Here is a 114308-nt window from a genome sequence, read left to right as displayed (position 1 = left end):
TTCCTGAGCGAAAAGGATCTGACCCCATTCAATCGTTACGGTACTGCCGCCGTCACCACGATCTCGACCTTCCAGTCAGCGTGGGCCAGCTTGGCCTCGACCGTGGCACGTGCCGGGGTCGCGCCTTCAACCACCCACTCGTCCCACGCCTTGTTCATGCCGTCGAAGTCGGCCATGTCGGCCAGGAACACTTCGGCGCGCAGCACGTGCTGGCGGTCACTGGCGACCAGCGCCAGCAGCTTGTCGATCTCCGCCAGCACCTGCCGGGTCTGGCCGGTGATGTCCTGGCTGGTGTCTTCCGGAATCTGGCCGGAGAGGTAGGCGACCTTGTTGTATACGGTCATTTCGGACATGCGCGGTCCGACGTCGTAACGCTCCATCATGGGCGTGGCTCCTGCGGTTGATCAGGCCTGCATTGTCCTCCAAACCGGTCGACGGTGGGTGCACGGGTACCCTCCGCGACAGTCACTACCGGGCTCCGACGGTCCCACTGGTCAAATGACGATGACAGGCGCACGATGCGCCACGCCCGCGTTGACACCGCCCTCGCCCCTCCTGCCGCACCCTTGCGCCGATGACCGCCCCCGTCGATTCCACCACTGCCCCTTCCACGCCAACCTGGAAGCGGGTTGCCACCATCGTCATCCCGCTGCTGATCCTCGCCCTGGCCCTGCACGGCCTGGCCAATGAGTTCGACGAGCACGGCTATCGTGCGATCCGCCAGGCGTTCCGGCAGCTCAGCGGCACGCAGATCGCGCTCACCGTGGTACTCGGCCTGGCCAGTTACGCCTGCCTGATCGGCTTCGATGCCATCGGCCTGCGTCGCAGCGGCATCCGCGTGCACCCGGCGCGCGTCGGCATCACCGCGTTCCTTGCGCACACGCTGGGCCAGACCGTGGGCTTTGCCGCGTTGACCGGTGGCGCGGTGCGCCTGCGCGGCTACCGCAGCGCCGGCCTGGACCTGGCGCAGATCGGCCAGGTGGTGCTGATGAGCACGCTCGGTTTCGTATTCGGTGCATGGCTGTTGATCAGCGTGGCCCTGTGCATGGAACCCGCCGCGGCAGCGTTGGCATTGCCATTGAATCCCGATGCCGTGCGCATCGTCGGCATCGTTGCCCTGCTCGCCTATCTCGGCACCGTGCTGCTGGTCGGCCGCGACGGACGGCAGTTCAGTGTGCTCGGTCACGCCTTGTGGCTGCCCGATCGCCGCACCATGATCGGTGTCACCGTACTCAGCGTCATCGAGCTGGTGCTGGCCAGTGCCGCGTTCTATGTGCTGCTGCCAGACTCCACGCCGACCGGCCTGCCGGGCTTCGTCGGCCTCTACCTGGTGGCAGTGCTGGCCGGCCTGGTCTCCACCGTGCCCGCAGGCCTGGGTGTGTTCGAGTGGAGCCTGCTGAAGCTGTTGCCGCAGGTGGCACCGGCAGCGGTGCTGGCGGCAGCGCTGATCTACCGTGTCACCTACTACGTGCTGCCGCTGCTGCTGGCCACCCTGCTTGCCCTTGCGCCCGCCCTGCGTCAGCCGCTGCAGGCCAGCGCCGGGGCAACCCGTGCTGGCTGGAACGCGCTGCGCCCATGGCTGCCGCAGATCATCGCACTGGCGGTATTCAGCATCGGCGCCGCGCTGGTCATCGACGGCACGCTGCCGACGCCACGCCGTCACCTGGTGAACGCCTCGCTGCCGATCCTGGAAACCTCGCACCTGATCGGCAGCCTCAGCGGCGTCGCCCTGCTGCTGATCGGCCAGGGCCTGGCCCGACGCAGCCACGCCGCGTGGATGCTGGCAATGGCGGTGTGCGTGATCACCCCGTTGCCGCTGTGGCTGCGCGGTGGCCAACTGTTGATCGCCGTCTCGGCAGTGCTGGTGGCGATGGCGCTGTGGGCCGCACGTCGCGAGTTCTACCGCCAGGGTGCGCTGCTGGACGAAGCCTGGTCGTGGCCGTGGCTGCGCAATCTCGGCCTGGTGCTGGTCGCGGTCACCTGGCTGCTGTTCTTCACCTACAGCCATGTCGAGTACCAGAACGAGCTGTGGTGGCAGTTCGCGGTGTCGGGCAACGCACCGCGCGCGCTGCGTGCATTGCTGGTGGTAGCCATCGCGCTGGTGATGTTCGGCCTGGCGCGGCTGCTGCACAGCACCCGCAGCCCGCTGCCGGCCGCCGACGAAGCCACGCTGCAATCACTGGCGCCGGTATTGGCCGGCGCCACCGATACCCAGGCCTGCCTGGTACTGACCGCCGACAAGGCGGTGCTGCGCGATGATGCGAAACAGGGCTTCGTGATGATGCAGCGCTACGGCGGTTCGCTGATCGCGATGGGCGACCCGGTCGGCCCGCCTGACGTGGCGCGCGCGCTGATCTGGCGCTTCCGCGAGGAAGCCGACCGGCTGGGCCTGCGCCCGGTGTTCTACCAGGTGGGCGAGACCTACTGGCAGACCTACCTCGACCTGGGCCTGGGCCTGGTCAAGCTGGGCGAGGAAGCGATGGTGCCGCTGCATGATTTCGGGCTGGAAGGTCGCGAACGCGCCGATCTGCGCCAGGCCTGGAACCGTGGCAAACGCGGCGGCCTGTCCTTCCGCGTGGCACCGGTGGAGGAAATTCCCAGCCTGCTGCCGCGCCTGCACGCAATTTCCAATGCATGGCTGGAAGACAAGGCCGGCGATGAGAAGGGCTTCTCGCTGGGCAGCTACGACCCCGACTACCTGGTGCGCTTCCCGGTAGCGCTGGTCGAGGCCGAAGGCCAGATCGTGGCGTTCGCCAACCTGTGGCAGGCACCGGCCGGCGCCGAGCTGTCGGTCGACCTGATGCGCCACGTCAACGAAGCACCGAAGGGCACGATGGACTTCCTCTTCATCGAACTGTTCCTGTGGGGCCGCGCGCAGGGTTATGCGCGTTTCTCGCTGGGCATGGCGCCGTTGTCCGGTCTGGCCCAGCATCGGCTGGCCGGTCGCTGGAACCGCCTGGCCGGCCTGCTGGCGCGGCATGGCGAACGCTTCTATGGCTTCAGTGGCCTGCGCCGCTTCAAGTCGAAGTTCGATCCGCAGTGGCGGCCTCGCTATCTCGCGGCGCCCGGCGGCATGCATCTGCCGGCCGCGCTGCTGGATGCCACGCGCCTGATCTCGCTGGATCCGCGGCGGAACTGAAGCCGCGATGCGTCAGGCATGGCTTGACGCTACGCCCCGCCCTTGAGGATCACTTCGGCCAAGCGATCGTAGTCCCCCCCGAAATGGTGATCGCCCGGCAGCTTCACCTTCCGCACGCCGTCATTGGCCGGCAGGTCCGGGCACAGTGCGTCCTCATCCTTGTCGCCGTACACGCACAACGTTTTTTCCGCCGGCAGCCTGGCCACTTCCGGCGCGATCGGCAGGCCGTCGCCGCCACCGCCCAGCCAGTTGCTGACATGGAATTCGAAGTCGGCCTTCCTGCCCACCGACAGAAGCACGATGCGCTCCAGCGCCTCGCGGGTACCGGCGTCGAGCTGGTTGATCGTGGCCGGCAGCACGTCGGCGCCCTGCGAGAAACCGATCAGCATCACCTTGTCGCGGTGCCACTGCTGGCGGTAGTGGTCGATGATCTTCTGCAGGTCGCCCGCAAAGCCCTTCGGTGTGCGCTCGCTCCAGAAGTAACGCAGCGAATCGATGCCGACCACCGCCACGCCATGCTCGTTGAGTGACGACGCCACGTTCTTGTCCAGGCCAGCCCAGCCACCGTCGCCGGAGACGAACACCGCCAGCGTATCGCCGTTGCCGGTCGCCGGCATTTCCACCACCGGCAGGCCCTTCAGTGCAGCAGGCGGGGGGGCCAGGCTGACGCCGGCCTGCGCGCCGATCACCCGTGCCGCAGCCACCAGGCCCGGTGACGCATCACCGCGCGCAGTGCGCTTGAACTCGCGCGCCATGGCGACCTGCTGCACGAACTGGTTGGCCCGGCCCACCTTGCAGCCGTGATCACCTGCCGCGCTCAACCACGGAAAATTCAGTTCGGCAGGCTGCAGCCTGTTGTGCTTCACACCATCGCCGCAGACCATGCGCTGGTGGTTGTGGTCCGGGCAGAAGCCGGTGGTGAGTACACCGGCGAACACCTGGGTATCGGCCTGCGCCGCGAGCGAATAGGCCATCTCGGCACCTTCGCCATCACCGCCGACCAGCGGCAGGTGGTAGCCGGGCAGATGCAGCGAGGCTTGCAGCCAGCGTGAGAAATTCTCGACGTCACCGGAACCGAACGAACAGGTCGGGTCCCCCTCGCGCTTGAGCACACCGCGCAGGTGCGCAATGTCCACTGCCGCGACCAGCGCGCCATCGGCACGCAGGGCCTCGATCGGCAGGCGGCTGGTGTCACCGCCGGCCGTGGGTTCGTGGAACCAGATCACCACCCGTTGCGGCGTGCCGGCCGGCATGTGCACCGGAATCTGCTCGAACCGCCCATGGCTGAACTGCTGCGGGGTCACGGCCGCCGTCGCCGGCAGCGCGGCCAGCGCCAGTACCACACCCATTGCCCTGCCCAGCCCTGCACGCTTCATATCGCATCCCCGATGGAATGCGCACACGATACGCCGCCGCCGCGTGCACGGCACGTACCTGCGCAGGCCGTTGGGGATTCAGTGGGCCGCGGCCTGGCGGCTGCGACGGTACAGGGCCATCGCCAGATACAGCAGCCAGCCAACGATCACCGCGATCACCACTTTCTGTCCCAGCCCACGCGGTGGTCCACCACGCCACAGCACATGCAGCCACAGCAGCACGAAGGCCAGCCATGCCCAGCCCCAGAGCAGGCCCGCGGCGGACTGCCAACCCGGTTCGCGGCGCAGGTACCAGGCCTGCAACAGCATGCCGACGCTGGCACACAGGAACGCCGTGTTGGCTGCCAGTCCATGGATGAACGGTGCCAGCAGCGGCGTCGCTTCAGGCAGCCAGCTGTCGCCGATCGCCACCGTCGCCAGGCCCAGCGCGGAAACCGTGAACAGCAAGGGGGCGGCCGCACTGCGCCGCGGGCCGATGCTGCCGCGATACAGCGCAATGCCAAGTGCGGCAATGGCCAGCGCCAGCAGGCAGTAGGCAGCACGCAACGCCAGCCCCCACGGCCCGTGCAGGTACAGGCTCAAGGTCGCCCGCACCCAGTCCAGATCACTGCGCGCGACCTGGGTCCACAGCGCGGTGGCCACGAACAGCAGCAGCGCCACCAGTGCCAGCACCGCCGCCGGGCGCGCACGGCTCATGGTGCGGCCTCGGGATGCCGCGTCTTCCACTCGGCCAGTGCCTTGCGGTAGCGCTGCAGCTCATCGGAATACAGGTCCAGCACGCATAGCGGGCAGCCACTGCCGCAGCACTCGTTGGGACCGGGCTCTTCCGGTGGCAGCGGGCGGGGATCGGGATCAGGAACGGACACGGTCGGAAACAACAATCATTGGAAACAGGACACCAGTGTACCGGGCCGGCTCAACCACCCAGTTGGCGACGCAGGTTGTCACGGGCGGCCGCGTCCAGGCGCTGGTGGAAGAACTCACTGAGGAAGATCCGCGGTGCGCGCAGCAGGCCCTGCAGGAATCGGCGACGGCCGACACGGTACAGGAAGCCGGGCACCACGCCCTTGTATTCTTCGGCCACGCCACGGTCATAGGCGGCGAACACCGGCTCCGGTGCAGCCAGGATCGCCATGTCGCAGTCCAGGAACAGCGCCGCCTCGGCATCCACATCCTCCGGACCCAGCGCGCCATGGCGGGCGGTCAGCAGGATCAACTGCTCCACGCGAGCAGCGTCGACACCGGCAAGCGCCGGCGCCTGTGCGATCGCCTGCAGGGCCAGCTGCGCCGAACGCGCCTCGTTGTCCTTGCGCCCCGCCTGGTAGATCGCGTCGTGATAGAGCACGGCCAGATAGATCTCGGCCGGCTGCTTCCAGCCGGGGCCGTCGGCCACCTCCTGGCAGTGCTGCAGCACCGCGCGCACATGGCCGAAGTGGTGGTAGGCGCGTGGCGGCGTGGCATAGCTGTCCTGCAGCGCCTGCCACTGCGCCGGGGCAAGCGTCAGCGGTGAGAAGTCCATGCCCGGATCATCCCGCCTGTGCCGGCGCCGGGCAAGCTGGCGGTTTTTTCACCACACACTCACAACGCTTGCCAGGCGAGGCCCGGAGCCAGTTGTCCACAGCTTTGTCGCGCGCTGGTCCACATCGGTTGTGGATGAACGCGGCGCCGACCAACGGTCGCTGCAGCTGGGCATCCATGGGAATACACTCGCCCCAGGCGGGAGCGCCCGCCGCTGCCGGGAACCGTCATGTACCGTTCTGCCGCCCATTGCCTCACCCTTTCGCTGCTGGCCTTCTGTGCTCCTGCCTTCGGCGCAGGCCAGGCACCGCCCGCCGACGTGGTGACGACCCCGACCATCACCGTGTCGGCCGCACGCGTGCCGACCCCGGAAGAAGTGTTCGCCATTCCCGCGGACCTGCGTGCGATGCTCCAGAAGCAGGTGATCCAGCGCAGCTACTCCCGCGACCAGCGCCTGCAGGCGCTCGTGGAGATGATCTTCGACCAGCACGGGCTGGACCTGCAGTACGACGCCAATGCGACCTACACCGTCAGCGATATCTGGCAGCACCGCCGCGCCAACTGCCTGGCCTTCACCCTGCTGTTCGTGACGCTTGCGCGGGAGGCGGGCATCCAGGCCCGCGTGCAGGAAGTCGGGCAGGTGGTGTCCTGGTACCAGGACCAGAACGCGGGCGTGGTCTACAGCGTCGGCCACGTCAATGCCGGCGTCGATGTCGGCGGGCGTTTCGGTACCGTCGACCTGGATCGCAATGTGCTCTATGACCGCCGCGGGCCGGTTCCCGTCAGCCGTGCGCGGGCATTGGCGCATTTCTACAACAACCGGGGTGCGGAGCGCCTCGCCGACGGTGACTTCGGCGGCGCGCGTGCATTCTTCGACGCATCCGTGGCTCAGGACAGCGGGTTCGCTCCAGTGTGGAACAACCTCGGCGTGCTCGACCACCGCGAAGGCAACAACGAGGCGGCGCGGCAGGCGCTGGACCGGTCGCTGCAGCTGGACGGCCGCCAGGATGCCGCACTGACCAATGCCTCCGCGCTGTTCCGCAGCCTGGGCTTGACCGCGCAGGCGCAGTCACTTGAGCGCCGGTTGAAATCGGTGCAGCGCGAAGACCCGTTCGCGCAGTACATGTTCGGCGCCAAGGCCGAACGGGCCGGCCAGCTGGACCAGGCGATCCGCTATTACCGGCAGGCCGTGCGCCTGTATGACACCGCGCATCAGTTCCACTTCGGGCTGGCGCGGGTCTATTTCCTGGCTGGCCAGCTCAAGCGCGCCGATCGCGAACTGCTGCGTGCACAGGAACTGGGGGGCGCGCCGGAGCAGGCGCGCTACCAGGCCAAGCTGGACAGCCTGGCCCGCTGGCGCGCGCAGCAGCAGGCCAGGCGCTGAAGGTGATCAGGCCTTCTTGAGGAAGCAGGTCTTCAGGACCAGGCCCTTGATCTTGTCCGAGTTGCCTTCGATGTGCTCGGCATCATCCTCGACCAGGCGGATGTTGCGGATCACGGTGCCCTGCTTGAGCGGGATCGAAGACCCCTTCACCTTCAGGTCCTTGATCACGGTGACGGTGTCGCCGGCCTGCAGGGTATTGCCGTTGCTGTCACGCACGACCAGGGTGGAACCGGCGCTTTCCTCGGCGGTCCATTCGAAACCGCAGTCGGCGCAGATCCACAGCGCACCATCGGCGTAGGTGTTTTCCAGGGTGCACTGCGGGCAGGCGGGGGCAGAAGACATCAGCAAATACCTCAAAGTGAATCAACAGCCGCCATTGTAACCGGCCGGCTTCCCCGGCCCTTTTCCGGGCGGGCTCCGGGCTGCCCACTGGACCCGGACCAGAACAGCACGCCCGCTGGAACTTGCAGTCGGCGGCGAACTGCAGCAGAGTGCGCGGCCCCTGATCGCCCCCGGAACTCCCCATGCGCCTCGGCATCGACTTCGGTACCAGCAACTCCGCCGCCGCCATCGTGCATGAGGGAAAACTGCTGCCGATCCGCTTCGGCGATGCCGAGCAGTTCCGCACCAGCGTGTATTTCCCCGGCGTGGTGCCCGATCCGGACGACTTCCAGCTCGATGACGGCCAGGAACACCAGCTGCAGCAGATGATCGACAGCGCCGCGCGCGCAGCCCGTGCCGCCGGCCAGGAACGCACGCCACAGGCACTGCGCCGCGAAGCCCTGCGCGCACTGCGCCGGGAATGGATGGAAGCCCGCGCCGGCAAGGAACGCAGCGCCAGCGACCTGCTGCAGAACGCGGTCTACGGCGATGACGCGCTGGAAGCCTATTTCGAGGAACACGAAGGCAACCTGGTGCAGAGCCCGAAGTCGATGCTGGGCTACAACCTGCACCCGCGCGCGAAGCAGACCATCACCGGCATCGCCGCACACATCCTCGAGCACATCCGCCTGACCGCCAGCGCCCAGCTCGGCCAGCCGCTGCGTGCCGCCCTGCTCGGCCGCCCGGTGCAGTTCCGCAGCTCGATCGGTGCGGCCGGCAACGACCAGGCGCTGGACATCCTGCGCGAGGCCGCCACCCAGGCCGGCTTCGACCAGATCGATTTCCTCGAGGAACCGGCCGCGGCGGCCATGCATTACCACGCCGAAAGCCGCGAGCGGCACCAGGCGGTGATCGTCGACATCGGTGGCGGTACCACCGACATCGCGCATGCCGAAGTCGGCGGCGACGACGCCCCGCGCATCCACCGCGCCTGGGGCATCGCCCGCGGCGGTACCGACATCGACCTGGCGCTGAGCCTGTCCAGCTACATGCCGCTGTTCGGCCGCGGCATCACCCGCGTGCCCGCCCACCACTACGTGGAAGCGGCCACCGTGCAGGACATGACCCGCCAGCGCGAGTTCCGCCTGCACAAGTACGACCATGTGGACGCACCGTGGGGCGACCGCCTGCAGGCGCTGCAGGACATCGGCAACACCGCGCGGCTGTACCGCGACGTCGAACGCGCCAAGATCGCCCTCAGCGCCGCCAGCGAGCACCGCAGCACACTGGACTACATCGCCCGCGACCTGCATGCCGACAGCAGCGCCGATGGCCTGGCCGCCGCCGCCCATGGCTACCTGGAGCAGATCCGGGAACTGCTGGCGCAGGTCCGCAGCGACATCGGGGGCGACCCGGATGCGGTGTTCCTCACCGGCGGCATGTCCCGCGCCGGTTACCTGCGCCAGGCCGTGGCCGAGGCCTTCCCGGGCGCCCGCATGGTCCACGGCGAGCCCTCGCTGGGCGTGGTCCAGGGCCTGGCCTTGGCGGCAGCCAGCCAGGATTAACAAAACGTTACGCGGTCTAAGTTACTCTTGGTCGGCTAGAACTCCGCTGCACCTTCCACCGGCCACGCCGGTGTGTGTCCACGGTGCAGCCTGGCCCGCCCTGCGGGCCTAGCGGCCATGCCTTCCTGGCTCGTTCATGGTCCGCGCAGCACCTGAGCCGCCATCGAGACCCGCTTTGGGCACCCGCCAGGCCCCTGTGGCCTTACAACCTGACGCAGCACCTGCACCCATCGACTGCCGCCGTTGTGACGCGGTCTGTTGCCGGCTGCCCGTGCTGCTGCAGCCCGGCGACCACGTGCCTGGCCAGTTCCTGTCACGCGACACCCACGGCCGTGCCGTGATGGCGCGCAACGAGGAAGGCTGGTGTGCGGCGATCGATCCCTATCACCTGCGCTGCACGATCTATTCGCAGCGCCCGGCGATCTGCCGCCAGTTTTCGATGGGCGGCGATGACTGCCGCCGCGAGCGGCAGGACTACCTGCGCCAGGCCGATGCCTGGGCGCTTTCCTCCCCTTCCACCTGACAGGAGCAACCATGCCCCGCAAGGCAAAGACCCCCGCGAAGGCCAGCAACAGCATCCGCAGCGAACGCAAGGGCGCGGCCGCCAGCACCGTGGTCAGCAGCGATTCGATCGCTTCGGACCTGGCAGCGTTCCGCAAGGCCGGTGGCAAGATCGAAGTCCTCGGCACCACCTGGGCACTGAAGAAGGCCAGCTGACCCAACACTGACCGCGGCGGCGCTGCCGCCGCGGCCTGCCGGATTGGGCTCAGCGGTCAAGGCGTACCCGCACACTGCCCGAATGCGACTGGATGCGGATGTCACCGTCGCCGCCGCCCAGCCGCGTATCGAGGTGGCTGCCCGGCCCATAGCGCGGCCGCTCCACCTGCCCGGCATCGCTGTTGATCGACCCGCTGAAGCTGTTCACCGACAGCTGTGCCGACACCGTGCGCGGCAGGCTCAGCGTGACCGAGGCACTGACCGATTCGACATTGATGCGGCCACCGGGTGCCAATCCGGCTGCTGCCAGATCGATGCTGCCCGAGACGGTCTCCACCGCCAGCCGCTGCACGCGCCCGGCGTCCACTTCGACCCGGCCAGACACCGTCTGCGCACCGATATCACCGGATACCCCGCCGCCGGCCTCGATCCGGCCACTGACCGTGTTCACGTCCAGCTTCGGCGTCTGCAGGCGTGCACTGACGCTGCCACTGACCGTGTTGAGCTTGCTGTCGCCACTGCGGCCAGCTGCGCTCAGGCTGCCGCTGACCGTGTCGGCCTGCAGCCGTCGCACATCGATGCCACTGATGTCCTGGCTGGCGCTGACCGTGCTCAGCAGCAGCTCCACCGAGCGCGGCACGTTCAGCACCAGCGTCGCGCCACCATTGTTGCTGCGGCGCGGATATTCGATCTCCCAGCGCACCCGGTTGGCGCTTTTCTCCTGGCGCAACTGCAGGCCGTCGCTGAGCGTGCCGGTGAGCTGCACGTCATTGCGGTCCCAGCCACGCACGGTCACCTTGCCGGCCACGTTGCTCAGCTCGATGCGACCGCCCGCGGCCAGGGTGTGGCGCTCGTCGATGCGGGTGTCGGCCAGTGCTACGGCAGGGGCCAGCAGCAGCGCGACACAGCAGGAAATCAGGGTTCGGGTCATGGGGGTCTCCTCAGGTCGTCAAGCCAGACTCGGCGGCATAGGCCGCCTGCCGGGTCAGTTCCAGCCGCAGCGCATAGGTGCGCTTGAGCTGGCCAAGCAGGTGCGGCGCACGCGGGTCCTGCGCCAGGGCGGCACGGATCTGCGCCGCGCTTTCATCCAGTTCGTGCAGGGCCGGCTGCCATTCCGGCGCCCGTCCATCGGGCAGCGAAGCAACGGCCTGCTGGTACTGCTCGGTCATCGCCGCCGCCTGCAGCTGCAGTGCTGAAGGTACCGGCACCTCTGGCTGCGCATGGCGCCACGGCGCCACGGCGTAGACCGCCAGGCTGGCCGCCAACACCGCACCCACCGGCAACCACCAACGCCGACGCGAACGGTTCGGCAGGGCCACCACGTTGTCGCCCGGCGCAGGCGCCGCCTGCGGCGCACGCGGCGGCAGCTGGGCCGAAAGGCGTGTCCAGCCATCGGTGGGTACGTCGCGCTCGCCTGGCAGCGCGCGCAGCCGTGCCAGTAGATCGTGGTCGGAATCGTGGTCGTGTGTATTCATGTCATGTCTCCCAGCCGTGCGCGCAACAGGCCGCGCGCACGATGCAACTGTGCCTTGGAACTGCCGACGGCCATCTGCAGCTGTTCGGCGATTTCCTGGTGTTTCCAGCCTTCGATGTCGTGCAGTACCAGTACCGCACGTGCCCGTGGCGGCAGTGTCGACAGCGCCCGTTCGAGGTCGCGTTCGGTGCCGGCACAGCGGTCGTGTACCGCCAGTTCCTGCAACCCTCCGTCCACTTCGTCGAGGCTGTCATGGTCCTGCCCGGCAGCACGCCCGCGCAGTTCCATCAGCGCGGCGTTGACGCCCAGCCGGTGCAGCCAGGTCGACAGGCTGCTCTCGAAACGGAAGCCCGGCAGCGCCTTCCATGCCTGCAGGAACGCTTCCTGCAGCGCGTCCTCGGCGCGTGCCTGCTGGCCGCCACACAGCCGCCACAGCACAGCGAATACCCGGGGTGCGTGGCGCCGATACAGCAGTTCATAGGCCGCGGTGTCGCCGGCGGCGGCCGCCCGCACCAGGGCGGGTTCGTCGACGGCGTCGTTGGCGGCAGGCAGCGCGGGCATGGTGATGTCGAGCATATCGCTTGGATGCGGCGACCCGGAAAAAGGTTTAGAGCCCATCCACGATCAATGCCATGCAACCTTTTTGATGGCTGCTGCATCCATGGAAGGTCCTTCGCAAAATTGCCGTCCAGGAGTCCTGCCATGTCCAGCCCATCCTGCGCCGCCCTGTTGGTGATCACCGCCTGCGTCCTGCTGCAGGCGCTGGGCCTGTCACTGCAGCTGCGCCCCGACAACGGCCGCGCCTGCCTGCAGCAGCACCGCCAGGAGCTGGTGTGCCTGGCCTGGACCCCGGCGGTCGAATCCCCCGCACGCGCCGGGTAACATCGGGGGCCGTTTCCCCCTCTGTAGTCGCCCCATGATGTTGTCGCTGAAGGATCACCTGCCCGCCTGGACCCACCCGTGGCTGAACTACGCCGGCGTCGCCGTGCAGATCGTACTGGTGCTGCTGGTTGCGTGGCTCCTGCGCGTGCTCGCCCGTCGCCTGATCCGCCGCTTCGCCGAGCACTACACGCTGCCGCCCGAAATGGTGATGGGTGCACGCCGGATCATCAGTTTCGTGGTCTATTTCAGTGCCCTGCTTTACATCCTCAGCCTGCTCGGCGCGAAGCCGTCGGTGCTGTGGACCGCGTTTACCGGCTTCGCCGCCGTGGGCGCGGTGGCCTTCTTCGCGGCGTGGAGCGTGCTGTCCAACATCTTCTGCACGCTGTTGATCTTCACCACCCGCCCGTTCCGCCTGCACGACTACATCGAGGTGCTGGAGAACGGCGAGAAGCCGGGCCTGAAGGGCCGGGTGATCGACGTGAACCTGATCTACACCACGCTGCAGGAGACCGGCGACGGCCACGAAGGCACGGTGCTGCAGCTGCCGAACAACCTGTTCTTCCAGCGCACGGTGCGCCGCTGGCGCGACCCGGCACAGGCGCCTGGTGGCATCCAGGGCGACGGTTGAGGGTGGGGTTTTCGGCAGGGCTGCGCCCTGCACCTGCTTGGAGCAACGGCAACGGCAACGGCAACAGCAAAAGCAAAAGCTGGCATTCCGTGGGGTGGCGGGGCGGTGTCGGAGTGCGGGGACGCCGCAAGTACGTCCTTGTAGGCTTGGCAGCCGCATCCATGCGGCTGACACCCCGCACTCCGACACCGCCCCACCTCCGACAGATTTCCGCGATCGGGTAAATCCCGCCGTGCGTGGATAAATTTCCATCGAAATCGAAAATTTCGATATCGGAATGATTTGAGCCGAGCATGGCTCGGCTCTACAGAAGAACGGACAGATCGCGGAAATCTGTCGAAGGCGGGGTGGGTCCGGTTGAGGGGGCGTGAGCCGCATGGATGCGGCGACCGAGCTTACATGGACGTACTTGCAGCGTCCCCCTCAATCGGACCCACCCCGCCATCCCACGGATAGCACGCTTTTGCCGTTGCCGTTGCCGTTGCTCCAAGCAGGTGCAGGGCGCAGCCCTGCCGAACAACCTTTACCTCAACTGGCTGTCCTTGCTGCCACGCCGGTTGTAGCCGGCATGCGCCTGTTCTTCGTCGTCACGCGCCTGCTGGCACGCCACGCACAGCCGGACACCGGGCACGGCCTGGCGCCGCGCCAACGGGATCGGCGCGTCGCATTCCTCACAGTGCTCCAGACCCGGGCCCTCGCGCAGCTGGCGCCGCGCGCGGGCGATCGCATCGTCGACGGTGGCGTCGATCTGGTCCTGGACCGCGCCGTCTCCCGCCCAACCGGTAGCCATGGCCATCCTCCGCAGGTGTGTCGCCTGATATGGAGACGATACACCCCGGCAAAAAGGCACGCCTTAATGTAGAGCCGAGCCACGCTCGGCTGCTCTTCAGGAAGACGAACAGAGCGCGGATGGGTTCGATCAAGCCGATTGCGACTTAATCCCCTCCGTCCCCTTCTTGTTTACCAGACCAGGTCGTCCGGCACCTGGAACTGCGCGTAGTAGGCGTCGTCCTCGGCGTTGCCGGTGGAGATCTCGGCGGTCGAGCCCGGCTGGCCATGGTCGACGATGATCGCCTCCGGGGCGCGCTCACGCACCTTCTCGGCAGCAGCACGTGGCAGCAGGGCGTAGCCCTCGCCATTGGCGACAATGACCAGCACGCCGACCGACAGCGCCTTGCGCAGCTTGGGGTCGATCAGCAGAGTGCGGATCGCCGCGCCATCGCTGAAGCGGTACTCGTCGTCGCCCTTGTGGGGCACGGCATGGGCCGTGATGATCTGCTTCGCCTGCGCCTTCTGTTCAGCCTGACGGGCCTGGGCATTGCGCTCGGCGGCCAGTGCGCGGTCGCGCTCGACCTTCTCGGCGCGGGCCCGTTCAGCCTCGCGCTGGACGTCGGCCGAGGTCGATTCGGCCTTGCCCTGCCGGGCCTTGGCCTGGGCGCTCGCGGCAGCGCTGGCCTGCGACTTCTTGGCCAGGCCGGCCTTGAGCAATTGTTCCTGCAGCGCGTTGGGCTTTGCCATGGTCGATGCGTACCGCGTGTAATCTTGGATGCTCCATTCTACCGACGCCCCGCCGCCCCTGCATGGCAGTCCTGAAGTACCTCAACGGCTATCCCGAACCCCTGGTCGCCCAGGTCAGCGACCTGCTGGCACAGGGCAGACTCGGCCCCTGGCTGCAGCAGCGCTACCCCGACCCGCACGAAGTGCGCAGCGACCGCCAGCTGTACGACTACACCCAGGACCTGAAGGACCGCTACCTGCGCAAGTCGGTGCCGCTCAACAAGGTCTGCTACGACAACACGCTGGAAGTGATCAAGCACGCGCTGGGCACCCATACCGCCATCTCCCGCGTGCATGGCGGCCGCCTCAAGGCCAGCCGTGAGATCCGCATCGCCACCGTGTTCCGCCAGGCACCGGCCGCGTTCCTGCGCATGATCGTGGTGCATGAGCTGGCCCACCTGAAGGAAGCCGACCACAACAAGGCCTTCTACCAGCTGTGCCAGCACATGGAGCCGGATTACCTGCAGCTGGAGTTCGATACCCGCCTGTACCTGACCGAGCTGGCCAACCGCGGCCAGCGCTGACCGGCCGCAGCAGCTACACTGCGCGCCCCCTGCCTGACCTTTCCGCCATGGAACCGATCCGTCTCGACAAACGCCTGTCCGCTCTGCTCGGCATCCCACGCGGCGAGGCGCGACGCTACATCGAAGGCGGCTGGGTCACGGTCAACGGCGACGTGGTGGAACAGCCACAGCGTCCGGTCGATGACAGCGCGGTGATCGTCGTGGCCGAGCAGGCCAGCGATGAAAAGGCCGAGCGGGTCAGCATGCTGCTGCACAAACCGGCTGGCGTTGCCGCCGAAACCCTGTGCGCGCTGGTCAGCAGTGACAGCCGCAGCGAACTCGACGCCAGCGACATCCGTCCGCTGCAGCGCCACTTCCACGGACTGCAGCTGGCCGCCTCGCTTCCGGCCAGCGACAGCGGCCTGGTGGTGGTCAGCCAGGATCCGGCCACGCTGGCCCATCTGCAGCGCAATCTGGGCCGCACCGAACAGGAATACCTGATTGATGTGGCCGAAGGCGGGCCCGAGCGCGGCCCGTGGCTGATGGCGCGGCTGCAGCAGGAATCGGGCGGCGCCAAGGTCAGCTGGCAGAGCGAGCAGCGCCTGCGCTTCGCGGGCAAGGGCCTGACGGCCAAGGGCCTGCGCGTGGCGGTCACCGCTGCCGGCCTGCAGGTGACGGCCGTGCGCCGGCTACGCATTGGCCGTGTGGCACTGGGACCGCTGCCCGCGCGGCAGTGGCGTTACCTGGGCAGCGACGAGCGGTTCTGACCGCGAAGTTCCAGTCATCCGCGCATGGCGTGACATTGCCTGAAGAAGGCATCCACGCATGGCGTGGATCTACTGCAATGAATCTGTTGGCTTTCATCCACGCATGGCGTGGCTCTACCATCGGGGCATGAGCCTGCCCAAGCCCCTGTGGCGACGCCTGCTGCGCGTCGCTGCAATCATCCTCGCCGCGCTGTTGCTGCTGGTCCTGTCCGGGCTGCTGCTGGCCGACCATCTCACGCCACGGGCGCAGGGCGCACCCTCGCATGTGCTGCCACTGCAGCCGGCGCAGACCCGCATCGACCAGGAAATCGTGCCGCTGCAGGACGCACACCCCGGACAGTCCGGCGTGGCGTTCCTCAGTGATGGCATGGATGCCTTCGCCGCACGCGCGATGATCACCACGCACGCAGGCCGCAGCCTGGACCTGCAGTACTACATCTGGCACGACGACCTGATCGGCCACCTGATGGCCAAGGCGCTGTACGACGCCGCCGAGCGCGGTGTGCGCGTGCGCATCCTGCTTGACGACATGAACGCCCAGGACAAGGACGCGCTGATGATGGCGCTGGACCGGCACCCGAACATTGAAATCCGCCTCTACAACCCGTTCCGAAACCGCAGCGGCATCGCGCGCACGCTGGAACTGGTGCAGCGCGCTTTCAGCGTGAACCACCGCATGCACAACAAGAGTTGGATTGCCGACGGCCGAGTCGCGATCGTCGGTGGCCGCAACATCGGCGAGGAGTACTTCAGCGCACGCACCGATGTGAATTTCCAGGACCTGGATCTGCTGGTTGCCGGCCCCGCCGTGGAGCAGGCCAACCGCATCTTCGACGACTACTGGAACAGTGAAGCGGCCATACCGGTATCGGCGCTTGCCTTCCATACCGATGCACAGCTGCGCCTGCTGGTCCGCGAATCGGATCACGAAGCGCAGCGCGACGTGGCCCGGCCCTACCTTGCGCGCGTGGCCGAATCGCGCAAACGGCAGCGCCCAAGCCCTGAGCCGCTACATTGGAGCGGTGCAGTGCGCATCGTGTCGGACCCGCCGATGAAGCACCGCAAGGACGATCGCGCTGCCTGGCTGGTGTCGACCCTGATCAGTGAGCTGCAGGCCGCCCGGCACAAGGTCCTGTTGATCTCGCCCTACTTCGTACCCGGCAACGAAGGCCTGGATGGCTTTTCGGCCATGGCCGGGCGGGGCGTGCAGGTCGGCGTGGTCACCAACTCACTGGCCGCCAATGACGTTGCCGCCGTGCACGGTGGCTACATGGGCTACCGCGTGCCATTGCTCGAAGCTGGCGTCCACGTGTACGAACTGAAAGCGCAGGGGCAGTCCGCCGATGCCGGCGTGTTCGGCAGCAGCGGCGCGAGCCTGCATACCAAGGCGTTCCTGGTCGACGACCGCCGCGGTTTCGTCGGTTCGTTCAACCTCGACCCGCGCTCGGCCTATCTGAACACTGAAATGGGCGTGCTGTTCGACGATCCGGTACTGGGCGCACAGCTGCGGGACGAGTACCTGCGCCTGGCCGATCCCAGGCACAGCTGGTGGCTGGCGCTGGACGACCGTCACCGGTTGCGCTGGCTGGAGCGTGAACCACCACCACACTGGGTGGAGGCCGAGCCAGGGGCAACGGCGCGCAAGCGCTGGTTGTCGCGGGTGATCAGCTGGCTGCCGGTGGAATCGCAGCTGTAACGCTCAGGGCGCCGGACCCGCCTCTTCCTGTCCAGCGTCATCGCGTGTTTCCACGCTGCGCCCGTGCAGGCGCCGCCAGATCCAGCGCAGGGCATGCGGCGGCGCCGAAGGCAACTGTTCGAGCAGGGCCAGCATGCGGCTCTGGCTGGCATGTCCATGCCGGCACAGCAGGCTGGCCGCTGCGGCCGCACTGGCCAGGCGCAGGCTGTCAGCCAGCGGGCCATCCGCCTCGGGCGCCAGTGCCTGGTGCACCGGCTCGGGCAGCTCCCAGGCCGCAGCCACGCGTTGCGCCAACGGCAGCGACCACTGCTGGAGCAGCTGCAGCGCCAGCGCCGGCTCCACCGTCTCATCGCGTGCCTGCGCTTCCTGCAGCAGCTGGCGCATCACCAGTGCGGCCCCCAGCCCCTGTACCAGGCCCAGCCACTGGGCGGCGAAGGCATCGCCGAAGGTGACCGTGCGCGCGTGGTCAGCGGCTGCGCGCGAAGCCAGCAGCGCGTGCTCCCAGATGATCGTGCTGAACTGCGGAAACACCTCGCACTGCACCTGCATCACCGGCTGTACCAGCACCGCGCTGATGATCTGTCGCACGCCTTCGGTTCCGACCAGTGTCACCGCCCGCTGCAGGCTTTCCACTGGGCGCTCGTGCACCTTGTAGGCCGGGCTGTTGGCGATGCGCAGCAGGTTGCCGGTCAGCACCGGGTCCTGGCCGATGATCGCCGCCATCACCCGCGCCGATGCCGCATCGTCGTTGACCGTCTGGATCAGCTGCGGCAGCAGCTGCGGGCGGCGCGGCAACTGACGGGCCGCCCAGTCCCGGTCCTGCAGCGCGCGCGCCACCGCCTCGCCCAGTCCCGCGGCCTGCACCGGCGTGGATTCACCGGCCAGGCGCGGGTACAGGGCCAGCGCATGCAGGCCGCGCTGCAGATGTGCAGCGATCTCGGCCGAAGGCAGCGTCTCACCCTGCAGGCTGGCCGCAGCCGCCGCCACCGCCTGTCGCGACACCGCCGCCAACCGGGACGGCGCGGCCCCGGTCGAGCGCGCCAGCCAGCCGCGCAGCGATCGCCACCAGGCCGGCGTCATCGCCGCCCGCCCTGTCGTTGTGGTGCCCTTGCCGTCACTGACCGCCCTGCCTCTTCACGCGAATCCGGCCACCCGCCGTCGTCGCAGCATCGGCCGCACTTTCATCTTCTTTAACCGGAAGGCCGCCGATGTCGACGGCACCGGCCGGGGGAATGGACTAGAATGGCGCCGCGCGACCCGTCCCCCTGCACCGACGACGTCGCTTTTTTTGTTTTGGGACCCTACCGTTCACTGGCCGTTCGCTGCAGTTCGCCGCTGATCGCGCCATCGGAGACGCCATGCTATTCGAAACCCTCGCCACCACCGGCCACGAACAGGTGGTGTTCTGCCACAACCACGACGCCGGCCTGAAGGCGATCATCGCCATCCACAACACCACCCTCGGCCCGGCCTTGGGCGGCGTGCGCATGCGCCCCTACGCCAGCACCGACGAGGCGGTGGCCGATGCGCTACGGCTGAGCCGGACGATGACCTACAAGAATGCACTGGCCGGCCTCAACGTAGGTGGCGGCAAGGCGGTGATCATCGGCGACCCCAAAGTGGACAAGACCGAGGTGCTGTTCCGTGCCTTCGGCCGTTATGTCGATTCCCTGGGCGGGCGCTACATCACTGCCGAGGACGTCGGCACCGACGTCAACGACATGGAGAACATCTACCTGGAAAGCCAGTTCGTGACCGGCGTGCACCAGGTCCATGGTGGCTCCGGCGATCCCGCTCCGTTCACCGCCTACGGTGCGCTGCAGGCACTGATGGCGTCGATGCGCTTCAAGTTCGGCCATGAGGAAGTGGGCAAGACCAGCATCGCTGTGCAGGGCCTGGGCCACATCGGCATGGAACTGGTGAAGCTGCTGCGCGACCGCGGCGCCAAGCTCTACGTCACCGACCTGGACAGCGCGCTGGTTGATCGCGCGGTCAGCGATTTCGGTGCCGAAGCAGTCAAGCCGGATGAGATCCATGAAGTGAACGCCGACGTGTTCGCACCGTGCGCGCTGGAAGGCGCGATCAACGCCGACACCCTGCCGCGGATCAAGGCGAAGATCATCTGCGGCACCGCCAACAACCAACTGTCGAGCCTGGAGATCGGCGACGAGCTGCATGCGCGCGGCATCCTGTATGCACCGGACTATGCGGTCAATGCCGGCGGCGTGATGAACGTGTCGCTGGAGATCGACGGTTACAACCGCGAACGCGCGATGCGCCTGATCCGCAGCATCTACCACAACCTCACCCGCATCTTCGAACTGTCGCAGCGCGAGAACATCGCGCCGCAGCGTGCCGCCGACCGCATCGCCGAGAGCCGCATCCTGTCGATCGGCAAGCTGAAGATGCCGCTGGGCCGCAGCACCCCGCGCCTGGGCAACCTGCGCGGCGGCTGAGCCAGCCGACGTCGCGCCGGGCATGACCCGGCGCGACCTGTCCTTCAGAAGCCGGTGCTGTAGCGCAAGGCTGCCTGCCGCGCACCTTCGCCACCGACGCGCTGGTCGAAGCCCAGGCTCAGGCGGCCATTGCGGCCCCACCACGATTCCAGCGCCACGCCGATCAGCGCACTGCCGCGCGGCGCGTTCCAGCCCGCCAGCGGTGCCCAGGCATCGACGCCGACGAAACTGGCCTGCCAGTCCGCATCCGCACCATCAATCCGTTGCTGCCATTCGGCATGCCCACGCAGCGTCCAACGCCCCCAGGCACGCTCGCCGCGGATACCGGCCAGCATCTGGCTGCGCTGCACGCGATTGGCATCACCCCGCAGGCCGAAACCGAAGCCGCCGAGCTCATTGAAGGCGTCGGTATCCACGCGCGTGGTGCTGGCGCCGACGTAGGGCGTCAACGATGCGCCTGCACGCCCCAGCCGGTACCCGCCCTCCACGCTGGCACTGCTGAAACGGCCGCCATACCGCGCAGAGACGCCATAGGCACCCGCACCGAGCAGCAGCTGACGATCCAGCGCGCGGGTGAACTGGCCGCTGCCGACCTGGGCCAGCGCGTAGCCACGCCCCAGATTCCAGCCCGCGTACAGCTGCGCCTGCGCCTGGCGATCACGCCCACGATCGCCGCCGAAACTGCTGCCACCATTACTTCGGGTCTCGCCAAACGCCACGCCCATCAGGCCGTTGCTGCCCAGTGGCAGATCCTGGCCGGCCATCCAGCCCCGGCTGTCGGCGGCGTTGCCGGCGAAGCTGCCCTGCCCCGCCTCACCCAGCGCGCTCTGCCAGCTACCGCGCAGGCGCGGTGCGGCCTGTACACGATCGAAGCGCTCGGCGATCGCACGCCGCGACATGTCGATGCTGTCGAAGGTCGCCGCTTCGGCACGGGCGTGCGCTTGACCGGACAGGCTCTGCAGGCTGGCGGCCAGGCCCTGCGGGCCACCGCCGGTCCACTGCAGGGCGCCGGCCGCTGCACCAAAGGCCGATCCCTGCAGCCCTGCGTTTTTGTCGAGTGCTGCGAATGCACCTTCCAGGCGCTGTGCTGCCGCCTGGGCGGACGCCCCCAGGCCGCTGGCCGCTGCGGTGACGCTGACCTGGGTCAGGTTCAACCAGGCGTTGTTGCTGTCGTAGCCGTAACTGCTCTGCAGCAACGACAGCCCCTGCAGGCCACTGGAGGTAGCCGGCGTACTGAAGGTGCCACTGAGTCCGCCTGCCGCGTGGATCAGGTCCTGGCGGCTGCCGTTCTGCGGCACGTAGCCGGAAACGAAGCCATGCACGCGCACGCCACCGTCGATCGCGGCATTGCCGGTGACCTGCAGCGCATTGGCGCCCAGTGCGATCATCAGCTGTGCACCGGCCTGCTGGGTGTAGTTGCCCTCGATCGTGCCGGTGGTGTTGCCGGTGGTGAGGAACACGCTGCTGCCGTTGACCACATTGCCGATCACGCGGGGCGTGCCGCCATTGAACTGCAGGCCGGTCGAATCCGGATCGGACTGGCCGAGAATGGTCACATTGGAACGGACCACACCACCGTTCTGCAGCGACAGGATGCCGCGTTCGATGCGGGTGGCGCCGGTGTAACTGTTGTTGCCGGCCAGCACCAGGGTGCCCCCGCCCTGCTTGACCAGGCCGCCGCTGCCGACGATATCGTTGCGCCACGCCGAGCCGGTCGAAGCAAGATCCACGTTGGCGACCACATCCCCCCAGTCGAAACGGCCCGGACCGTTGATCGCACGGCCGATGTCGAGCAGGCCGTAGCCGAACACCGGATCCACGCCCGGCGCGCCGATGTCCTTGGCGGTGCCCAGCAGGGTCTGCCGCACCAGATCGTTGCTGAAGTACGGGAAGCGCTCCCAGACCAGCGCCGCCGCGCCGGAAATCAAGGGCGCCGCAAATGACGTGCCGTAGTTCCAGTAGTAGCTGCCACCATTGGCATCGGGATAGACCGCGCTGCCTGGCGCCGCAAGGCAGTACCGGGCTGCCTGGCCGCAGGCATTGGCATAGCTGGCCAGCGTACCGGGCGCATACGGATCCACGGCGGTGGCCACCAGCCAGCCGCGCTCCAGATCGGCGGCCGGCAGCGTGCCGGCCACGCCCTGCTGGCTGGGCAGCGCGGCCAGGCTGCTCGGTTCGCTGCGGCCATCATTGCCCGCGGCAAACACCACCAGCCCGCCGTGGTTGATCACGAAGGGACGATACTCGGCGGCCACCTGCGCGGTGGTCGGCAGGTCGGTCCAGTACAGGCCGCCCCACGAGTTGTTCATCACCTTCACGTTGTAGCTGATCAGGTCCTGGTGGACCTGGGCCACACCCAGCGGTCCGCTGAATGCATTGCCACGTCCGCTGCCGTCGTCGGTCGGCGGCTTGTCGGCAATGATCCGTGCCGACACGATCTGCGCCTTTGGCGCGATGCCGCCCGGCCAGGAGCCCGTTGCCGCGCCGGCGGCGAGGCTGGCCACGGCGGTGCCGTGGCCGACCACATCATCGACACCCAGATTGTTTCTGGCCGGATCGATGTAGTTGAGGTTGGCCAGCACCCGGCCATTCAATGCCACCGCATTGCGCTGCACGCCGGAGTCGACGATGCCGATGCGCACGTTCTGACCGGTCAGGCCGGCAGCCTGTGCGGCGCGCGCATTGGTGACTGACAGATGCGCGTCGAAAGCCGGCTCCTGTGGTTTGACCGGGGGCGGCGTCGTCGGTGGCGGGGTAGTCGGTGGCGGCGGTGGTGGCGGTGTATCGATGCGCACGTTGCCGCCCCCGCCACCTCCACCACAGGCCGTCAGCGCCAGTGCCAGCGCGGTTGCCAGGGCAGATCTCACCGTCGTCGTGCGTTTCATCGATTCCTTCCCATGAACGTTGGCCCGCCCTTGTGCCGGCAGGCATGCGGCGCCGTCCAACGGCGGCCCTCCCCGACCCTCTATACTTGGGCCGACCCCCACGCAGTCTGCCGGGAAACCGGGGCGCTTCCAACGGCCCACGGTCTCCTTTCCGAACATTGCTTACGCATCAACGAGATTGCCATGTCCAACATCGTCATCGCCGCCGCCAAGCGCACCGCCATCGGCTCCTTCCTCGGCCAGTTCAACGGCGTGCCGACCCCGACCCTCGGCGCGGCCGCCATCGCCGCCGCCCTGGAACAGTCGGGCATCCCGGCCAGCGACGTTTCCGAAGTCCTCATGGGCTGCGTGCTGCCGGCCAATCTGGGCCAGGCGCCGGCCCGCCAGGCGGCGATCGCTGCCGGCATCCCGCTGTCAACCGGTGCCACCACGCTGAACAAGGTGTGCGGCTCGGGCATGAAGACCATCATGCTCGGCCATGACCTGATCAAGGCCGGTTCGGCCAGCATCGTGGTCGCCGGCGGCATGGAATCGATGTCCAACGCGCCGCACATGCTGCCCAACTCGCGCACCGGCAACCGCTTCGGCAACTTCCAGGCGGTCGATCACATGGCCCACGATGGCCTGGTCAACGCATACGACGGCAAGGCGATGGGTGAATTCGCCGAATGCGCCGTGGACAAGTACCAGTTCAGCCGCGAAGAGCAGGACGCCTACGCCATCGAATCGGTCAAGCGCGCGCAGGCGGCCCAGGCCAACGGTGCGTTCGCCGATGAAATCGTCGCGGTGAAGGTCGCCACCCGCAAGGGCGAGGTCGAGGTCACCACCGACGAGCAGCCCGGCCGCTCGGACATCGCCAAGATCCCGACCCTGCGTCCGGCCTTCAAGAAGGACGGCAGCGTCACCGCCGCCAGTTCCTCCAGCATCTCCGACGGCGCCGCCGCTGTGGTCCTGCTGACCGAGGAAGACGCAGCCGCGCGTGGCATCACCCCGCTGGCCCGCATCGTCGGCCACGCCACCCACTCGCAGGAACCGGAGTGGTTCACCACCGCCCCGATCGGCGCGCTGCACAAGCTGCTGGACAAGACCGGCTGGTCGCTGGACCAGGTCGATCTGTTTGAAATCAACGAAGCCTTTGCCGTGGTGGCGATGGCGCCGATGCGCGAACTGGGCATCCCGCATGACAAGCTCAACGTGAATGGCGGTGCCTGCGCACTGGGCCATCCGATCGGCGCCTCCGGTGCACGCCTGGTGGTGACCTTGGTCAACGCCCTGCGCACGCGCGGTGGCAAGCGCGGCATTGCCACCCTGTGCATCGGCGGTGGCGAAGCAACGGCTATCGCCATCGAATTGATTTAAATGGATTTAACGATGATTTCGCAAAAATGAATGCGGGATCGCTTGACACCCAATCTTGGCTTGTCATCATGTTGTCGGCGCGCAGCATGCGCGTTGCCTAATTCTAACGACGAGGATTCACACAATGAGCATCAACAAGCTGCTGGTCGCGATGTCCCTGGCTCTGGCCCTGGCCGCCTGCTCGAAGCAGGAAGCTGCCCAGGACGCCGCTGCTTCGGCCAACGAAGCCGCCACCGAAGCCCAGGCTGCTGCCGACCAGGCCGCCGCTGCTGGCGCCCAGACCGCCGACGCTGCCCAGCAGGCCGCTGACACCGCCGCCACCGCTGCTGACGCTTCGGTTGACGCTGCTGCCCAGGCTGGGGCTGCTGCCACCGACGCCGCTGCCGGCGCCGCTGCTGACGCTGCCAAGGCTGCTGAAGGCACCGCTGAGAAGGCCAAGGACGCTGCTGAAGAAGCCAAGAAGTAATAACTTCTTTCTTCACGCTGTTCTGGAAAAGCCGCTGGTTCGCCAGCGGCTTTTTCTTTTGTCGAAATGCGCGCGACTGAGCCGCTGCATCGCGACCCCGTCTTCACAACGGCATGAATAGGCTGGCGTCCCCATCCATTGCAGTACCGGAGACCGCCATGAAGATTCGTCCGATCACTACCACCCTGCTGGCCGCCTCCCTGCTGCTGGCCCTGGCCGCCTGCAAGGGCCCGGAAGCCGAACAGGCCAAGCAGGACGCACAGCAGGCGGCCGACAGCGCAGGCGCTGCCGCCCGCGACGCCGTCGACAAGGCTGCTGCCGCCACCCGCGAAGCCGCCGACAAGACCGCTGCCGCGTCCGAGCAGGCCGCCGCCGATACCCAGCAGGCGCTGGACAAGGCTGCAGACGCCACCGCGAACGCGGCCGACAAGGCCAAGGACGCCGCAACCGACGCCGCCGCACACGCCAGCGACGCGACCGCCAACGCCGCGCAGAAGGTTGCCGACAAGGCACGTGATGTCGCCAATGACGCCAAGGCCAACGCCGCCAAGGAAGAAGCCAAGCACTGAGGTGTATCGGCAGCCGAGCATCGGCTCGGCGCTACTGGAAAAGCCGCGGCACTGCCGCGGCTTTTCTGCTTTTCGCTCTCCGCTCTTTCTGTTGATTCCGTGGTGGACGGCACGGAAACCGTCCAAGGCCGCGCGGGCAGTTTGCGCAGGGGCGTAAGCGCCATGGATGGCGCGCCCGGGCCTACAAGGACGTATTCACGGCGCCCCCTGCGCGACCTAGCCGCGCGGCCCATCCATCAGTATCAGCGCCCACCACGAGGGGCACCGCCGTTGGCCATTCCCTACGGCAGCGCGCGCGCCAGCATCGCCGTCAGCTCCAGCCCCGCCGGCAGCGTCCCAAACGCCAGCCCATGCTCCCCTTCCAGCCGGCTGCGCACGAACGCCTCCGCCATCGGGCTGCGCGCCTGCAGCAGCAGCGCCGCCTGCAGCAGCAGCGCGGTACGCTCGCAGAACAGCCGCGCCTGCGCTTCCTCCGGTGGCGGCGCCGCTGCCCAACGCTGCAATGCCGCTGCATAGCGCGCATCACGATCAGCCACCGACGCCAGCTCACCGCGCAACGCCGCCATCGCCTCCGGCTCACGCGCCAGCGCGCGCAGCACATCCAGGCACTGGATGTTGCCGCTGCCCTCCCAGATCGAATTCAACGGTGCCTGCCGGTACAGGCGCGGCAGCATCGACTCCTCTACGTAGCCGGCACCGCCCAGGCATTCCTGCGCTTCATTGACGAAGGCCGGTGCGCGCTTGCACAGCCAGTACTTGCCCAGTGCCGTCCCCAACCGCGCCATCGCCGCTTCATTGGCATCCACACCGGCACGATCCACCGCGCGTGCGATGCGCATCGCCAACACCGTGGCCGCTTCCGACTCCAGCGCCAGATCAGCCAGGACGTTGGTCATCAGCGGGTGCTCGACCAGCAGCTTGCCGAAGGTGCGTCGATGGCGTGCGTGGTGCAGCGCCTGCGCCAGCGCCATGCGCATCTCTGCCGCCGCACCCAGCATGCAGTCCAGGCGGGTCATCATCACCATGCCGATGATGGTGGCCACGCCGCGCCCCTCTTCGCCCACGCGCCATGCCTGTGCGCCGCAGAACTCGACCTCGCTGGAGGCGTTGGCCCAGTCGCCAAGCTTGTCCTTCAGCCGCATCAACCGGAACGCATTGCGGTCACCATCGGCCAGCCGGCGCGGCATCAGCAGGCAGGTCAGTCCTCCCGGCGCCTGCGCCAGCACCAGGAAGCCATCGCACATCGGCGCGGAAAAGAACCACTTGTGGCCGACCAGGCGATAACGCTCGCCATCGATCGGTTCGGCGCGCGTGCTGTTGGCACGGACATCCGAGCCGCCCTGCTTCTCGGTCATGCCCATGCCCAGGGTGATGCCGGCCTTGTCCGCCACCGGCACGTCGCGCGGGTCATAGACCGGTGCAGCGGCCTTGCGCGCCCACTCGGCCAGATGCGGCTGCGAATGCAGCACCGCCACCGCCGCATGGGTCATGGTCAACGGGCAGCTGGTGCCCGCCTCGGCCTGGTGATGCAGGTAGCTCAACACCGCACGTGCCACGTGTGCGCCAGGCTGCGGCTCATGCCAGGACAATCCTGCGACGCCGTGCGATTTGGCCGCGTCCATCAACCTGTGATAGGCCGGATGGAACTCCACCGTGTCGATGCGATGGCCCTGTGCATCATGCGTGCGTAGCCGCGGACGATCACGGTTGGCATCGAAGCCGAGCCGGTACAGTTCATCACCGGCGAGTGCACCATAGACACCCAGCCGCGGCGCGAAGCTGGCGGCGCCTTCGCGCTGCACGGCTTCCATCAGCGCCACGTCGTCGGTCCACAATTGTCGCCCTGCGAACGGCGGCGGCTGGTTCAGCACCACATGGGTTTCATACGGCGCGTTGCTGCTGAAGCTGGGTCCACTCATCCGGTCCATCCTGGCGGCAAGAGGTCTGCGGCCCGATTGTGCCGCATCGCCTGCCAAGCCCGTGTTCAGGCCGGTTCTCACCCTCTGCACGAGACGCAGGCCACAGTGACCACATGGCAGGCAACGACGATCTGGTGGTGCTGCGCCCGGAGGGGCTGTACTGCGCCGCCGGCGATTTTCATATCGACCCGTGGCGACCGGTAGCGCGCGCGGTCATCACCCATGGCCACGGCGACCATGCCCGTCCGGGCATGGGCGAGTACCACTGCAGCGAAGGCAGCCTGCCGATCCTGCGCTGGCGCCTGGGTGACGTGCCGGTGCAGGCGCACGTCGAGGGCGTGCCGTTCCGCCTGGGGAAGGTACAGGTATCGCTGCACCCTGCCGGCCATGTCCTCGGCTCTTCGCAGGTACGCATCGACGACGGCCGGCAGGTCTGGGTGGCCTCGGGCGACTACAAGCGCCAGCCCGACCCGACCTGCGCGCCGTTCGAAGTGGTGCCCTGCGATACCTTCATCACCGAAGCCACGTTCGCCCTGCCCATCTACCGCTGGCCGGACACGCCGGCGGTGGCGGCGGAAATCGTGGCGTGGCGCCGCGAATGCGAACAACGTGGCGAAGCGGCGATCCTGCTGTGCTATGCATTGGGCAAGGCGCAACGGGTGCTGGCCGAACTGCGGCCACTGGACGATCGCCCGGCCTGGCTGCATGGCGCCATCGCCAATGGTGTGGCGGTCTACCGGCACGCCGGCGTACCGATGCTGGAGACGCTCACCGTGGCCGAACAGGGCCGCCAGCCGGATGCCGCCGGCCAGCTGATCCTCGCGCCGCCGTCAGCTGCGGGCACGCCCTGGATGCGTCGCTTCGGCCGCCACCAGCTGGGCTTCGCATCCGGCTGGATGCAGCTGCGCGGCAATCGGCGGCGTCGCAATGTCGATCGCGGTTTTGTCATTTCCGATCACGCCGACTGGCCAGCACTGCTGCAGACCATCGAACAGACGGGCGCCCAGCGGGTGATCGCCACCCATGGCAATACCGATGCGTTGATTCCGTTCCTGCGCGAGCGGGGCGTGGCTGCCGAAGCCTTCCGTACCGATTTCGGGAGCGAAGAATGAAGGCATTCGCTGCGCTCTACCAGCGCCTGGATCGCAGCACCGCCACGCTGGACAAGCGTGCGGCGCTGGTCGACTACTTCCGCCAGGCGCGTGCGCATGACGCGGCATGGGCGCTGTACCTGCTCAGCGGCGGCAAGGTGGGCGGCGCACGCCGGAAGATCGCCGCCAGCAGCGAACTGCGCGCGTGGGTGAGCGAGGAATCGGGCCTGCCGCCCTGGTTGGTGGAGGACAGTTATGCGCAGGTGGGGGACCTGGCCGAAACGCTGACCCTGCTGCTGGATGATCCATCCCGGCCAGCTGTCGACCGCCCCTTGGCCGAATGGATCGAACAACATCTGCTGGCGGTGGCCAATCAAGCCGAAGCAGTGCGCCGTGCGGCGGTCGTCGCAGGCTGGCAGCAGCTGTGCAGCAGCGAACGCCTGGTGTTCAACAAGCTGCTGACCGGTGCCCTGCGCGTAGGTGTTTCGCAGCGGCTGGTACAGCAGGCGCTGGCCGAATGGTCCGGCCTGGACATCGCACGCATCGCCCAGCGCATGCTTGGTGAGTGGGTGCCCTCGCCCGGGCTGCTGGCTCAGCTGCTGTCGCCGGATGAGCTTCCGCTGGACCGTCAGCAGCCCTACCCGTTCTTCCTCGCATCGCCACTGGAAGGTGAACCTGCCGAACGGCTCGGCCCGATCGATGACTGGCTGCTGGAATGGAAATGGGATGGCATTCGCCTGCAGCTGCTTCGCCGGCGTGGCGAGGTCGCATTGTGGTCGCGTGGCGAAGAGCGGCTGGATGGCCGCTTCCCCGAAATCGAGCAGGCGGCGATGGCGCTTCCCGATGGCTGCGTACTGGACGGCGAGCTGCTGGCCTGGGACGAAAACGCCAACCTGCCGCGTGCCTTCACCGCGCTGCAGACCCGCATCCAGCGCCGCAAACCCGGTGCGGCCACCCTGCGCAACACGCCGGTGCGCGTGCTCGCCTATGACCTGCTGGAAGTCGATGGCGCGGACCTGCGTGAGCTGCCGTTGCAGGAACGGCGTACGCGGCTCACTGAGGTCATCGGTGCGCTGGACGATGTGCGGATCCAGCTGTCGCCCGACGTTGACGCCGACGATTGGCAACGGGCAGCAGCGATGCGCGACGTGGCACGCGAACGCGGCGTGGAAGGTCTGATGCTGAAACGGCGTGTCTCGCCCTACCAGACCGGGCGACGACGCGGCGACTGGTGGAAATGGAAGGTCGATCCACTCACGATCGACGCGGTGCTGCTGTACGCCCAGGCCGGCCATGGGCGGCGCAGCACGCTGTACACCGACTACACCTTCGGCGTCTGGGACGGAGACACGCTGGTGCCGGTGGCCAAGGCGTATTCGGGCCTGGACGACAAGGAGATCCTCGCGCTCGACCGCTGGATCCGCGCCAACACCCGCGAGCGCTTCGGTCCAGTGCGCAGCGTGCGCGCCGAACAGGTGTTCGAACTGGGTTTCGAAGCGGTCAACCGCAGCAGCCGGCACAAATCCGGTATCGCCGTGCGCTTTCCGCGCATCCTGCGCTGGCGCCACGACAAGCCTGCCAGCGAGGCCGATCAGCTGGCTACGCTGCAGGCGCTGGCGCGATGAACCGCAGCCAGGCGCTGCGCAGGCTGGAAGACTGGTTCGCGGCACGCGGCTGGCGCTCACTGCCATTCCAGCGCGCAATGTGGCGCCACTACCTGGCCGGCGAATCCGGGTTGCTGCATACGCCCACGGGCAGCGGCAAGACGCTGGCGATGTTCGGTGGGCCGTTGCTGCAGGCGCTGGTCGATCCACCGCCACCGCCCCGCAGGGCCAGCGCGGTGCGCCCACTGCAGGTGCTGTGGGTGACGCCTTTGCGCGCGTTGGCCAGTGATACCGCCCGCGCCCTTCAGGCCGTCGTCGACGGCCTGGGACTGGGATGGCGTGTCGGCCTGCGCAGCGGTGACGCCAGCAACCGCGAGCGGCGCCAGGCCCGCGAAGGCCGCATCGACGTGCTGGTGACCACGCCCGAATCGCTGGCGCTGCTGCTGAGCTATCCCGATACCGTGGCACGCATGCGCCAGCTGCGCTGCGTGGTGGTGGACGAGTGGCATGAACTGCTGGGCAACAAGCGGGGAGTGCTGCTGCAACTGAACCTGGCGCTGCTGCGCGACATCGCCCCCGCGTTGCAGCTGTGGGGGCTCTCGGCCACGCTGGGCAATCTTGATGAAGCACGCGACGTGCTGCTGCCCGGGCAGCCCGACGCGCCCATCGTGCAGGGCGTGCGCCCGCGCGCAGTCGGCGTGCGCAGCCTGCTGCCCGACCCCGGCGAACGTTTCCCCTGGGCCGGGCATCTTGGCCTGGCGCAACTGCCGCGCGTGCTGGACGCGTTGATGCAGGCACGCAGCAGCCTGCTGTTCACCAATACGCGTGCGCAGGCGGAACTATGGCATCAGGCGCTGGCCGCGGTCTGGCCCGAAGACCAGGGCACGCTTGCGCTGCACCACGGCTCACTGGATCCGGCGCTGCGCCAGCAGGTGGAGGATGGCCTGCGCGCGGGCGTGCTGCGCTGCGTGGTGGCCACCTCCAGCCTCGACCTCGGCGTGGACTTCCCCGAGGTTGAGCAGGTATTGCAGCTGGGCAGCCCGAAGGGTGTGGCCCGCCTGCGCCAACGCGCCGGACGTGCGCGCCACCGCCCGGGCGCCAGCGGCTCCATCCTGTGCGTGCCCAGTCATGCGCTGGAACTGGCCGAGTACGCCGCCGTGCGCCGTGCATTGGCCGCCGGCGTGGTCGAAGCACGCAGGCCGCCGACGCTGTCGCTGGATGTGCTGGCCCAGCATGCGGTCAGCCGCGCGCTGGCCGGTGGCTTCGACAGCGATGCGCTACTGGCGCAGGTGCGCCGCACCCACGCCTTCGCATCGCTCGGCGACGGCCAATGGCAGGCGGTACTGACCTTCATCGTGCAGGGCGGCCAGGCGCTGGCCCAGTACCCTGATTTCCACAAGGTCGTGCGCGATGACGACGGCTGCTACCGCATGCACGATCGCCGCCAGGCACTGCGCCATCGGCTGTCGATCGGCACCATCAGCAGCGATGGCAGCGTGCGCGTGCAGTTCCTGCGCGGGGGTGGCCTGGGCGCCGTGGAGGAACAGTTCGCCAGCCGCCTGCGCCGTGGTGATCGCTTCCAGTTCGCCGGGCGCCTGCTGGAACTGGTGCAGCTGCGCGACATGACCGCCTTCGTGCGGCTGGCACGAGGGCGCGGTGATGGTGTGGTGCCACGCTGGCAGGGAGGCCAGTTGCCGCTGTCGATGCCGCTCGGCCGTGAGCTGGAGTGGGTACTGTCCGGCGCCGACGACAGTGCCGAATCACGCTGGTTGTCACCGTTGCTGGCACTGCAGCAGCAGTTGTCGGCGCTTCCCGGCCCGGAACATCTGCTGGTGGAAGAGGTGCGGCGCCGCGAAGGCCAGTTCCTGTTCGTCTACCCCTTTGCCGGCCGCCACGTGCACGAGGCGCTGGCCGCCCTGCTGGCACTGCGCTGTACCCGCTGGCAGCGCAACAGCATCGGCTATGCGGTGAACGATCATGGCCTGGTGCTGGCACCGGCGCAGGCGATCGATCTGGATGCGGCGCAATGGCGCGCATTGTTCACCCCCGATCAGCTGCTGGACGATCTGCGCGCGGCAGTGAACCTGGGCGAGCTGGCGCGGCGCCAGTTCCGTGGCATCGCACGCGTCGCCGGCCTGCTGGTGCCCAGCCTGCCCGGCGGCATGCCGCGGTCGCTGCGCCAGCTGCAGGCCTCGGCGGGCCTGCTCTACGACGTACTGCGCGAGCATGACCCCGGCCACCTGCTGTTGGCATTGGCCGAACGCGAAGTGCTGCACGACAGCCTGGACCTCCCAGGGCTGCAGCGGGTACTGGCAAGGATCGGCATGCAGGTCTTCTCGGTGCAGCACCCGGCATCACTCACACCGCTGGGCTTTCCACTGTGGGCCGAACGCCTGCGCGGGCAGTTCAGCAACGAAGACTGGCGCACCCGTGTGCAACGCGCGGCCCAGCAGCTGGAGCGCCGCCATGGCCGATGAACTGCCGCTGCTGCGCGCCGGCGAATCGCTGATTCTGCTTGGCGCGCGTGCACTGTACTGGCCTGCGCGGCAGGCGCTGTTGATCGCCGACCTGCACCTGGGCAAAGCCGATGTATTCCGTCGTGCCGGCATCGCGTTGCCCAGCGGCGGCACCGGCGAAGACCTGCAACGCCTGCAGGGGCTGCTGGACAGGCATGCCTGCCGCGAGCTGTGGATCCTGGGCGACATCCTGCATGGGCCGGCGCATCGCGCTGCCTGGTACCAGCAATGGCTGGGATGGCGTGAACGCAATGCCGCACTGGACGTGCATGTTCTGCGCGGCAATCACGACCGCCAGCTGCCGCATGCGCAGTTGCAGGTCCAGATCCACGATGAAGTACGGCTGGGGCCGTTCCTGCTTCGGCATGAGCCGATGCCTGATGCAGAGCTGCATGTGATCGCCGGGCATCTGCATCCGCAGGTTGCCTTGCCGCCCCTGCGGCGGCGCTTCGCCGCGTTCTGGCTGCGCGACCGGACGACAATCCTGCCCGCCTTCTCCGCGTTTACCGCCGGAATCGTCCCTGCCCCCGTCCCTGGCGAGCAGATGATCGTCTGCGTGCAGGGCGGCCTGGTGGAACTGCCGGAAGCTTGAATCAGGCCGGACGAATGCCCAGCTGCGGCATCAACCGGAAATCAGGCGTGTCATCTTCACGTCGTCGCGGCAACGCCTGGATCGCCGCCAGCATCTCCTGCGCGCAGGTGCGGATGCGTGCGTGGTGCTCAGCTGATGCATGACTGATCAGGCTGCCGACATGGAACTCGAATACGTCCTCCAGTACGTCGGGCTGGTCCTCGTGCAACATCTGCAGCAATCCGCGCAGCTTGCAGATTTCCGATTCCAGCTCCTCGACCGCGAACAACATGGCGTCCTCCTCTTCAACAACAGGCGGCACGTCCGGGCCGCAACAGGCCGCAACGGCAGCGCCGCCCGGGCCACGCGCGATGTTGATCACGGAAAGGAAAACGGGCGACGCGCAATCGCGTGCAACCTACTTCTCGCATATGCGCGGTGAGGCAACCGTTAATTCACGTGACGACGCGCTTCACGCATTGGCCGTGATCGCGTTGATGCGAGGTGTCTCCGCTGCGGTGGCCAATGCGTCGACGAAAGCCGGATCCAGTGCGAGCGCACCGAACCAGCCGTGCTGGGTGCCACTGAGCACGCGCAGCATGTGGCCACGGCCACCGGGCAGGCGCCCCATCGGGCCCAGCAGCACATCACGCGCCTTGGCCCAGGCGTCGCGGTCGGACTGGAACAGCGGCGTCAGCCAACGACTCCAGCGCTGGTACACCGCAACGTGCGCCCTGCGTTGCGCCTGGTACGCCTGCAACGCTTCGGCACCACCGCCATGCGTGCGAACGGCATCGCGCAATGCCAACGCATCGAGCAGCGCCATGTTCACCCCCTGCCCCAGCTGCGGGCTCATCGCGTGCGCGGCATCACCGGCCAGCACCATGCGGCCCTGGTGCCAGCGCGTCATCACCGCATCACGGTAGACCGCGCGCGCCATCTGGCCGGCATCGCGCAGATGGGCGAAGCGCGCACTGGCCTGCGGCCACAGTGCATGCAGTTCATCCAGCCAGGGGGCCATGCCGTCGGCCTGCCAGCGCTCGAAGTCGGCGCGTGGCAGGCTCCAGAAGAAGCTCAGGCGCGGCGTGTCATCACCGGGGCGCGTGCCGACCGGCAGCAGCCCGATCATCTTGCGCGCGGCCACGTAGCGCTGGCGCAGCTCCCGCACGTGCGGCCAGTCTTCGGCCGGCAGCAGGCACCACAGCGCCCCCCACGGATACACGCGGTCCAGCCCGGCACCGCCGGCGATCGTGCCGCGCAGCGTCGAGGCGGCGCCATCGGCGGCCACCACCAGATCGAACGGACCGTGCATGCGACCGTCGCTGTCGCGCAGGCGGCCCTGCTCGGCATCCACCGCCGCGATGCTGACGCCCGCATGCAACTGGCCTGCACCCGCACGCGCTTCATCCAGCAGCGAGAACAAGGCCCCGCGCTGCATGCCCAGGCCGTGCAGGCGCGCATCCAGTCCGTCGTAACGCATGTCCATCACCGCGCGCTCGCACGGCGTGTCGCCATACAGGCGGTGCACCGGCGCGGCATGTGCGCGCACGGAATCAAGCAGGCCCATCTGCCACAGTACCTGCAGGCCGCTGGGCTGCAGCAGGAAGCCGGCGCCAACCGGTCCCGGCGTCGGCACGCGTTCGAAGATCTCCACCTCGTGGCCGTCACGGGTGAGCAGGATGGACACTGCCTGTCCAGCGGTGCCGTAGCCGATCACGGCGATGCGCAGTCGTTCCTTCATGGACGCATTGTGCCCGAGGTGGGTGGATCGCGAACGGGCCGCAGGCATGCCGCACAAAAAAAAACCCCGCCGGAGCGGGGTTTTCAACGCACTGTCGAGTGGATCACTCGGCCGGCGTGATGTTCGAAGCCTGGGCACCCTTCGGGCCCTGGGTCACGTCATAGGTGACACGCTGGCCTTCCTGCAGGCTGCGGAAGCCCTTGGAGTTGATGGCGGAGAAGTGCGCGAACACGTCGGCGCTGCCATCCTCCGGCGAGATGAAGCCAAATCCCTTGGCGTCGTTGAACCACTTGACGGTACCGTTCGGCATGGTGATGCGAGACCTTATGCAATGAATGGGTGGTGTACGCTGAACCCGCGCACAAGCTGAGTATGCAAAGCTTGCTCGGGGAAGACAATCACCCCCGTGCCAATTCGCCCACCAGTTCCGGAAGTCCGTTGCCGGCCGCCTGCACGTTGGCCAGCACTTCGGCCATCGTAATCTCCTCGCCATCACCACACCCGGCAGCCCAGTTGGCGATGATCGCCAGGCAGGCGTAATCCAGCCCCAGCTCGCGTGCCAGCGCGGCTTCCGGCATGCCGGTCATGCCCACCAGGTCGCAGCCGTCGCGGCGCATACGGGCGATTTCAGCGATGGTTTCCAGGCGCGGGCCCTGCGTTGCGCCGTAGCAGCCACCGTCATGGACCGTGACACCGGTCACTTTGGCCGCGGCCAGGATCTTGCTGCGCAGCATCGGCGTGTACGGGTGGCCGAAATCGACGTGGACCACGTCGGTGCCTTCTTCTTCACAGATCGTGCTGATGCGGCCCCAGGTGTAGTCGATGATCTGGTCCGGGCAAGCCAGCACGCGCGGACCAAAGTGTTCGGTGATGCCCCCCACCGTGTTCAACGCCAGCACGCGCTGCGCGCCCAGTTGCTGCAGCGCGGCCAGGTTGGCGCGGTAGTTGATCTTGTGCGGCGGCAGCGAATGGCCTTCGCCATGCCGCGCCAGGAACGCCACGCGATGGCCGAGCAGCGTACCGACGCGCACCGGGCCCGACGGGCGGCCGAAGCGGGTGTCGACCTCGTGGGTCTGCACATCGTCAAGCTTGGCCAGATTGTAGACACCGGTACCGCCGATCACGGCCAGGGCGATCTGTTGCATTCGAAGCACTCCATGAAAAGACGAACGCCGGCACCCGAGGATGCCGGCGGCAGAAGAAGACGCGCCGCGGGCGGCTGCGCCGTTATTCCTTCATCGCGTAGATGGCCGGCACGCAGCGCAGGGTTTCATTGACGTCCATGCCGAAGCCGAACACGTAGCGGTCCGGCAGTTCGATGCCGGCGTAGTCGGCGGTCACGTCCGGCAGCGCGCGATCGTGCTTCTTCACCGTCATCGCGGCGATGCGCACGTCGGTCGCGCCCTGTTCCAGGCACCAGGTGCGCACGCCCTGCAGGGTGTAGCCCTCGTCCAGGATATCGTCAACCAGCAGCACGCGGCGGCCGAACAGCGAAGTGGCCGGCTTGTGCTTCCAGACCAGGTCGCCGCCGGTGGTTTCACCGCGGTAACGGGTAGCGTGCAGGTAATCGAACTGCACGTCCTGGCCGCGCGCGCCCAGTTCCAGCGCCAGCTGGCCGGCGAACGGCAGCGCACCGTGCATGATGGACAGGAACAGCGGCACCTCGCCCTTGTAATCGCGCGCGATGGCGTCGGCGATACCAGCGATGGCCTTGTCGATGGTGGGGCGGTCGACCAGCAGGTCAGCCTGGGCCAGGGCCTGGGAAATGGTGAGGTTGGGCATCAGACGGTTCTTCCAAGGGTTTCAAGCAGACGGGATTGGGTGTCGCCATGGCGGGCATCGGTCAGCAGGCCATCCCAGCCAAGCGCGCCACGGCCGATCAGGCCCAGCAGCGCAGCAGTATTGAGGGAGCGTCCCTGCACCGCGTGCAGGGCTTCATCGACCAGTTCCGGGTGGCAGACCAGCACCACGTCGCAGCCGGCATCCAGATGCGCGTGCACGCGCGCGGGCACACCACCGGCGCTGTGCGAGGCGGCCATGCCGATGTCATCGGAGAACACCACGCCGCGGAAGCCGAGCTCGCCGCGCAGGATGTCCTGGATCCAGCGCGGCGAGTAGCCGGCCGGTTCAGGCGCAATCTGCGGGTAGATCACGTGCGCCATCATCACCGCGTCGGCACCGGCGGCGATGCCGGCCTGGAATGGCACCAGGTCCTGCGCGCGCAGCTCGTCCAGCGCGCGCGGGTCGATCGCGGTATCCACGTGGGTGTCTTCCAGCACGGTGCCGTGGCCGGGGAAATGCTTGAGCGTGGCGGCCATGCCGACCGAATGCATGCCGCGCACGTAGGCGGCGGTGAACGCGGCCACCACCTGCGGGTCTTCACTGAAGGCGCGGTTGCCGATGGCACGGTTGCCACGGCCAAGGTCGACCACCGGCGCGAAGCTCAGGTCCACACCGCTGGCCCGTACCTCGCTGGCCATCAGCCAGGCATGCCGTTCGGCCAATGCCAAGGCCTGCTGCGGGTCGGTGGCATACAGCGCACCAATGTCCTGCAGTGGCGGCAGATCGCTGTAACCCTCGCGGAAACGCTGCACGCGGCCGCCTTCCTGGTCCACGCAGATCAGCTGCGGGCGTGGGGCAGCGGCGCGGATGGCCGCGCTCAGATCGGTCACCTGCTGGCGCGAGGCGAAGTTGCGCTTGAACAGCACCACCCCGGCCACGGCATCGTGCTGCAGCCAGTCACGTTCCTGGGCGGTCAGTTCGGTACCGGCAACGCCGATCAGCAGCATGGTCGATCTCCACAACGCGCGCCCGCATGGCGCAGTGCCGCATTGTCGCAGAACCGGCCGACAGGCGCAGTGGTCAGAAAAAGGGGACGGAGGGGATCAAGGCGCAATCGACCCAGGTGGGCTGGATACCTCTTGATCCCCTCCGTCCCCTTTTGGGGGGCAGGTCAGACCTTGCAGCCGTCCGGGCCGCAGGCCTCGTCGCCGTCAGCCGACGCTGCCGGAGCGCCCTTTTCGGCCGCGATCTGGCGCAGGGCGTTGGCGAAGGCCTCCGGCGGCTGTGCCCCGGAAATGGCCCACTTCCCATCGATGACGAAGGTCGGCACCGAAGAAACGCCCAATGCGTGGGCCTGCGCCAGCTTGGCTTCGACCTCGGCCAGGCCGCGGTCGGAGGCCAGCATCTGCGCGATTTCGCCGGCGTCGAGGCCGCCCGCCACGCCGGCCTTGATCAGCACCGAGGGGTCGGCCAGGTTCTGGCCATGCTCGAAGTGGGCGCGGAACAGAGCCTCGCCGACCGCATCCTGCACGCCGTGCTCGCCGGCCAGCCACAGCACCCGGTGCGCCGGCAGCGTGGTCACCCGCACCTGGCCCTGGCTGAAGTCCATCGGCAGGCCCTCGGCACGCGCGGTGGTCTGGGTCTGGCCGAGGATCTGCTCGGTACGCTCGACGCCCCCGAACTTGCGCACGTAGGCCTCGCGCAGCGGCACCGGGGTGGCGTCCGCATCCGGATCCAGCTGGAACGGCTGCCAGTGGATATCGAGTTCAGGCGCGTTCGCGCCCAGCAACTGCACGCCCTGCTGGAAACGATGCTTGCCGATCCAGCACCAGGGGCAGACCACGTCGGAGTAGATATCGATTCTCATCCCCACGACATGGGGCCCGCCTCCCTCGTTAAAAGGGGATGGAGGGGACTAAGTCGGTTCCCGCACAGGTGGGGTAAAGACGACTTAATCCATCCGTCCCCTTTTTGGGGTTCACCACTGTGAATAGGGGTGACTGGCCAGCGCGACGTTGTAGTAGCGCGCATCGTCGGTGACTTCGGCACCCACCCAATCCGGCAGGTCGATCGCCTGGTCGGCGCTGTCCAGCTCGACCTCGGCCACCACCAGGCCGGCGTTGTCGCCGAGGAACTCGTCCACCTCCCAGGTCAGGCCGGCGTGCTCGACCAGATGACGGCGCTTGTCGATCAGGCCACCCACGCACAGCGCCAGCAGTGCGCGTGCATCGTCCACCGGGATCGGGTAATCGAACTCCTGGCGGGTATGGCCGATGGTGCGCGACTTCAGGTTCAACGCGGCGTGGTCGCCTTCGATGCGCACCCGCACCGAGGCGTTCTGGGTGCCGCGGTCAAGCGCCCCCATGTCGTTGATGTAGCCCTGCGCCATCGGGATCACCCGGTGCGCGGCGGCGCGCCAGCCATCGCTGCTGACGAGGAATTTGCGTTCGATTTCGATGCCCATCGCACCATTATGCGCGATGGGCATGACAGATCAGCGCTTCTCGAACACCGCGATGCTTTCCACGTGTGCGGTGTGCGGGAACATGTCCATGGCACCGGCGCTGACCAGGGTGAAGCCCTGCTCGTTGACCAGATAGCCGGCATCGCGCGCCAGCGAGCCCGGATGGCAGCTGACATACACGATGCGCTTGAACTGCTTCAGCGGCAGCTGCTGCAGCACTTCGATCGCGCCCGAGCGCGGCGGGTCCAGCAGCAGCTTGTCGAAGCCCTGGCGCATCCACGGGGTGCTGCGCTGGTCCTGGGTCAGGTCGGCACTGAAGAACTGCGCGTTGGCCAGGCCATTGCGCTCGGCGTTCTCACGCGCACGCGCGACCAGGCCGGCATCGCCTTCCACGCCGACCACTTCGCGCACGCGGCGCGCCAGCGGCAGGGTGAAATTGCCCAGGCCGCAGAACAGGTCCAGCACGCGCTCGTCCTCACCCGGTTCCAGCAGGTCCAGGGCGTGGGCGATCATCTTCTCGTTGAGCTTGGCATTGACCTGGATGAAGTCCAGCGGGCGGAACGCCAGTTCCACGTCCCACGGCGCCAGCCGGAACGACAGCGGCACGCCCTGCCCGTCCAGCGGCTGCACGGTGTCCACGCCGCCGGACTGCAGGTAGATCACGAAGCCATGCTGCTGGCCGAAGGCGGCCCAGGCCGCACGATCGGCATCGCTGAGCGGCTGCAGGTGGCGCACGGTCAGGACCACGGCCTGGTCACCGGCGATGAACTCGATCTGCGGAATATCGCGCTTGCCGTCGAGCGATTCGATGAAGGTGGACAGCGCCTCGACCTTGGTGCCGATTTCCGGGATCACGGTCAGGCACTGGCTGAGGTCGGCGACGAAACGCGGGTCCTGTTCACGGAAGCCGACCAGGGTCTTGTCCTTCTTCTCGACCCGGCGCACCGAGAAGCGGCCCTTGCGCCGGTAGCCCCAGCTCTCGCCGACCAGTGGCGCCAGCACGGTTCCCGGCTTCACGTGGCCGATGCGCTCCAGGTTGTCCATCAGCACGCGCTGCTTGGCCACGATCTGCTGGTCTTCGTCCAGGTGCTGCAGCACGCAGCCGGCACAGGTGCCGAAGTGCGGGCACTTCGGGGTGACGCGCTGCGGCGAGGCCTTCAGCACTTCCACCGTGCGCGCTTCGTCGAAATGGCGGCTGCGGGCGGTCTGTTCGGCCATGACCACCTCACCCGGCAGTGCGCCGCTGACGAAGGTGACCTTGCCGCCCTCACCCTCACGGCGGGCGACGCCGCGACCATCATGGCTGAGGTCGAGGATCTCGGTCTGGAACGGGGTACGGTCGATGCGGGAGCGGGATCGGGCCACGTGGCAACAGGCTGCGGGCAAAAATGGGGGCGTATTGTCGCAGATCCTGACCGGCAGGGCCCGGACCCGCTTGCGCCCGCCGCCGCCGTGCTTGATGATTGCAACAGCTGACATGGAGGCAGCCCTGATGCAGATGACCCCGCGGGCCAGCCGGCCCCGCTTCCTGCTTGTCGAGGACGACATCATCAGCCGCGGTTTTTTCAAGGCGGCGTTGGAAACGTTACCGGCGGACGTGGACACCGCAGATTCACTGGCCAGTGCGCTGGCGAGCGCCGAACCCGGCGCGCATGACCTGTGGCTGATCGACGTCAACCTGCCGGACGGCAATGGCGCGCAGCTGCTGCGCGAACTGCGCCGTTCACACCCCGACACCCCGGCGTTGGCGCATACCGCCGACGGCGACACCTCCATCCATGCCCGCCTGCGTGAAGCTGGCTTCAGCGACACGCTGGTCAAGCCGCTGGGCCGCGACCAGTTGCTGAAAGCCGTGCGCCGCGCGCTGGTGAACAGCCCCGCGGGGATCTTCGTTGCGCCGGCTCCGGCTGCGGTCGAGCTGCAGGTGCAGGACTGGGACGAGACCGCGGCACTGGCCGCGCTCAATGGCCAGCGCAACCACCTGATAGCCCTGCGCGAGCTGTTCCTGGCCGAGTTGCCGGGCGTGCGTGACGCGGTCGAGCAGGCGGTGGACCAGCATGACGAGCGCCAGCTGCGCAGCCAGCTGCACCGGTTGCAGGCCAGTTGTGGCTTCGTCGGCGCGGCACGGCTGGGACGCGCGGTGCGGCAGCTGCATCATGCGCCGGAGTCCGGGCAGGCCCAGGACGGGTTCCGCGCCGCCGTGGCGGCCCTGCTGCATTGAGGGTTGGCCGGCAGGGCTGCGCCCTGCACCCGCAGAGGCTTCAAGCCAAGGCAACGTCAACAGCAAAAGCAAAAGCTGGCATTCCGTAGGTTGGCGGGGCGGTATCGGAGGGCGGGGACGCCGTAAACCCGTCCTTGGGGGCTTGGCAGCCGCATCCATGCGGCTGACACCCCGCCCTCCGATACCGCCCCGCCTTCGACAGGTTCACTCGGCTGTTGGTAGGTGTCGACCTTGGTCGACACATCTGTCAGATATCGAAATTCAAACTGGGGTCAGATCCGTTTTCCTTCGGAAAACGGATCTGACCCCGTCGGCATGTCCAACAGCTCGCAAGAATCTGTCGAAGGCGGGGTGGGTCCGGTTGCGGGAGTGTCCGCGGCATGGATGCCGCGGCCAAGCCCCCAAGGACGGGTTTACGGCGTCTCCCGCAACCGGATCCACCCCGCCGACCCACGGATAACCAGCTTTTGCTTTTGACGTTGACGTTGATTCGGCAGGTGCAGGGCTGCAAGCCCTGCCGAACATCCCCTACCTGCGGGGCACGAGCTGCTCGAGCATTTCCCAGGACTTCAGGCCGCGGGCGCCCAGGTGATGGGCCAGCACCCGCCGCATCGGCAGACGCAGGCTGGCCAGGTCGGCGGCATGGGGCTCTTCGTCGGCCGCCAACGCCAGCAGCGCCGAGCCAGTCGCCGCCGCCCGGCGTTCCCCACCGCGCTCGCTCAGCAGGCGCTGCGCGCCTTCCTGCGGATCCAGTTCGTAGCGCGCGGCCGGGTCGATCGGCTGGCCGTCGCTCGCGCTGTCCAGATCGAAACCCAGGCCCAGCGCGGACAGCAGCTCGCGTTCGAAGCGACGCAGGGTCCAGGCCAGGCCGGCGCCCACGGCCAGCCGCGCACGCGCCTCGCCGTAGGCCAGGTACAACTCAGGCAGCGGGTCCTGGCGCGGGGCCAGGCGCAGGGTCAGTTCACTCAGGTAGAAGCCGGCCAGCATCGCCTGGCCGACCAGGCGTGGCGCGGCATCCAGCGCCTCGGCACCCCGCAACTGGGCCAGTTCGCCCCGCTGCTGGGCACTGAAGCGGATCCACTGCAGCGGCTGCAGAGCAGCGCGCAGCACCTGTCCCTTGGCGGTGGATACGCCACGCGCGAGCAGGCCGATCCGGCCATGCTGCGCACTCAACACTTCGACCAGCAGACTGGTCTCGCGGTAGGCCCGTGCGTGCAGCACGAAGCCAGTGTCGTCCTCGATCATCATCGAAGCGACCGCAACGGCTTACTCGTAACCGAAGGCCTTCAGTGCGGCCTCGTCGTCGGACCAGCCTTCACGCACGCGCACCCAGGTCTCCAGGAACACCTTGGCCCCGAACAGACGCTCCATCTGCAGGCGGGACTTGGCACCAATCTCCTTCAGCCGGGTGCCGCCCTTGCCGATCACGATCGCCTTCTGGCCCTCGCGCTCGACCCAGATCACCGCACCAATGCGCAGCAGGTTGCCATCTTCAGTGAAGCGCTCGATTTCCACGGTGGTCGCGTACGGCAGTTCCTCGCCGAGCTGGCGCATCAGCTGCTCACGCACCAGCTCGCCGGCCAGGAATCGCTGGCTGCGGTCGGTGATCTCGTCTTCGCCGAACATCGGCGGCGCTTCCGGCAACAGCGCCAGTACGTCGCGTACCAGTGCGTCCAGGCCGTTGCGCTTCTGCGCCGAGATCGGGTGCACGGACGAGAAATCGCGGCCGGCCGTGACTTCCTGCAGGAACGGCAGCAGCGCGCCCTTGTCCTTCAGACGGTCGATCTTGTTGACCACCAGCACCACCGGGATACCGGCGTCGCGCAGCACATTGAAGGCCAGGCTGTCTTCTTCGTCCCAGCGACCGGCTTCGATCACCAGCAGGCCGGCATCGACGCCTTCCAGCGAGCCGCGCGCGGCACGGTTCATCACCCGGTTCATCGCCCGCTTCTGCACCTTGTGCAGGCCGGGGGTGTCGACCAGCACCAACTGGCCTTCCGGATAAGTGGCGATGCCCAGCAGGCGATGGCGCGTGGTCTGCGGGCGGTTGGAAACGATGCTGACCTTGGCGCCGACCAGGGCATTGGTCAGGGTCGATTTGCCCACGTTCGGGCGGCCGATGACGGCCACGCTGCCGCAATGATGGGAAGTTTGTTCGCTCACTTGGAATCCAGTTGTTCTAGGACGGCTGCAGCCGCCTGTTGTTCGGCAAGCCGCCGCGAGGCGCCTTCGCCCTCGATGCTGGCAGCCGGGTCGGCTACGTTGCAGCGTACCCGGAAGTGCTTGGCGTGGTCGTCACCGGATTCTGACACCAGTTCATACTGCGGCAACGCCTTCTGTCGGGCCTGCAGCCATTCCTGCAGGCGGGTCTTGGGGTCCTTCTCGGGCCGGCCGGAGGCCGGCAGTGCCTCGATCGAAGCACTGAACCAGGGCAGTACCACCGCCCGGCAGGCCTCGAAGCCGGCGTCCAGGTAGATCGCGGCCACCACGGCTTCCACCGCGTCGGCTAGGATCGAGTCGCGGCGATGACCGCCGGACTTCATTTCGCCCGGGCCCAGGGTCAGCCGCTCGCCCAGTTCCAGGGTGCGCCCGATCACCGCCAGCGCGCCTTCACGCACCAGCTCGGCACGGGCACGGGTCATCGCCCCTTCGTCAGCCTTGGGCCAACGTCGGTACAACGCCTCGGCCGCCATCATGTTGACGATGCTGTCGCCGAGGAACTCCAGGCGCTCGTTGTGCGGCGCACCGGCACTGCGATGCGTCAGCGCCTGCTTGAGCAGGGCCGGGTCGCTGAAGGCATGACCAATCAGGTCGCCACGTTGGATGAATTTACTGGGCACCGCTTCGTGTCAGGTCCTGGGAAGAATCGAATTTGCCAACCACATCGAGGTTGCCGATCAGCTGACGGCGCACTTCGTAGTTGACCTTGAGGGTCCAGCCATTGTCGCGACGGTCGAACTTCACGTTGGCCGGCTTCACATTGTCCGAGTAGTTGATGTACAGGCGCTTGAAGAACAGGTCCTGGATGCGCGCCGGCTCCATGCTGCCCACGCCCGGCTCGTTGGCCAGGCTTTTCATCGCCGAGCGCACCGCGTAGTACTCCTGGTACATCGGGAACAGCTTCATGCCGATGTAGAGGAAGAAGCCAACCACGATCAGGACCGTCAGGAACGAGGTCAGGGTCATGCCACGCTGCGTGTTCATCGTCTTCATTGCGTTCTCCCCAGATACGCGTTGGATGTGAAAATACCCGGTTGATGCCCGGTCAGTTGATGCTCGAGCCGATCCGCGACGGCTCGAAGCCATCCTTGCAGAACCAGCCCTGGCAGTTCAGCCAGATCAGGAAGGCCTTGCCGCGCAGGTTCTCTTCCGGCAGCAGGCCCCAGAAACGGCCATCGTCACTGTTGTCACGGTTGTCGCCCATCACCAGGTACTTGCCGGCCGGCACGGTCCACTGGCCCTGGCCACGCGGATAGTCGGTCTCCAGCACCGTGTGGGTGCGGCCCGGCAGGTGCTCGACCAGCAGGTTGGCGCCCTCGCCCTGGCCCTTGTGGCCGGCGTAGATGCCCTTGTTGTCGTACTTCAGCGGCTCGCCGTTGAGGATCACGCCGTCGCCTTCGAAGACCACGGTGTCACCCGGCACGCCGATCACGCGCTTGATGAAATTCTCGCCCTTGGCCGGATCGTTCTCGCCATGGCCGGGGAAGTGGAACACCACCACGTCGCCACGCGAGGGCTCGCCAACCGGCACGAACTTGGTGTTGCTGATCGGCAGGCGCAGGCCGTAGGAGAACTTGTTGACCAGGATGAAATCGCCGATCAGCAGGTTCGGCATCATCGAGCTGGACGGGATCTTGTACGGCTCGGCGATGAAACTGCGCACGATCAGCACGATCGCCAGCACCGGGAAGAACGCACGCGAGTAGTCCACCAGCACCGGCTCGGAATCGAGCAGGCCGGCGCGCTGGGCGCGCCGCTTGGCAAGGTACAGCTTGTCCGCGAGCAGGATCAGGCCCGAGGCCAGGGTCAGCACGACCAGGAGGATCTCAAACAGTTTCATTCAGGGTCCTTTGCAACGTCACCGGACGACCGGCCCCGCAGGGCCGGTGCGGGCTTACTTGTTGTCCATCTGCAGCACGGCCAGGAACGCTTCCTGCGGGATCTCCACGCGGCCGACCTGCTTCATGCGCTTCTTGCCTTCCTTCTGCTTTTCCAGAAGCTTCTTCTTGCGCGAAACGTCGCCACCATAGCACTTGGCCAGCACGTTCTTGCGCATGGCCTTGACCGTGGTACGGGCGATGATCTGCGAGCCGACGGCGGCCTGGATGGCCACGTCGAACATCTGGCGCGGGATCAGGTCCTTCATCTTCTCGCACAGCTCGCGGCCGCGGCGGTCGGCATGGCTGCGGTGCACGATCAGCGACAGCGCATCGACCTTGTCACCGTTGATCAGCACATCCACGCGCACGAACGGGCCGGCGTCGAAGCGCACGAAGTGGTAGTCCAGCGAGGCATAGCCACGGCTGACCGACTTCAGCTTGTCGAAGAAGTCCAGCACCACTTCGGCCATCGGCAGCTCGTAGCTGATCTGCACCTGGCTGCCCAGGTAGTTGATGCCGATCTGGCTGCCGCGCTTTTCTTCGCACAGCTTGATGATGTTGCCGATGTACTCCTCGGGGGTGAGCACGTTGGCACGGATGATCGGCTCGCGGATCTCCTCGACCTGGTTCACCGGCGGCAGCTTGGCCGGGTTGTCCATGTTGATGATCGAGCCATCGGTCTTCAGGACTTCATACACCACCGTCGGCGCGGTGCTGATCAGGTCCAGGTTGTATTCGCGCTCCAGGCGCTCCTGCACGATTTCCATGTGCAGCATGCCGAGGAAACCGCAGCGGAAGCCGAAGCCCATCGCCTCGGAGCTTTCCGGCTCGAAGCGCAGCGCGGCATCGTTCAGGCGCAGCTTGTCCAGCGCTTCGCGCAGGTCGGGATAGTCCTCGGCATCGACCGGGAACAGGCCGGCGAACACGCGCGGCTGCATTTCCTGGAAGCCCGGCAGCGGCTTCGGTGCCGGATCGCCGGCCAGGGTCAGGGTGTCGCCGACCGGCGCACCGTGCACGTCCTTGATGCTGGCGGTGACCCAGCCCACTTCACCTGCACGCAGCGCCGGCAGCACCTTGCGCTTCGGGGTGAACACGCCGACGTTGTCGACCTGGTGGTTGCGGCCGGTAGACATCACCTGCAGCTTGTCACCGGCCTTGATCTCGCCCTGCATCACGCGCACAAGCGAGACCACGCCCAGGTAGTTGTCGAACCAGGAGTCGATGATCAGCGCCTGCAGCTTCTCGGTGTCGCGCGGCTTCGGCGGCGGAATGCGGTGCACGATCGCTTCCAGCACGTCCTGCACGTTCAGGCCGGTCTTGGCACTGACCGGCACGGCGTCGGAGGCGTCAATGCCGATCACGGCCTCGATCTCGGCCTTGGCGCGCTCGATGTCGGCGGTGGGCAGGTCGATCTTGTTGATCACCGGCACCACTTCCAGGCCCTGCTCCACGGCGGTGTAGCAGTTGGCCACCGACTGCGCTTCCACGCCCTGGGCCGCATCGACCACCAGCAGCGCGCCTTCGCAGGCGGCCAGCGAGCGGCTGACTTCATAGGAGAAGTCGACGTGGCCGGGGGTGTCGATGAAGTTCAGATGGTAGGTCTGCCCGTCCTTGGCCAGGTACGGCAGCGACACCGACTGCGCCTTGATCGTGATGCCACGCTCGCGCTCGATCGGGTTGGAGTCGAGCACCTGCGCTTCCATCTCGCGGGCCTGCAGGCCGCCACAGAGCTGGATGATGCGGTCGGCCAGCGTGGACTTGCCGTGGTCGACATGGGCGATGATGGAGAAGTTGCGGATGTTCCGCATCGAATCAGAAGACATAGGTGGCGGCGGCGCGCGGCGTCGTCAGGGTAACGGTCGATTATCGCATGCCCGGCGCCCGCCCGCGAAAACGGCCTCATCGGACCGGGTCCGGAACGGCCGAAGCCCCGCCGGGGCGGGGCTTCGGAGGAAAAGCAGGGGCCGCCGAAGCGGCCCCGGCAGGCCTTACTGGCCGGCCTTGACCGCTACGAACGCGCTGTTGCCGCTGCCGGTGCGTACCAGCAGCATCACCACGTCGCCCTTCTTGTAGCTGGACAGCGCACGGTTCAGCGCGTCCACGCTGCCGACCTGGGTGCTGGCCACCTGCAGGATCACCATGCCCGGAGACAGGCCCGCATCACGCGCGCCCTGGCCCTTGACCCCGGTGATGCGCACGCCTTCGCCCGATTCCAGGCCGAGCTGCTTGCGCTGCGGCGCGGTCAGGTCACTGACGTCCAGCCCCAGCAGGGCATTGGCGCCGGCCTGCGGCGCCGCATCGCTGTCGCCGGTGGCCGGGCCACGCGAACTGGCCTGCCCGTCTTCGGTCAGGGCGGTCAGGGTGGCGCTGAGGTCACGCGGCTTGCCATCGCGGATCACGCCCAGGGTGACCCGGCTGCCCGGTGCCATCGCGCCGATCAGCGGCGGCAGGTCGGACCAGCTGTTGACCGGCGCGCCGTTCACTGAGCGGATCACATCGCCGATCTTCACCCCGGCCCGGGCTGCAGCCGAATCCGGCACGATCTGGTTGACCAGGGCGCCGCGGCTGTCCGGCAGGCCCATCGCCTGCGCCTTCAGGCCGTCGATTTCCTGCACCACCGCGCCGAGCTGGCCGCGGGTGACCTTGCCGGTCTTCTTGATCTGCTCGACCGCACTCATCGCCAGGTCGATCGGGATCGCGAAGCTGATGCCCATGTAGCCGCCCGACGCGGAGAATATCTGCGAATTGATGCCGACCACTTCGCCACGGGTGTTCAGCAGCGGGCCACCGGAGTTGCCCTGGTTGATCGCCACGTCGGTCTGGATGAAGGGCACGTAACGCTGGTCCGGACCGCCGGTGCTGCGGCCGAGTGCGCTGACCACGCCGGCAGTGACCGAGTGATCGAGGCCGAACGGCGAGCCGATCGCGACCACCCACTGACCCGGCTTGAGGGAGTTGGAGTCGCCAACGCGCACGGTCGGCAGGTTCTTGCCGTCGATCTTCAGCAGTGCGACATCGTACTGCTGGTCGCTGCCCACCACTTTCGCGGTGAACTCACGGCGGTCACCCAGCTTGACCTTCACCTCGCTGGCATCGGCCACCACGTGGTAGTTGGTCAGTACATAACCATCGGGCGAGATGATGAAGCCCGAGCCCATGCCGCGGCCCTTGATGCTCGGGCCACCGTCCGGGCCGCCCGGGCCCTGCCCCGGCATCGGGAAATCCGGGCCGAAGAAGCGGCGGAAGAACTCCGGCATGTCATCGTCGCCGCCCATCGGGCCCCGTGAGGCCTGGCGGTTGTTGCGGACGATGGTGGTGTCGACGTTGACCACGCCAGGCCCGACCTGTTCGACCAGATTGGTGAAGTCAGGCAGGCCCGTGACCAGCGGCTGGGCCGGCGCCCGCGGCGCGGCGGCCGGCGCGGCCTGGGTCTGGGCGGCCGGAGCCGGGGCCTGCGCGCAGGCCATCAACGGCAGGGTCAGGGCCAGCAGGCCCATGGCCTGCGTGCGGAGTCGGGGAGTCATCGGACGGCAACCTCCGGATCGGATGGAAAGAGGAATACGGGCCCCGCCGACGGCGGGGCATGAAAGCGCCCGGCTCAGTCGCGCGGGCGCGGCGGCACCGGCAGGTCGTCCTGCAGGCGCGGCTCGAACGGGTAGAACGCCGCGCCCCCCGCATGGGCCGGGAAGCTCGCATTGAGCGCGCCGCCGGCAGCGGGCGCCAGGCTGGAGCGCGGCCACGGTCGCGCCTGCAGGCCACCGACCTCACCGAACGGCATGTTGCGGCTGGCATTGGCCGGCACGGTCGGGGTCAACGGCGCCTGTGCGGCGGCCACAGCGCGTTGCGGCATGTCCTCACGCTGGGCGGCACGCGCGGCCTGCTGGCTGCGGGTAGCGCTGGCGCGACGGGTGTCCTGGCGCCGGCTGGCAGCGGCCATGGCCACTGCCGGTACACCGGCCACGGCCATTGCGGCGTTATCCACCGAGGCTTCGGTCACCGGAGCCGGCGTCGTCGGTGCCGGCGCGAGTTCGGCCTGGCTGGCGATCACCTGCGGTGCCGACGGCTCGCCCGGGGTGGCCTCCTTCAGCTTCTCACCGCCCATGAACAGGGCCACCGCCGCCACCGATGCGGCCAGTGCGGCGCCACCGCCCCAGGCCCGCCAACCACTACGGCGTACCTGACGACGCGGCTCGGCCTGCGGCGCCGGTTCGGCGGCGATGGCGGCGGCCACGGCCGCGCTGAAGCCGGCCGGCGCCAGCGCCGAGGCCTGTCCGCGCATCACGTCGCCCAGCAGCTGCCAGCGTTCCTGGCAGCCGGCCAGCTCGGGGTCGTGCTCCATCCGGCGCAGCAGGAAGCGCGCTTCATCGGCGCCCAGCTCGCCATCGACCAGGGCCGACAGCTGCTCGCGATGGCGCTGGTCCAGGCGCTGCCCGGCGGGCGATTGGTGGTTCTGCGATTCGTTGAACGGATTACTGGTCATACGCGGCTCTTCTCACGGGTGGCGCTGCCGATGTCCAACAGCGGCCGGAGTTCGGTGTCGATCGCCTCGCGCGCCCGGAAGATCCGTGAGCGCACGGTGCCGATCGGGCACCCCATTTTCTGCGCGATATCCTCGTAACTCAGGCCTTCCACCTCGCGCAGGGTGATCGCCAACCGGAGCTCTTCCGGCAGCGCGTTGACGGTCTTCATTACCGTCTGTTCCAGTTCCTGGCGCATCAACTCGCGTTCGGGCGTGTCGGTGTCGCGCAGGCGCGTCCCGCTGTCGAACTGTTCGGCATCCCCGATGTCGATGTCATCGGTCGGCGGTCGGCGATTGTGTGAAGCCAGGTAGTTTTTGGCGGTATTCACGGCGATTCGATGCAACCAGGTTGAGAACTGGGCATCGCCACGGAAACTTCCGATCGCGCGGTAGGCACGGATGAAAGTGTCCTGGGCAACGTCCTGACATTCGCTCCAGTCGGCGATGTAGCGACCGACAAGGGCCACCACGCGATGCTGGTACTTGCGCACCAGGACATCGAACGCGGCGCTCTCGCCGTGCTGCACGCGCCGGACCAGTTCCAGATCCAGCTCCTGAGGTGTATCAACATCGGCCATGAGGGGCCGCACTCCTGTCAGCCCAACCGACGTCGGGCAATGAGACTGCCAATCCCGGGAAAAGTTCAGTCGCCGATCACCTGGCGCCGCACCAGCTTTTAACCACCGTTCCGTTAGCGTTCCGGTCCACGGCCATGGATCCGGGGTCGCCACTCCCCTGCTATTGGGATTTGACGCGGGGGAAACAACCTCTGGATCATAGCCGCTTCTCCATACACAACCGGATGGAACGTCCATGCTCTCAGGCTTCGATGGTCTCCGCTTCAGCCACTGGCACCCCGAGATCCGCGACGACGGCGTGGTGGTTCTCTCCCTGGATCGTCAGGACAGCAGCGTCAACGCCATGTCGCAGGACGTGCTGCTGGAACTGGGCGACCTGCTCGAGCGCATTGCGCTGGACCCGCCCAAGGGCGTGGTGATCCAGTCGCTGAAGAAGGCCGGCTTCATTGCCGGTGCGGACCTGAAGGAGTTCCAGGAGTTCGACCGCCGCGGCACCGTCAACGACGCCATCCGCCGCGGCCAGGCCACTTACCAGAAGCTGGCCGAGCTGCCCTGCCCGACCGTGGCGGCCATCCACGGCCACTGCCTGGGCGGCGGCACCGAACTGGCACTGGCCTGCCGCTACCGCGTGGCCTCCAATGACAGCAGCACGCGCATCGGCCTGCCGGAAACCCAGCTGGGCATCTTCCCCGGCTGGGGCGGCAGCGCGCGCCTGCCGCAGCTGGTCGGTGCGCCGGCAGCGATGGACATGATGCTGACCGGCCGCACCTTGTCGGCCTCGGCCGCGCGTGGCATCGGCCTGGTCGACAAGGTGGTGGCGCCGGCGGTGGTGCTCGACACCGCCGTGGCGCTGGCGCTGTCCGGCACCACCCGCCCGTTCAAGCAGCGCGCGACGGCCTGGGCCACCAACACCTGGCTGGCACGCACTTTGCTGGCACCGCAGATGGTCAAGCAGGTCGCACGCAAAGCCAAGAAGGACCAGTACCCGGCGCCCTACGCGCTGATCAGCACCTGGCAGCGCAGCGGCGGCAAGCCGATCCTGGCGCGCCTGGATGCCGAACGCCGCGCCGTGGTGAAGCTGGCCAGCACGCCGACCGCGCGCAACCTGATCCGCATCTTCTTCCTGACCGAGCGCCTGAAGGGCCTGGGCGGCGGTGACTCCGGCATCCGCCACGTGCACGTGGTCGGCGCCGGCGTGATGGGCGGCGATATCGCCGCGTGGGCCGCCTACAAGGGCTTCGAGGTGACTCTGCAGGACCGCGAGCAGCGCTTCATCGACCCGGCAATGGAACGCGCACAGGCGCTGTTCGCCAAGAAGGTGCGCGACGAGAGCAAGCGCCCCGCCGTGGCCGCGCGCCTGCGTGCTGATCTGGAAGGCAACGGCGTGGCCGAGGCCGACCTGGTGATCGAAGCAATCATCGAGAACCCGGAAGCCAAGCGTGCGCTGTACCAGACGCTCGAACCGAAGATGAAGCAGGACGCGCTGCTGACCACCAATACTTCGTCGATTCCGCTGGTGGAACTGCGCGACCACATCCAGCGCCCGGCGCAGTTCGCTGGCCTGCACTATTTCAACCCGGTTGCGCAGATGCCGCTGGTGGAGATCATCCATCACGACGGCATGGCGCCGGAGACCGAGCGCCGCCTGGCCGCGTTCTGCAAGGCGCTGGGCAAATTCCCCGTGCCGGTAGCCGGCAGCCCGGGCTTCCTGGTCAACCGCGTGCTGTTCCCGTACATGCTGGAAGCCGCCACCGCGTATGCCGAGGGCATTCCGGGCCCGGTGATCGACAAGGCCGCAGTGAAATTCGGCATGCCGATGGGCCCGATCGAACTGATCGACACCGTGGGCCTGGACGTGGCCGCAGGCGTCGGCCGCGAACTGGCGCCGTTCCTGGGCCTGCAGATTCCGGCCGCACTGCAGACGGTGGAACCGGACAAGCGTGGCAAGAAGGACGGCCAGGGCATCTACACCTGGGAAAACGGCAAGCCGAAGAAGCCGGACGTGGCCAGCGATTACCAGGCCCCGGCCGATCTGGAGGACCGCCTGATCCTGCCGCTGTTGAACGAGGCCGTGGCGTGCCTGCACGAGGGCGTGGTGGCCGATGCGGACCTGCTGGATGCGGGCGTGATCTTCGGTACCGGTTTCGCCCCGTTCCGCGGCGGTCCGATCCAGCACATCCGCGCAGTGGGAGCCGATGCGATCGTCGAGCGGTTGAAGGCGCTGCAGCAGCGCCACGGCGACCGTTTCGCCCCGCGCCCGGGCTGGGACAACCCCGCCCTGCGCGAACCGGTGATTTGAGTTTACCGGCCGGGCCTGCGGCCCGGCACCCGCAGAGGCAACCGCCGAAGCAAAAGCCAGAGCCAGAGCCGGAGCAACAGCCGGCTCTGGCTTTTCTGTTTGTTGGGCGGGGCGGTGTGGGCAGGCAGGACACGCCGTAAACCCATCCCTGGGGGCTCGATGGCGCCATCCATGGCGCCAACGGTCCTGCCTGCCCACACCGCCCCACCCCTGGCAGATTTCGGTGACGGTGAGTGAACTGCGATGACTGGTAGGTGTCGACGTTGGTCGGCACGGATCATTACGAACTGGTGGGTGTCGACCTTGGTCGACACCAAGAGCGAAGCGACCGGCGTTTGATTTTGATTTTCTTTTTCTTCTCCGTGGCTGGACAGCACACGGAAACTGTCAGAGGCCGGGCGGGTGGGTGGCGCAGGGGCGTGAGCCGCATGGATGCGGCGATCGAGCTTACATGGACGTACTTGCAGCGTCCCCTGCGCCACCCACCCGCCCGGCCAAGCGCGGCTTCTGCTTTTGCTTCTGCCTTCAGCGACCACCCCCACAGCCACGAGGGGCTGCGCCGTTGGCTGGAACAACCTGTTACCCATACGGGGCATGTGCCCGTCACAGCTGCATGCGATGCTGATCACCTGATCCCTGCCAGCGAGAACGCCCGCATGACCACCATCATCGCCCCGCGCGTGCACGACATCGGCGGCCTCGAAGTCCGTCGCGCCGTCCCCACCCTGCAGGCGCGCAGCATCGGCTCGTTCGTGTTCGTCGACCAGATGGGCCCGGCACTCATGCACCCCGGCACCGCCATCGACGTGCGCCCGCATCCACATATCGGCCTGGCCACCGTGACCTACCTGTGGTCGGGCGCGATCGGCCACCGCGACACGCTGGGGTCGGACCAGGTGATCCGTCCCGGTGACGTCAACTGGATGACCGCCGGCCGCGGCATCGCCCATTCCGAGCGCACGCCACAACCGGACCGCGACCATGACAACCCGATCCATGGCATGCAGACCTGGGTGGCGTTGCCGAAGTCGCATGAGGAAATCGAACCGGCCTTCTACCACCATGCCGCGGCCACCCTCCCCGAGCAGCGCCGCAATGGTGCCTGGCTGCGGGTGATCGCCGGGCGCGCCTATGGCGAGGAATCGCCGGTGAAGGTGTTCGCCGACACCCTCAACGTAGCGATCGACCTCGACCCGGATGCGGAGATCGATATCGACAATGGCCACCGCGAGCGCGCGTTGTACATCCTCGAAGGCGATGCGCAATTGGACGGCGTGGACATCCCCGCCCAGCACCTGGTGATCCCCGAAGCCGGTGCGATAGGTCGCCTGCGCGCGAAGACGCCGGTGAAGGCGATGCTGTTCGGTGGCGAGCCGCTGGATGGCCCGCGTCACCTGTGGTGGAACTTCGTGTCCAGCTCGAAGGAGCGCATCGAGCAGGCCAAGCACGACTGGGAGGCCGGTCGCTTCGGCACCATCCCGGGCGACGACAAGGAGTTCATCCCGCTGCCGCAGTACTGAACATCGCGTGTTGCACACATCCGAAGGTGTATCCCTGCACCCGGCGTTGACACTACAGTCACCCGCTGATCACTGAAATGTGACATAAATCACACTTTCAACCGTCAAAGGAGTGCAACACATGAGCATGGGTAAACGCTTGTCCGCCGAGTTCCTCGGCACGTTCTGGCTGGTTCTGGGTGGCTGTGGCAGCGCGGTGCTGGCCGCCAAGTTCGGTGGTGACGGCAATCCGCTGGGTATCGGTTTCCTCGGCGTGGCGCTCGCCTTCGGCCTGACCGTGGTGACCGGCGCCTATGCGTTCGGCCACATCTCCGGCGCGCACTTCAACCCGGCAGTCAGCGTCGGGCTGTGGGCTGGCGGCCGCTTCCCGACCAAGGACCTGGTGCCGTACATCATCGCCCAGGTCGCCGGCGGCCTGCTGGCCGGCTTCATCCTGCTGCAGATCGCCTCCGGCGCCAGTGGCTTCGCCATTGATGGCAGCCAGGCCGGTGCGTTCGCCAGCAACGGCTATGGCGCGCTGTCGCCCGGCGGCTACAGCGTTGCGGCCGCCTTCCTGTGCGAGGTGGTACTGACGGCGGTGTTCCTGATCGTGATCATGGGCGCCACCCATGGCAAGGCGCCTGCCGGCTTCGCGCCGCTGGCGATCGGCCTGTCGCTGACCCTGATCCACCTGATCAGCATCCCGGTCACCAACACCTCGGTGAACCCAGCCCGCTCCACGGCGGTGGCCTTCTTCGCCGGCAGCGGCGCGGTCAGCCAGTTGTGGCTGTTCTGGGTCGCTCCGCTGCTGGGCGGCGCGATCGGCGGCATCATTTACAAGTGGATCGGCAACGACCGCTGAGGCCTGCGGACCATTGCGGCCGACCTTCGGCCGCAATGGTTACGCTTGTAACCGCAATTTGTGCGATTGCTCACGTTCCGTTAAGGTTGAGTTGACCGTCCGTGCACATGCCGGCCGGGGTGGCATCCGGGGATGGGATGCCAAGGCTGCCGGTCCATCCGGCGGAGCCAACGACACACCACCTTGGGGGATGCATGAAGTTCGCGCCTGTAGTGTTGTCGAGCCTGCTGTTCGCTGCGGCCCAGGCCGCTGCGCAGGCTCCCACCGAATGTCCTTCATTGCCGGCCAGCAGTGGCCTGCAGTGGCAACAGCAGGCACAGGCCGATTTCCTGGTCTGCCGCGCCAGCACCGGGGACGGCCGCGAGGTACTGAGCCTGATGCTCAGTGCGCGCGATCCCAACCTTCCATTGAACCGCTCGCTGCGCCAGGAAAAGGGCAGCTTCGGCGGTGAGTCGCTGTACTGGTACCAGCCCGATCTGGGAGGCCAGCAGCCGCCCGGCTATGCCGAGCGCCGCATCAGTGTGGTCAAGCTCGACAAAGGGCGTTACGCGCAGATTTCGCTGTATCCGGACAGCGCCCAGGAACTGGGCTCGCTGCAGCAGCTGGCGCAGGGCATGAGCCTGACCCCGTCGGCCGTGGCCGCGGGGCGCTGAAGGTGACGGGGATGACTGCCTGGCAGCATCCCCGCAATGCGACCCGATCCGACGGTAGTGCCGGCCGCTGGCCGGCAAACGCTTCGTTCCCGATCAGAAGAGGTTGCCGGCCAGCGGCCGGCACTCCCTCAGAACTTGCCTTCCTGGAAATCGACGAAGGCCTGCATCAGTTCCTGCCGTGTGTTCATCACGAACGGCCCGTGGCGCATCACCGGTTCGCGCAGCGGACGGCCGGCCACCAGGATCAGCCGCGCGCCTTCGCTGCCGGCCGAAAGGTGCAGCTGCTCACCGCCGCCCAGCACCGCCAGCTCCTGGCGTGCCACGCCACGCGCGGCGTCCTGCTCCCCCACGGTCACGCCACCTTCGAACACGTATGCAAAGGCGTTGTGCCCTTCCGGCAACGCATAGGTCCAGGCGCGATCCGGGGCCAGCGTGATGTCCAGGTACAGCGGATCGGTGGCCGGCTGCACGATCGGGCCCTGCGTGCCATCCACGCTGCCGGCAATCACCTTCACGTCCACGCCCGGCTCCGGGTGCACCACGGGAATGCGCTCGGGCGCGAATTCCTGGTACTTCGGATCCGTCATCTTCTCCTTCGCCGGCAGGTTCACCCACAGCTGGAACCCGCGCATCTGCCCGCTCTCCTGCTCGGGCATCTCCGAATGCACCAGGCCACGGCCAGCGGTCATCCACTGCACGCTGCCCGGGGTCAGCAGGCCTTCGTTGCCGTGGTTGTCGCGATGCCGCATGCGCCCGTCGAGCATGTAGGTGACGGTTTCGAAGCCGCGGTGCGGATGCTCCGGAAACCCGGCGATGTAGTCCTCGGCACGATCGGTACCGAACTCATCGAGCAGCAGGAACGGATCCAGGTCGGGCAGCGTGGGGCCACCGATGACGCGGGTCAGGCGCACGCCGGCACCGTCGGAGGTGGGCATGCCACGGATGGTCCGCAGCACGCGGACCGGTTCGGGAAAGCTCATGGCGACTCCTGTTGGATGGATGCCACTGAAGATGGACGCCACACGGCCGCACGCCAATGGACGGCGCCGCAACCGATTGTTCCATCCCTGATGTTCGCTGCACGTCAGCACAACAAACGTACGACCAAAGTACTACCGCCGATTCGTCCTGTGCCAATTGACCCTGTCGAGGGCACGCGGGACTCTTTGTCTGTCTTTCCGGGAGAGAGCACCTCATGAAAGGGTTTTCCAAACTGGGCTGGGCGGTACTCGCCCTGCTCGGCGCATTCTGTCTGGGCACCGTAGCCCTGCGCCGCGGCGAACACATCAACGCACTGTGGATCGTGGTGGCAGCGGTTTCGCTGTACCTGGTCGCCTACCGCTTCTACAGCCTGTTCATCGCCAACAAGGTGATGCAGCTGGATCCGACCCGGGCCACCCCGGCGGTGATCAACAACGATGGCCTGGACTACGTGCCGACCAACAAGCACGTGCTGTTCGGCCATCACTTTGCCGCCATCGCCGGTGCCGGCCCGCTGGTCGGCCCGGTACTGGCCGCGCAGATGGGCTACCTGCCCGGCCTGTTGTGGCTGGTGGTGGGCGTGGTGCTGGCCGGTGCGGTGCAGGACTTCATGGTCCTGTTCCTGTCCAGCCGCCGCAACGGCCGTTCGCTGGGTGACCTGGTGCGCGAGGAGATGGGCCAGGTGCCCGGAACGATCGCGTTGTTCGGCGCGTTCCTGATCATGATCATCATCCTGGCGGTGCTGGCGATGGTGGTGGTCAAGGCGCTGGCCGAAAGCCCGTGGGGCATGTTCACGGTGATCGCGACGATGCCCATCGCGATCCTGATGGGCGTGTACATGCGCTACATCCGCCCCGGCAAGATCGGCGAGATCTCGGTGGTTGGCCTGATCCTGCTGCTGGCTGCGATCTGGTACGGCGGCAAGGTCGCCGCCGATCCGGTCTGGGGCCCGGCGTTCACCTTCACCGGCACCCAGATCACCTGGATGCTGATCGGCTACGGCTTCGTCGCCTCGGTGCTGCCGGTGTGGCTGCTGCTGGCCCCGCGTGATTACCTGTCGACCTTCCTCAAGATCGGCACCATCATCGCGCTGGCCATCGGCATCCTGGTGGTGATGCCGGAACTGAAGATGCCGGCGCTGACCCAGTTCGCCGCCAGCGGTGATGGTCCGGTGTGGAAGGGCGGCATGTTCCCGTTCCTGTTCATCACCATCGCCTGCGGTGCGGTCTCTGGTTTCCATGCCCTGATTTCCTCGGGCACCACGCCGAAGCTGCTGGCCAATGAAGCGCACATGCGCTATATCGGCTACGGCGGCATGCTGATGGAATCGTTCGTAGCGGTGATGGCACTGGTGGCCGCATCGATCATCGACCCGGGCATCTACTTCGCGATGAACAGCCCGGCCGCGGTGATCGGTGCCGACGCGGCCTCGGCGGCGCACTACATCACCAACACCTGGGGCTTCACCATCACCCCCGAACAGCTGACTGCGACCGCGGCGGCGATCGGCGAACCGACCATCCTGCATCGTGCCGGTGGTGCGCCGACACTGGCGGTGGGCATCGCGCAGATCCTGCACGAAGCAATTCCCAGTGGCAGCGACGCGATGATGGCGTTCTGGTACCACTTCGCGATCCTGTTCGAGGCGTTGTTCATCCTGACCGCGGTGGACGCCGGTACCCGCGCCGGACGCTTCATGCTGCAGGACCTGCTGGGCAACTTCGTGCCGGCCCTGAAGAAGACCGAGTCGTGGACCGCCAACATCATCGGTACCGCAGGCTGCGTGGCGCTGTGGGGCTACCTGCTCTACACCGGCGTGGTCGATCCTTTCGGTGGCATCCAGACACTGTGGCCGCTGTTCGGCATCTCCAACCAGATGCTGGCCGGTATCGCGCTGATGCTGGGCACGGTGGTGCTGTTCAAGATGAAGCGTGACCGCTATGCGTGGGTGACCGCAGTACCGGCAGTGTGGCTGCTGATCTGCACCACCTACGCCGGCTTCATCAAGATCTTCGACAGCAACCCGGCACAGGGCTTCCTGGCACAGGCACACAAGTTCCAGGCCGCGCTCGCCAGCGACACCATCACCGCACCGGCCAAGTCAGTGGCGCAGATGAAGCAGATCGTGGTCAACGCCTACGTCAACACCGGCCTGACCGCGCTGTTCCTGCTGGTGGTGGGCGCGGTGCTGGTGTATTCGATCAAGACCATCCTGGCGGCCCGCCGCAATCCGCAGCGCAGCGACCGCGAGACCCCGTACGTGGCGCTGAAGCCGCATGAAATGGTGGATCTGTGATGAGCACGCAACTGGTTCCCGCCGGCCAGTACCAGGCCCACCGCCGCATCTGGCGGCGCCTGGTGCAGACCGCACGGCTGTGCTGTGGCATTCCTGATTACGACAACTACGTCCGGCACATGCTGGAAAAGCATCCGGACCAGGAGCCGATGGACTACAAGACGTTCTTCCGCGAACGCCAGGAAGCGCGTTACGGCGGTCGCAATGGTGGCCGCTGCTGTTGAGGGTTGGGTGCCGGGCTTGCAGCCCGGCGCCCGCAAAAGCCCGAGCAACTACAAACTGCAACTGCAACTGCTGGAGCGTCGGCTCTGGGTTTCTGTTTGCTTGGCGGGGCGGTGTCGGATTGCCGGTGACGGCGAGACACATGCGGGGTCAGATCCGTTTTCCGAAAGAAGACGGATCTGACCCCGTTTTATTTATCGATATCTGACAGAAAAATGGTGTCGACCAAGGTCGACACCTGCCAAAAGCCGCGCGTACCAGCAGTCGCCGTTACCCACAGCCGCGTGAACCTGTCGAAGGCGGGTGGGTCCGGTTGAGGGGGCGTGAGCGCCATGGATGGCGCGACCGAGGCTACATGGACGTATTCACGCCGTCCCCCTCAACCGGACCCACCCCGTCATCACACGGAATGCCGCTCTGGCTTTTGATGTTGAGGTTGCCGACCAGCGGCCGGCACTACCGCGGGTGCCGGGCGCCGCCTGGCTGGCCTCCTCAGCCGGTGGCCATCCACTTCAGGATCAGACCGGTGACATACGCCAGGCCGGTACCAGTGGCATAGCCCACCGTGCCCAACAGCACGCCCACCGGGGCCAGCGTCGGATGGAACGCCGCTGCCACCACCGGCGCCGAGGCCGCAGCGCCGATGTTGCCCTGCGAGCCAATGGCGAAGAAGAACAGCGGCGCGCGCAGCAGCTTGGCCACGACCCACAGCACCAGCACGTGCGTGGCCATCCAGATCGCACCGAGCAGGAACAGCCATGGCCGGTCCAGCAGCGACAACAGGTTCATCTGCATGCCGATGCAGGCGATCAGGAAGTACAGGAACACCGTGCCCAGCCGCGATGCACCGGCCGCTTCCAACCTGCGTGCACGAGTGAAGCTCAGGCCCAGGCCCATCGCGGTGGACAGCAGGATCACCCACACGAACTGGCTGTCCAGGCTGAACTGGCTGGCCCAGCTGACATGGGCCTTGAACCAGCCCGCCAGCGGCGCGGCGATCGCGTGCGCCAGGCCGACGCCGCCCAAGGCCACGCCGACGATCACCATCAGGTCGGTCATGCTGGGAATGCGCGCGTTCTGCGCCTCGTAGGCACTGATGCGCGCCTTCATCTCGTCGATGGCGCGGGTGTCGGCACCATTGCGGGTGTCGATCTGCTGTGCGCGGTTGGCCAGGAACAGCAGGATCGCCATCCACAGGCTGGCGCAGGCCACGTCGACCACGGCGAACTGGCCGAAGGTGGTGGCATCGGTGCCGAACACTTCGCGCATGGCGACCATGTTGGCGCCGCCACCGATCCAGCTGCCGGCCAGCGCCGCCATGCCCGCCCAGGTATCACCGGCCACGGTTTCCGGATGGATCAGCTTCATCAGCTGGAACGAGACGATAGCGCCGAGCATGATGCCGGCGGTACCGGCGCAGAACACGAGCAGCAGTTTCGGCCCGAGCTTGATGACGCCCTTCAGGTCGATCGACAGGGTCAGCAGGACCAGCGCGGCCGGCAGCAGCACGTCACGCGCGACCGGGTTGTACAGCGAGGTGTTGTGGCCATCGATGACACCAGCGGTGTTGTAGATGGCGGGGATGAAATAGCACAGCAGCAGTGCCGGCACCCAGGCGAAGATCTTCTTCAGCAGCGGGGTCGGACCACTGGCGGCCCAGAAGATCAGGGCCAGGGTGGCGGCAATCAGGCCCAGTCCAACGATGTCGTTGCTGATCAGGGCAGTAGCGGGTTCGGTCGGCACGGGATCCTCTGTCGATCGAAAGAGCGGAGAAAAAAAAGCGCCGCATAAAGCGGCGCAGGTCGAGATTAACATTGTCTTCACGCCGGGTCATGCTGCAGTGCCGACCACGCCTCCATCCCCTCAGGGAGCCTACTCATGCAGCTTGGCGCCTTTTCGGTCAGTCTCTCGGTGAAGGATCTCGCGGCCTCCCGTGCCTTCTACGAAGCCCTGGGCTTCTCGGTCACCGGCGGCGATCCAGCACAGAACTGGCTGGTGCTGCGCAGCAACGGCACCGTGATCGGCCTGTTCCAGGGCATGTTCGAGGGCAACCTGCTGACCTTCAACCCCGGCTGGGACCAGCACAAGCAGGAACTGACCCACTTCCAGGATGTGCGCGAGCTGCAGGCGGAGCTGGACGCCAGGGGCATCGCGCTGGCAGTCCGCACCGATCCCGATGGCCAGGGGACCGGCTACCTGCAGCTTGCCGATCCCGACGGCAACGTGATCCTGATCGACCAGCATGTGGCGCGGCCGAACGGGCGTTGACGCGGACAGCCATTGCGTGGGTAGGCGTCGACCTTGGTCGACGGGCAGCATGCCAACCAGGGTTGGCATCTACCAGGACGGCCGGATCAGCCCGGTCGCGAGGCACTGAAATGGAGCGTGACACGCGTGCCACGCGGCTCGCAGGGCTGCAGCTGCAGGGTCCAGCCCAGGTGCTCGCAGAGCCGCGCGATCAGATCCAGCCCGATGCCGCCGCCACGGTCGGCACGCTCGCCACGGGCCATCCGCGCGTGGATCGCCGCGATCTCCTCCGGGCTCATGCCATGCCCGGGATCCTGCAGGGTCAGCACCGCCGACGAGCTCAGGCGCAACTCAATGTGGCCACGCCCACTGTTCTCGATGGCATTGCGCAGCAGGTTGCCGATCGCCGCCTGCACAACAGCCAGCGGCGCAACAATATCCACCGGGGCAGCCTGGATGCCGATGCTCAGGTCCTTGTCGCCGAGCAGATGACGATGGTCGTCAACGATTTCCGGCAACAGCTGGTCCAGCGCGATGCGCTCGGCGCGCGCGGCCAGACGCGCCGGGTCACGGGCCAGCACCAGCAGCAGTTCGATCAGCTGCTCCACGCTCTGCGCGGTGCGCAGTACGCGCTGCATCTGCTGGCGCGCGCGCTCGGGCAAGCCCGGCTGTTCCAGCGCCAGTTCGGCGGCACCGGTCATCACCGCGATCGGCGTGCGCAGTTCATGGCTGGCGGTGCTGATGAACACCCGCTCGCGTTCGACGAACTGTTCGTTGCGGTCCAGGTAATCGTTCAGTGCACCAGCAATCGTGTGCAGCTCGGAGCTGCCACGCGGGTCGACCTCTATGCGCTGCCCCTGCGCACCGGGCCGCAGATCGGCGATGCGCTGCGCCAGCAGGCTCAACGGTCGCACCATCCGCTCCATGCCGAAGGACGCCATCAGCACGGTGACGAAGATCATGATCACGCCCGCCAGCATCACCCAGCGCGTGGCGAACTGCTCCAGATCGTGGAAGTCGGAGATATCCAGCGCCAGCGCGACCCGCCCCATCGATTCGGTCTCGCGCACCATCACCGCCGTCTCGCGGCCCTTCACCATCACCCCGTCATGCAGCCCGGGATGCAGGGTACGCAGGCTGTCGGGCAGGTTGACCGCGTCGAAGCGGTAGAGGCTGAGCGTGTCCGAATCCTGCCAGCGGTAGTGCGGCTCGTGTTCGACATGTTCGACGATGCTGTCCAGTTCGGAATTGAGCAGCGCGCGCCAGGCAGCGTGCTCGGCATGCTCATGCACGTAATTGCCGACGCTGAACACCGCCAGCGAAAGCAGCGCCAGGTAGCCCAGCAACCACCACAGCACGCGCCGGTACAGCGGCCCGGGCTTACGCGCCTTCATCAGTATCCTTGCCAGCGTCGCTGCCGGTGGTCACGGCCAGCCGATAACCCACCCGCGGCAGGGTGTGGATCAGCTTCTCGGCAAACGGGCCGTCAACGCTGCGACGCAACTCGTAGACATGCGAGCGCAGCAGGTCACCATCCGGCGGCTCGTCGCCCCACAGGGCGAACTCCAGCTGCTGTCGTGTCACCGCACCCGGGCTGGCCCGCATCAGCACTTCCAGCAGTTTGCGGCAGGCCGGGTACAGGTGCAGCACCTGGCCCTCACGCTGGGCCTCCAGCGTCGCCAGATCCAGCACCAGGTCGCCCACCTGCAGGCGCTTGCGCGGGTTGCGGCCCTGCGCACGCAGCAGCAGCGCTTCCAGCCGCACCTCCAGCTCGGGCAGCGCGAACGGCTTGGTCAGGTAGTCGTCGGCACCGGCGCGGAAGCCGGCGATCTTGTCCGGCAGTTCATCACGCGCGGTCAACATGATCACCGGCACCTCGGACGCGTGCTCGGCGCGCAGCCGGCGCAGCACCTCCGGCCCCTCCATGCGCGGCAGCATCCAGTCCAGGATCACCGCGTCGTAGGGATGGCTTCCGGCCAGGTGCAGGCCGGTGATGCCATCCGGGGCCACGTCGAGCACATGCCCGCGCGACTCGAAATAGTCGAACAGGTTGGCCACCAGCTGGCGGTTGTCCTCGATCACCAACAGACGCATGCACGAAACATCCACGGAAGTTCGTACCATGGTAGCGCCGCCCATGTCGGAATGCGGTCGTCCCGCCCCCTTCTGACGCTTTTCCCACCCCCGCCACCTCAGAATGGCCGTTTTGCTCCCGGAGCCTGCCGTGCCCGTAGCCCTGCCCCGCCGTTGGCGCCTGCCCCTGTTGTGGCTGCTGATCATTGCTGCATTGGCAGCGGGCATCGGCCTTCGGCAGCCGCAGCCGCCGGACGAGCCGCGCTTCGTGCTGGCCGCGCGGACCATGGTCGAGAGCGGGCAATGGCTGCTGCCGCATCGTGGCAGCGAGCTGTATGCCGAGAAACCACCGGTGTTCATGTGGCTGCAGGCGGCCGCTTACGAGGTGGTCGGCAGCTGGCAGTGGTCGTTCCTGCTGCCGTCATTGCTGGGCGCCCTGCTGAGCCTGTGGCTGGTGTCGGATCTGGCACGGCGGCTGTGGTCGCCGCGGCATTCCATCTATGCCCTCGCGGCGCTGTTCTGCACCCTGCAGTTCGGGCTGATGGCCAAGCGTGCGCAGATCGACATGGTGCTGGTGGGGATGACCACCGTCGCCGTGTGGGGCTTGATGCGGCACCTGTGCGAACGTCGTAACCTGCCCGCGCTGTGGCTGGCCGGTTTCGCCGCAGGCGTCGGCACGGTGACCAAGGGCGTGGGTTTCCTGCCGTTGCTGATGGTGCTGCCCTGGTTCGGCTGGTGGCTGTACCAGCGCCGTCGCGGGTACCGCGTGGAGGGTCCGCACCCGGCAACGCTGCTGTGGCTGATCCCGGCGTTCCTGCTGGGCGTGGGCGTGTGGCTGGCGCCGCTGGGCTGGGCCCTGCTGCACACGCCCAGCGCCGAACTGCAGGCCTACGCGCATGAGCTGCTGTTCAAGCAGACCGGTACCCGTTACGCCAATGCCTGGCACCACCGGCAGCCGGCCTGGTACTACCTGCAGGTGATCCTGACCCTATGGCTGCCGGGCAGCCTGCTGCTGCCGATGCTGTTCAAGCCCTGGTCGCGCCGTATCCGCCGTGGCGACCGTCGCCAATGGCTGCTGCTGGGCTGGGCGGTGCTGGTACTGGTGTTCTTCAGTGCCAGCCCGGGCAAGCGCGAGGTGTACCTGCTGCCGATGCTGCCGGCCATGGCCTTGGCCGTGGCGCCATTGCTGCCCGGCCTGCTGCGCCGCCTGTGCGTGCGCCGCTACCTGTTCGGCTACAGCGTGGTGCTGATGCTGGCCACCGGCGTGCTCGGCGTGATGCTGATGACCGAGCACCCGTGGGCGTTGGCGCAACTGGAACGCCGCGCCATGCCAGATACGCTGCTGCCGGTGCTGGGCGATGGCCTGCTGACCTTCGCCATTGCCCTGGCCACGCTGATCGTGTGGCTGCGGGTACGTCGTGCCGCGACGCTGGTGCTGCTGACCCACGGCATGCTGTGGATGCTCTACGGCCTGGTACTGATCCCGGCGCTGGACCCGTACGCATCGGCGTCGGCGCTGATGCGCCGGGTCGGCGCGCGGATCGGTCCCGACGCCGAACTGGCGCTGGTGGCCTGGCGCGAACAGAACCTGCTGCAGGCCGACCGGCCGGTGCGCGAGTTCGGCTTCAAGCGGCCCTGGGCCGAGCAGTGGCACGACGCCGGCCCGTGGCTGGCCGAGGCGCCGGACAAGCGCTGGCTGCTGGTACTGGATGATGCGATGAGCCCGTGCGTGGACCCGAGCAAGGTGATCGATATCGGTGTTGCCAACAGGAACCGTTGGCAACTGCTTCCCGGTACCGCATGGAACCCGCAATGCCACGCCGAGCGGGCCGGGTCGACCGCCGAAGAAGACTGAACGTCGGCACGTGCTGGGCAAGCATTAACCCGGCACGAACGAGCGTCCGACCCTTCTCCGACATCCAGGTGACGAGCATGACCGCGGATTCCCGACCCGCCCTTTCCCAGCATGCCCGTCCGTCCCCTTGATGCGGTAGCGCCGCTTGCGACATCGCCACTGGCGTCACGATTTGCCGTAACTCACCTCTGGCTGCCTGTCGCAATCGGTCTGCCCTTGTTTACGCTGCTGATGGGGTTCGGCGGCGACCAATGGGTGGCCGATCACCTGTTCCGCCTTGAGGGGGGCCACTGGGCGCTTCAGGACGCCTGGGTCACCCGCACGCTTGTGCACAAGGCTGGCAAGTGGCTGAGCACGGCTGCTGTCCTCGTGGCGATCCTGCTGTGCTTCCACCACTGGCGGAAGGGTCGCGATCGCACCCTGCGGTGGGCGCTGCTTTATGTCGTAATTGCCATGGCTCTGGGCACGGGTGTGATCTCCCTGCTGAAGTCGCTGGTGCCGATGGAATGCCCCTGGGACCTGCTGCGCTACGGCGGCCACCAGCCTTTCATCGGGCTTTTCACGGCGCGCCCCGCGGGCATGGCCGCGCAGGCCTGCTTCCCGGCGGGCCACGCCAGCGCGGGTTATGCATGGTTGTCCCTGTACTTTTTTGCCTCGCTGTGGCGCCCTTCATGGCGCTGGGCCGGGTTGTGGATCGGCCTTGCCACCGGCCTGGTGTTCGGCATCAGCCAGCAGCTGCGGGGTGCGCATTTCCTTTCGCATGACGTTGCTACTGCTTTGATCTGCTGGCTGCTTTCGCTGGGCCTGTATCTGATCGTCAAACGCGTCCTGGCACGCCGTCAGCTGGACCGTCCCCACCGCCAGGAGGCAAACGCATGAGTGCGTCGGTCCAACGCCCCGCCCGCCTTCCCGCGTTGGCGAACCTTCGCCGTTGGCGGCCGCAGCTGTCCACCGAAGCACTGATCGCACTGACCAGCCTGTTCTTCGCGGTGGCCGGCAACGGCCTGTTCTGGCACAGCGCGATGGCCAGCCATCCGGGCAGCCTGCGCTACGCGCTGTCGCTGCTGCTGTTGCTGCTGGGTGCGCACGGCGTGCTGCTGGGCATCCTGGTCTGGCGCTGGAACGCCAGGGTGGTGATCAGCCTGTTGCTGCTGGTGACCGCATTCGCCGCGCACTACATGAGCCGTTACCACATCTACCTGGATGCGGACATGTTGCGCAACGTGCTGGCGACCGATCCCAAGGAAAGCCGCGAGCTGATCACCGTGTCGCTGGTATGGCCGGTGCTGTTGCTGGCGGTGTTGCCGATGATCGTGCTGTGGCGCGTGCAGCTGCGCCGCCGCAGCTGGGGTCGCAGCCTGCTCTGGCGCGTCGGCTTCCTGGTGGTGGCGGCAGTGACCGCGGTAGGCGGCGCATTGATCTCGTTCCAGGATGTCTCGGCACTGATGCGCAACCAGCGCGAAGTGCGTTACCTCGCCACCCCGGCCAACGTGCTGCTGGGCCTGCCGCGTGCACTGCGTGGCGACAACCCGGTGCAGCGCGCGCCGAAGCTGCCGATCGGTACCGATGCCAAGGCCACCCCGCGTGCACCTGCCAGCAAGCCGCGCCTGCTGGTGATCGTCATGGGCGAAACCGTGCGCGCACAGAACTGGGGCCTCAACGGTGGCCGCAACACCACCCCGGAACTGGCCCAGGCCAGTGTGGTCAATTTCCCGGATATGCATTCGTGCGGCACCAGCACCGAGGTTTCGCTGCCGTGCCTGTTCTCGCCATGGGGCCGTCACGACTACGACGAGAAGAAGATCCGCGCACACCAGTCGCTGCTGCACGTATTGAACCGTGCCGGCATCGCACCGTTGTGGCGTGACAACCAGTCCGGATGCAAGGGCGTGTGCGAAGGCCTGGAGTTCCAGTCGCTGTCCGATGCGACCACCCCGGGCCTGTGCGCCGACGGCCGCTGCATGGACGAGATCCTGCTGCAGGACCTGGCCACCCAGGTGCGTGCCAAGCCCGGCGACCGCGTGGTGGTGCTGCACCAGCTGGGCAACCATGGCCCGGCCTATTTCGAGCGCTATCCGGCCGCCTTCGCCCGCTTCAAGCCAACCTGCGATACCCGTGACATCGGCCGCTGCTCGCGCGAAGAGATCACCAACAGCTACGACAACGCCGTGCTGTACACCGATCACTTCCTGAGCAAGACCATCGGCACGCTGCAGGGCATGCAGGACTACGACACGGCGATGATCTACCTGTCCGACCACGGCGAGTCGCTGGGCGAGAAGGGCCTGTTCCTGCACGGCGTGCCTTACGCCATCGCCCCGGCCGAGCAGACCCGGGTGCCGATGACGATGTGGTTCTCGCCGGGCTTCGCCAGCAGCCGCGGGCTGGACCTGCAATGCGTGCGCAGGCGTTCGGCGGCCTATACCGACCACGACAACCTGTTCCCGTCGGTGCTGGGCCTGATGCAGGTGAAGACGGCGCTGTACGAGCGCGATCGCGACGTGTTCGCCAACTGCGAAGGTTGAGGGTGGTTTGGCAGGGCTTGCAGCCCTGCACCTGCAGAGGCAACGTCAACCGCAACGGCTGAAGCAACAGCAGAAGCGGGTTTCCTGAGGGTTGGCGGGGTGGGTCCGGTGGCGGGAGACGCCGTAAACCCGTCCATGGGGGCTTGGCCGCGGCATCCATGCCGCGGACACTCCCGCCACCGGACCCACCCCGCCTTCGACAGTTTTCCGCGCTCTGTTGGACATGCCGATGGGGTCGGATCCGTTTTCCGTAGGAAAACGGATCCGACCCCATTTTGATTGTCGATATCTGACAGATGTGTCGACCAAGGTCGACACCTACCGACAGCACACTGAATCTGTCGGAGGTGGGGCGGTGTCGGAGTGCGGGGTGTCAGCCGCATGGGCCCGAGGCATGCCTCGGGCGGGTTGGGCAGGACGCCCAACCCCGGTCTTGCCGTGTGCGCAGGAAAGCGCACACGAGCAAGCGGCTGCCAAGCCTACACGGACGTACTTGCGGCGTCCCCGCACTCCGACACCACCCCGCCAAACCACGGACAGTCCGCTGTTGCTGTTGCTTCGGCCTTTTGCCGTTGCTTGAAAGCCTCTGCGGGTGCCGGGCGCCGCCCGGCCGACTTCCGCCACTTGCGGTGGCAGCGACGGCCCACTAGCCTTCGGCCGTCGTTCACCACCCAAGGACCGCCCGTGAAACACCGTCATCTCCTGCTGGCCTCGGCAGTCGCCGTCGCCACGCTGGCCCTGGCCGCCTGCAAGAAGGAAGCTGCCCCAGGCACCGATACCGCCAGCAGCAGCGCCCCGGCCGGCGAAACCGCCGACCAGTTCGTGGCCCGCATCAATGCCGAATTCAAGGCCGCCTACCCGGAGATGACCTCGGCACAGTGGCTGTCCTCCACCTACATCAACAGTGATTCGGAACGCATCGCGGCCAAGGCCAACGAGCGCTCGCTGACCCAGCTCAACAGCTGGATCGAGCAGGCCGCCAAGTTCGATGGCAAGCCGATGAGCGAGGACAGCAAGCGCGCGATCCACCTGCTGAAACTGATGTCCTCGATGCCGGCGCCGCGCGATCCGGCCAAGCTGGCCGAGCTGACCCAGATCGCCACCCGCATGGAAGGCAGCTACGGTGCCGGCAAGTACTGCACCGACGCCAACGATCCCAACTCCTGCCGCCAGCTGGGCGAGCTGGAACAGGTGCTGGCACGCAGCCGCGATTACGACAAGCAGCTCGACGCCTGGCAGGGCTGGCACAGCACCACCAAGAGCATGCGCGGCGACTACCAGAAGTTCGTCGGCCTGGTGAACGAAGGTGCCAAGGGCATGGGCTTCACCGATGCCGGCCAGATGTGGCGCAGCGGCTACGACATGCCGCCGGAGCAGATCGGCCCGGAAACCGATCGCCTGTGGGAACAGGTCAAGCCGATGTACGAGCAGCTGCACTGCTACGCACGCGGCAAGCTGGACAAGACCTACGGCAAGGACAAGGCCGAAGTGGGCAATGGCCTGATCGCGGCGCACCTGCTCGGCAACATGTGGCAGCAGGACTGGTCGAACCTGTGGGACCAGCTGGAACCCTACCCCGGCGCCGGCAGCCTGGACATCACCGCGGCACTGGAAAAGCAGTACCAGACCAACCTGAGCGCGGCGCTGGCCAAGGCCGGCAAGGACGCCAACGTGGCCGCCCAGTACAAGGCGCAGCGTGAGGCCGAACTGCGTACCGCCAAGCAGATGACCGAGCGCGCGCAGGACTTCTACGTGTCGCTGGGCATGCCGTCGCTGCCGCAGTCCTATTGGGAAAAGACCCAGTTCATCAAGCCTGACGACCGCGACGTGGTCTGCCACGCCAGCGCCTGGGACATGAACATGGAAGGCGACGTGCGCACCAAGATGTGCATCAAGCCGAACGAAGAGAACTTCACCACCATCTACCACGAGCTGGGCCACATCTATTACGACCTGGCCTACAACCCGCTGCCGCCGCTGTTCCAGGGCGGTGCCAACGATGGCTTCCATGAAGCAATCGGCGACACCATCGTGCTGGCGATGACGCCCAAGTACCTCAGCTCGATCGGCTTGGTCGATGCGCCGACCGAAAGCCGCGAGGCGGTCATCAACAACCAGATGCGCATGGCGCTGTCGGGCGTGTCGTTCCTGCCGTTCGGGCTGATGATCGACCGTTGGCGCTGGGGCGTGTTCGATGGCTCGATCACCGCCGACAACTACAACAAGGCGTGGTGGGACCTGAAGGCCAAGTACCAGGGCGTGGCGCCGGCCAGCACCCGTGGCGAAGAGTTCTTCGATCCGGGCGCGAAGTACCACGTGCCGGGCAACACCCCGTACACCCGCTACTTCCTGGCGCGCATCCTGCAGTTCCAGTTCTACAAGGGCCTGTGCGACGCGTCCGGCTACAAGGGCCCGCTGCATGAGTGCACCTTCTACGGCAACAAGGAAGCCGGCCAGAAGTACTGGGCGATGCTGAGCAAGGGTGCCAGCCAGCCGTGGCAGGCCACGCTGAAGGAACTGACCGGTACCGACAAGCTCGATGCCGGCCCGATGATCGAGTACTTCACCCCGGTCAACGAGTGGCTGAAGCAGCAGAACGAAGGCCAGATGTGCGGCTGGCAGGCCAACGCGGCCCCGGCAGCAAAATGAGAAAAGGGGCGGGTCCGCGAGGATCCGCCCCTGATGTTTCCGGTAGCGCCGGGCCATGCCCGGCGGCTCTTCATCGCACCGCTGCGCTCGCCGGGCATGGCCCGGCGCTACCCACGGCGGATCAGCTATTCTTCTTCGCCGCCATCGCCGCGGCCAGCTCGGCCTTGAATTCCTCGAAGGTCTGGCCTTTCTCCTGCGCTTCGGCCTGTGCGGCATCGCGCAGTGCATCGGAGTACATCAGGCGCACCGGCGTGCCATTGCGCTCGTGCAGCTCACCGGCCTGCATGATCAGCGCCAGCACCTGCGCAGCGCTCTCGCTGTGGCCCGCGATGCGGCCGTCCATGCCCAGCACCCATTCGCCGTCGCGGCGCACGACACCGGCCAGCAGGGTGCGCTGAGCATCGCGCAGTTCGGCATGCGGTTCCACCGGCGACGCCTGCGCGGCGGCCTTGTTGGCGGCCTGCTTTTCCTGGCGACGGCGCTGGTCGCGGCGGGTCTTGGAACTGGTGGACATGGTGCGGTACCGCTGCGAAGGGGGGCGCAAGGATAGCGCACCCCGCCCGCAGCGCTGCTTCACGCGTGCTCGATCCAGTCAGGTCAGTCCAGCACCTTGCCATGCCGCCAGTAGCCCATGAAGGTGATCGCGCGGCGGTCCAGCCCGCAATCGCGCACCAGGTGGCGGCGGATCGCCATCACCGCCCCCGCCTCACCCGCCACCCAGGCATACAGCGGACCGGCCACGCGGGTATCGGCCTGCTCCCAGAGGATCTGCGTATCGACGTCGATCTCCTCCAGCGCATCGCCGGCAGCCACGCTCGAGGTCGCTGCCAACCGCGCCTGGACCGCCTGCAGCAACGGCTGTCCGTAGGCAGCCTGCCCGCGCGGCAGCCAGACCAGCTCGGCGCTGGAGGGCGCCTTCAAGTGCACCGCATCACCGGCCTGCGCCACCTCCAGCAGCGCCAGCGTGCGCGGTGGGTCGACCATGGCCGCCAGTTCCTCAAGAATTCCGGCCACCGCCGGCAGCGCGGTTTCATCCGCCACCAGCAGCACCTGGCCGACTCCCGCCGGCGGTTTCCATTCCCAGCCTTCGCTGCTGTCAGCACAGTCGGCATCGGGGGCCAGCAGCACTACGCGGTCGCCCGGTCGCGCGTGGATGGCCCAGCGCGAGGCCGGCCCGGTCTCGCCATGAAGCACGAAATCAACGTCGACCTCGCCCTGCTCGGCGCGCAGGTGGCGGATGGTGTAGGTGCGCATGGGCGGGCGCTGGTCGTCCGGCAGCGCCCGGTAGCGCGGATACCAGTCCTCGCCGCTGGGCACCTGCGGCACGTCCTGGCCGGGCAAGGGGAAGAACACCTTGATGCGCTGGTCCGGGCCTTCGGTCTTCATCCGCGCCACGTCGGCACCAGTGAACACCATGCGGTCCAGGGAAGGGGAAAGAACGCGGCGCTCCTTCAGCGCCACCTCGAACAGGCGATAGGTCTGCTGCGCAGCCATGGGGGAACCTCATGCAACGACATCGGATCGGCTGGCTGTCGTGCATCCACGCACCGGCTGGCTGGAGTCCCCAGCCTAGTCCGGTCGTTCCTCGCCGCAAGCGTTACGGGCATCGCGGCCTGCCCTACCCCTGCGCACTGCTCAATGGCCCGTGCAGGCTGCCTGCGCCGCGCGTTCACGCTGGTGTTCCCAGTACCAGAAAACAAATCCGGCGCCGAAGAACGCGGCCTGGCCCAGCGCCAGGTGCAGCGGGCTGGCACTGAGCAGCGGCGACACCACGCCGGCCACCACGGTGCTGATCATCAGCTGCACGAAGGCCTGCAGCGACGAGGCCAGGCCGCGCTGGTGCGGGTACATGTCCAGCACCGCCAAGGCCAGGATCGGGAAGATCAGGGCCATGCCCATGCCGCCCAGGAAGATCGGCAGCACCGCCCACGGCAGCACGAACTGCGGCGACAGCGCCACGTAGCCGACATTCAGCAGCGCCGACAGCGCGCACAGGCTGAAACCGATGGCGACCTGGCGTGTGGGCGTGGTGTGCCCGGCCATGCGCCCGGACAGGAACGAGCCGGTGGTCATGCCACCGATGGTGGGGATGAACAACCAGGCGAAACCGCCCTCGCCCAGGTGCAGGTGCTGCATCACGAACACCGGTGCCGAGGAGATGTACAGGAAGATGCCGCCGAAACCGATGCTGCCGGCCAGCGCCAGGCGCAGGAAGCGCGGGTTGAAGCCGATGCGCACGTAGTCACGCAGCAGCACGCGCGGCGACAGCGGCACCCGTGCCTCGACCGCATGGGTTTCCGGCAGGAAGCGCGCGGTGGCCGCCAACAGCACCAGCCCGAACACCACCAGGAACCAGAAGATCAGCGGCCAGCCGGCGCCACTGAGCAGGATCCAGCCACCGATGATCGGTGCGATGGCCGGAGCGATGCCGAACAGCATCGACACCTGGCTCATCAGCCGCTGGGCATCGTGGCCGTGGTACAGGTCGCGGATCACCGCGCGGCCGACGATCATGCCGACACCCGCCGACAGGCCCTGCAGCGCGCGGAACGCCAGCAGCGTGGACAGGTCGGTGGACAGCGCGCAGCCGACCGAGGCGCCGACGAACACCACCAGACCGCCGAGGATCACCCGCTTGCGGCCCCAGGCATCGGACAGCGGGCCGTGCGCCAGACTCATCAGGCCATAGAACAGCAGGTACACGCTGATGGTCTGCTGCACCGCCACCTCGTCCACCGCCAGGCGCTGGGCCAGCTGCGGGAACGCCGGGAAGATGGTGTCGATCGAGAACGGGCCGAACATGGCCAGGCCGGCAAGCAGCAGGGCCATGCGGCGGGTGGAAGGGGCAACAGCGGCGGTCATGGAGGAAGCGTCCGGCAGGGCCATGCGGGGCACGCACGGCGGGCGCCGGTCCCGCAACAACGGGGACGGCGCCAGATGAATTCGGGTATCCGCCCATCATAGGTGGGGATTGCGCCTGATGCCATGCAGCACTGCACAAAACGCACGGCCGGGCCATCGGCCATTCAGGCGCGGCGGCACCGACCGGCGGCCGCTGGCCGGGCCCGCAACGGGCTATAATCGGCGGGCAACACGGTGGGAGAAGCGGAACACCGCTGCCGAAGGCGCAACGCCCGTAATCGCTCAGGCCCGATACCACCCGTAACACAACTCTGGAGAGACCGGTTCGATCCGGCGCCGAAGGGGCACGAAGCTGCGGTTTTCCGCGCTTTTAAACTCTCAGGCAAAAGGACAGAGGGGCGCCCCGCAGACCGCCGACCGGCGGCTTGTGCCCGTGCGTGTGCCCTTTCCTGACGGATCCTTCGCCATGTCCCAGAACACCCCTTCCCTGCGTGAGCTCGAGCACCACAACGCGTTCGTCGAGCGCCACATCGGCCCCAACGACGCCGAGATCGCGCAGATGCTCGATGTCGTCGGCCACGCGTCGCTGGATGGCATGACCGATGCCATCGTACCGGCCAAGATCAAGTCGCCGGCACCGCTGGCGCTGCCGGAGTCGATGACCGAAGTACAGGCACTGGCGAAGATCCGTGCGATCGCCGACAAGAACACCGTGCTGCGCAGCTTCATCGGCCAGGGCTACTACGGCACCCACACGCCGAACGTGATCCTGCGCAACATCCTGGAAAACCCGGCCTGGTACACCGCCTACACTCCGTACCAGGCGGAAATCTCGCAGGGCCGCATGGAAGCGCTGATCAACTTCCAGACCCTGTGCGCCGACCTGACCGGCATGGAAATCGCCAACGCCTCGCTGCTGGACGAAGCCACCGCCGCTGCTGAAGCGATGACCCTGGCCAAGCGTTCGGCCAAGTCCAAGTCGGACACCTTCTTCGTGCACGACGCCGTGCATCCGCAGACGCTGGAACTGCTGCGTACCCGCGCCGAGCCCATGGGCATCGTGCTGCGCGTCGGCACCCCGGCCGAAGCGCTGGAAGCGGAAGCCTTCGGCCTGCTGCTGCAGTACCCGGATACCTTCGGCCAGGTGGGCGACTACAAGGCGCTGGTCGATGCCGTGCACGCACGCGGCGGCCTGGTGGCCGTGGCCACCGACCTGCTGGCCCTGACCCTGCTGGCCGCCCCGGGCGAATGGGGCGCGGACATCGTGGTCGGCAACAGCCAGCGTTTCGGCGTGCCGTTCGGCTTCGGTGGCCCGCACGCCGCCTTCATGGCCTGCCGTGACGCCTACAAGCGCTCGATGCCGGGCCGCCTGATCGGTGTTTCGGTCGATGCCCAGGGCAACCCGGCCTACCGCCTGACCCTGCAGACCCGCGAGCAGCACATCCGCCGCGAGAAGGCGACTTCCAACATCTGTACCGCGCAGGTGCTGCTGGCGGTGATGGCCTCGATGTACGCCGTTTACCACGGCCCGGAAGGCCTGACCCGCATTGCCCGCCGCACCCATCGCCTGGCCTCGATCCTGGCCGCAGCGCTGCGCAATGCCGGCGTGCAGGTTGGTGGCGACTTCTTCGACACCCTGCATGTCACCGGCGTGCACGCCGATGAGATCCATGCCAAGGCCCGCGCCGCCGGCTACAACCTGCGCGCAATCGACAGCGACTCGGTCGGCATCAGCCTGGACGAGACCACCACCCGCGCCGACATCGTCGCCGTGGCTGCGGTGTTCGGTGCTTCGCTGGACGTCGACGCGCTGGATGCCAGCACCGCCGACGCGCTGCCGGCCGGCCTGCTGCGCCAGTCCGCGTTCCTGACCCATCCGGTGTTCAACACCCACCACAGCGAGCACGAACTGCTGCGCTACCTGCGTTCGCTGGCCGACAAGGACCTGGCGATGGACCGCACGATGATCCCGCTGGGCTCGTGCACCATGAAGCTCAACGCCACCGCCGAGATGATCCCGGTGACCTGGCCGGAGTTCTCGCAGATCCACCCGCTGGTGCCGGCCGACCAGGCGCTGGGCTACAAGGAACTGATCGACACGCTGGAAGCGATGCTGGTCGAATGCACTGGCTACGACGCGGTCAGCCTGCAGCCGAACTCCGGCGCGCAGGGCGAGTACGCCGGCCTGCTGGCGATCCGCGCCTACCACCGTTCGCGCGGCGAAGATCACCGTGACATCTGCCTGATCCCGGATTCGGCACACGGCACCAACCCGGCTTCGGCACAGATGTGCGGCATGAAGGTGGTGGTGACCAAGACCGATGCCAACGGCAACGTCGATGTCGAGGACATCCGCCTCAACGCCGAGAAGTACAGCGACCGCCTGGCCGCGATCATGATGACCTACCCGTCCACGCACGGCGTGTTCGAGGAAGAGGTGGTGGAGATCTGCGAGATCATCCACAAGCACGGCGGCCAGGTGTACACCGACGGTGCCAACATGAACGCCCTGGTCGGCGTGGCCAAGCCGGGCAAGTGGGGTTCGGACGTTTCGCACCTGAACCTGCACAAGACCTTCTGCATCCCGCACGGCGGTGGCGGCCCGGGCGTTGGCCCGTGCGCGGTCAAGGAGCACCTGGCGCCGTTCCTGCCGGGCAAGCTGGGTGACAACGGCCCGGTCGGCATGGTCAGCGCGGCCAGCTTCGGCAGCGCCTCGATCCTGCCGATCAGCTGGATGTACATCGCGATGATGGGCCGCGAAGGCCTGCGCAAGGCCACCCAGGTCGCGCAGCTCAACGCCAACTACATCGCCAAGCGCCTGGCACCGCACTTCAAGACCCTGTACACCGGCCGCAACGGCCTGGTGGCGCATGAGTGCATCCTGGACGTGCGCCCGCTGGAGAAGACCAGCGGCATCGGCGCCGAGGACGTGGCCAAGCGCCTGATCGACTTCGGTTTCCACGCACCGACCCTGAGCTTCCCGGTGGCTGGCACGCTGATGGTCGAGCCGACCGAGAGCGAATCGCTGCACGAGCTGGATCGCTTCATCGACGCGATGATCCAGATCCGCGAGGAGATCACCGCGATCGAAGACGGCCGCCTGGACCGCGAGGACAACCCGCTGAAGAACGCGCCGCACACCGCCACCGCGGTGACCGCCAGCGAGTGGACCCACGCCTACCCGCGTGAACTGGCTGCATTCCCGCTGGCCAGCCTGAAGCAGAGCAAGTACTGGCCGCCGGTGGCGCGCGTGGACAACGTGTACGGCGACAAGAACGTGATGTGCGCCTGCATTCCGGTCGATGCCTACAAGGATGATGAAGTCGAGGCTTGATTCCTCGCTGCATCGGTAAAGAGAACGGCCCGCGCAAGCGGGCCGTTTTCATGAGGGTGTGTGGACCAAAGTCCACACCCACAAACATCCGATCACGGGTCCGGCATCTGCCCCAGGCTCAACTGCCACGACACGCCGAAGCGATCCTGCACCCAGCCGTAGCGGTTGCTGAAGTCATAGTCGCCCACCGGCATCAACCAGTGGCCGCCCTCGCCCAGCACACGCGCGGCGCGCTCGAACTGCTCGGCACCGGAACACTCGACGAACAGCGAGATCGACGGGCTGAAGGTGAAGTCGTGCACGTCCAGGCTGTCAAAGCACAGGTAGTGGGTGCCGCCCAGCAGGAAGATGGCCTGGCGGACCTGCCCGGGCACGCCGGCACCGGCGCCGTCCGGATGGCGCTGCATTGCCAGCAGGCGGAAATCGGCGAAGGCTTCGGCGTACAGGGCCAGGGCGGCCTCGGCCTGGCCGGTGAACATCAGGAAAGGACGGCTGCGCAGCATGCGGTACTCCCGGTCGACGGGCCGCTGGCGGCCCACGCGATCAGGATGGCACGGCGGATGTATGCCTGCTGTAGAGCCGAGCCCATGCTCGGCTGGCGGCCACGCGAACAGCAGCCGACCGTGGGTCGGCTCTACAGAATCACGCCTCGCGCATGCGCCGCGCGATGGCGCTGCCAGCGGCGATCGTGGCAGTCAGCGCCACCATCGACAGGAACTGCAGGCGGGTGTGCGCCTCGCTCAGCAGCAGGCCGAAGATCAGCGCCAGGATCGCCAGCGCGCAGCAGGTCAGCCACGGGAAACCGGCCATGCGGAACGGCAGGCGAGTGCCCAGGCGATCGGCGCGGCGGCGCAGCACCAGCTGCGAGACCAGCGACAGCGTCCACACCAGCAGGCAGGTGGAACCGACGATGTTCAGCAGTACCGGCAGCACCCGGTCCGGAAACAGCAACTCCATCACCGTGGCGGCGAAGCCGAACAGCACGCTGGCCAGCACGGCGATCACCGGCACCTGGCGCGGATCGGTCCAGCCCAGCACGGCCGGCGCTTCACGGCGCTGCGCCAGCGAGTACATCATGCGCGAGGCGCCGTAGAGGTTGGCATTGAGCGCCGACAGCAGCGCGATCACCGCGATCAGGGTGATGGCAGTGCCGGCACCCGGAATACGGGCGATATCCAGCACGGCGGCGAACGGCGACTTCAGCGCCTCGCTGGTCCACGGCACCACAGCGATGATCACGCTCAGCGAGCCGATGTAGAACACCAGGATGCGCCACGCCACGGTGCGGATGGCACGGGCGATGCTGCGCTCCGGATCTTCGGTCTCCGCCGCCGCAACGGCCACGATCTCGGTACCACCGAAGGCGAAGACCACCACCAGCAGCGCGGCACCGATACCGGCCAGACCCTTGGGTGCGAAGCCGCCATGTTCGGTGAAGTTGCTCAAGCCCGGCGAGGTCACCTGCGGCAGCCAGCCCATCAGCAGCGCCACGCCGATGGCGATGAACGCCAGGATCGCCGCGACCTTGAGGATGGCGAACCAGAACTCAAACTCGCCGAAGTTCTTCACCCCGAGCAGGTTGATCGCGGTGAAGAACAGCATGAAGGCCAGCGCTGCCATCGGTACCGGCACCGCAGGCCAGACCGTGGCCAGCAACCCGGCCGCGCCCACCGCCTCGGCGGCGATCACGATCACCAGCTGCACCCACCACAACCAGCCGACCGTGGCACCGGCGGTGGCGCCCATGGCGTCGGCCGCATACACCGAAAACGCGCCGCTGGTCGGTTTGGCCGCCGCCATCTCGCCCAGTGCGTTCATCACGATGATCACCAGCGCGCCTGCGACCAGATACGACACCAGCACTGCCGGACCGGCCGCCTGCACGCCCACGCCCGAACCGAGGAACAGGCCGGCGCCGATGGCGCTGCCCAGGCCCATCATGATCAGCTGGCGGGGCTTGAGCGAATGCCCGAGGCGGGACGGCGAAGCGGTCGGAATCGAGTTGGGCATCGGCGGGGCTGGCGGCGGGCTACAGGGGCGACACCTTACCCTGTCCCATGCCTGCGGGGATAGGCACAGCGCAGCAGGCGGCTCAGGCCAGCGCTGGCTCGCCGACACTGCCGCCGATGCGGGCGCGGTAGGCGCGCGGCGAGAAACCGGTTTCAGCCTTGAACTTGCGGGTAAAGGCGCTCTGGTCGCTGAAGCCGCAGGCCTGGCCGATGCAGGCAATGCTGTCGTCGCCGTGCAGCAGGTGCATGGCCATCTGGATGCGCAGCCGGGTCAGCACCTGCTGCGGGGTCATCTGGAACACCTTTCGGAAACTGCGCTCCAGCTTGGACAGCGAAAAGCCGGTGATGTCCAGCAGGGTCTGCATGCGCACGTTCTCGGCGTAGTGCGCATTGAGGTGGGCCAGGGCCAGCCGTAGCTGCTCGTACTGGGTACCGAGGCTGTCCTTCTGGCCGAGGTCGCGGGAAATGCCGATCAGGCCCTCGATGGCCCCATCGACCACCAGCGGGCGCTTGCAGGTCAGGCACCAGCCCGGTTCGCGGTTGGCGAACAGGTGCAGCTCCATCAGGTTCTCGATCACCTCGCCGGACAGCACGCGGGCATCCTGGTCGACATAGTCCGCACTGAGGCCGGTCGGGTAGATCTCGGCCGCCGTGCGCCCGATCACGTCCTTGCGCGCGCGCAGGCCCAGCCGCCGCAGCATGGTCTGGTTGACGTGGGTGTAACGCCCCTGAAGGTCCTTGATGAAAAACAGCACATCCGGGATGGCGTCGAACAGGGCTTCGATGTCGGCGGGCTCGACTCGCATGGAGCAAGCATACCCGAGCCTGCTTTTGCCTGTACGTTCACCTCTGCCGGACCTCGGTTTAACGGGGCTGGTTCCAGTGTCGTGGTTCCTTCTGATGATCCGGAGCCAACGTCAATGGCCGCCAGCAAGCCGACCGGCAAGCGCGCAACCGCCCCTGCCGAAAACCACCGCCGGGGCGACGGCGATGAACTGCACCAGCAGGCCGGGGGCACCCATCCGGTGATGACCACCGACCAGGGCATCCCGGTGGCGGACAACCAGAACTCCCTGCGGCAAGGGCCCCGAGGGCCCACGCTGCTGGAGGACTTCATCCTGCGCGAGAAGATCACCCACTTCGATCACGAACGCATTCCCGAGCGCATCGTGCACGCACGTGGCAGCGCAGCACACGGCTACTTCGAGCTGACCCGGTCACTGGCCGCCCATACCCGCGCGCGCATCCTGACCGAGGTAGGCGTCAGGACGCCCGTGTTCACCCGTTTCTCGACGGTAGCCGGCGGCGCGGGCTCGGTGGATACCCCCCGCGACGTGCGCGGCTTCGCGGTCAAGTTCTATACCAAGGAGGGCAACTGGGATCTGGTTGGCAACAACATTCCGGTGTTCTTCATCCAGGACGCCATGAAATTCCCGGACCTGGTGCACGCAGTGAAGATGGAACCGGACCGTGCGTTTCCGCAGGCCGCCACGGCCCACGACACCTTCTGGGATTTCATCTCGCTCATGCCCGAGTCGATGCACATGATCATGTGGGCGATGAGCGACCGCGCCATACCGCGTTCGCTGCGGATGATCGAAGGCTTCGGTGTGCACAGCTTCCGCCTGCTGAACGAGGCGGGAGAGTCGACCTTCGTCAAGTTCCACTGGCGGCCCAAGCTGGGTATCCAGTCCACGGTCTGGGACGAAGCGTTGAAACTGCAGTCGGCCGACAATGACTTCCATCGCCGCGACCTGTTCGAGGCCATCCAGCGCGGCGACTTTCCCGAATGGGAACTGGGAGTGCAGCTGTTTACGGAAGAAGAGGCCGACGCATTCCCGTTCGATCATCTGGACCCGACCAAGATCATTCCCGAATCGCTGGTGCCGTTGCAGGTCATCGGGCGCATGGTGCTGGACCGCTGGCCGGACAACTTCTTCGCCGAGACCGAGCAGGTGGCGTTCTGCCCGGCCAACGTGCCACCGGGCATCGACTTCAGCAACGACCCGCTGCTGCAGGGGCGCCTGTTCTCCTATCTGGACACCCAGCTGCTGCGCCTGGGCGGCCCGAACTTCCACCAGATCCCGGTGAATGCGCCCAAGTGCCCGTTTGCCAATCATCAGCGCGACGGCCACATGCAGATGCAGGTGCCCAAGGGCCGGGTGGCCTACGATCCCAGTTCGCTGCAGGAGGACACCCCGCGCGAGACGCCTGCCGGATTCCGCAGCCATGCCAGCGCCGACGATGGTCGCAAGGGTCGCACCCGCGCGGAGAGTTTCGCCGACCATTACAGCCAAGCCCGCATGTTCTTCCGGAGCCTGGAAAAGCCGGAGCAGGCGCACCTGGCATCGGCGCTGGTGTTCGAGTTGTCCAAGGTGGAAACGCTGAAGGTGCGGGAGCGTACCGTCAGCCACCTGCGCAACATCGACGAATCATTGGCGCAGCGCGTAGCTGATGGGCTCGCGTTGCCTGCACTGCCCGACCCCGCGCCGACCGCCACGCCGGTGCAGGACATGCCTGCCGCTCCCGAGGTGCGCGTGATCGGGCGCAACAAGCCCACCCTGCAAGGGCGCAGCATCGGCATCCTGTTTGATGAGGGCTCCGACGCGCGCGTGATGGCCAGCCTGAGCAAAGCGGCCCGGAAGGCGGGTGCAGACGTGAAGCTGGTCGCGCCCAAAGTAGGCGGCGCCACGCTGAGCGATGGGGCGATGCAGACGGCGGATGGGCAACTGGCGGGCACGCCATCGGCTGTGTTCGATGCGGTGGCCGTGGTGCTCAGCCCGGAAGCCGCGAAGGCCTTGTCGAAAGAGAGTGCAGCCGTCGAATTCGTCAGCCAGGCGTGGGCGCACCTGAAGGCCATCGCCAGCGACGCAGGCGGCCAGACGCTGCTGAAGGCGGCGCGGGTCGGCAACGATGCCGGCATCGTCGAAGCGGAAGACGCCAAGGCCTTCCTGGCGGCGGCCGCCACCCGCCAATGGGCGCGTGAACCGAAGCTGCGCCTGCTGGCCTGACTACTACGACAGGAGATCCGTCATGCCCCGTGGTGACAAATCCGCATATACCGAGAAACAGAAGCGCCAGGCCGAGCACATCGAGGAAAGCGAACGTGATCGCGGCGCGAGTGAAGGCACCGCCGAGCGCATTGCCTGGGCCACCGTGAACAAGCAGGACGGTGGAGGCAAACGTAGCGGCAGTGCCCGCAAGGGCGCGAAGAAGGCGACCAGCAAGAAGGCTGCCAAGAAGGCGCCTGCCAGGAAGTCGGCCACAAAGAAGGCCACGACCAAGGCGACGGCAGCGAAGAAGGCACCTGCGAAGAAGGCGGTGGCGAAGAAGGCACCGGCTCGCAAGACCGCGACAAAGAAGGCCACAAAGAAGACGGAGAAGAAGGCTGCGGCCAGGAAGACGGGTACGGCCGCCTCGCGGAGCGCCGCCGCAAAGAAGGCAGCCAAGACGCGGGCCGCGAAGAAGACCGTGCGCAAGGCGGCGGCGAAGAAAGCTGCGCGTACGCGTACGCGTGCGCGCGCCTGAAGCGTCGGTCAGGGGGGGAGCGTCCTCATCCATGCGGCAACTTCGGCTGCGTCAGCACGGCCTTCAGCAGTAGACGGGCTCCTTCCAGCGAAATACGGCCGCTCAAGGCGGCCGTATTCCTGTCGCTGCACTGCCCGCTCAGGCTGCGCGACGGGGCACAGCAGAGACCGCCGCGCCTTCTACCTTGAATACCGCCACCGACGTGGTCAGTGCATGCGCCTGTTCTTCCAGCGCGCGGCTCGCCGCAGTGGCTTCTTCCACAAGCGCGGCGTTCTGCTGGGTCACCTGATCCATCTGCACCACCACCTGGTTGACCTGCTCGATGCCGGCGGCCTGTTCCTTGCTGGCCGCTGCGATGTCGCTCATCAGCTGGGTGGTGCGCGAGCTGGCCTGGGCCACGCGCGCGATCGCGGCTTCCGATTCAACGGTCACCGCCAGGCCACTCTTCACCTTGGCAGCGGCGTCTTCGATCAGCTCCTTGATCTCCTTGGCGGCGACACCGGCACGCTGCGCGAGCGTGCGCACTTCGCTGGCGACCACGGCAAAACCACGGCCCTGCTCGCCTGCGCGCGCAGCTTCCACTGCAGCATTCAACGCCAGGATGTTGGTCTGGAACGCGATGCCGTCGATCACCGTGGAGATCTCCGAGATGCGAGCCGACGACTGATCGATCTCGCCCATGACCGATGCCATCTGTGCCATCGCCTGCTCGGTCTCGCGCACCGCGGCACCGGCGGCATGCGCTTCGCTGTCGGCCTGACGTGCCAGCTCGGCGTTCTGGCGTACGGTGGAAGTCAGTTCCTCCATCGATGCGGCCGCTTCTTCCAGATTGGCGGCCTGCTGCTCGGTGCGGCGCGACAGGTCGTTGTTGCCGGCGGCCAGTTCCTGCGCCGCGTTGTTGATGCTGTCGGCAGCCACCTGGATGCCCCGCACGATGCCAGTCAGCTGCGCAGTGGTGGTGTTGGCGTCGTCGCGCATGCGGGCGAACACACCGTCGTACTCGCCATCCATGCGTGCGGTCAGGTCGCCGTGCGAGATCGCGCGCAGCACGTCGGAGACGTCGGCAATGCTGGACTGCGAACTGGCCATCATGCCGTTGAGGTGCTCGACCATCGCCTTGAACTGGAACTGGAACGCAGTGGCATCGCCACGCATGCTGAAATCACCGGCACGCGCGGCGCGGGCCAGTTCATCGATCTGCGCGTTGATCGCCATCAGGCTCTGCTTCACCGCGGCCAGGGTGCGGGTCAGCGTGCCCTTCTCGCCCGGGTAGTCCGGCAGGTCGCGGCTGAGGTCACCGATGGCGTAACGCTGCATCACTTCAGCCATCAGCAGTTCCACCTGCACGTGCGATTCGACCAGGCTGTTGGTCGCCTGCACCATGCGGCCGAAATCGCCAGGGAACGCACTGGCGTCCATGCGATAGCGGATCGCGCCCGCCTCATGCTGTTCGGCCATCTGCAGCTGCGCGCCGATCGCCGCCTGCACGCTCTGCCGCACGCTGGCCATCGCCTCGCCAAGCTGGGTCAGCTCATCACGGCCACCCAGACGGAACTCCTGGTCCAGCTGGCCCTTGGACAGCCGTTCGGCCAGGTTCACCGCGCGGGCCAGCGGGCCGGTCAGGCTGCGGCCGATCATCACCGAGGCGCCGATGCCGACCAGCAGTGCGACGCCGCCCAGCACCAGCAGCTGCAGCAGGCTGCGCTCGCCCAGCCTGATCGCCTCGGCGGCTGCATCGCGGCTTTCCTTCTCTTCGAAGTCCACGCCGTCGGACAGCGCCTTGTTCCAGCCATTGGCCGCTTCCTGCACCGGGCCCAGGGTCAGCGCCACGGCGCCCGGGTAGTCGCCCTGCTCCATCAGTTCGCTGGTCTGCTTGTTGAGCGGGCGCGCGATGGCGCGCTTGGCCGCGATGGTTTCCGCGATGGCCTTGCCCTCCGCATCACCCGGTAGTGCCTGATAGGCGGTCCAGCTGGCCTCATAACGCTTGACCAGATCGGCGATGCGCTGCTCGTCGTGGCCACGGTCTTCGCCCTGGCGGATCAGCATCTCGCGGCGCACCACCATCATCTGGTTGTTGGCATCGAGCATCTGCGACAACAGACGCACCTTGGTCACGCTGACGTCGACCACCTGCTGCATCGCGCGCTTCTGCACGACACTGGCGGTGGCGCCGGTGGCCACCACGGCGGCAACCAGCAACAACAGCAGGCCAAAGCCCAGCCCAAGACGCCAGGCAACCCTGACATTCCTCAAGTAGTTCATCGGTACATCCAAAACGGGGGGATGCGCCCCTATCGGCCGTGCCACCGGCAATCTTGATCGGCAACACGCACGCGCGTCGGCAGCCGTTCACCTTGGTGAGGCCACGCGCCGCGCTTCTGCGGCAAGGTCCAACCGCCCGCCGGGACCGCACTGCTCATGCCGGCATCAGGTTGCTTTCACGGGGGCTGCGCAGCCTCTCCGGGCAGGGTGGAGCTGCCATCTGCCGGAGATCTCCATGCCCGTATGTCGCCCCGCCCTCCTCGCCCTGTCCTTGCTGATGTCCCCCGCCTTCGCGCAGGTGCCGCCGCCGGTCCAGCTGCCGGAGCCCATTGCCGAGAAGACCGGACCCGATACCGCGACGCGCTCGCCACTGCACGCCCAGGTGCTTCTGGATCGCGCCAATTTCTCCCCGGGCGAGATCGACGGTGAGGTCGGCAGCAATCAGCGCCGGGCCGTGGCAGGCTTCCAGGCGGCCCACGGCCTGACAGTGAGCGGAGAGCTGGACGATGCCACCTGGAAAGCACTGCAGGCCGATGCGACCACGCCGCTTGCCAGTTACACGTTGACCGCCGAGGACGTGGCCGGGCCGTTCATCGCCGTTCCGAAGACGCCCGCCGCGCAGGCAAAGCTGAAGGCACTGGGCTACAGCAGCGTCGAGGAATCACTGGGAGAGCGTTTCCATGCGTCGCCGGCATTGCTGAAGGCGCTCAACCCCGGCGTCGATCTAGCCAAGGCCGGCAGCCGCATCCAGGTGCCCAACATCGCACCGGCTGCATTGCCGAAGGCGGCGAAGATCGTGGTCGACAAGTCCGATTCCACCCTGCAGCTGCTGGATGCGCAGGGCAAGGTGACCGCGCAGGTGCCGGTCTCTTCCGGCAGCCAGCATGATCCGCTGCCGATCGGTGAATGGAAGATTCTCGGCGTATATCGCGACCCGCCGTTCCACTACAACCCCAAGCTGTTCTGGGATGCGCGCAAAGGCGAGAAGAAAGCCACGCTGCCGCCAGGCCCGAACAATCCGGTCGGCCGGGTCTGGATCGACCTGTCCAAGCCCCACTATGGCCTCCACGGAACGCCGGTACCGGGCCATGTCGGCAAGACCGAATCGCATGGCTGCGTACGCATGACCAACTGGGATGCGCTGCGCGTGGCCGATGCGGTGGATACCTCCGTCCCCGTGGTGATGCAGGAGTGAGCCGATGCGTTTTTCGCAGCTGATCGTGCTGGGCGTGCTGCTGGGTGTGGGACTGGGCTGGTGGCTGCGCCGCGATGCTGGCGAATTCGTGGCCGCGTCCACTCCTGCAGCGCAGCCCAGCGTGGCCACAACGCCGTCGATGCAAGCTGCCGCGCCGCGCGCGACGGCACCGACTGGCATCGACGCAGCCTCGGGCACCCTGCTGCTGCCGGTGCAGGGGGTACTGCCCTCTCAACTGCGCGACACCTTCACTGATGCACGCAGCGAGGGCCGCGTGCACGATGCGATCGACATCATGGCCGATGCCGGTACGCCGGTGCTGGCGGTGGCCGACGGCACGGTGGAGAAGCTGTTCGACAGCAAGCGCGGTGGGCTGACCATCTACCAGTTCGAGCCCAGCGGACGCTGGTGCTACTACTACGCGCACCTGCAGCGCTATGCCGATGGCCTGAGCGAAAAGCAGATGATCAAACGCGGGGATGTGATTGGTTATGTGGGCAGCACTGGCAATGCCAGCGCGGAGGCCCCGCACCTGCATTTCGAAGTACACGTACTGGGGCCGGAGAAGCAGTGGTGGAAGGGGGAATCGATCAATCCGTATCCGCTGCTGAAATCGGCTGCTTCGACGCCCGGCGCTGCCAGCGCCGCAAGGTGAACGTGAACACCGCCAACGCACCCCCGGGAATCAGCAGGAACAGTGCCGCCACCTTCCAGAAAAAGAACGGCCACAGCCAGACGTAATCCAGGTCGGTCAGCTTCAGCAGGTCCAGCGGGGGCTGCAGTTCGATCACGGCCGCCCTGCCCGCCAGCGCCGGGTCCACCTCCAGTACGGTTACCCGCAGCCATGAGCGTCCGCGTGGCAATGCATCACCGCGGCCATATCCAAAGCAGGACGCCATGAGCCCGCTGGACTCAACCGATGCCAGCCTGCGGTTGATACCCTGCCCGGCCACTCCCGAACGCTCTCCTGCGCGGAAGTCCCCATGATCGGTGGGAGTGTCGATGCGCAGCAGCACTTCAGGGTCAGCCTCAGTACCGTCTGCGGCATACCGCAGTCGCAGCCGCAGTTGGTCATCAATGAAGCGGTAGACCGTCACCTCGGCCGTCGCGCCGGGGCTGAGCAGCAGCGGCAGGGTCTGGGTACGCGAGGCCAGATGGTTGGCGATGGCGCCGAGCGCCAGAACCGCGCAGGCGATGCCCCACAGGCTCCACAACACCCACAGGGTGACCCGCACCACGGTCTCGCCTTTCACGCTGACATCCTGGTCATCGCTTCGCTTCCTCGCCGGCACTGGCAACACAGTAACGAAAAAGCCCCGCGTTCGCGGGGCTTCTTCCTTCTGCGACGCCAGGCATGGCCCAGCGCTACCGGTCACGCACTCAGGCGAACGGATCCTGCAAGACCATGGTGTGGTCGCGGTCCGGGCCGGTGGAGACGATGCTGATCGGGCAACCCGCCAGCTCTTCCAGCGAACGCAGGTAGGCACGTGCGGCCGGCGGCAGGTCGTCCCAGTGGGTGATGCCGTGGGTGTTCTCGCTCCAGCCCGGGAACTCCAGGTACACCGGGGTGCAGTCTTCCCAGCCCTGTGCGTCCAGCGGGGCGTACTCGGTGCGCTTGCCGTTGTATTCGTAGGCGATGCAGACCTTCAGCTTTTCCATGCCATCGAGCACGTCCAGCTTGGTGATGCACAGGCCGCTGATGCCGTTGATGGCCACGGCGCGCTTCAGCGCGACGATGTCCATCCAGCCGCAGCGACGCGGGCGACCGGTCGAGGCACCGTACTCGGCACCGCGGTCACGGATGCCCTGGCCGACTTCGTCGTCCAGTTCGGTCGGGAACGGGCCGCCGCCGACGCGGGTGGCGTAGGCCTTGGCGATGCCCAGCACGTAGTCGATCGAATCGGCGCCGACGCCAGAACCGGCCAGCGCACCACCGACGGTGGTGTTGGAGCTGGTGACGTACGGGTAGGTGCCGTGGTCGATGTCCAGCAGCGCACCCTGCGCGCCTTCGAACAGCACGCGCTTACCCTGCTTGCGCAGGTCGTGCAGGATCCCGGCCACGTCGGACTTCATCGGCTGCACGTACTCGCCGAAGGCCAGCGCTTCGTCGAAGGTCTTCTGGAAGTCGACCGCATCGGTGTTCAGATACTTGGTCAGCACGAAGTTGTGGTAGTCCAGCGCGGTGCGCAGCAGTTCTTCGAGCTGCTTCGGGTAATGCAGGTCGGCGATGCGGATGCCGCGACGCGCCACCTTGTCTTCGTAGGCCGGGCCGATGCCACGGCCGGTGGTGCCGATCGCCTTGCCACCGGCAGCGCGCTCGCGCGCCTGGTCCAGGGCGATGTGGTACGGCATGATCAGTGGCGCGGCCGGGGAGATCTTCAGGCGCGAACGCACTTCCACGCCGGAGGATTCCAGCTCGGCGATTTCCTTCTGCAGCGCGGCCGGCGAGATCACCACGCCGTTGCCGATCAGGCACAGCGCGTCGTCACGCAGGATGCCCGACGGGATCAGGTGCAGGACGGTCTTCTTGCCGTTGATGACCAGGGTGTGGCCGGCATTGTGGCCGCCCTGGAAGCGCACGACGGCGCCGATTTCCTCAGTGAGCAGATCGACGATCTTGCCCTTGCCTTCATCGCCCCACTGGGCACCAAGCACTACGACAGACTGACCCATGACGGGCTCCTCATATGTTGCGGCCATCGGGGCCGCGGACGGGTAAACCGTGGCGGGGCTGGCCAGCACCTGGAGGGCGGCTCCAAACGGGGAGCAGCCGGCGATGGAAGGCCCAGACACGGAAAAAGCCGAACGGGGAGGCCCGTCCGGCTTTTGTGCATTATCCGGGTTTCCGGGGTCAGGTGCCACCTTTCCGACGGACGGCTTCACCGGCCGGTCAGGCCGGCGTCTCATGTAGAGCCGAGCCCATGCTCGGCTGCCTTCCCGCCGCTGCGCGGCGCCGCCCGAACATGGGCTCGGACGCTACAGGGCGGGGTTCAGTGCCGCACCCACCACAGCAGGCTCAGCCCGGCCAGCAGCACCAGCCCGCCGAAGCTGCGCAGGGCCGGGCTGGGCAGGTCCAGCAGGCGCTCGGCCATGCGCTTCCAGGCGAACGGGGCGACGAACAGGAACAGGCCTTCCAGCACCGCGACCAGGCAGACGGCGGCGAACAGATCTTTCATGGGGGGACTCCGGAAAAAGCACGGGGCCCGGCGTCTGGCCGGGCCCCGTGGGGTAGTGCCCTGCGACCTCAGCGGTCGTTCTTCAGGTACTGCAGGAACGGGTCGTTCTTGTCCAGCACGATCACGCCGTTGCCGTCGGTCATGGAGCCACGGTAGGCCTCCAGGCTGCGGTAGAACGCGTAGAACGAGGGATCGGCCGAGCCGGCCTTGCCGTAGATACGGGCGGCATCGGCATCGCCTTCACCACGCAGGCGCTGGGCATCACGCTCGGCCTCGGCGATCAGCACGGTGCTGTCACGGTCGGCCTGGGCACGGATGGTCAGCGACTGCTCCTCGCCCTCGGCGCGCAGCTTGGCGGCTTCCTGCTTGCGCTGGGCGCGCATGCGCTCGTACACGTCATTGATCACCTGGCTGTCGGTGGGCAGGTCCACCTGCTTGATGCGCAGGTCGATCATCTGCATGCCGAGGCCGGCCACGGCTTCGTTGATTCCCTTCAGCTGCTCGGCGATCAGCTCGCTGCGGTCGCCGGAGACCAGCTGCTGCAGGGTGCGCGAGTTGATCTGGTTGCGCAGCGAGTCGGTGATGATCGGTGCCAGGCGGGCATTGGCGATCCGCGGATCGCCGCCGGTGGCACGGAAGTAGTCACCCACGTTGGAGATGTAGCCGATGGCGAAGAAGTCGACGCTGACGTCCTTCTGCTCGGCGGTGAAGTAACGCGCCGGCGCGGTGTCGAGCACCTGGAAGCGGCGGTCGAAGACCTTCACCGTTTCCACCACCGGCACCTTGAAGTGCAGGCCCGGCTTGATGTCCGAACGCACCACCTTGCCCAGGTTCAGGACCATGGCGGTCTGGTCCTCACGGACCACGTACACCGAGCCGAGCAGGCCCAGCACCACCGCCACGATCACGGCGATCCAGATAGGACTCTTCATCGGCTGCCCTCCTCACGGCCGCTCGGTCGCCCGGTCGGGCGGCCCACCGGCCGGCCCGGATCACGGGAAGCTTCCGCCGCTGCACCCGGCAGCGACGGCATCACCACCTCCGGGTTCGTCACTCCCGGCGGAGCCGGGGTGGTGGGACGGGTATCGCCGGTCATCGGCACGTAGATCAGCTGGCGGCCATCACCACCGATCACCTTGCGGTTCTCGCTCAGCACCTGCTGCACGGTCTCCAGCCACAGGCGCTTGCGGGTCACTTCCGGGGCGTCCTTGTACTGGGCCTGCAACAGGCTGAAGCGCTGCGCGTCACCCTCGGCCTTGGACACCACGGCCTGCTTGTAGCCTTCGGCAGTGGTACGGGCACGCGAGGCCTGGCCTCGGGCTTCCGGCACGACCTTGGCGGCGTAGGCCTGGGCTTCGTTGATCAGGCGTTCCTTGACCTGCTGGGCGCCATTGACCTCGTCGAAGGCCGGCTTGACCTCTTCTGGCGGACGGGCGTCCTGCAGGGTCAGGCCGGTCACGGTCAGGCCGGTCTTGAACGCCTTCAGCAGCGCCTGCAGGCGCTCTTCGGCAGCCACGGCCAGCGGGCCACGGTTGTTCAGCACGGCGTTGAGATCAGCGCGGCCCACTTCTTCGCGCACCGCGCTCTGCGCCGACTGCTCCAGCACCTGGTTGGCATCGACCGTGCCGAACAGGTACTGCTGCGGGTCGTCGATGCGGTACTGGACATTCAGCGAGACGTTGACGATGTTCTCGTCGCGGGTCAGCACCGGCACCTGGATCGAGAAGGTCTTGATCTCGGTGGCATTGACCTTGGTGACCGATTCGATCGGCCACGGCAGCTTGAAGTTCGGGCCGGGCTGCAGGATGCGCGAGAACTGGCCGAAGCGCAGCACCACGCCACGCTGCTGTTCGCCGATCAGCTGGAAGCTGGAGAACAGCACCAGCAACACCACGGCTGCCACCACCCAACGCACGATGCCACCGTCGAACAGGTCCTTCAGCGGCCCGGGCAGTCCGCCCCAGCCACCACCATTGCCACCGCCGCGCGACCCGAAGGGCCCGCGTCGATTGTCCTCGGGGCCTTGTCCGCCCTTGTTGCCGCCGGGTGTATTCCAGGCCATGCACGCTCCATCAAGATTTGGGCTGCGGCGCGGGCCCTTCCCGCACCGCCAGCCGTGAAACCATCACCGATCATACAAGATGGGGCGGATCGGCAGGATCGAAAGGGGGGCAACGGGGTAAGGTGGCGTTTTCCTCGAAGTCAGGCAACGCCGATGGCCCCCACCACCCCGTTCACCGCCTTCCGCATCGAAAACGACGACGCCGGCTACCGCAGCGGCCTTGCCCAGCTCCGGATCGACGACCTCAACCCCGGACAGGTGCTGATCCGCGCCCACTGGTCCTCGGTCAACTACAAGGATGCCCTTGCCGGTACCGGCAAGGGGAAAATCCTGCGCCGCTTCCCGCTCGTGGGCGGCATCGACGTGGCCGGTACCGTGGTCGCCAGCTCCGACCCGGACTGGCGTGAAGGCGATGCGGTGCTGGCCACCGGCTGCGGCCTCAGCGAGACCCGTGATGGCGGCTACAGCCAGTACGTGCGGCTGGAATCGCGCGCGGTGATCGCCCAGCCGGCCGGGCTGACCCCGCGCGAGGCGATGGTGCTGGGCACCGCCGGCTTCACTGCGGCGCTGGCCCTGCTGCGCATGCAGGACAACCGGCAGACCCCGGAACTCGGCCCGCTGGCAGTCACCGGTGCCAGCGGCGGCGTCGGTGCGCTGGCGCTGTCGATCTTCAGCCGTGCCGGCTACAGCGTGCACGCGGTCAGCGGCAAGCAGGACCAGGCCGATTTCCTGCGCAGCATCGGCGCCACCGAGGTACTGCCACGCGACGCGCTGGCCGATACCGGCCCGCTGCAGTCGGCGCGCTTCGGCGGTGGCCTCGACAATGCCGGAGGCGACATGCTGGCCAGCCTGCTGGCGCAGACCGTGCCCTACGGCAGCGTGGTCAGTGCCGGTCTGGCCGCCAGCCCGACGCTGGACATGACCGTGATGCCGTTCATCCTGCGCGGTGTCTCGCTGCTGGGGGTGTCCTCGGCCAATGCGCCGCGCGGGCTGCGCGAAGAGGTGTGGTCGCGACTGGGCAGTGACTGGAAGCCGCAGCACCTGGACCGGATCTGCACTGCCGAAGTCGGCCTGGATGGCCTGCCCGCCGTGTTCCAGCGGATGCTGGCCGGCGGCTCGCTGGGGCGCACGGTGGTGCGGATCGACTGAACGTCGCAGGCAGGCGACGGACGGCAGACGCGCCCCTCCCGCCGGTAATGTGCCCGCACTACACTGCGGGCATTACATGGGGAACAACATGGCACGCATTCTGATCGTCGACGACTCACCGTCGCAGCTGTTGGGGATACAGCGCATCGTCGAGAAGCTCGGGCACCAGATCCTGACCGCCACCGATGGCGCCGCCGGGGTCGAAACCGCCAAGGCCGAGCTGCCCGACCTGGTCCTGATGGACGTGGTGATGCCCAACCTCAATGGCTTCCAGGCCACCCGCACCCTCGCCCGCGACGAGGCGACCCGGCACATTCCGGTGATCCTGGTGACCACCAAGGACCAGGACACCGACCGCATGTGGGGCATGCGCCAGGGCGCCAAAGCCTACATCACCAAGCCGTTCTCGGAAGATGAACTGTCCGAGGTGCTGGAACGGGTGTTCGCCGGGCAGGGCTGAAACATTCCGGTGGGTGCCAACCTTGGTTGGCACGCCTTGAACGGCCGAAAGGCGTGTGGACCGAGGTCCACACCCACCAGAATCGATCTCAGATCGTTTCGCCAAACGCCTTGGCCAGATTCCGATAGGCCTTCTTCTGCGCCTCGTCGGTCGCAGCCGGGGCCACGATCTCGATTTCGACGATCTGGTCGCCGTCCGGGCTGCCGGGAAGGCCACGGCCACGCAGGCGCAGCTTGCGCCCGGCATCGGAATCGGCCGGAATCTTCAGCTCCACCGCACCGCCCAGGGTCGGCACGCTGATGCTGGTCCCCAACGCGGCCTGCCACGGTGTGACCGGCAGCGTATAGAGGATGTTGCGGCCATCGACCTCGAACTGCGGGTGCGCGGCGTACTCCACTTCCAGCAGCAGGTTGCCGCCATGGTTGCCCTGCCCTGCCAGGCGGATCACCTGGCCCGGGCGGATGCCCTTGGGCACGCGCACGTCCAGCTGCTTGCCGTTGACGGTGATGCGCAGGCTGTCACCGTTGTAGGCCGCCTCCAGCGGTACCGACAGCTTGGCGCGGGTATCGCGATTGGGCGCATGGCCCTGGCTGCTGAAGCCCGGCCCCGGACCAGCGCCGCCACCGCCACGCTGGCGCGCGAACAGGCTTTCGAAGAAGTCGCTGAAGCCGCCGTTGGGGCCGCCGCCGCCGAACACTTCCTCGAAATTGAACCCCCCGGCGCCGCCGTAGTTCGGCGGCACGTTGAACTCCTCGCCCGGGCGATAGCCCTGCGCGCGCAGCTGGTCGTAGGCCGCGCGCTTCTCCGGGTCGCGCAGCGCCTCATAGGCCTCGTTGACCGCCTTGAACTTGTCTTCGGCCCCGGCCTCCTTGCTGACGTCCGGGTGGTACTTGCGTGCCAGCCGGCGGTAGGCGGTCTTGATCTCCGCCTCGCCCGCGCTCGGTTCCACCCCCAGGGTGGCGTAGTAATCCTTGAATTCCATCCAGCTACCTCGATTCGCTTCGGCCGCGCCGGTGGCGCCGCCCCGGGTTCATTCTACGCGCCGGCGATGCTACGCCGCCCCTCGTGCGGCGCCGGTGAGGCCGACTGATCCTGCGCAATGCGGCTGCCATCCCCATGCCCCACGCTGTGGCTGGAAGCCCCTGCCGCAAAGCCCGAAGATGGGGCCTGCACGCAGGTTTTCCAATGTCTTGACGCCCCTGTCCCATCCGGCCCACTAGCCTGCCCCAGCAAGGAGTTCCCCATGACCATCCATGTCGGCGACCGCATTCCGGAAGTGACCCTCAAGCGCATCCGCGAGGGCATCGAAACACTCGATACGCATTCGCTGTTCGATGCGCGCAAGGTGGTGCTGTTCGCCGTGCCCGGCGCGTTCACCCCGACCTGCTCGGCGCGCCACCTGCCCGGCTACGTCGAAAAATTCCAGGCATTCCGCCAGCGCGGCATCGACGTCTACTGCATGGCCGTCAACGACCCGTTCGTGATGAAGGCCTGGGCCGCCGACCAGAGCGTGCCCGACGGCCTGCTGATGCTGTCCGACGGCAACGCCGAACTGACTCGCGCGCTCGGCCTGGAACTCGATGCCAGCGCCTCGGGCATGGGCATCCGCTCGCGCCGTTTCGCCCTGTACGTGGTCGATGGCGTGGTGCGTGCGGCCTGGGTCGAACAGCCGGGCCAGTTCGAAGTCTCTTCAGCCGAGTACGTGCTGGAGCACCTGCCCACCTGATCTTCCACCGCAAGAGGAAACGGCCAGCCATGTCCAGCAAGCCAGCCCAAGCCACAAAGCCTGCCGCAAAGGTTCCCGGCATCAGCGACCGCAAGACCCTGCGCGAACGCGCCCGGCGCAACATCGAAGATGGTGCGATCACCGACAGCTACAATGCCGACCGCGAGGCAGTGATCAAGCTGCTCAACGACGCGTTGGCCACCGAGTACGTGTGCGTGCTGCGCTACTACCGGCACTTTTTCATGGCCAAGGGCATGCTGGCCGACGCGGTCAAGGCCGAGTTCCTGGAGCACGCACAGCAGGAGCAGGCACACGCCGGCAAGCTGGCCGAGCGCATCGTCCAGCTCGGCGGCGAGCCCGATTTCAACCCGGATACGCTGACCGCGCGCTCGCACGCCGAGTACAAGGAAGGCAGCGACCTGCGCGACATGGTGCGCGAGAACCTGGTGGCCGAACGCATTGCCATCGACAGCTACCGCGAAATGATCAACTTCATCGGCGACCGCGACACCACCACCAAGCGCATCCTCGAAGAGATCCTGGCGCAGGAAGAGGAACACGCCGACGAGTTTGCCGACCTGCTGGATGGGTGGATCGGGGAATAGCGGTTACGCCACACGCTCGCTGCCATCTGCCGCGTTGTAGAGCCGAGCCCATGCTCGGCTGACTGCACCACGCACGTCACAAGAGCAGCCGAGCATGGGCTCGGCTCTACAACAGCGTCGCAAATATACGGAAAGCGGCGACCAAGGTCGGCACCTACCGCAGCACGTTGAACCGTACCTGGGTCCACGCGCCATCTGCCGCCAGCGCGGTCAGGGTGTGTGCTCCCGGATCGGCGAACTCGCGCTGCATCAACTGCGCGCCGTGGGTCTGCGCAATCCAGCGTCCATCCAGCAACCAGTCCACCGCCTGCTCGCTGCCCAGCGCGCGCAGCTGCAGGCGTACGCCATGTTCGGCGTTGGGTGCACGCGCCAGTGCTGCGCCGTCATTGAGGCCATCGATGTGCAACGCGACACTGGCCTCACGCCCATCGTCGCGGCAGTCAGGCGATAGCGCTGGCAATTGCGAGGCCTCGCGCGTGGCCTTGGACAACCACGGCGACAACAGCGCCGGCCAGCGAGCGATCTCACGCGCGACTTCCTCATGCGGCAAACGGCAATCAGCGGAGACACGCAGACCGGTCCGCGCATCGGCCAGGTAACGCTGCCGCCCCGGCTGCCAGCGCCGCGCTTCGCGCTCGGGGAAGGTCGGTGGTGCTGCACCGTCCAGCAGGTAGGCCTGCATCCTGCGCTGGCAGAGCGCAGCTGGCAGTCCCTCGGCACGTTCGCCGGTCGGCCAGCAGATGTCTTCCTGGCTGACACTGGCCGGCATTGGCGCAGCAGCGGAATCGCCACGCTGGCGCGGCAGGCTGTCCACCACTTCGAACATCAGCGGCAGTGCGGTAACCGCACCATACTGGCCCGGCAACGGCGTGCCGTCTGGTCGCCCCACCCACACGCCCACTGTGTAGTGACGGGTACTGCCGATGGCCCACGCATCGCGGTACCCGTAACTGGTGCCGGTCTTCCACGCCACACGCGGGCGGCCACCGACATCGAACGTCCCGACGCCATAGCCCGGCCGCGGATTCGATTCCAGCATCTCGCGGACGATCCAGCTTGCGCCGGGCGAAGCGAGGCGCCGCTCGATCATTGGCTCATCGTCGGTGTAACGCACGCGCCCGGCGATGCCATTGCGGTTGAGCGCGGCGAACGCGCCGACCAGGTCCTCCAACCGCGCGCCGGTGCCGCCCAGGATCAGCGACAGATTAGGCGTGCTGCCCGGCGGGAAACGCAGCTGGATGCCGGAGTGCGACAGGCGAGCGGCGAAACGCGCAGCACCGACCCGTTGCAGCAGATCCACCGAGGGTACGTTGAGCGACAGGCGCAATGCACTGGAAGCGCCGATCGGTCCGTTGAAGGCCATGTCGAAGTTGCCGGGGCGGTAGCTGCCGAAACTCTGCGGCGCATCCACCAGCAGGCTTTCCGAATGGATCAGGCCGTCATCGAGTGCCATCGCATACAGGAACGGCTTGAGCGTGGACCCCGGCGAGCGCCAGGCCTGCACCATGTCCACGTGCCCCAGCCGCTGGCGGTCACCGAACGCCAGCGTGCCCACATAGGCACGTGCCTGCAGGGTCTGGTTGTCGACCACCAGCAGGGCGGCCGAGGTGCGTTCGGGCAGCGTCGAGAAGTAGCTGGCCACGCGCTCTTCCAGCGTGCGCTGCAGGCCGATATCAATGCTGCTCTGGATGCGCGCTTTGCCCGGCTGCGCTGAATGCAGCCGCTGCGCCAGCAGTGCCGCATGCAGCGGCGGCCGCAGCGAGCGCGCCACCACGTTCTCGATGCGCGCGTCCTCCACTTCCTCCGGCGTCCACGCACCCAGTTCGGCCATGCGTGACAGCACCTTGTCGCGCGCCTTCTGCGCCGCTTCCGGATGGCGGTCCGGGCGCAGCCGGCTTGGCGCCTGCGGCAGCACCGCCAGCAACGCGGCCTCGGCATGCGACAGCTGCGCCGCCGGCTTGCCCAGATAGGCCCAGCTGGCCGCTTCCACGCCCTCGATGGTGCCGCCGTAAGGCGCGCGCTCCAGATACAGGGCCAGGATCTGCTGCTTGCTCAGATGCACTTCCAGCTGCACCGCGCGCAGCATCTGCTTGAGCTTTCCCCAGGGCGTGCGCGTATGCGGGTCGAGGATGCGGGCAACCTGCATGGTCAGGGTCGAGCCACCGGACACGATGCGGCCGCCGCGCAGCAACTGGCCGCTGGCACGCAGGATCGCCAGCGGGTTGATGCCGGGATGGCGCCAGAACCAGCGGTCTTCGTAGGTCAGCAACGCCTGCAGGTACAGCGGCGAGACGCTGTCGATCGAAGCCGGATAGCGCCACACGCCCTCGGCATCGGCAAAGGCACGCAGCGGCGTGCCGTCGGCGGCCACCACCAGGGTGCTGGTATCACGCTGCTTCGGCAGCGGCGGCGGGAAAGCGAAGTCCAGCACCAGCAGCAGCGCCAGCGAGGCGGCCGTGCCCCAGCGCAACCACGGCCACAGCGGCCGCAGCCGGCGGCGCAGGGCCGCCAGCCGGGTCTTCATTGCGTCATTCATTGCGAATTGCCATCAGGACGGGCCGCGCCGTCGCGGCCCGTCCGCGCGGTCACGGCTGTACCACCGTGATCGTGGTCGGGTTGCTGCGGCCGACGCCGCGCAGCTGCGGCCGGTACATGTCCTCCACCAGCGGCGGCGGCACCGAGTAGGTTCCCGGGGTCACCGCGCGTACCAGGTAGAACACGTTGGCCTTGCTGCCACGCGACAGCTTCAGCGCAGCCACGTAACGGTCGTCGCGGAACTCCTCGTGCTTGGTATCGGCGGCTTCACCACGATCGCTGATGGTGATGCCGTCCACGACCACGTCGGCCCACTGCTTGGCGTCGCCCAGGTTGAAGTTCTCGATCTCCAGGCCGGCCGGCAACAGGTCGGTCAGCAGTGCATCCGGCATGGTGGTATCGGCAGTGACGGTGACGCGCACGATCAGCGCTTCGCCTTCCTTCAGCGGCCGCGGCGTCCACGGCTTGCCATCGGTGCCGAAGTAGCTGCGTTCAACACCCAGCACGCTGTTGTCCGGTGCCGGCGCGCTGCGCGGGATGCCGGCCACGTCGATGCTGGCAAACATCGGCGGCTGGCCCTGCGGGGTGAAGCGTACGCCGCTGGCCAGTTCGCTGCCGGTGAAGTTGCGGCCGAACAGCTTGCGCTCACTGATCGCCTCGGTGCTGCCACCGATCACCAACTCACCGGCCACCAGCGCCTTCTGGTTGGCGGCCAGGGCCTTGCCGAGGCGGGCGATCGCCACCTGCTCCTGGGTGCTCAGCCACATCCAGCCGGCATTGCGGCGGGCATCCAGGCCACGGCCGAGATCGACCGCACGTGCGTCCCAGGCGGGCTTGGCCAGCTTGTTCTCGTGCGTCAGCGCGATCATCAGTGCGTCATCGCGGATCGCGCTGCCGTAGTCGCCGAAGTACGACGGGCGCTCGCTGCTGGACTTGGCGAACGCCGCCGCCAGTGCCGCCTGGCCACGCTTGGCATCACCCTGCAGTGACAGCGCCACGCCCAGGTGGACCAGCGACAGGCCACCGACCGCCTTGCTGCGCTCGTTGTCGTACAGCGTGCGCAGGGTACCCAGCGGCGCCCGGTTGACCCGGGCCAGCACATAGCCCGAATACGCCTGGTTGGCGAACTTCAGCTTCTCGCGGTCATCCTGGCCGTAGAACTGATTGCCACCGGACAGCAGGTCCTCACTGAGGCGGTTGAGTGCCTTCTGCAGTACGTTGTCGGGCACCGCGAAGCCGGCGTCCTTGGCATCGAGCAGGAACTCGGTGATGTACGGGGTCAGCCACGGGTTCACGTAGCCGTCGTCACCCCACATCGAGAAGTTGCCGTTGGCCACCTGCATCGACGCCAGGCGACCGAACGCGCCTTCCATGCGCTCGCGGCGGGTCTTGGCATCCAACCCGTCAGCCCCGAGCATCGACGACGTCGCCTGGTCCAGGATCAGTGCGGCGTAGCCCTTGCTGGTGGTCTGCTCGGCGCAGCCGTATGGGTAGTTCAACGCGCCCTGCAGGGCACTGGCGAACGGGATTGGCGGCAGCGGGCTGACCAGCAGGCGCGCGTTCACCGACTCGGCCATCAGGCCGTCGGTCAGGCTGTTGTCGAGGCTGACCGCGGCCAGTGGATCCAGCGTGCGTACCTGCGAGCGCAGCACCTGCGGCCACGCCGCACGCACCGGCAGCTCGTAGCGGCGGTCGGCCTTGAATCCGTTGCCGTCCACCCGCACCCGCACCTTGGCTACGCTGTGGCCCTCACGCGCGGACAGCGGGAAACTCAGCGTGGTCTTGGCATCGGCATTCAACTGCACGCTGCGGCTGCCCTCACCCAGGTTCAACGGGCCCTCGCTTTCCACCTTCACGTTGAACTGCCCCGGCTTGCCGGTGAAGTTCTGCACGTCCAGGGTCACGGTGCTGCGGTCGCCCGGGGCCAGGACGCGCGGCATGCTGGCTTCGGCCAGGATCGGCGCGCGCACCACGGTCTCCACATCGCGCTTGCCGTACTGGTCATCGCTGTAGACCAGCGCCGATACGCGCAGGGTGCCGTTGAAGTCCGGCACCTTCAGGCGGATGCGGGCGATGCCCTTGGCATCCAGCTGCACCGGGCCGGAGAACAGGTCCACGGTCTGCACGCGTGCGGTCGGGCGCTTGGCCTGCGGCAGCGCCTGCAGCGCCATGTCGCCACCAAACTTCAGCTTGCCGCTGCCGCCATCGAAGCTCTCGATCACCCGGCTGTAGATGTCGTAGGCATCGATGCCGAGGCGACGCTGGGCGAAGAAGTGCGCGCCGGCGTCGGGCACCGGGAAGCGGGTGATGTTGAGGATGCCTACATCCACCGCCGAGACGTTGACGTGCGCCATCTTGCCCGCCAGCTGCGGTGCACTGACCGTCACCGGCAGGTCCTGCTCCGGCCGCATCTGCTTGGGCGCAGCCAGGCCAACCGCCACGGTGCGGCCCTTGCGGTCCATCGGAACGTGCACCACACCCACAGCACGGGCCGGGGTGATCTTGCTCGGCGCACTGCCGCCACGGAACACCAGCGCGGTGATGTACACGTCGTGGCGTTCCCAGTCGGCGGTGACCGGAATCTTGAAGGTCGACCCCGGCTTGGCGTCGATGCCCTGCACGTACAGCATGCGGTCGGTCTCGACCATCAGGATGCCCTTGCCGGCGTGCGGCGGGGTCACCGTCACCTCGAGCGTGTCGCCTGCCTTGTAGCCGGTCTTGTCCAGGCCCAGCTTGATCTTGTCAGGGCGCGCGTCCAGGCCGCGGTTGTCATCACCCCAGCTCCAGCCCGCACGGAACGGATAGCGGCTGGTCAGGCCGGTGGACGGATCGAACACGTCCACCCGGTACTCGCCCCACTCCACCGGGAAATCAAAGGCCACCGCGCTGCCGCCGGCATCGACGGTGCGCGTTTCCTTGTTCTCGAAACGGCGGGTGAAGTCGTAGTCCCAGCGGTTGTCGTTGAAGGTCCAGTGGTAGTCGCGCAGTTCGCGCACCAGGGTGATCTTCAGGCCCTTGGCCGGCTGCGGCTTGCCCGCTGCATCCACGCGCATCAGCTCGAAGCGCGCATTGCCGTTGGAATCGGCACCGTCTTCGGGATTGAACAGCGGGCGCACGCCCACCAGCGCATTGGCCGGCCACATCACCCGCTTCAAGGTGCGGGTGACGGTACGGCCGCCGGTCTCGTACAGGCTGCCGGACAGCACCACTGCAATCGGTGCCTTGGCCTTGGCCGCCTCCTCCGGCAATGCCACATCCTCGCGCAGCTGGCCGTTGGCCGGCAGCGTGGTGTCGATCACGTCCTTGGCTTCGCGCGGCAGCTGCAGGGTCGGGTCACCGAAGAAGTAGCCCGGCAGGCCCTCCACCGGCTGCTGCTCGGCCGCCACTGCCATGCGCGCGGTGAAGCGGTTGCCATCGGCCGGCGCACCATACAGGTAGGCACCATTGGCCTGCAGGCGCAGGTCCTCACCCGGCTTCAGCGTCTTCTGCACGCTGTCCAGATCCAGCTTCATGCGCTCGGGCAGGAACTCCTCGATGCGCAGGGTCATGCCCTGGATCGCTTCCTTGCTGGCCGGGTCGGTGCGGAACTCGACCTGCCAGCGCCCGGTCGGCGCCTCGGCGGGGATCACCTGCTCGAAATTGATGTAGCCCTGGTCACCCGGCTGCAGGCGGGTCTCGCGGAAAGTCTTGCCGTCGGGCTGCTTCAGGCGCAGGAACACCGGTTGCGCCTTGACCGGCTTGCCATCGTTGTCACGCAGCAGCGCGGACAGGCGCACGGTCTCGCCCGGGCGGTACAGGTCGCGGCCGGACCAGGCGTAGACGTCGAACCAGGCATTGTCACGGCCGGCCACGGCGAATTCGCTCAGGTCCAGCGCCGGCTGGTTGAACGGCAGGAAGCTGGTGTCCTTGCCAGTGCTGGCGACCAGCACGTGGGTGGCATCCAGCGTGTAGTTCAGCAGCGCATTGCCATTGCCGTCGGTGCTGCCCTTCAGCACCACCTCGCCCTTGGCATCGAGAACCCGCAGGTCGATGCCCTTCAGCGGTGCGCCGTCCTTGAGGCCGGCGGTGTGCACGAACAGCTTGTCCTTGTAGGCGCGGGTATGCAGGCCGATGTCGCTGACCGAGAAGAACGCGCTATCGAACTCGCCCTCGTAGTCACCGGTGCGCTTGAGCAGGGCGAAGTACAGGCCCGGCTCCTGCAGTTCCTTGATGTCCTGGGTCGGCAGGTAGGTCAGCACCCGCTCGTTCTGCTTGCCACCCAGGATGAAGCGGTTGACGTAGACCGGCTCGGCCAGCTTGTTGATCGGGCTGCGCTCGTAGTCGCTGCTCAGCTCCCAGCTGCCACGGCGGCCTCCGCGCTGGTACTGGCTGAAGAAGGTCGGCAGGTCCTTCTCGCGCACGCGCAGGAACTCGACGTCGACCTCCGGCACGTTCACCGACACCACCGGCAGGCCACGGCTGTCCTTGGCCGGCAGCACGCTGCCCTGCGAAGCGAAGCCGACCACCGGCTTCAGCTCGCCGCTGAACACCTTCTGCTTCAGTTCCTTGCCCAGGCGGCTGCCATCGGCGGCCAGCAGATCCGGCGAGACCACCAGGCTGAACTCCTTGCCGGCCTCGACGAACGGGTAACGCAGGGTCAGGCCGTCATCGGACAGCGTCCAGCTGCTGTCGTCGGTGCCGACCTTTTCCTCGAAGCGCACCAGTTTGTCGAAATCCTGGGTGCCGACCAGCGGGCGCGAGAACTCCAGCGCCAGCGACAAGCCGTCATTCTTCTGGTCCGGGTAGGCACGCAGCAGGGTGAACTCCTTCACCTGCTCGGCCTTGGTGGTGATGGCTTCACCGCTGGCCTTGGGCAGCTGCCCGCTGTCGTTGCGGCAGCCGGCCAGACCCAGCAACAGGCCTCCTGCCAGTACCGCCGCCGCCCATCCCCACCGCTTCCGCCGTGCCGGACCGCTCATGTCGTCACTCCTTGATCGAGGTGGCCATTATAGGCAGGCCGCGTCAAGGCGTTGACGCCCCGGCGGTCGGAAACCCGGTCCCGCCCGGGACCCGGTAGCCGTCAACCTTGGTTGGCGCCCCCCATGCCAACCAAGGTTGGCATCTACCAGAGCGGCCTCACCCCGGCAGGTACAGGTCCACGTAGTCGGTCACCGGCATCGCCGCCAGCGTCACCGGGTCCAGTGAAGCGGCCCAGATGCGCTGCTGCTGGGCGGTCGGGAAGCGATGGGCCAGGTGCCGGCGGAACTTGTCCATCAGCAGCGGAATGCCTTCCTCGCGGCGCCGGGCGTGGCCGAGCGGGTATTCCACCAGTACCTCGGGCAGCTCGCTGCCGTCGGTAAAGCGCACGCTCAGGCCGTTGGCGATGCTGCGCTTGTCCGGATCCAGATAATCCGCGCTGAGCTGCGGATCCTCATGGCAGGCCATCTTCGCCCGCAGGGCATCGATGCGCGGATCGGCGGCAACGTCGTCCTCGTAATCCTCGGCCACCAGCCGCCCGTGCAGCAGCGCGATGGCGACCATGTACTGCACGCAGTGGTCGCGGTCGGCCGGGTTATGCAGCGGGCCCTGCTTGTCGATGATGCGGATGCAGGCTTCCTGGGTGCGGATGGCGATATGCGCGATGTCCTCGACCCGCCGCCCCATCGCGCGCAGTTGCTGATGCAGCGTGACCGCCGCCTCCACTGCGGTCTGGCCGTGGAACTCGGCCGGGTAGCTGATCTTGAACAGCACGTTCTCCATCACATAGCTGCCCAGCGGTCGCCCCAGCGTCAGTGCCTGACCGTGCATGGATACGGCCTCGAAACCCCATGTCGGTGCACTCAATACGCTGGGATAGCCCATCTCGCCACTGGCTGCCATCAGCGCCAGACGCACGCCACGACTGGTCGCATCGCCAGCAGCCCAGCTCTTGCGCGAGCCGGCATTGGGCGCGTGCCGGTAGGTTCGCAGCGCCTGGCCATCTATCCAGGCCAGCGACACTGCATTGAGCATGCGTTCGCGATCCAGCCCGAGCAGCTGCGCCACCACCGCGGTGGTGGCCACCTTGACCAGCACCACATGGTCCAGCCCGACGCGGTTGAAGGAATTCTGCAGCGCCAGCACGCCCTGGATCTCGTGCGCCTTGATCATCGCAAGCAGCACGTCGTGCACGGTCGGCGGCGGACGACGCAGGGCCTGCGCGTTGCGCCCCAGCCAGTCAAGGACGGCAAGGATGCCGCCCAGGTTGTCCGATGGATGGCCCCATTCGGCGGCCAGCCAGGTGTCGTTGAAATCGAGCCAGCGCACCATTGCGCCGATGTTGAAGGCGGCCTGCACCGGGTCCAGCACGTAGTGCGTGCCCGGTACGCGCGCGCCGTCGACCACGCTGATGCCCGGCACCAGTGGACCGAGCAGTTTGCTGCAGGCCGGGAAGGACAGCGCTTCCAGGCCGCAGCCCAGCGTATCAAGCAGGCAGTGATGCGCGGTCTGGAACGCCAGCGGTGAGTCGATGCGGGCATCGCGCACGTAATCGACAATGTCCACCAGCAGTGCATCCCACGCTGCACGCTCGTTGGATGGGGTGTGGTTGTCGGACATCGTCGATCTCCTCGTTGCGGTGCACGGTTGCCCGTGCACCATGCCAACCAAGGTTGGCATCTACCAGAGCACTATTCGGCTGGCACCCGCACCTTGCCTTCCATCAGCACACGGGCGCTGCGGCTCATGATGGCCTTGGTCACTGTCCACTGGCCGTCAACGAGACCAGCCTGCGCACCCACGCGCAACGTGCCCGAGGGATGGCCGAAGGTCACCGCCTCACGTTCGCCGCCACCGGCGGCGCGATTGACCAGGGTGCCCGGAATCGCCGCCGCGGTACCGATCGCCACGGCGGCAGTGCCCATCATCGCGTGGTGCAGCTTGCCCATCGACAACGCACGCGCGTGCAGGTCGATGGCCGAGGCCGGGATGGCCTTGCCGCTGGACGACACATAGTCCTGCGCCGGTGCCACGAAGGCCACCTTCGGCGTGTGCTGGCGCGTGGCCGCATCTTCCAGGTTCTTGATCAGCCCCATGCGCAAGGCGCCGTAGGCGCGGATCTTCTCGAAGCGCTCCAGCGCCCCCTTGTCCTCGTTGATCGCAGGCTGCAGTTCGGTGCCGGTGTAGCCCAGGTCGGCCGCATTGAGGAAGATGGTCGGGATGCCGGCAGTGATCATGGTCACCTCGAAGCTGCCCACGCCGGGCACCTCCAGGGTATCGACGAGATTGCCGGTCGGGAACATCGCGCCCGCATCGCCGTCATCGGACGGATCGATGAATTCGAGCTGGATCTCGGCGGCCGGGAAGGTCACGCCATCCAGTTCGAAATCGCCGATTTCCTGCACTTCGCCATCGCGCATCGGCACGTGGGCGATGATGGTCTTGCCGATGTTGGCCTGCCAGATGCGCACGGTGCACAGGCCATCGCGCGGCACGCGGGCGGGATCGACCAGGCCATTGGCAATCGCGAACGGGCCGACCGCGGTGCTGAGGTTGCCACAATTGCCGCTCCAGTCGACGAAGGCGGTGTCGATCGAGACCTGGCCGTACAGATAGTCCACGTCGTGGTCTGGCACCGAGGCGGTGGAGATGATCACGCACTTGCTGGTGCTGGAGGTGGCGCCGCCCATGCCATCGGTCTGCTTGCCATAAGGATCGGGCGAGCCGATCACGCGCATCAGCAGTGCATCGCGTGCGGCGCCCGGCGCCTGCGCGGCCTCGGGCAGGTCCTGCAGGCGGAAGAACACGCCCTTGCTGGTGCCGCCGCGCATGTAGGTGGCGGGAATACGGAGTTGCGGGAGGAAGGTCATCGTCGGATCCACGCGTTTGGATTTCAGGAAATGTCTTGCATCAGTGCGTCAAGACCACGATCAACGCACCACACACGCATGATGTCCACGCGGTCCGGTAGATCGAGGTAATAGACGAGGTACCGTTCGAAGCTCGGAACCAGCATGAACCGCAACGGCACCGGCAGCTGTGCTGCGAGGTCGGCGTGCCGGGTGGAACCCGAGCCTGGAAATACCGCGATGCGTTGAAGCGTGGCCTCCAACTCGGCGAGAAAGCGCCGACCCAGTATCAGCCCACCCTGCCGTGCGAACCACAGCGCGGCATCGGCTGCGTCGGCTTCGGCCCTGGGTCGCCATTCAATCGCCTTCACGCTCCATCCTTTCGGTCAGTTCACGACGCATGCGCTCGAATGTGTCGGCCGTCACCGGGACGCCAGGCCCAGAAGCCAGCCCCTCGGCAATCAGCTGCTTGAGCAGTTCTTCGGCCTTGCTGCGCTGGCGCTGGCGGATCAGGTCACGCACGTAGTCCGACGTACTGGAATAGCCGCCTTCACGCACTTCCTCGTCCACGAACTGCTTGAGCGGGTCGGTCAGCGAAATGTTCATGGTGGCCATGAGACTCTCCATTGGCAGTTTTTGCCAAGTCAGTGTGCGCCCTGCCCAGGTGTCGGACAAGCCCGCCCCCGGACTCCGGGGGCAGGCATTCAGGCCGGTATCACGCCACCTTGGCGCCTTCCAGGAAATCCTGGGCAAAGCGCTGCAGCACGCCACCCGCCTCGTAGATCGCCACTTCCTCGTCGCTGTCCAGGCGGCAGGTGACCGGCACGATCAGGTCCTGGCCGTCGCGGCGGTGGATGACCAGGGTCAGGTCGGCGCGCGGGGTGCGCTCGCCCACCACGTCGAAGGTCTCGGTGCCATCGATGCCCAGGGTCAGGCGGGTGGTGCCCGGCTTGAACTCCAGCGGCAGCACGCCCATGCCGATCAGGTTGGTACGGTGGATGCGTTCGAAGCCCTCGGCCACGATCGCTTCCACGCCGGCCAGGCGCACGCCCTTGGCGGCCCAGTCGCGCGAGCTGCCCTGGCCGTAGTCGGCACCGGCAATGATGATGAGCGGCTGCTTGCGCTCCATGTAGGTCTCGATCGCTTCCCACATGCGCATCACCTTGCCTTCCGGCTCCACGCGCGCCAGCGAACCCTGCTTCACGCTGCCATCGTCGTTGCGCACCATCTCGTTGAACAGCTTCGGATTGGCGAAGGTGGCGCGCTGCGCAGTCAGGTGATCACCGCGATGCGTGGCATAGGAATTGAAGTCCTCTTCCGGCAGGCCCATCTTCGCCAGGTACTCGCCGGCGGCGCTGGAGGCCAGGATCGCGTTGGACGGCGACAGGTGGTCAGTGGTGATGTTGTCCGGCAGCACCGCCAGCGCGCGCATGCCGGCCAGCGTGCGCTCACCGGCCAGTGCGCCCTCCCAGTACGGCGGACGGCGGATGTAGGTGCTCTGCGGGCGCCAGTCGTACAGCGGGCTGACCGCGGCACCGTTCTCCACGCGCACGTTGAACATCGGGTTGTAGACCTTGCGGAACTGCTCGGGCTTCACCGAGGCCTTCACCACCGCGTCGATCTCGGCATCGCTCGGCCAGATGTCCTTCAGGCGCACCTCGTTGCCATCGGCGTCCACGCCCAGCACGTCCTTCTCGATATCAAAGCGGACGGTGCCGGCGATGGCATAGGCGATCACCAGCGGCGGCGACGCCAGGAAAGCCTGCTTCGCATACGGGTGGATGCGGCCATCGAAGTTGCGGTTGCCCGACAGCACGGCCGTGGCGTACAGGTCCCGGTCGATGATCTCCTGCTGGATGGCCGGATCGAGCGCGCCGCTCATGCCGTTGCAGGTGGTGCAGGCGAAGGCGACGATGCCGAAGCCCAGCTTTTCCAGGTCCGGCAGCAGGCCGGCCTCTTCCAGGTACAGCTGCACCGCCTTCGAGCCGGGCGCCAACGAGGACTTCACCCACGGCTTGCGCAGCAGGCCACGTTCATTGGCCTTGCGCGCCAGCAGTGCGGCGGCGATCACGTTGCGCGGGTTGGAGGTGTTGGTGCAGCTGGTGATGGCGGCGATGATCACCGCGCCATCCGGCATCAGGCCCTGCGCCTGCTCGGCCTTGCCCGCTGCCAGCTTGGCCTCGTCGGCGATGCCGCGCTCGGCCAGCTCGGAAGTGGCGACGCGCTTGTGCGGGTTGGACGGGCCCGCCAAGTTGCGCACCACGCTGGACAGGTCGAAGCGCAGCACGCGCTCGTACTGCGCGGTGGCCAGGTCGTCGGCCCACAGGCCTGTGGTGCGTGCATAGTTTTCCACCAGCGCCACCTGCGATTCCTCGCGACCGGTCAGGCGCAGGTAATCGGTGGTCTGTGCGTCGATGTAGAACATCGCGGCGGTGGCACCGTATTCGGGGCACATGTTGGAGATGGTGGCGCGGTCACCGATGGTCAGTGCCGCAGCACCCTCGCCGAAGAATTCAAGCCAGGCTCCGACCACGCGCTCCTTGCGCAGGAACTCGGTCAGGGCCAGCACCACGTCGGTGGCGGTGATGCCCGGCTGCGGGCGGCCACTCAGTTCGACACCGACGGTGTCGGGCAGGCGCATCCACGACGCGCGGCCCAGCATCACGTTCTCTGCTTCCAGGCCGCCAACACCAATTGCGATCACGCCCAGTGCATCCACGTGCGGGGTGTGACTGTCGGTGCCCACGCAGGTATCCGGGAAGGCCACGCCGTCCTGCACGTAGACCACCGGCGACATCTTCTCCAGGTTGATCTGGTGCATGATGCCGTTGCCCGGCGGAATCACGTCCACGTTCTCGAAGGCCAGTTTGGTCCAGTCGATGAAGTGGAAACGGTCTTCATTGCGACGATCTTCGATCGCGCGGTTCTTCTCGAACGCCTGCGGATCGAAACCGCCACACTCCACCGCCAGCGAGTGATCGACGATCAGCTGCACCGGCACCACCGGATTGACCTTGGCCGGGTCGCCGCCCTTGTCGGCGATCGCATCGCGCAACCCGGCCAGATCGACCAGTGCGGTCTGGCCGAGGATGTCGTGGCACACCACGCGCGCCGGGAACCACGGGAAATCGAGGTCGCGACGGCGCTCGATCAGCTGCTTCAGCGAATCGCTGAGCGTGGCCGGATCGCAGCGGCGCACCAGGTTCTCGGCCAGCACGCGCGAGGTGTACGGCAGGGTGGCGTAGGCGCCGGGCTGGATCGCATCGACAGCGGCACGCGCGTCGAAATAGTCCAGCGCGCTGCCGGGGAGGTTCTTGCGGTAATCGGTATTCATGGGCTGGCGGAGTGCTTGAGGCGGGCCGGGTGCCGGCGGTGCGGCGGCGAAAGCATCCGGCCGGCACGCGGCCGGCCGGATGGGTACAGCAGGTGGATCAGACGCGCTTGTCGATGGCGACGAAGTCGCGGTCTTCCGGACCGATGTAGTTGGCGCTCGGGCGGATGATCTTGCCGTCGATGCGCTGCTCGACGATGTGCGCGCTCCAGCCGGCGGTGCGGGCGATCACGAACAGCGGGGTGAACATCGCAGTCGGCACGCCCATCATGTGGTAGCTGACGGCGCTGAACCAGTCCAGGTTCGGGAACATCTTCTTGATGTCCCACATCACCGATTCCAGGCGCTCGGCGATGTCGTACATCTTCATGCTGGACTGTTCTTCGGACAGCTCGCGGGCCACGTCCTTGATCACCTTGTTGCGCGGATCGGAGACGGTGTAGACCGGGTGGCCGAAACCGATCACCACTTCCTTGCGCTCGACGCGGGCCTTGATGTCTTCCTCGGCCTCATCGGGGGTGTCGTAGCGCTTCTGCACTTCGAACGCCACTTCGTTGGCGCCACCGTGCTTCGGACCGCGCAGGGCACCAATGCCACCACAGATCGCGCTGTACATGTCACTGCCGGTACCGGCGATGACACGGCAGGTGAAGGTCGAGGCGTTGAACTCGTGTTCCGCATACAGGATCAGCGAGGTATGCATCGCCTTCACCCACGACTCCTGCGGCTTCTCGCCGTGCAGCAGGTGCAGGAAGTGGCCACCGATCGAGTCGTCATCGGTTTCCACATCGATGGCGCGGCCGTTATGGCTCCAGTGGTACCAGTACAGCAGCATCGAACCGAGGCAGGCCATCAGCTTGTCGGCGATGTCGCGCGCGCCGGGGTGATTGTGATCGTCCTTCTCCGGCGCCACGCAGCCAAGCACGGACACGCCGGTGCGCATCACGTCCATCGGGTGCGCCGACGGCGGCAGCTCTTCCAGCGCGGCCTTCACCGCGGCCGGAATGCCACGCAGCGACTTCAGCTTGGCCTTGTAGGAAACCAGCTCGGCGCGGGTCGGCAGCTTGCCGTGCACCAGCAGGTAGGCGATTTCCTCGAACTCGCTGGTGTTGGCCAGGTCCAGGATGTCGTAGCCACGGTAGTGCAGGTCGTTGCCACTGCGGCCCACGCTGCACAGCGCGGTGTTGCCGGCAGCGGTGCCGGACAGGGCGACGGACTTCTTCGGCTTGAAGGTCGGGGTTGCGGTCGTATCGTTCATGTTTCCCTCCGAAAACTTGATGGTGCAGGGTACTGCTTATTTCTTGGCGGCGAACAGTGCATCGAGCTGCTGCTCGAACGCGTGGTAGCCGATGCGGTCGTAGAGTTCTTCGCGGGTCTGCATGGTCTCCACCACGTTGCGCTGGTGGCCATCGCGGCGCACCGCCTGGTAGACGTTCTCGGCGGCCTTGTTGGCGGCGCGGAAGGCAGACAGCGGGAACAGCTGGATGGCCACGCCGGCCGAAGCCAGTTCATCGCGGCTGAACAGCGGGGTGGCGCCGAACTCGGTGATGTTGGCCAGCACCGGCACCTTCACCGCGTCGACGAAGCGGCGGTAGGTGTCCAGGTCGTAGGCGGCCTCGGCGAAGATGCCGTCGGCACCGGCCTCGACGCAGGCGATGGCGCGCTCGATGGCCTTGTCCACGCCGTCCACCTGGATGGCGTCGGTGCGCGCGATCAGGAAGAAGTCCGGATCGGTCTTGGCATCGGCGGCCGCCTTCACGCGGTCGACCATTTCACCCTGCGACACGATCTCCTTGCCCGGACGGTGACCGCAGCGCTTGGCGCCAACCTGGTCCTCGATGTGGCAGGCGGCCGCACCGGCCTTGATCAGCGACTTCACGGTGCGCGCGATGTTGAACGCACTCGGGCCGAAGCCGGTATCGATGTCGACCATCAGCGGCAGGTCGCAGACATCGGTGATGCGGCGCACGTCCACCAGCACGTCTTCCAGGGTGTTGATGCCCAAGTCCGGCAGGCCCAGCGAGCCGGCGGCAACACCGCCACCAGACAGGTAGATGGCGCGGAAGCCGGCGCGCTTGGCCAGCAGGGCGTGGTTGGCGTTGATCGCGCCGATCACCTGCAGCGGCGATTCGGCAGCCCGCGCCTCACGGAAGCGGGCACCGGCAGAGAAAGGAGTGGAAGCGGTCATGCGGCAATCCAGGTTGGAGAACGTGTGTGTAGGCGCAAACACCATGCCAACCTGCAAGCGCTTGATTTCACGGGGATGACTGACCCGCATCAGTGAAACATATGAAACACTGAAACAGATGTATCATGAAACATTGGACCCCACACGCCGCCATGTATCTGCCACGCTCGCCCCTGCGCCACACAGATGCCGATCCCGGCCGTCCGGTGATCTGGACCGTCAGCGTCTCGCGGCTGACCGGCCTGCTCGGCGACGTCATTCCGGAGTTCGACCGCCGCGCGCGCATCGAGCAGATCAATCTCGGCTTCGAGGAAGCCGTCGAGGTGATCGGCCAGCGCCTGCGCCGTGAGCATTGCGACGTGGTGATCGCCGGTGGCTCCAATGCCGCCTGGCTGCGCAGCCGGCTGGAGCTGCCGCTGGTGCCGATCCAGGCCAACGGCTTCGATCTTATGGAGGCGCTGGCGCGTGCACGCCGCATCGCCAGCCGCATCGGCCTGGTCACCCACGCCAGCGACGTACCGGTGTTCAGCAACTTCCAGCAGAGTTTCGGCCTGGATATCGAGCATCGCCGTTTCGTCACCCGCGAGGATGCGCGCGACTGCATCGCTGACCTGCGCGCCAATGGCATCGAAGTGATCGTCGGCACCGGCATGGCCATCGATCACGCCGAACAGGCCGGCCTGCCCGGCGTGCTGCTGTACTCGGCCGACTCGGTGCGGCAGGCGTTCGAACATGCGCTGGAACTGACCCAGACGCTGGCCCGCTCCAGTGGCAACCGATCCACCCCACGCCGGCGCCCGGCAGTACGTGCCGACGCGCATGAACTGCTCGGCGACAGCGATGCGATGGCACAGGTACGCGCACAGATTGCGCTCTATGCACCGCACGACAGCACCGTGCTGGTCAGTGGCGAAACCGGCACCGGCAAGGAACTGGTGGCACGCCAGCTGCACGCCGCCAGCGGCCGGCGGGGTCGCTTCGTCGCGCTGAACTGCGGTGCGATCAGCGAATCGCTGCTGGAGGCAGAACTGTTCGGCTACAGCGATGGTGCCTTCACCGGCGCACGTCGCGGCGGACGCGTCGGCCTGGTTGAAGCCGCAGACGGGGGCACCTTGTTCCTGGATGAGATCGGCGAGCTGCCGCTGCCGTTGCAGACCCGCCTGCTGCGTGTACTTGAAGAACGTGAGGTACTGCGTGTCGGCGCAACCGAACCGACCCCGGTCGACCTGCGCGTGGTGGCCGCCACCCTACAATCGCTGGAGCAGCGCGCGGCAGCGGGCAGCTTCCGCCGCGATCTGTATTACCGACTGGCCGCACTACGCATTGCCCTGCCCTCGCTGCGTGCCCGGCGCGGTGACATCCCGTTGCTGGCGCAGCACTTCTTCCGCCAGCTGCGTGGCATCGACGCGCCACTGGATGAGGATGCACTGGCGGTGCTGACCACGGCCGAGTGGCCCGGCAACGTGCGCGAACTACGCAATCTGGTGGATCGCCTGCGCATCCACTGGCAGCCGGCTGAAGGGCCTATTGATGCTTCGCGACTGCTGCAGCTTGCGCCCGAGCTGGCAAGCGAAGGCGCGACGGCACTGCCGCTGGAAAGTAACGGCAAACGCCCGCCGCGTGCGCAGCTGGAAGCATTGCTGCAGGAACATCGCAATGACCGCGAGGGCATGGCACAGGCGCTGGGCGTATCACGCACCACGCTGTGGCGGTGGCTGCGCGCGGAGGGGTTGTAGAGCCGAGCCCATGCTCGGCCGCTTCTGCAGGGACAACAGCCGAGCATGGGCTCGGCTCTACCGCAGCCCCGGCACCGCCCCGACTTACGGATACAGCAGGCGCTTGCTCCAGCGCCCTTCGGCACCGGCTTCATAGCACCAGCGTTCGTGCAGGCGGAACTGCGCGCCGTACCAGAACTCGATGCGGTCGGGCACCACGCGCAGGCCGCTCCAACCCTCCGGGCGCGGCACGTCCTTGCCTTCGAAGCGGGCTTCGATCCCGGCAACGCGCGCGTCGAACTCTTCACGCGTTGCCAGCGTCTTCGACTGCTGCGAGGCCCAGGCGCCGATCTGGCTCATCCGCGGACGGCTGGCGAAATAGGCATCGGCTTCGGCGTCGGCCACCTGCTCCACGCGCCCCTCGATGCGCACCTGGATGCCGGCCTCGCGCAGGCTGCGCCACAGGAACAACAGCGCCGCCTGCGGGTTGGCATGGAGTTCCTGGCCCTTGTGGCTGTCCAGATGGGTGTAGAAGACAAAGCCACGCTCATCGAACGCCTTCAGCAGCACGGTGCGTGCCGAGGGACGGCCCTGCGTATCGGCGGTGGCCACGGTCATCGCATTCGGCTCGACCTCGCGGCTCTGCTTGGCCTCTTCGAACAGGCCGGCAAACGTGGACAGGGCTTCGGCGTACAGGTCGCTCATGATTGCGTTCTTCTCACACGGATTGGGCTATTGTGGCTGCATGGCCGCTGCTGCGTATATGCCCCAGGTGAAAGGATTCCCCGAAACATTGGCCGAACAGGTACTGGACGATGCACTGGGCAGCGGCGCAGCAGTTCCAGTATTGGCGATCAGCGGCCTGCAGGGGAGCGGCAAATCGACGCTGGCCGCGCAGGTGGTGGCCCGCGCCCAGGCACGCGGCCTGAGCGCAGCCACGCTGTCGATCGATGATGTCTACCTGACCCGCGCACAGCGCCAACGGCTGGCCCGCCAGGTGCACCCACTGCTGATCACCCGCGGCCCGCCTGGCACCCATGACCTGCCGCTGGCCCACGCGGTACTGGATGCAGTGGCCGCACGCCAGCCCTTCGCGATGCCGCGCTTCGACAAGCTGGCCGATGAACGCCTGCCCGAAGCGCAATGGCCGCAGCTGCAACAACCGCTGGACCTGCTGGTGTTCGAAGGCTGGTTCCTGGGCACGCCTGCGCAGGATGACGACGCGCTGTACAGCCCGTTGAACGCGCTGGAACGGGAGGCCGACGCCGATGGCCGCTGGCGGCGCTGGTGCAACCAGGCGCTGGCCCGCGACTATCCTGCGCTGTGGCAGCGCTGCGACCGCCTGTGGTTCCTGCAGCCACCGGATTTCTCGGTGGTACCACGCTGGCGCTGGCAGCAGGAGCAGAACCTGCAGGCCGCGCAGCCGGGCCGGCACGGCATGAGCCGGCCACAGCTGGAGCGCTTCGTGCAGTATTACGAGCGGGTCAGCCGCCAGGCGCTGCGTGCCCTGCCCGCCCTGGCCGACCACGTGGTGGTGCTGGACGGCCAGCGACAGGTGCAGGACGTGCGCTGAGCGCGCCTATTCCACCAGGAAGGTCACCCGCAAGTTGACCCGCCATTCGGTGATCTCGCCACTGCCATTGGTGACCACCTTGGTCTCGTTCACCCAGGCGCCCTGGATGCCCTTGACCGTCTCGGAGACCTTTTTCAGCCCGCTGCGCACGGCGTCCTCCACGCTTTTCGGCGAGGAGGCGGTGATTTCGATGACCTTGGCGACCGTCATGGCCTGTACTCCGGCTGGCGCGGGAGATCCCGCAGGAACGCCTACCCTGACGTG

101 protein-coding genes and 1 riboswitch are annotated in these 114308 nt (G+C 67.1%); of the genes, 41 read left to right on the top strand and 60 right to left on the bottom strand.

What is annotated here, in order from left to right; all coding sequences use genetic code 11:
- Window positions 1–35 precede the first annotated feature (35 nt).
- Complete coding sequence (locus RI032_RS14445) at window positions 36–383, bottom strand: RidA family protein (RefSeq protein ID WP_005410556.1); 348 nt, start codon at window positions 381–383, stop codon at window positions 36–38.
- 191 nt (window positions 384–574) lie between these two features.
- Here RI032_RS14445 and mprF point away from each other — a divergent pair, with 191 nt between their 5' ends.
- Entirely contained in the window at window positions 575–3139 is a 2565-nt protein-coding gene (gene mprF, locus RI032_RS14440) for a bifunctional lysylphosphatidylglycerol flippase/synthetase MprF (protein WP_071306473.1), read from the top strand.
- A 29-nt stretch (window positions 3140–3168) separates the two neighbouring features.
- On the opposite strand, the gene RI032_RS14435 is transcribed toward mprF, so the two are convergent.
- The 4 genes from RI032_RS14435 to RI032_RS14420 all read right to left on the bottom strand — a co-directional run bounded on the left by RI032_RS14435 (window position 3169) and on the right by RI032_RS14420 (window position 6034).
- Entirely contained in the window at window positions 3169–4515 is a 1347-nt protein-coding gene (locus RI032_RS14435; protein WP_275585188.1) for a virulence factor family protein, read from the bottom strand.
- Between the two features lie 78 nt (window positions 4516–4593).
- The gene (locus tag RI032_RS14430) at window positions 4594–5211 is read right to left on the bottom strand and encodes a DUF998 domain-containing protein (protein ID WP_010482890.1); all 618 of its coding nucleotides are present in this window, start codon (window positions 5209–5211) and stop codon (window positions 4594–4596) included.
- Window positions 5208–5381 (bottom strand): oxidoreductase-like domain-containing protein, encoded by a 174-nt coding sequence (locus tag RI032_RS14425; RefSeq protein WP_049398321.1) that lies wholly within the window; start codon window positions 5379–5381, stop codon window positions 5208–5210. The genes RI032_RS14430 and RI032_RS14425 overlap by 4 nt, the downstream gene beginning before the upstream one ends.
- Before the next feature lie 50 nt (window positions 5382–5431).
- On the bottom strand, window positions 5432–6034 hold the full coding sequence (locus RI032_RS14420) for an HD domain-containing protein (protein ID WP_322547187.1): 603 nt from the start codon (window positions 6032–6034) through the stop codon (window positions 5432–5434).
- 228 nt (window positions 6035–6262) lie between these two features.
- Between RI032_RS14420 and RI032_RS14415 the strand changes: the two genes are divergently transcribed.
- Window positions 6263–7417 carry a transglutaminase domain-containing protein gene (locus tag RI032_RS14415; protein WP_322547186.1) on the top strand — a complete coding sequence of 385 codons (1155 nt, stop codon included), beginning with the start codon at window positions 6263–6265 and terminating at the stop codon, window positions 7415–7417.
- A gap of 6 nt (window positions 7418–7423) precedes the next feature.
- On the opposite strand, the gene RI032_RS14410 is transcribed toward RI032_RS14415, so the two are convergent.
- Window positions 7424–7759 carry a zinc ribbon domain-containing protein YjdM gene (locus tag RI032_RS14410; RefSeq protein ID WP_010482882.1) on the bottom strand — a complete coding sequence of 112 codons (336 nt, stop codon included), beginning with the start codon at window positions 7757–7759 and terminating at the stop codon, window positions 7424–7426.
- Between the two features lie 182 nt (window positions 7760–7941).
- On the opposite strand from RI032_RS14410, the gene RI032_RS14405 reads away from it, so the two are divergent.
- The 3 genes from RI032_RS14405 to RI032_RS14395 all read left to right on the top strand — a co-directional run bounded on the left by RI032_RS14405 (window position 7942) and on the right by RI032_RS14395 (window position 10020).
- Entirely contained in the window at window positions 7942–9303 is a 1362-nt protein-coding gene (locus RI032_RS14405; RefSeq protein ID WP_134958903.1) for an Hsp70 family protein, read from the top strand.
- Window positions 9304–9574: 271 nt separating this feature from the next.
- Window positions 9575–9826 (top strand): YkgJ family cysteine cluster protein, encoded by a 252-nt coding sequence (locus tag RI032_RS14400; protein WP_005410565.1) that lies wholly within the window; start codon window positions 9575–9577, stop codon window positions 9824–9826.
- A gap of 11 nt (window positions 9827–9837) precedes the next feature.
- Window positions 9838–10020, top strand: coding sequence for a hypothetical protein (locus RI032_RS14395; RefSeq protein ID WP_005410566.1), 183 nt, complete (start codon window positions 9838–9840; stop codon window positions 10018–10020).
- 49 nt (window positions 10021–10069) lie between these two features.
- Here RI032_RS14395 and RI032_RS14390 read toward each other — a convergent pair whose 3' ends face one another.
- The 3 genes from RI032_RS14390 to RI032_RS14380 are packed head-to-tail and all read right to left on the bottom strand — an operon-like array spanning window position 10070 to window position 12070.
- The gene (locus RI032_RS14390; protein ID WP_005414223.1) at window positions 10070–10951 is read right to left on the bottom strand and encodes a DUF4097 family beta strand repeat-containing protein; all 882 of its coding nucleotides are present in this window, start codon (window positions 10949–10951) and stop codon (window positions 10070–10072) included.
- Window positions 10952–10961: 10 nt separating this feature from the next.
- On the bottom strand, window positions 10962–11495 hold the full coding sequence (locus tag RI032_RS14385) for a hypothetical protein (RefSeq protein ID WP_322547185.1): 534 nt from the start codon (window positions 11493–11495) through the stop codon (window positions 10962–10964).
- Complete coding sequence (locus RI032_RS14380; RefSeq protein ID WP_071306478.1) at window positions 11492–12070, bottom strand: RNA polymerase sigma factor; 579 nt, start codon at window positions 12068–12070, stop codon at window positions 11492–11494. Before RI032_RS14380 ends, RI032_RS14385 begins: the two co-directional genes overlap by 4 nt.
- A gap of 126 nt (window positions 12071–12196) precedes the next feature.
- Between RI032_RS14380 and RI032_RS14375 the strand changes: the two genes are divergently transcribed.
- Both RI032_RS14375 and RI032_RS14370 read left to right on the top strand, forming a co-directional pair.
- Window positions 12197–12376, top strand: coding sequence for a hypothetical protein (locus RI032_RS14375; RefSeq protein WP_043402757.1), 180 nt, complete (start codon window positions 12197–12199; stop codon window positions 12374–12376).
- 34 nt (window positions 12377–12410) lie between these two features.
- Window positions 12411–13004: a mechanosensitive ion channel family protein gene (locus tag RI032_RS14370; protein ID WP_322547184.1), complete on the top strand. Its 594-nt coding sequence runs from the start codon at window positions 12411–12413 to the stop codon at window positions 13002–13004.
- Between the two features lie 523 nt (window positions 13005–13527).
- Here the strand turns inward: RI032_RS14370 and RI032_RS14365 are convergent.
- Entirely contained in the window at window positions 13528–13794 is a 267-nt protein-coding gene (locus tag RI032_RS14365) for a DksA/TraR family C4-type zinc finger protein (RefSeq protein WP_019662141.1), read from the bottom strand.
- A 170-nt stretch (window positions 13795–13964) separates the two neighbouring features.
- On the bottom strand, window positions 13965–14522 hold the full coding sequence (locus RI032_RS14360) for a DUF2058 domain-containing protein (RefSeq protein ID WP_019338831.1): 558 nt from the start codon (window positions 14520–14522) through the stop codon (window positions 13965–13967).
- 62 nt (window positions 14523–14584) lie between these two features.
- On the opposite strand from RI032_RS14360, the gene RI032_RS14355 reads away from it, so the two are divergent.
- The 3 genes from RI032_RS14355 to RI032_RS14345 all read left to right on the top strand — a co-directional run bounded on the left by RI032_RS14355 (window position 14585) and on the right by RI032_RS14345 (window position 17527).
- Window positions 14585–15085, top strand: a complete 501-nt coding sequence (locus RI032_RS14355; protein WP_049409052.1) for a M48 metallopeptidase family protein — start codon at window positions 14585–14587, stop codon at window positions 15083–15085.
- 47 nt (window positions 15086–15132) lie between these two features.
- Complete coding sequence (locus RI032_RS14350; protein WP_322547183.1) at window positions 15133–15831, top strand: RNA pseudouridine synthase; 699 nt, start codon at window positions 15133–15135, stop codon at window positions 15829–15831.
- A 103-nt stretch (window positions 15832–15934) separates the two neighbouring features.
- The gene (locus RI032_RS14345; protein WP_049481929.1) at window positions 15935–17527 is read left to right on the top strand and encodes a phospholipase D family protein; all 1593 of its coding nucleotides are present in this window, start codon (window positions 15935–15937) and stop codon (window positions 17525–17527) included.
- A gap of 3 nt (window positions 17528–17530) precedes the next feature.
- Here RI032_RS14345 and RI032_RS14340 read toward each other — a convergent pair whose 3' ends face one another.
- Window positions 17531–18607, bottom strand: a complete 1077-nt coding sequence (locus tag RI032_RS14340; protein WP_322547182.1) for an HDOD domain-containing protein — start codon at window positions 18605–18607, stop codon at window positions 17531–17533.
- 278 nt (window positions 18608–18885) lie between these two features.
- Between RI032_RS14340 and RI032_RS14335 the strand changes: the two genes are divergently transcribed.
- Window positions 18886–19983, top strand: coding sequence for a Glu/Leu/Phe/Val dehydrogenase dimerization domain-containing protein (locus RI032_RS14335; RefSeq protein WP_322547181.1), 1098 nt, complete (start codon window positions 18886–18888; stop codon window positions 19981–19983).
- Window positions 19984–20027: 44 nt separating this feature from the next.
- Here the strand turns inward: RI032_RS14335 and RI032_RS14330 are convergent, their stop codons facing one another.
- A complete protein-coding gene (locus tag RI032_RS14330) occupies window positions 20028–22868 on the bottom strand; it encodes a S8 family serine peptidase (RefSeq protein ID WP_322547180.1) in 2841 nt (946 codons plus the stop codon).
- Window positions 22869–23051: 183 nt separating this feature from the next.
- On the opposite strand from RI032_RS14330, the gene RI032_RS14325 reads away from it, so the two are divergent.
- The 3 genes from RI032_RS14325 (at window position 23052) to RI032_RS14315 (ending at window position 25262) form a co-directional block, all read left to right on the top strand.
- On the top strand, window positions 23052–24227 hold the full coding sequence (locus RI032_RS14325) for a thiolase family protein (protein WP_010482849.1): 1176 nt from the start codon (window positions 23052–23054) through the stop codon (window positions 24225–24227).
- 124 nt (window positions 24228–24351) lie between these two features.
- A complete protein-coding gene (locus RI032_RS14320; RefSeq protein ID WP_004153024.1) occupies window positions 24352–24693 on the top strand; it encodes a hypothetical protein in 342 nt (113 codons plus the stop codon).
- 158 nt (window positions 24694–24851) lie between these two features.
- Window positions 24852–25262 (top strand): hypothetical protein, encoded by a 411-nt coding sequence (locus tag RI032_RS14315; protein WP_006461120.1) that lies wholly within the window; start codon window positions 24852–24854, stop codon window positions 25260–25262.
- A gap of 281 nt (window positions 25263–25543) precedes the next feature.
- Here the strand turns inward: RI032_RS14315 and RI032_RS14310 are convergent, their stop codons facing one another.
- Window positions 25544–27181 carry an acyl-CoA dehydrogenase family protein gene (locus tag RI032_RS14310; RefSeq protein ID WP_134958913.1) on the bottom strand — a complete coding sequence of 546 codons (1638 nt, stop codon included), beginning with the start codon at window positions 27179–27181 and terminating at the stop codon, window positions 25544–25546.
- A gap of 113 nt (window positions 27182–27294) precedes the next feature.
- Here RI032_RS14310 and RI032_RS14305 point away from each other — a divergent pair, with 113 nt between their 5' ends.
- From RI032_RS14305 to pdeM, 4 genes are read left to right on the top strand one after another with little or no spacing between them, the layout of a single operon-like run.
- On the top strand, window positions 27295–28293 hold the full coding sequence (locus RI032_RS14305; RefSeq protein WP_322547179.1) for a ligase-associated DNA damage response exonuclease: 999 nt from the start codon (window positions 27295–27297) through the stop codon (window positions 28291–28293).
- A complete protein-coding gene (locus RI032_RS14300) occupies window positions 28290–29897 on the top strand; it encodes an ATP-dependent DNA ligase (protein WP_019336698.1) in 1608 nt (535 codons plus the stop codon). The genes RI032_RS14305 and RI032_RS14300 overlap by 4 nt, the downstream gene beginning before the upstream one ends.
- Window positions 29894–32353, top strand: a complete 2460-nt coding sequence (locus tag RI032_RS14295; protein WP_241883424.1) for a ligase-associated DNA damage response DEXH box helicase — start codon at window positions 29894–29896, stop codon at window positions 32351–32353. Before RI032_RS14300 ends, RI032_RS14295 begins: the two co-directional genes overlap by 4 nt.
- Window positions 32343–32984, top strand: coding sequence for a ligase-associated DNA damage response endonuclease PdeM (gene pdeM, locus RI032_RS14290; protein ID WP_010482837.1), 642 nt, complete (start codon window positions 32343–32345; stop codon window positions 32982–32984). Before RI032_RS14295 ends, pdeM begins: the two co-directional genes overlap by 11 nt.
- A gap of 1 nt (window position 32985) precedes the next feature.
- Here pdeM and RI032_RS14285 read toward each other — a convergent pair whose 3' ends face one another.
- From RI032_RS14285 to rlmD, 9 genes are all read right to left on the bottom strand, one after another.
- Window positions 32986–33255, bottom strand: coding sequence for a hypothetical protein (locus RI032_RS14285; RefSeq protein WP_019336695.1), 270 nt, complete (start codon window positions 33253–33255; stop codon window positions 32986–32988).
- A 180-nt stretch (window positions 33256–33435) separates the two neighbouring features.
- On the bottom strand, window positions 33436–34704 hold the full coding sequence (locus tag RI032_RS14280; protein ID WP_049481942.1) for an FAD-dependent oxidoreductase: 1269 nt from the start codon (window positions 34702–34704) through the stop codon (window positions 33436–33438).
- 103 nt (window positions 34705–34807) lie between these two features.
- Window positions 34808–35014 carry a cold-shock protein gene (locus tag RI032_RS14275; RefSeq protein ID WP_005410590.1) on the bottom strand — a complete coding sequence of 69 codons (207 nt, stop codon included), beginning with the start codon at window positions 35012–35014 and terminating at the stop codon, window positions 34808–34810.
- Window positions 35015–35102: 88 nt separating this feature from the next.
- Window positions 35103–35849: an S-methyl-5'-thioinosine phosphorylase gene (locus RI032_RS14270; RefSeq protein ID WP_010482830.1), complete on the bottom strand. Its 747-nt coding sequence runs from the start codon at window positions 35847–35849 to the stop codon at window positions 35103–35105.
- An 82-nt stretch (window positions 35850–35931) separates the two neighbouring features.
- Complete coding sequence (locus tag RI032_RS14265; protein ID WP_005410592.1) at window positions 35932–36486, bottom strand: hypoxanthine-guanine phosphoribosyltransferase; 555 nt, start codon at window positions 36484–36486, stop codon at window positions 35932–35934.
- The gene (nagZ, locus tag RI032_RS14260; RefSeq protein ID WP_322547178.1) at window positions 36486–37493 is read right to left on the bottom strand and encodes a beta-N-acetylhexosaminidase; all 1008 of its coding nucleotides are present in this window, start codon (window positions 37491–37493) and stop codon (window positions 36486–36488) included. Before nagZ ends, RI032_RS14265 begins: the two co-directional genes overlap by 1 nt.
- Before the next feature lie 164 nt (window positions 37494–37657).
- A complete protein-coding gene (locus RI032_RS14255; RefSeq protein WP_322547177.1) occupies window positions 37658–38353 on the bottom strand; it encodes a DsbA family oxidoreductase in 696 nt (231 codons plus the stop codon).
- 111 nt (window positions 38354–38464) lie between these two features.
- Window positions 38465–38950, bottom strand: a complete 486-nt coding sequence (locus tag RI032_RS14250) for a CYTH domain-containing protein (protein WP_043402365.1) — start codon at window positions 38948–38950, stop codon at window positions 38465–38467.
- 30 nt (window positions 38951–38980) lie between these two features.
- Window positions 38981–40315: a 23S rRNA (uracil(1939)-C(5))-methyltransferase RlmD gene (gene rlmD, locus RI032_RS14245; protein WP_010482826.1), complete on the bottom strand. Its 1335-nt coding sequence runs from the start codon at window positions 40313–40315 to the stop codon at window positions 38981–38983.
- A 127-nt stretch (window positions 40316–40442) separates the two neighbouring features.
- Here rlmD and RI032_RS14240 point away from each other — a divergent pair, with 127 nt between their 5' ends.
- A complete protein-coding gene (locus RI032_RS14240; RefSeq protein ID WP_010482825.1) occupies window positions 40443–41171 on the top strand; it encodes a response regulator in 729 nt (242 codons plus the stop codon).
- A 528-nt stretch (window positions 41172–41699) separates the two neighbouring features.
- Here RI032_RS14240 and recO read toward each other — a convergent pair.
- From recO to rpoE, 9 genes are all read right to left on the bottom strand, one after another.
- A complete protein-coding gene (gene recO / locus RI032_RS14235) occupies window positions 41700–42419 on the bottom strand; it encodes a DNA repair protein RecO (protein ID WP_049411152.1) in 720 nt (239 codons plus the stop codon).
- A gap of 18 nt (window positions 42420–42437) precedes the next feature.
- The gene (era, locus tag RI032_RS14230) at window positions 42438–43334 is read right to left on the bottom strand and encodes a GTPase Era (protein WP_057504187.1); all 897 of its coding nucleotides are present in this window, start codon (window positions 43332–43334) and stop codon (window positions 42438–42440) included.
- Window positions 43331–44011 carry a ribonuclease III gene (rnc, locus tag RI032_RS14225; protein WP_010482822.1) on the bottom strand — a complete coding sequence of 227 codons (681 nt, stop codon included), beginning with the start codon at window positions 44009–44011 and terminating at the stop codon, window positions 43331–43333. The genes era and rnc overlap by 4 nt, the downstream gene beginning before the upstream one ends.
- Window positions 44001–44384, bottom strand: a complete 384-nt coding sequence (locus tag RI032_RS14220) for a DUF4845 domain-containing protein (protein WP_010482821.1) — start codon at window positions 44382–44384, stop codon at window positions 44001–44003. The genes rnc and RI032_RS14220 overlap by 11 nt, the downstream gene beginning before the upstream one ends.
- Before the next feature lie 52 nt (window positions 44385–44436).
- Window positions 44437–45231 (bottom strand): signal peptidase I, encoded by a 795-nt coding sequence (gene lepB, locus RI032_RS14215; protein WP_032129848.1) that lies wholly within the window; start codon window positions 45229–45231, stop codon window positions 44437–44439.
- Between the two features lie 54 nt (window positions 45232–45285).
- Window positions 45286–47079, bottom strand: coding sequence for a translation elongation factor 4 (gene lepA, locus RI032_RS14210; RefSeq protein ID WP_010482819.1), 1794 nt, complete (start codon window positions 47077–47079; stop codon window positions 45286–45288).
- A 180-nt stretch (window positions 47080–47259) separates the two neighbouring features.
- Window positions 47260–48795 (bottom strand): DegQ family serine endoprotease, encoded by a 1536-nt coding sequence (locus RI032_RS14205; RefSeq protein WP_010482818.1) that lies wholly within the window; start codon window positions 48793–48795, stop codon window positions 47260–47262.
- 74 nt (window positions 48796–48869) lie between these two features.
- Window positions 48870–49751, bottom strand: coding sequence for an RseA family anti-sigma factor (locus tag RI032_RS14200; RefSeq protein WP_241887995.1), 882 nt, complete (start codon window positions 49749–49751; stop codon window positions 48870–48872).
- On the bottom strand, window positions 49748–50368 hold the full coding sequence (gene rpoE, locus RI032_RS14195; protein ID WP_322547176.1) for an RNA polymerase sigma factor RpoE: 621 nt from the start codon (window positions 50366–50368) through the stop codon (window positions 49748–49750). Before rpoE ends, RI032_RS14200 begins: the two co-directional genes overlap by 4 nt.
- Window positions 50369–50603: 235 nt before the next feature.
- Here rpoE and RI032_RS14190 point away from each other — a divergent pair, with 235 nt between their 5' ends.
- The 4 genes from RI032_RS14190 (at window position 50604) to RI032_RS14175 (ending at window position 55681) form a co-directional block, all read left to right on the top strand.
- On the top strand, window positions 50604–52667 hold the full coding sequence (locus RI032_RS14190; RefSeq protein ID WP_228354697.1) for a 3-hydroxyacyl-CoA dehydrogenase NAD-binding domain-containing protein: 2064 nt from the start codon (window positions 50604–50606) through the stop codon (window positions 52665–52667).
- Window positions 52668–53323: 656 nt separating this feature from the next.
- Window positions 53324–54187, top strand: a complete 864-nt coding sequence (locus RI032_RS14185) for a pirin family protein (protein WP_029550874.1) — start codon at window positions 53324–53326, stop codon at window positions 54185–54187.
- A 121-nt stretch (window positions 54188–54308) separates the two neighbouring features.
- Window positions 54309–55028, top strand: coding sequence for an aquaporin Z (gene aqpZ, locus RI032_RS14180; RefSeq protein WP_019338641.1), 720 nt, complete (start codon window positions 54309–54311; stop codon window positions 55026–55028).
- A 194-nt stretch (window positions 55029–55222) separates the two neighbouring features.
- Window positions 55223–55681 carry a hypothetical protein gene (locus tag RI032_RS14175; protein WP_010482811.1) on the top strand — a complete coding sequence of 153 codons (459 nt, stop codon included), beginning with the start codon at window positions 55223–55225 and terminating at the stop codon, window positions 55679–55681.
- Window positions 55682–55809: 128 nt separating this feature from the next.
- On the opposite strand, the gene RI032_RS14170 is transcribed toward RI032_RS14175, so the two are convergent.
- Window positions 55810–56661, bottom strand: coding sequence for a pirin family protein (locus RI032_RS14170; RefSeq protein WP_053443368.1), 852 nt, complete (start codon window positions 56659–56661; stop codon window positions 55810–55812).
- A gap of 215 nt (window positions 56662–56876) precedes the next feature.
- On the opposite strand from RI032_RS14170, the gene RI032_RS14165 reads away from it, so the two are divergent.
- On the top strand, window positions 56877–58958 hold the full coding sequence (locus RI032_RS14165) for a carbon starvation CstA family protein (protein ID WP_010482809.1): 2082 nt from the start codon (window positions 56877–56879) through the stop codon (window positions 58956–58958).
- Window positions 58958–59182 carry a YbdD/YjiX family protein gene (locus RI032_RS14160; RefSeq protein WP_005410613.1) on the top strand — a complete coding sequence of 75 codons (225 nt, stop codon included), beginning with the start codon at window positions 58958–58960 and terminating at the stop codon, window positions 59180–59182. Before RI032_RS14165 ends, RI032_RS14160 begins: the two co-directional genes overlap by 1 nt.
- 490 nt (window positions 59183–59672) lie before the next feature.
- Here RI032_RS14160 and RI032_RS14155 read toward each other — a convergent pair whose 3' ends face one another.
- A complete protein-coding gene (locus RI032_RS14155) occupies window positions 59673–60923 on the bottom strand; it encodes a DUF819 family protein (protein WP_010482808.1) in 1251 nt (416 codons plus the stop codon).
- A 135-nt stretch (window positions 60924–61058) separates the two neighbouring features.
- Here RI032_RS14155 and RI032_RS14150 point away from each other — a divergent pair, with 135 nt between their 5' ends.
- Window positions 61059–61448: a VOC family protein gene (locus RI032_RS14150; RefSeq protein ID WP_010482807.1), complete on the top strand. Its 390-nt coding sequence runs from the start codon at window positions 61059–61061 to the stop codon at window positions 61446–61448.
- Window positions 61449–61534: 86 nt separating this feature from the next.
- Here the strand turns inward: RI032_RS14150 and RI032_RS14145 are convergent, their stop codons facing one another.
- Both RI032_RS14145 and RI032_RS14140 read right to left on the bottom strand, forming a co-directional pair.
- Window positions 61535–62821: a sensor histidine kinase gene (locus RI032_RS14145; protein WP_322547175.1), complete on the bottom strand. Its 1287-nt coding sequence runs from the start codon at window positions 62819–62821 to the stop codon at window positions 61535–61537.
- On the bottom strand, window positions 62808–63521 hold the full coding sequence (locus tag RI032_RS14140) for a response regulator transcription factor (RefSeq protein ID WP_049435290.1): 714 nt from the start codon (window positions 63519–63521) through the stop codon (window positions 62808–62810). Before RI032_RS14140 ends, RI032_RS14145 begins: the two co-directional genes overlap by 14 nt.
- A 103-nt stretch (window positions 63522–63624) precedes the next feature.
- Between RI032_RS14140 and RI032_RS14135 the strand changes: the two genes are divergently transcribed.
- The 4 genes from RI032_RS14135 (at window position 63625) to RI032_RS14120 (ending at window position 70529) form a co-directional block, all read left to right on the top strand.
- Window positions 63625–65355: an ArnT family glycosyltransferase gene (locus tag RI032_RS14135; RefSeq protein ID WP_425513156.1), complete on the top strand. Its 1731-nt coding sequence runs from the start codon at window positions 63625–63627 to the stop codon at window positions 65353–65355.
- Window positions 65356–65466: 111 nt separating this feature from the next.
- Window positions 65467–66234 (top strand): phosphatase PAP2 family protein, encoded by a 768-nt coding sequence (locus tag RI032_RS14130; protein WP_322547174.1) that lies wholly within the window; start codon window positions 65467–65469, stop codon window positions 66232–66234.
- The gene (locus RI032_RS14125) at window positions 66231–67880 is read left to right on the top strand and encodes a phosphoethanolamine transferase (protein ID WP_322547173.1); all 1650 of its coding nucleotides are present in this window, start codon (window positions 66231–66233) and stop codon (window positions 67878–67880) included. The genes RI032_RS14130 and RI032_RS14125 overlap by 4 nt, the downstream gene beginning before the upstream one ends.
- 684 nt (window positions 67881–68564) lie before the next feature.
- Window positions 68565–70529, top strand: a complete 1965-nt coding sequence (locus tag RI032_RS14120) for a M2 family metallopeptidase (RefSeq protein ID WP_053443371.1) — start codon at window positions 68565–68567, stop codon at window positions 70527–70529.
- Window positions 70530–70650: 121 nt separating this feature from the next.
- Here RI032_RS14120 and RI032_RS14115 read toward each other — a convergent pair whose 3' ends face one another.
- The 3 genes from RI032_RS14115 to RI032_RS14105 all read right to left on the bottom strand — a co-directional run bounded on the left by RI032_RS14115 (window position 70651) and on the right by RI032_RS14105 (window position 73391).
- The gene (locus tag RI032_RS14115) at window positions 70651–71043 is read right to left on the bottom strand and encodes a hypothetical protein (RefSeq protein ID WP_019338658.1); all 393 of its coding nucleotides are present in this window, start codon (window positions 71041–71043) and stop codon (window positions 70651–70653) included.
- Between the two features lie 83 nt (window positions 71044–71126).
- Window positions 71127–72023 carry a siderophore-interacting protein gene (locus tag RI032_RS14110; RefSeq protein ID WP_019338659.1) on the bottom strand — a complete coding sequence of 299 codons (897 nt, stop codon included), beginning with the start codon at window positions 72021–72023 and terminating at the stop codon, window positions 71127–71129.
- A gap of 141 nt (window positions 72024–72164) precedes the next feature.
- Entirely contained in the window at window positions 72165–73391 is a 1227-nt protein-coding gene (locus RI032_RS14105) for a multidrug effflux MFS transporter (RefSeq protein ID WP_010482798.1), read from the bottom strand.
- A 301-nt stretch (window positions 73392–73692) separates the two neighbouring features.
- A riboswitch (glycine riboswitch) is annotated at window positions 73693–73795 on the top strand.
- Between the two features lie 62 nt (window positions 73796–73857).
- Here RI032_RS14105 and gcvP point away from each other — a divergent pair.
- The gene (gene gcvP / locus RI032_RS14100; RefSeq protein WP_019338660.1) at window positions 73858–76725 is read left to right on the top strand and encodes an aminomethyl-transferring glycine dehydrogenase; all 2868 of its coding nucleotides are present in this window, start codon (window positions 73858–73860) and stop codon (window positions 76723–76725) included.
- Between the two features lie 92 nt (window positions 76726–76817).
- Here gcvP and RI032_RS14095 read toward each other — a convergent pair whose 3' ends face one another.
- The 3 genes from RI032_RS14095 to RI032_RS14085 form a co-directional block, all read right to left on the bottom strand.
- The gene (locus RI032_RS14095; RefSeq protein ID WP_005410627.1) at window positions 76818–77228 is read right to left on the bottom strand and encodes a VOC family protein; all 411 of its coding nucleotides are present in this window, start codon (window positions 77226–77228) and stop codon (window positions 76818–76820) included.
- A gap of 139 nt (window positions 77229–77367) precedes the next feature.
- A complete protein-coding gene (locus RI032_RS14090; RefSeq protein ID WP_043399061.1) occupies window positions 77368–78735 on the bottom strand; it encodes an amino acid permease in 1368 nt (455 codons plus the stop codon).
- Window positions 78736–78817: 82 nt separating this feature from the next.
- Window positions 78818–79540, bottom strand: coding sequence for an AraC family transcriptional regulator (locus RI032_RS14085; RefSeq protein ID WP_043399063.1), 723 nt, complete (start codon window positions 79538–79540; stop codon window positions 78818–78820).
- Window positions 79541–79654: 114 nt separating this feature from the next.
- Between RI032_RS14085 and RI032_RS14080 the strand changes: the two genes are divergently transcribed.
- Entirely contained in the window at window positions 79655–81745 is a 2091-nt protein-coding gene (locus RI032_RS14080) for a catalase (protein ID WP_322548272.1), read from the top strand.
- A gap of 22 nt (window positions 81746–81767) precedes the next feature.
- Complete coding sequence (locus RI032_RS14075; RefSeq protein WP_322547172.1) at window positions 81768–82262, top strand: hypothetical protein; 495 nt, start codon at window positions 81768–81770, stop codon at window positions 82260–82262.
- Between the two features lie 138 nt (window positions 82263–82400).
- Here RI032_RS14075 and RI032_RS14070 read toward each other — a convergent pair whose 3' ends face one another.
- Complete coding sequence (locus RI032_RS14070; RefSeq protein WP_164193464.1) at window positions 82401–84524, bottom strand: methyl-accepting chemotaxis protein; 2124 nt, start codon at window positions 84522–84524, stop codon at window positions 82401–82403.
- A gap of 235 nt (window positions 84525–84759) precedes the next feature.
- Here RI032_RS14070 and RI032_RS14065 point away from each other — a divergent pair, with 235 nt between their 5' ends.
- Both RI032_RS14065 and RI032_RS14060 read left to right on the top strand, forming a co-directional pair.
- On the top strand, window positions 84760–85719 hold the full coding sequence (locus RI032_RS14065; protein ID WP_322547171.1) for a L,D-transpeptidase family protein: 960 nt from the start codon (window positions 84760–84762) through the stop codon (window positions 85717–85719).
- 4 nt (window positions 85720–85723) lie between these two features.
- On the top strand, window positions 85724–86374 hold the full coding sequence (locus RI032_RS14060; protein ID WP_099560313.1) for a peptidoglycan DD-metalloendopeptidase family protein: 651 nt from the start codon (window positions 85724–85726) through the stop codon (window positions 86372–86374).
- Here the strand turns inward: RI032_RS14060 and RI032_RS14055 are convergent.
- From RI032_RS14055 to hflK, 5 genes are all read right to left on the bottom strand, one after another.
- Window positions 86310–86972 (bottom strand): hypothetical protein, encoded by a 663-nt coding sequence (locus RI032_RS14055; protein WP_322547170.1) that lies wholly within the window; start codon window positions 86970–86972, stop codon window positions 86310–86312. The genes RI032_RS14060 and RI032_RS14055 overlap by 65 nt on opposite strands.
- A gap of 127 nt (window positions 86973–87099) precedes the next feature.
- On the bottom strand, window positions 87100–88392 hold the full coding sequence (locus tag RI032_RS14050; protein WP_010482787.1) for an adenylosuccinate synthase: 1293 nt from the start codon (window positions 88390–88392) through the stop codon (window positions 87100–87102).
- A gap of 317 nt (window positions 88393–88709) precedes the next feature.
- Complete coding sequence (locus RI032_RS14045; protein WP_005414170.1) at window positions 88710–88895, bottom strand: DUF2065 domain-containing protein; 186 nt, start codon at window positions 88893–88895, stop codon at window positions 88710–88712.
- Between the two features lie 68 nt (window positions 88896–88963).
- Entirely contained in the window at window positions 88964–89827 is an 864-nt protein-coding gene (gene hflC / locus RI032_RS14040) for a protease modulator HflC (protein ID WP_010482785.1), read from the bottom strand.
- Entirely contained in the window at window positions 89824–90957 is a 1134-nt protein-coding gene (gene hflK, locus RI032_RS14035; protein WP_010482784.1) for an FtsH protease activity modulator HflK, read from the bottom strand. The genes hflC and hflK overlap by 4 nt, the downstream gene beginning before the upstream one ends.
- 153 nt (window positions 90958–91110) lie before the next feature.
- Between hflK and RI032_RS14030 the strand changes: the two genes are divergently transcribed.
- Window positions 91111–92106 (top strand): YhdH/YhfP family quinone oxidoreductase, encoded by a 996-nt coding sequence (locus tag RI032_RS14030; RefSeq protein WP_043399083.1) that lies wholly within the window; start codon window positions 91111–91113, stop codon window positions 92104–92106.
- Window positions 92107–92194: 88 nt separating this feature from the next.
- Window positions 92195–92566, top strand: a complete 372-nt coding sequence (pilH, locus tag RI032_RS14025) for a twitching motility response regulator PilH (protein ID WP_005410644.1) — start codon at window positions 92195–92197, stop codon at window positions 92564–92566.
- Between the two features lie 88 nt (window positions 92567–92654).
- Here pilH and RI032_RS14020 read toward each other — a convergent pair whose 3' ends face one another.
- Window positions 92655–93548, bottom strand: a complete 894-nt coding sequence (locus RI032_RS14020) for a DnaJ C-terminal domain-containing protein (RefSeq protein ID WP_010482782.1) — start codon at window positions 93546–93548, stop codon at window positions 92655–92657.
- 261 nt (window positions 93549–93809) lie between these two features.
- On the opposite strand from RI032_RS14020, the gene RI032_RS14015 reads away from it, so the two are divergent.
- Both RI032_RS14015 and RI032_RS14010 read left to right on the top strand, forming a co-directional pair.
- On the top strand, window positions 93810–94292 hold the full coding sequence (locus RI032_RS14015; RefSeq protein WP_049454927.1) for a peroxiredoxin: 483 nt from the start codon (window positions 93810–93812) through the stop codon (window positions 94290–94292).
- A gap of 29 nt (window positions 94293–94321) precedes the next feature.
- Entirely contained in the window at window positions 94322–94897 is a 576-nt protein-coding gene (locus RI032_RS14010; RefSeq protein WP_134958026.1) for a ferritin-like domain-containing protein, read from the top strand.
- Window positions 94898–95051: 154 nt separating this feature from the next.
- Here the strand turns inward: RI032_RS14010 and pbpC are convergent, their stop codons facing one another.
- From pbpC to prpB, 9 genes are all read right to left on the bottom strand, one after another.
- A complete protein-coding gene (pbpC, locus tag RI032_RS14005; RefSeq protein ID WP_019338672.1) occupies window positions 95052–97433 on the bottom strand; it encodes a penicillin-binding protein 1C in 2382 nt (793 codons plus the stop codon).
- A 49-nt stretch (window positions 97434–97482) separates the two neighbouring features.
- Window positions 97483–102390 (bottom strand): alpha-2-macroglobulin family protein, encoded by a 4908-nt coding sequence (locus RI032_RS14000; protein WP_322547169.1) that lies wholly within the window; start codon window positions 102388–102390, stop codon window positions 97483–97485.
- A 157-nt stretch (window positions 102391–102547) separates the two neighbouring features.
- Entirely contained in the window at window positions 102548–104008 is a 1461-nt protein-coding gene (locus tag RI032_RS13995) for a bifunctional 2-methylcitrate dehydratase/aconitate hydratase (protein WP_164193481.1), read from the bottom strand.
- A 71-nt stretch (window positions 104009–104079) separates the two neighbouring features.
- Window positions 104080–105258, bottom strand: coding sequence for a 2-methylaconitate cis-trans isomerase PrpF (prpF, locus tag RI032_RS13990; protein WP_049410401.1), 1179 nt, complete (start codon window positions 105256–105258; stop codon window positions 104080–104082).
- Window positions 105259–105281: 23 nt separating this feature from the next.
- Window positions 105282–105608 (bottom strand): type II toxin-antitoxin system RelE/ParE family toxin, encoded by a 327-nt coding sequence (locus RI032_RS13985; RefSeq protein ID WP_126560726.1) that lies wholly within the window; start codon window positions 105606–105608, stop codon window positions 105282–105284.
- Window positions 105595–105852 carry a type II toxin-antitoxin system ParD family antitoxin gene (locus RI032_RS13980; protein WP_019338677.1) on the bottom strand — a complete coding sequence of 86 codons (258 nt, stop codon included), beginning with the start codon at window positions 105850–105852 and terminating at the stop codon, window positions 105595–105597. Before RI032_RS13980 ends, RI032_RS13985 begins: the two co-directional genes overlap by 14 nt.
- 100 nt (window positions 105853–105952) lie before the next feature.
- The gene (gene acnD, locus RI032_RS13975) at window positions 105953–108571 is read right to left on the bottom strand and encodes a Fe/S-dependent 2-methylisocitrate dehydratase AcnD (RefSeq protein ID WP_322547168.1); all 2619 of its coding nucleotides are present in this window, start codon (window positions 108569–108571) and stop codon (window positions 105953–105955) included.
- 97 nt (window positions 108572–108668) lie between these two features.
- On the bottom strand, window positions 108669–109826 hold the full coding sequence (prpC, locus tag RI032_RS13970; protein ID WP_010482770.1) for a bifunctional 2-methylcitrate synthase/citrate synthase: 1158 nt from the start codon (window positions 109824–109826) through the stop codon (window positions 108669–108671).
- A gap of 36 nt (window positions 109827–109862) precedes the next feature.
- The gene (gene prpB, locus RI032_RS13965) at window positions 109863–110756 is read right to left on the bottom strand and encodes a methylisocitrate lyase (protein WP_062607986.1); all 894 of its coding nucleotides are present in this window, start codon (window positions 110754–110756) and stop codon (window positions 109863–109865) included.
- Between the two features lie 152 nt (window positions 110757–110908).
- Between prpB and prpR the strand changes: the two genes are divergently transcribed.
- A complete protein-coding gene (prpR, locus tag RI032_RS13960) occupies window positions 110909–112492 on the top strand; it encodes a propionate catabolism operon regulatory protein PrpR (RefSeq protein ID WP_071306231.1) in 1584 nt (527 codons plus the stop codon).
- 84 nt (window positions 112493–112576) lie between these two features.
- Here the strand turns inward: prpR and pdxH are convergent, their stop codons facing one another.
- Window positions 112577–113176 (bottom strand): pyridoxamine 5'-phosphate oxidase, encoded by a 600-nt coding sequence (pdxH, locus tag RI032_RS13955; protein ID WP_010482766.1) that lies wholly within the window; start codon window positions 113174–113176, stop codon window positions 112577–112579.
- Between the two features lie 40 nt (window positions 113177–113216).
- On the opposite strand from pdxH, the gene RI032_RS13950 reads away from it, so the two are divergent.
- Window positions 113217–114044 (top strand): kinase, encoded by an 828-nt coding sequence (locus RI032_RS13950; RefSeq protein WP_322547167.1) that lies wholly within the window; start codon window positions 113217–113219, stop codon window positions 114042–114044.
- 6 nt (window positions 114045–114050) lie between these two features.
- Here the strand turns inward: RI032_RS13950 and RI032_RS13945 are convergent, their stop codons facing one another.
- A complete protein-coding gene (locus RI032_RS13945) occupies window positions 114051–114254 on the bottom strand; it encodes a dodecin family protein (RefSeq protein ID WP_005410663.1) in 204 nt (67 codons plus the stop codon).
- Window positions 114255–114308 lie beyond the last annotated feature (54 nt).

The organism is Stenotrophomonas geniculata (assembly GCF_034508895.1).
In the GTDB taxonomy this organism is placed as follows: domain Bacteria; phylum Pseudomonadota; class Gammaproteobacteria; order Xanthomonadales; family Xanthomonadaceae; genus Stenotrophomonas; species Stenotrophomonas geniculata.
This window is presented reverse-complemented; position numbering and strand designations above follow the sequence as displayed.

What these genes read in the sequence shown, in the direction of transcription:
- RI032_RS14170 (WP_053443368.1), bottom strand. Translation starts at nt 56,661, where the DNA reads ATGAGCTTTCCCGAACCGGTCCGCGTGCTGCGGACCATCCGTGGCATG.
- RI032_RS14305 (WP_322547179.1), top strand. Translation starts at nt 27,295, where the DNA reads ATGGCAGGCAACGACGATCTGGTGGTGCTGCGCCCGGAGGGGCTGTAC.
- RI032_RS14240 (WP_010482825.1), top strand. Translation starts at nt 40,443, where the DNA reads ATGCAGATGACCCCGCGGGCCAGCCGGCCCCGCTTCCTGCTTGTCGAG.
- RI032_RS14050 (WP_010482787.1), bottom strand. Translation starts at nt 88,392, where the DNA reads ATGGGTCAGTCTGTCGTAGTGCTTGGTGCCCAGTGGGGCGATGAAGGC.
- RI032_RS14175 (WP_010482811.1), top strand. Translation starts at nt 55,223, where the DNA reads ATGAAGTTCGCGCCTGTAGTGTTGTCGAGCCTGCTGTTCGCTGCGGCC.
- RI032_RS14390 (WP_005414223.1), bottom strand. Translation starts at nt 10,951, where the DNA reads ATGACCCGAACCCTGATTTCCTGCTGTGTCGCGCTGCTGCTGGCCCCT.
- RI032_RS14105 (WP_010482798.1), bottom strand. Translation starts at nt 73,391, where the DNA reads ATGACCGCCGCTGTTGCCCCTTCCACCCGCCGCATGGCCCTGCTGCTT.
- nagZ (WP_322547178.1), bottom strand. Translation starts at nt 37,493, where the DNA reads ATGCTGCTGATCGGCGTTGCCGGTACCGAACTGACCGCCCAGGAACGT.
- RI032_RS14140 (WP_049435290.1), bottom strand. Translation starts at nt 63,521, where the DNA reads ATGCGTCTGTTGGTGATCGAGGACAACCGCCAGCTGGTGGCCAACCTG.
- RI032_RS14015 (WP_049454927.1), top strand. Translation starts at nt 93,810, where the DNA reads ATGACCATCCATGTCGGCGACCGCATTCCGGAAGTGACCCTCAAGCGC.
- RI032_RS14275 (WP_005410590.1), bottom strand. Translation starts at nt 35,014, where the DNA reads ATGCCGAACGGTACCGTCAAGTGGTTCAACGACGCCAAGGGATTTGGC.
- RI032_RS14200 (WP_241887995.1), bottom strand. Translation starts at nt 49,751, where the DNA reads ATGACCAGTAATCCGTTCAACGAATCGCAGAACCACCAATCGCCCGCC.
- RI032_RS14270 (WP_010482830.1), bottom strand. Translation starts at nt 35,849, where the DNA reads ATGCAACAGATCGCCCTGGCCGTGATCGGCGGTACCGGTGTCTACAAT.
- RI032_RS14295 (WP_241883424.1), top strand. Translation starts at nt 29,894, where the DNA reads ATGAACCGCAGCCAGGCGCTGCGCAGGCTGGAAGACTGGTTCGCGGCA.
- RI032_RS14310 (WP_134958913.1), bottom strand. Translation starts at nt 27,181, where the DNA reads ATGAGTGGACCCAGCTTCAGCAGCAACGCGCCGTATGAAACCCATGTG.
- RI032_RS14300 (WP_019336698.1), top strand. Translation starts at nt 28,290, where the DNA reads ATGAAGGCATTCGCTGCGCTCTACCAGCGCCTGGATCGCAGCACCGCC.
- RI032_RS14020 (WP_010482782.1), bottom strand. Translation starts at nt 93,548, where the DNA reads ATGGAATTCAAGGATTACTACGCCACCCTGGGGGTGGAACCGAGCGCG.
- RI032_RS14360 (WP_019338831.1), bottom strand. Translation starts at nt 14,522, where the DNA reads ATGGCAAAGCCCAACGCGCTGCAGGAACAATTGCTCAAGGCCGGCCTG.
- pdxH (WP_010482766.1), bottom strand. Translation starts at nt 113,176, where the DNA reads ATGAGCGACCTGTACGCCGAAGCCCTGTCCACGTTTGCCGGCCTGTTC.
- RI032_RS14080 (WP_322548272.1), top strand. Translation starts at nt 79,655, where the DNA reads ATGGCCGCCAGCAAGCCGACCGGCAAGCGCGCAACCGCCCCTGCCGAA.
- RI032_RS14325 (WP_010482849.1), top strand. Translation starts at nt 23,052, where the DNA reads ATGTCCAACATCGTCATCGCCGCCGCCAAGCGCACCGCCATCGGCTCC.
- RI032_RS14265 (WP_005410592.1), bottom strand. Translation starts at nt 36,486, where the DNA reads ATGCCCAACCTCACCATTTCCCAGGCCCTGGCCCAGGCTGACCTGCTG.
- hflK (WP_010482784.1), bottom strand. Translation starts at nt 90,957, where the DNA reads ATGGCCTGGAATACACCCGGCGGCAACAAGGGCGGACAAGGCCCCGAG.
- RI032_RS14415 (WP_322547186.1), top strand. Translation starts at nt 6,263, where the DNA reads ATGTACCGTTCTGCCGCCCATTGCCTCACCCTTTCGCTGCTGGCCTTC.
- aqpZ (WP_019338641.1), top strand. Translation starts at nt 54,309, where the DNA reads ATGAGCATGGGTAAACGCTTGTCCGCCGAGTTCCTCGGCACGTTCTGG.
- RI032_RS14445 (WP_005410556.1), bottom strand. Translation starts at nt 383, where the DNA reads ATGATGGAGCGTTACGACGTCGGACCGCGCATGTCCGAAATGACCGTA.
- RI032_RS14420 (WP_322547187.1), bottom strand. Translation starts at nt 6,034, where the DNA reads ATGGACTTCTCACCGCTGACGCTTGCCCCGGCGCAGTGGCAGGCGCTG.
- RI032_RS14375 (WP_043402757.1), top strand. Translation starts at nt 12,197, where the DNA reads ATGTCCAGCCCATCCTGCGCCGCCCTGTTGGTGATCACCGCCTGCGTC.
- RI032_RS14395 (WP_005410566.1), top strand. Translation starts at nt 9,838, where the DNA reads ATGCCCCGCAAGGCAAAGACCCCCGCGAAGGCCAGCAACAGCATCCGC.
- prpR (WP_071306231.1), top strand. Translation starts at nt 110,909, where the DNA reads ATGTATCTGCCACGCTCGCCCCTGCGCCACACAGATGCCGATCCCGGC.
- RI032_RS14190 (WP_228354697.1), top strand. Translation starts at nt 50,604, where the DNA reads ATGCTCTCAGGCTTCGATGGTCTCCGCTTCAGCCACTGGCACCCCGAG.
- RI032_RS14355 (WP_049409052.1), top strand. Translation starts at nt 14,585, where the DNA reads ATGGCAGTCCTGAAGTACCTCAACGGCTATCCCGAACCCCTGGTCGCC.
- RI032_RS14145 (WP_322547175.1), bottom strand. Translation starts at nt 62,821, where the DNA reads ATGAAGGCGCGTAAGCCCGGGCCGCTGTACCGGCGCGTGCTGTGGTGG.
- RI032_RS14150 (WP_010482807.1), top strand. Translation starts at nt 61,059, where the DNA reads ATGCAGCTTGGCGCCTTTTCGGTCAGTCTCTCGGTGAAGGATCTCGCG.
- RI032_RS14065 (WP_322547171.1), top strand. Translation starts at nt 84,760, where the DNA reads ATGCCCGTATGTCGCCCCGCCCTCCTCGCCCTGTCCTTGCTGATGTCC.
- lepA (WP_010482819.1), bottom strand. Translation starts at nt 47,079, where the DNA reads ATGCGGAACATCCGCAACTTCTCCATCATCGCCCATGTCGACCACGGC.
- RI032_RS14350 (WP_322547183.1), top strand. Translation starts at nt 15,133, where the DNA reads ATGGAACCGATCCGTCTCGACAAACGCCTGTCCGCTCTGCTCGGCATC.
- RI032_RS14280 (WP_049481942.1), bottom strand. Translation starts at nt 34,704, where the DNA reads ATGAAGGAACGACTGCGCATCGCCGTGATCGGCTACGGCACCGCTGGA.
- RI032_RS14125 (WP_322547173.1), top strand. Translation starts at nt 66,231, where the DNA reads ATGAGTGCGTCGGTCCAACGCCCCGCCCGCCTTCCCGCGTTGGCGAAC.
- RI032_RS13950 (WP_322547167.1), top strand. Translation starts at nt 113,217, where the DNA reads ATGGCCGCTGCTGCGTATATGCCCCAGGTGAAAGGATTCCCCGAAACA.
- RI032_RS14010 (WP_134958026.1), top strand. Translation starts at nt 94,322, where the DNA reads ATGTCCAGCAAGCCAGCCCAAGCCACAAAGCCTGCCGCAAAGGTTCCC.
- RI032_RS14435 (WP_275585188.1), bottom strand. Translation starts at nt 4,515, where the DNA reads ATGAAGCGTGCAGGGCTGGGCAGGGCAATGGGTGTGGTACTGGCGCTG.
- hflC (WP_010482785.1), bottom strand. Translation starts at nt 89,827, where the DNA reads ATGAAGAGTCCTATCTGGATCGCCGTGATCGTGGCGGTGGTGCTGGGC.
- RI032_RS14160 (WP_005410613.1), top strand. Translation starts at nt 58,958, where the DNA reads ATGAGCACGCAACTGGTTCCCGCCGGCCAGTACCAGGCCCACCGCCGC.
- RI032_RS14315 (WP_006461120.1), top strand. Translation starts at nt 24,852, where the DNA reads ATGAAGATTCGTCCGATCACTACCACCCTGCTGGCCGCCTCCCTGCTG.
- RI032_RS14330 (WP_322547180.1), bottom strand. Translation starts at nt 22,868, where the DNA reads ATGAAACGCACGACGACGGTGAGATCTGCCCTGGCAACCGCGCTGGCA.
- prpC (WP_010482770.1), bottom strand. Translation starts at nt 109,826, where the DNA reads ATGAACGATACGACCGCAACCCCGACCTTCAAGCCGAAGAAGTCCGTC.
- gcvP (WP_019338660.1), top strand. Translation starts at nt 73,858, where the DNA reads ATGTCCCAGAACACCCCTTCCCTGCGTGAGCTCGAGCACCACAACGCG.
- RI032_RS14085 (WP_043399063.1), bottom strand. Translation starts at nt 79,540, where the DNA reads ATGCGAGTCGAGCCCGCCGACATCGAAGCCCTGTTCGACGCCATCCCG.
- RI032_RS13995 (WP_164193481.1), bottom strand. Translation starts at nt 104,008, where the DNA reads ATGTCCGACAACCACACCCCATCCAACGAGCGTGCAGCGTGGGATGCA.
- RI032_RS13980 (WP_019338677.1), bottom strand. Translation starts at nt 105,852, where the DNA reads ATGGCCACCATGAACATTTCGCTGACCGACCCGCTCAAGCAGTTCGTG.
- acnD (WP_322547168.1), bottom strand. Translation starts at nt 108,571, where the DNA reads ATGAATACCGATTACCGCAAGAACCTCCCCGGCAGCGCGCTGGACTAT.
- RI032_RS14405 (WP_134958903.1), top strand. Translation starts at nt 7,942, where the DNA reads ATGCGCCTCGGCATCGACTTCGGTACCAGCAACTCCGCCGCCGCCATC.
- RI032_RS14110 (WP_019338659.1), bottom strand. Translation starts at nt 72,023, where the DNA reads ATGGCTGCGCAGCAGACCTATCGCCTGTTCGAGGTGGCGCTGAAGGAG.
- RI032_RS14185 (WP_029550874.1), top strand. Translation starts at nt 53,324, where the DNA reads ATGACCACCATCATCGCCCCGCGCGTGCACGACATCGGCGGCCTCGAA.
- RI032_RS14430 (WP_010482890.1), bottom strand. Translation starts at nt 5,211, where the DNA reads ATGAGCCGTGCGCGCCCGGCGGCGGTGCTGGCACTGGTGGCGCTGCTG.
- pilH (WP_005410644.1), top strand. Translation starts at nt 92,195, where the DNA reads ATGGCACGCATTCTGATCGTCGACGACTCACCGTCGCAGCTGTTGGGG.
- prpF (WP_049410401.1), bottom strand. Translation starts at nt 105,258, where the DNA reads ATGACCTTCCTCCCGCAACTCCGTATTCCCGCCACCTACATGCGCGGC.
- RI032_RS14320 (WP_004153024.1), top strand. Translation starts at nt 24,352, where the DNA reads ATGAGCATCAACAAGCTGCTGGTCGCGATGTCCCTGGCTCTGGCCCTG.
- RI032_RS14070 (WP_164193464.1), bottom strand. Translation starts at nt 84,524, where the DNA reads ATGAACTACTTGAGGAATGTCAGGGTTGCCTGGCGTCTTGGGCTGGGC.
- RI032_RS14385 (WP_322547185.1), bottom strand. Translation starts at nt 11,495, where the DNA reads ATGAATACACACGACCACGATTCCGACCACGATCTACTGGCACGGCTG.
- pdeM (WP_010482837.1), top strand. Translation starts at nt 32,343, where the DNA reads ATGGCCGATGAACTGCCGCTGCTGCGCGCCGGCGAATCGCTGATTCTG.
- RI032_RS14095 (WP_005410627.1), bottom strand. Translation starts at nt 77,228, where the DNA reads ATGCTGCGCAGCCGTCCTTTCCTGATGTTCACCGGCCAGGCCGAGGCC.
- RI032_RS14345 (WP_049481929.1), top strand. Translation starts at nt 15,935, where the DNA reads ATGGCGTGGCTCTACCATCGGGGCATGAGCCTGCCCAAGCCCCTGTGG.
- RI032_RS14380 (WP_071306478.1), bottom strand. Translation starts at nt 12,070, where the DNA reads ATGCTCGACATCACCATGCCCGCGCTGCCTGCCGCCAACGACGCCGTC.
- RI032_RS14370 (WP_322547184.1), top strand. Translation starts at nt 12,411, where the DNA reads ATGATGTTGTCGCTGAAGGATCACCTGCCCGCCTGGACCCACCCGTGG.
- prpB (WP_062607986.1), bottom strand. Translation starts at nt 110,756, where the DNA reads ATGACCGCTTCCACTCCTTTCTCTGCCGGTGCCCGCTTCCGTGAGGCG.
- RI032_RS14285 (WP_019336695.1), bottom strand. Translation starts at nt 33,255, where the DNA reads ATGTTGTTCGCGGTCGAGGAGCTGGAATCGGAAATCTGCAAGCTGCGC.
- RI032_RS14340 (WP_322547182.1), bottom strand. Translation starts at nt 18,607, where the DNA reads ATGACGCCGGCCTGGTGGCGATCGCTGCGCGGCTGGCTGGCGCGCTCG.
- RI032_RS14135 (WP_425513156.1), top strand. Translation starts at nt 63,625, where the DNA reads ATGGCCGTTTTGCTCCCGGAGCCTGCCGTGCCCGTAGCCCTGCCCCGC.
- mprF (WP_071306473.1), top strand. Translation starts at nt 575, where the DNA reads ATGACCGCCCCCGTCGATTCCACCACTGCCCCTTCCACGCCAACCTGG.
- RI032_RS14075 (WP_322547172.1), top strand. Translation starts at nt 81,768, where the DNA reads ATGCCCCGTGGTGACAAATCCGCATATACCGAGAAACAGAAGCGCCAG.
- RI032_RS14220 (WP_010482821.1), bottom strand. Translation starts at nt 44,384, where the DNA reads ATGAAGACGATGAACACGCAGCGTGGCATGACCCTGACCTCGTTCCTG.
- RI032_RS14130 (WP_322547174.1), top strand. Translation starts at nt 65,467, where the DNA reads ATGCCCGTCCGTCCCCTTGATGCGGTAGCGCCGCTTGCGACATCGCCA.
- RI032_RS14250 (WP_043402365.1), bottom strand. Translation starts at nt 38,950, where the DNA reads ATGGGCATCGAAATCGAACGCAAATTCCTCGTCAGCAGCGATGGCTGG.
- RI032_RS14205 (WP_010482818.1), bottom strand. Translation starts at nt 48,795, where the DNA reads ATGACTCCCCGACTCCGCACGCAGGCCATGGGCCTGCTGGCCCTGACC.
- RI032_RS14410 (WP_010482882.1), bottom strand. Translation starts at nt 7,759, where the DNA reads ATGTCTTCTGCCCCCGCCTGCCCGCAGTGCACCCTGGAAAACACCTAC.
- RI032_RS14165 (WP_010482809.1), top strand. Translation starts at nt 56,877, where the DNA reads ATGAAAGGGTTTTCCAAACTGGGCTGGGCGGTACTCGCCCTGCTCGGC.
- RI032_RS14115 (WP_019338658.1), bottom strand. Translation starts at nt 71,043, where the DNA reads ATGTCCACCAGTTCCAAGACCCGCCGCGACCAGCGCCGTCGCCAGGAA.
- lepB (WP_032129848.1), bottom strand. Translation starts at nt 45,231, where the DNA reads ATGAAACTGTTTGAGATCCTCCTGGTCGTGCTGACCCTGGCCTCGGGC.
- RI032_RS14060 (WP_099560313.1), top strand. Translation starts at nt 85,724, where the DNA reads ATGCGTTTTTCGCAGCTGATCGTGCTGGGCGTGCTGCTGGGTGTGGGA.
- RI032_RS14335 (WP_322547181.1), top strand. Translation starts at nt 18,886, where the DNA reads ATGCTATTCGAAACCCTCGCCACCACCGGCCACGAACAGGTGGTGTTC.
- RI032_RS14000 (WP_322547169.1), bottom strand. Translation starts at nt 102,390, where the DNA reads ATGAGCGGTCCGGCACGGCGGAAGCGGTGGGGATGGGCGGCGGCGGTA.
- RI032_RS13945 (WP_005410663.1), bottom strand. Translation starts at nt 114,254, where the DNA reads ATGACGGTCGCCAAGGTCATCGAAATCACCGCCTCCTCGCCGAAAAGC.
- RI032_RS14045 (WP_005414170.1), bottom strand. Translation starts at nt 88,895, where the DNA reads ATGAAAGATCTGTTCGCCGCCGTCTGCCTGGTCGCGGTGCTGGAAGGC.
- RI032_RS14365 (WP_019662141.1), bottom strand. Translation starts at nt 13,794, where the DNA reads ATGGCTACCGGTTGGGCGGGAGACGGCGCGGTCCAGGACCAGATCGAC.
- recO (WP_049411152.1), bottom strand. Translation starts at nt 42,419, where the DNA reads ATGATGATCGAGGACGACACTGGCTTCGTGCTGCACGCACGGGCCTAC.
- RI032_RS14030 (WP_043399083.1), top strand. Translation starts at nt 91,111, where the DNA reads ATGGCCCCCACCACCCCGTTCACCGCCTTCCGCATCGAAAACGACGAC.
- RI032_RS14090 (WP_043399061.1), bottom strand. Translation starts at nt 78,735, where the DNA reads ATGCCCAACTCGATTCCGACCGCTTCGCCGTCCCGCCTCGGGCATTCG.
- RI032_RS14255 (WP_322547177.1), bottom strand. Translation starts at nt 38,353, where the DNA reads ATGAGAATCGATATCTACTCCGACGTGGTCTGCCCCTGGTGCTGGATC.
- pbpC (WP_019338672.1), bottom strand. Translation starts at nt 97,433, where the DNA reads ATGAATGACGCAATGAAGACCCGGCTGGCGGCCCTGCGCCGCCGGCTG.
- rpoE (WP_322547176.1), bottom strand. Translation starts at nt 50,368, where the DNA reads ATGGCCGATGTTGATACACCTCAGGAGCTGGATCTGGAACTGGTCCGG.